The sequence below is a fragment of the Streptomyces sp. NPDC018964 genome (assembly GCF_044390325.1).
Lineage (GTDB): Bacteria > Actinomycetota > Actinomycetes > Streptomycetales > Streptomycetaceae > Streptomyces.
Window position 1 is genome coordinate 1 of sequence record NZ_JBIRYZ010000008.1, and the last position, 111,910, is coordinate 111,910.

General features: G+C 72.5%; 105 protein-coding genes and 1 riboswitch (1 of these 106 cut by a window edge). Of the genes, 54 read left to right on the plus strand and 51 right to left on the minus strand.

The window, feature by feature from the left end:
- Positions 1-89 precede the first annotated feature (89 nt).
- Positions 90-785 (minus strand): TetR/AcrR family transcriptional regulator, encoded by a 696-nt coding sequence (locus tag ACH5AO_RS15240; RefSeq protein WP_398924732.1) that lies wholly within the window; start codon positions 783-785, stop codon positions 90-92.
- A 64-nt stretch (positions 786-849) separates the two neighbouring features.
- The gene (locus ACH5AO_RS15245) at positions 850-2,748 is read right to left on the minus strand and encodes a hypothetical protein (protein WP_398924733.1); all 1,899 of its coding nucleotides are present in this window, start codon (positions 2,746-2,748) and stop codon (positions 850-852) included.
- A gap of 134 nt (positions 2,749-2,882) precedes the next feature.
- Here ACH5AO_RS15245 and ACH5AO_RS15250 point away from each other — a divergent pair, with 134 nt between their 5' ends.
- The gene (locus ACH5AO_RS15250) at positions 2,883-3,332 is read left to right on the plus strand and encodes a hypothetical protein (RefSeq protein ID WP_398924734.1); all 450 of its coding nucleotides are present in this window, start codon (positions 2,883-2,885) and stop codon (positions 3,330-3,332) included.
- 78 nt (positions 3,333-3,410) lie between these two features.
- Here the strand turns inward: ACH5AO_RS15250 and ACH5AO_RS15255 are convergent, their stop codons facing one another.
- The 8 genes from ACH5AO_RS15255 to ACH5AO_RS15290 all read right to left on the minus strand — a co-directional run bounded on the left by ACH5AO_RS15255 (position 3,411) and on the right by ACH5AO_RS15290 (position 11,483).
- Positions 3,411-4,922, minus strand: a complete 1,512-nt coding sequence (locus ACH5AO_RS15255; RefSeq protein ID WP_398924735.1) for a DUF1996 domain-containing protein — start codon at positions 4,920-4,922, stop codon at positions 3,411-3,413.
- A 221-nt stretch (positions 4,923-5,143) separates the two neighbouring features.
- Positions 5,144-5,797, minus strand: a complete 654-nt coding sequence (locus tag ACH5AO_RS15260) for a LuxR C-terminal-related transcriptional regulator (protein WP_398924736.1) — start codon at positions 5,795-5,797, stop codon at positions 5,144-5,146.
- Positions 5,782-7,047 carry a sensor histidine kinase gene (locus ACH5AO_RS15265; RefSeq protein ID WP_398924737.1) on the minus strand — a complete coding sequence of 422 codons (1,266 nt, stop codon included), beginning with the start codon at positions 7,045-7,047 and terminating at the stop codon, positions 5,782-5,784. Before ACH5AO_RS15265 ends, ACH5AO_RS15260 begins: the two co-directional genes overlap by 16 nt.
- Positions 7,048-7,115: 68 nt before the next feature.
- Positions 7,116-8,126, minus strand: coding sequence for an SDR family oxidoreductase (locus ACH5AO_RS15270; RefSeq protein ID WP_398924738.1), 1,011 nt, complete (start codon positions 8,124-8,126; stop codon positions 7,116-7,118).
- A gap of 72 nt (positions 8,127-8,198) precedes the next feature.
- A complete protein-coding gene (locus ACH5AO_RS15275; protein WP_398924739.1) occupies positions 8,199-8,747 on the minus strand; it encodes a winged helix-turn-helix domain-containing protein in 549 nt (182 codons plus the stop codon).
- Between the two features lie 322 nt (positions 8,748-9,069).
- A complete protein-coding gene (gene glnII, locus ACH5AO_RS15280; RefSeq protein ID WP_398924740.1) occupies positions 9,070-10,098 on the minus strand; it encodes a glutamine synthetase in 1,029 nt (342 codons plus the stop codon).
- A 262-nt stretch (positions 10,099-10,360) separates the two neighbouring features.
- Positions 10,361-11,014 carry a hypothetical protein gene (locus ACH5AO_RS15285; protein ID WP_398924741.1) on the minus strand — a complete coding sequence of 218 codons (654 nt, stop codon included), beginning with the start codon at positions 11,012-11,014 and terminating at the stop codon, positions 10,361-10,363.
- 109 nt (positions 11,015-11,123) lie between these two features.
- Positions 11,124-11,483, minus strand: a complete 360-nt coding sequence (locus ACH5AO_RS15290) for an arsenate reductase family protein (RefSeq protein ID WP_398924742.1) — start codon at positions 11,481-11,483, stop codon at positions 11,124-11,126.
- Between the two features lie 233 nt (positions 11,484-11,716).
- Between ACH5AO_RS15290 and ACH5AO_RS15295 the strand changes: the two genes are divergently transcribed.
- From ACH5AO_RS15295 to ACH5AO_RS15320, 6 genes are all read left to right on the plus strand, one after another.
- Entirely contained in the window at positions 11,717-12,031 is a 315-nt protein-coding gene (locus ACH5AO_RS15295) for a hypothetical protein (RefSeq protein ID WP_398924743.1), read from the plus strand.
- 179 nt (positions 12,032-12,210) lie between these two features.
- Positions 12,211-13,473 (plus strand): sensor histidine kinase, encoded by a 1,263-nt coding sequence (locus ACH5AO_RS15300; RefSeq protein WP_398924744.1) that lies wholly within the window; start codon positions 12,211-12,213, stop codon positions 13,471-13,473.
- Positions 13,473-14,147: a response regulator gene (locus tag ACH5AO_RS15305; protein WP_398924745.1), complete on the plus strand. Its 675-nt coding sequence runs from the start codon at positions 13,473-13,475 to the stop codon at positions 14,145-14,147. The genes ACH5AO_RS15300 and ACH5AO_RS15305 overlap by 1 nt, the downstream gene beginning before the upstream one ends.
- A 171-nt stretch (positions 14,148-14,318) precedes the next feature.
- Positions 14,319-14,759 (plus strand): hypothetical protein, encoded by a 441-nt coding sequence (locus tag ACH5AO_RS15310; RefSeq protein WP_398924746.1) that lies wholly within the window; start codon positions 14,319-14,321, stop codon positions 14,757-14,759.
- An 86-nt stretch (positions 14,760-14,845) separates the two neighbouring features.
- Entirely contained in the window at positions 14,846-15,514 is a 669-nt protein-coding gene (locus tag ACH5AO_RS15315) for an ABC transporter ATP-binding protein (protein ID WP_398925229.1), read from the plus strand.
- Positions 15,511-18,072 carry an FtsX-like permease family protein gene (locus tag ACH5AO_RS15320; RefSeq protein WP_398924747.1) on the plus strand — a complete coding sequence of 854 codons (2,562 nt, stop codon included), beginning with the start codon at positions 15,511-15,513 and terminating at the stop codon, positions 18,070-18,072. The genes ACH5AO_RS15315 and ACH5AO_RS15320 overlap by 4 nt, the downstream gene beginning before the upstream one ends.
- A 6-nt stretch (positions 18,073-18,078) precedes the next feature.
- Here the strand turns inward: ACH5AO_RS15320 and ACH5AO_RS15325 are convergent, their stop codons facing one another.
- Both ACH5AO_RS15325 and glnA read right to left on the minus strand, forming a co-directional pair.
- On the minus strand, positions 18,079-18,336 hold the full coding sequence (locus tag ACH5AO_RS15325; protein ID WP_398924748.1) for a hypothetical protein: 258 nt from the start codon (positions 18,334-18,336) through the stop codon (positions 18,079-18,081).
- Between the two features lie 131 nt (positions 18,337-18,467).
- Positions 18,468-19,877, minus strand: a complete 1,410-nt coding sequence (gene glnA / locus ACH5AO_RS15330; RefSeq protein WP_217136728.1) for a type I glutamate--ammonia ligase — start codon at positions 19,875-19,877, stop codon at positions 18,468-18,470.
- A gap of 210 nt (positions 19,878-20,087) precedes the next feature.
- Here glnA and ACH5AO_RS15335 point away from each other — a divergent pair, with 210 nt between their 5' ends.
- Positions 20,088-20,558, plus strand: coding sequence for an RDD family protein (locus ACH5AO_RS15335; RefSeq protein WP_398924749.1), 471 nt, complete (start codon positions 20,088-20,090; stop codon positions 20,556-20,558).
- A gap of 92 nt (positions 20,559-20,650) precedes the next feature.
- Here the strand turns inward: ACH5AO_RS15335 and ACH5AO_RS15340 are convergent, their stop codons facing one another.
- The 4 genes from ACH5AO_RS15340 to lipB all read right to left on the minus strand — a co-directional run bounded on the left by ACH5AO_RS15340 (position 20,651) and on the right by lipB (position 23,824).
- Positions 20,651-21,355: a DUF4191 domain-containing protein gene (locus tag ACH5AO_RS15340; protein ID WP_351999195.1), complete on the minus strand. Its 705-nt coding sequence runs from the start codon at positions 21,353-21,355 to the stop codon at positions 20,651-20,653.
- Between the two features lie 37 nt (positions 21,356-21,392).
- A complete protein-coding gene (locus ACH5AO_RS15345) occupies positions 21,393-21,638 on the minus strand; it encodes a hypothetical protein (protein ID WP_398924750.1) in 246 nt (81 codons plus the stop codon).
- Between the two features lie 267 nt (positions 21,639-21,905).
- A complete protein-coding gene (gene lipA / locus ACH5AO_RS15350; RefSeq protein ID WP_030859174.1) occupies positions 21,906-22,871 on the minus strand; it encodes a lipoyl synthase in 966 nt (321 codons plus the stop codon).
- A gap of 152 nt (positions 22,872-23,023) precedes the next feature.
- The gene (gene lipB, locus ACH5AO_RS15355; RefSeq protein ID WP_398924751.1) at positions 23,024-23,824 is read right to left on the minus strand and encodes a lipoyl(octanoyl) transferase LipB; all 801 of its coding nucleotides are present in this window, start codon (positions 23,822-23,824) and stop codon (positions 23,024-23,026) included.
- Positions 23,825-24,108: 284 nt separating this feature from the next.
- Here lipB and ACH5AO_RS15360 point away from each other — a divergent pair, with 284 nt between their 5' ends.
- On the plus strand, positions 24,109-25,569 hold the full coding sequence (locus tag ACH5AO_RS15360) for a regulator (protein ID WP_398924752.1): 1,461 nt from the start codon (positions 24,109-24,111) through the stop codon (positions 25,567-25,569).
- 791 nt (positions 25,570-26,360) lie between these two features.
- Here ACH5AO_RS15360 and ACH5AO_RS15365 read toward each other — a convergent pair.
- Positions 26,361-27,764, minus strand: a complete 1,404-nt coding sequence (locus ACH5AO_RS15365) for an NAD(P)/FAD-dependent oxidoreductase (RefSeq protein ID WP_398924753.1) — start codon at positions 27,762-27,764, stop codon at positions 26,361-26,363.
- A 230-nt stretch (positions 27,765-27,994) separates the two neighbouring features.
- The gene (locus ACH5AO_RS15370; protein ID WP_398924754.1) at positions 27,995-28,897 is read right to left on the minus strand and encodes a TIGR01777 family oxidoreductase; all 903 of its coding nucleotides are present in this window, start codon (positions 28,895-28,897) and stop codon (positions 27,995-27,997) included.
- A 72-nt stretch (positions 28,898-28,969) separates the two neighbouring features.
- On the opposite strand from ACH5AO_RS15370, the gene ACH5AO_RS15375 reads away from it, so the two are divergent.
- Positions 28,970-29,485: a GNAT family N-acetyltransferase gene (locus ACH5AO_RS15375; RefSeq protein ID WP_398924755.1), complete on the plus strand. Its 516-nt coding sequence runs from the start codon at positions 28,970-28,972 to the stop codon at positions 29,483-29,485.
- Here the strand turns inward: ACH5AO_RS15375 and ACH5AO_RS15380 are convergent.
- Entirely contained in the window at positions 29,475-30,659 is a 1,185-nt protein-coding gene (locus tag ACH5AO_RS15380) for a MarP family serine protease (protein ID WP_398924757.1), read from the minus strand. The genes ACH5AO_RS15375 and ACH5AO_RS15380 overlap by 11 nt on opposite strands.
- Positions 30,660-30,956: 297 nt before the next feature.
- Between ACH5AO_RS15380 and ACH5AO_RS15385 the strand changes: the two genes are divergently transcribed.
- Positions 30,957-31,769, plus strand: a complete 813-nt coding sequence (locus ACH5AO_RS15385; protein WP_398925231.1) for a peptidoglycan recognition protein — start codon at positions 30,957-30,959, stop codon at positions 31,767-31,769.
- Positions 31,766-31,942: a hypothetical protein gene (locus ACH5AO_RS15390; RefSeq protein ID WP_398924759.1), complete on the plus strand. Its 177-nt coding sequence runs from the start codon at positions 31,766-31,768 to the stop codon at positions 31,940-31,942. The genes ACH5AO_RS15385 and ACH5AO_RS15390 overlap by 4 nt, the downstream gene beginning before the upstream one ends.
- A 13-nt stretch (positions 31,943-31,955) precedes the next feature.
- Here ACH5AO_RS15390 and ACH5AO_RS15395 read toward each other — a convergent pair whose 3' ends face one another.
- The 4 genes from ACH5AO_RS15395 to ACH5AO_RS15410 all read right to left on the minus strand — a co-directional run bounded on the left by ACH5AO_RS15395 (position 31,956) and on the right by ACH5AO_RS15410 (position 37,462).
- Positions 31,956-32,474, minus strand: coding sequence for a DUF4240 domain-containing protein (locus ACH5AO_RS15395; protein ID WP_398925233.1), 519 nt, complete (start codon positions 32,472-32,474; stop codon positions 31,956-31,958).
- Between the two features lie 205 nt (positions 32,475-32,679).
- Positions 32,680-33,654, minus strand: a complete 975-nt coding sequence (locus tag ACH5AO_RS15400) for a helix-turn-helix transcriptional regulator (protein WP_398924760.1) — start codon at positions 33,652-33,654, stop codon at positions 32,680-32,682.
- 62 nt (positions 33,655-33,716) lie between these two features.
- A complete protein-coding gene (gene aceE / locus ACH5AO_RS15405; RefSeq protein WP_398924761.1) occupies positions 33,717-36,422 on the minus strand; it encodes a pyruvate dehydrogenase (acetyl-transferring), homodimeric type in 2,706 nt (901 codons plus the stop codon).
- A gap of 416 nt (positions 36,423-36,838) precedes the next feature.
- Positions 36,839-37,462, minus strand: coding sequence for a GntR family transcriptional regulator (locus ACH5AO_RS15410; RefSeq protein ID WP_398924762.1), 624 nt, complete (start codon positions 37,460-37,462; stop codon positions 36,839-36,841).
- Between the two features lie 585 nt (positions 37,463-38,047).
- On the opposite strand from ACH5AO_RS15410, the gene ACH5AO_RS15415 reads away from it, so the two are divergent.
- Positions 38,048-38,356, plus strand: coding sequence for a hypothetical protein (locus tag ACH5AO_RS15415; protein WP_398924763.1), 309 nt, complete (start codon positions 38,048-38,050; stop codon positions 38,354-38,356).
- A gap of 100 nt (positions 38,357-38,456) precedes the next feature.
- On the opposite strand, the gene sucB is transcribed toward ACH5AO_RS15415, so the two are convergent.
- From sucB to ACH5AO_RS15430, 3 genes are all read right to left on the minus strand, one after another.
- A complete protein-coding gene (sucB, locus tag ACH5AO_RS15420; protein WP_398924764.1) occupies positions 38,457-40,319 on the minus strand; it encodes a 2-oxoglutarate dehydrogenase, E2 component, dihydrolipoamide succinyltransferase in 1,863 nt (620 codons plus the stop codon).
- A 62-nt stretch (positions 40,320-40,381) separates the two neighbouring features.
- Positions 40,382-41,770: a dihydrolipoyl dehydrogenase gene (lpdA, locus tag ACH5AO_RS15425; RefSeq protein WP_398924765.1), complete on the minus strand. Its 1,389-nt coding sequence runs from the start codon at positions 41,768-41,770 to the stop codon at positions 40,382-40,384.
- 456 nt (positions 41,771-42,226) lie between these two features.
- On the minus strand, positions 42,227-43,759 hold the full coding sequence (locus ACH5AO_RS15430) for a leucyl aminopeptidase (RefSeq protein ID WP_398924766.1): 1,533 nt from the start codon (positions 43,757-43,759) through the stop codon (positions 42,227-42,229).
- Positions 43,760-44,055: 296 nt separating this feature from the next.
- Between ACH5AO_RS15430 and ACH5AO_RS15435 the strand changes: the two genes are divergently transcribed.
- Genes ACH5AO_RS15435 through ACH5AO_RS15445 form a run of 3 tightly spaced genes read left to right on the plus strand, consistent with a single transcriptional unit; the run spans position 44,056 to position 46,464 of the window.
- Positions 44,056-44,469: an endo alpha-1,4 polygalactosaminidase gene (locus ACH5AO_RS15435; protein WP_398925235.1), complete on the plus strand. Its 414-nt coding sequence runs from the start codon at positions 44,056-44,058 to the stop codon at positions 44,467-44,469.
- Complete coding sequence (gene ctaD / locus ACH5AO_RS15440) at positions 44,367-46,094, plus strand: cytochrome c oxidase subunit I (RefSeq protein ID WP_398924767.1); 1,728 nt, start codon at positions 44,367-44,369, stop codon at positions 46,092-46,094. Before ACH5AO_RS15435 ends, ctaD (ACH5AO_RS15440) begins: the two co-directional genes overlap by 103 nt.
- A gap of 28 nt (positions 46,095-46,122) precedes the next feature.
- The gene (locus ACH5AO_RS15445) at positions 46,123-46,464 is read left to right on the plus strand and encodes a hypothetical protein (protein ID WP_398924768.1); all 342 of its coding nucleotides are present in this window, start codon (positions 46,123-46,125) and stop codon (positions 46,462-46,464) included.
- 21 nt (positions 46,465-46,485) lie between these two features.
- Here ACH5AO_RS15445 and ACH5AO_RS15450 read toward each other — a convergent pair whose 3' ends face one another.
- The gene (locus ACH5AO_RS15450; protein WP_398924769.1) at positions 46,486-47,304 is read right to left on the minus strand and encodes an adenosylcobinamide-GDP ribazoletransferase; all 819 of its coding nucleotides are present in this window, start codon (positions 47,302-47,304) and stop codon (positions 46,486-46,488) included.
- Between the two features lie 60 nt (positions 47,305-47,364).
- Here ACH5AO_RS15450 and ACH5AO_RS15455 point away from each other — a divergent pair, with 60 nt between their 5' ends.
- Complete coding sequence (locus ACH5AO_RS15455; RefSeq protein ID WP_398924770.1) at positions 47,365-48,126, plus strand: hypothetical protein; 762 nt, start codon at positions 47,365-47,367, stop codon at positions 48,124-48,126.
- 155 nt (positions 48,127-48,281) lie between these two features.
- Here ACH5AO_RS15455 and cobT read toward each other — a convergent pair whose 3' ends face one another.
- Entirely contained in the window at positions 48,282-49,358 is a 1,077-nt protein-coding gene (cobT, locus tag ACH5AO_RS15460) for a nicotinate-nucleotide--dimethylbenzimidazole phosphoribosyltransferase (RefSeq protein WP_398924771.1), read from the minus strand.
- Between the two features lie 216 nt (positions 49,359-49,574).
- Here cobT and ACH5AO_RS15465 point away from each other — a divergent pair, with 216 nt between their 5' ends.
- A complete protein-coding gene (locus tag ACH5AO_RS15465) occupies positions 49,575-50,624 on the plus strand; it encodes a class I SAM-dependent methyltransferase (RefSeq protein WP_398924772.1) in 1,050 nt (349 codons plus the stop codon).
- Positions 50,625-50,639: 15 nt separating this feature from the next.
- Here the strand turns inward: ACH5AO_RS15465 and ACH5AO_RS15470 are convergent, their stop codons facing one another.
- Entirely contained in the window at positions 50,640-51,839 is a 1,200-nt protein-coding gene (locus ACH5AO_RS15470; protein WP_398924773.1) for a bifunctional adenosylcobinamide kinase/adenosylcobinamide-phosphate guanylyltransferase, read from the minus strand.
- A gap of 84 nt (positions 51,840-51,923) precedes the next feature.
- Between ACH5AO_RS15470 and ACH5AO_RS15475 the strand changes: the two genes are divergently transcribed.
- Positions 51,924-52,166 carry a hypothetical protein gene (locus ACH5AO_RS15475; protein ID WP_398924774.1) on the plus strand — a complete coding sequence of 81 codons (243 nt, stop codon included), beginning with the start codon at positions 51,924-51,926 and terminating at the stop codon, positions 52,164-52,166.
- Positions 52,167-52,221: 55 nt separating this feature from the next.
- Here ACH5AO_RS15475 and ACH5AO_RS15480 read toward each other — a convergent pair whose 3' ends face one another.
- Positions 52,222-52,893, minus strand: a complete 672-nt coding sequence (locus ACH5AO_RS15480; protein WP_398925237.1) for a methyltransferase domain-containing protein — start codon at positions 52,891-52,893, stop codon at positions 52,222-52,224.
- An 80-nt stretch (positions 52,894-52,973) separates the two neighbouring features.
- A complete protein-coding gene (locus ACH5AO_RS15485) occupies positions 52,974-53,618 on the minus strand; it encodes a DUF3043 domain-containing protein (protein ID WP_398924775.1) in 645 nt (214 codons plus the stop codon).
- A gap of 261 nt (positions 53,619-53,879) precedes the next feature.
- Between ACH5AO_RS15485 and ACH5AO_RS15490 the strand changes: the two genes are divergently transcribed.
- From ACH5AO_RS15490 to ACH5AO_RS15510, 5 genes are all read left to right on the plus strand, one after another.
- Positions 53,880-54,665 (plus strand): PspA/IM30 family protein, encoded by a 786-nt coding sequence (locus tag ACH5AO_RS15490; protein ID WP_398924776.1) that lies wholly within the window; start codon positions 53,880-53,882, stop codon positions 54,663-54,665.
- Positions 54,666-54,685: 20 nt separating this feature from the next.
- On the plus strand, positions 54,686-54,970 hold the full coding sequence (locus ACH5AO_RS15495; protein WP_398924777.1) for a hypothetical protein: 285 nt from the start codon (positions 54,686-54,688) through the stop codon (positions 54,968-54,970).
- Positions 54,971-55,361: 391 nt separating this feature from the next.
- Positions 55,362-56,585, plus strand: coding sequence for a sensor histidine kinase (locus tag ACH5AO_RS15500; RefSeq protein WP_398924778.1), 1,224 nt, complete (start codon positions 55,362-55,364; stop codon positions 56,583-56,585).
- Positions 56,586-56,607: 22 nt separating this feature from the next.
- Positions 56,608-57,291 (plus strand): response regulator, encoded by a 684-nt coding sequence (locus tag ACH5AO_RS15505; RefSeq protein WP_398924779.1) that lies wholly within the window; start codon positions 56,608-56,610, stop codon positions 57,289-57,291.
- Positions 57,292-57,453: 162 nt separating this feature from the next.
- Complete coding sequence (locus tag ACH5AO_RS15510) at positions 57,454-60,570, plus strand: efflux RND transporter permease subunit (protein WP_398924780.1); 3,117 nt, start codon at positions 57,454-57,456, stop codon at positions 60,568-60,570.
- A gap of 57 nt (positions 60,571-60,627) precedes the next feature.
- Here the strand turns inward: ACH5AO_RS15510 and nadA are convergent, their stop codons facing one another.
- Positions 60,628-61,812 carry a quinolinate synthase NadA gene (nadA, locus tag ACH5AO_RS15515; RefSeq protein WP_398924781.1) on the minus strand — a complete coding sequence of 395 codons (1,185 nt, stop codon included), beginning with the start codon at positions 61,810-61,812 and terminating at the stop codon, positions 60,628-60,630.
- A gap of 287 nt (positions 61,813-62,099) precedes the next feature.
- Here nadA and ACH5AO_RS15520 point away from each other — a divergent pair, with 287 nt between their 5' ends.
- Complete coding sequence (locus ACH5AO_RS15520) at positions 62,100-62,456, plus strand: iron-sulfur cluster assembly accessory protein (protein ID WP_030582488.1); 357 nt, start codon at positions 62,100-62,102, stop codon at positions 62,454-62,456.
- 80 nt (positions 62,457-62,536) lie between these two features.
- On the opposite strand, the gene ACH5AO_RS15525 is transcribed toward ACH5AO_RS15520, so the two are convergent.
- Together ACH5AO_RS15525 and ACH5AO_RS15530 are read right to left on the minus strand one after the other, a co-directional pair.
- On the minus strand, positions 62,537-64,456 hold the full coding sequence (locus tag ACH5AO_RS15525) for a hypothetical protein (protein WP_398924782.1): 1,920 nt from the start codon (positions 64,454-64,456) through the stop codon (positions 62,537-62,539).
- Positions 64,457-64,619: 163 nt separating this feature from the next.
- Complete coding sequence (locus ACH5AO_RS15530) at positions 64,620-64,829, minus strand: hypothetical protein (protein ID WP_398924783.1); 210 nt, start codon at positions 64,827-64,829, stop codon at positions 64,620-64,622.
- Between the two features lie 129 nt (positions 64,830-64,958).
- Here ACH5AO_RS15530 and ACH5AO_RS15535 point away from each other — a divergent pair, with 129 nt between their 5' ends.
- The gene (locus tag ACH5AO_RS15535; RefSeq protein ID WP_398924784.1) at positions 64,959-65,933 is read left to right on the plus strand and encodes a carbohydrate kinase family protein; all 975 of its coding nucleotides are present in this window, start codon (positions 64,959-64,961) and stop codon (positions 65,931-65,933) included.
- Positions 65,934-66,013: 80 nt separating this feature from the next.
- Here the strand turns inward: ACH5AO_RS15535 and ACH5AO_RS15540 are convergent, their stop codons facing one another.
- Positions 66,014-67,402, minus strand: coding sequence for a cysteine desulfurase/sulfurtransferase TusA family protein (locus ACH5AO_RS15540; RefSeq protein ID WP_398924785.1), 1,389 nt, complete (start codon positions 67,400-67,402; stop codon positions 66,014-66,016).
- Positions 67,403-67,687: 285 nt separating this feature from the next.
- On the opposite strand from ACH5AO_RS15540, the gene coxB reads away from it, so the two are divergent.
- From coxB to ACH5AO_RS15560, 4 genes are all read left to right on the plus strand, one after another.
- Positions 67,688-68,647, plus strand: coding sequence for a cytochrome c oxidase subunit II (gene coxB / locus ACH5AO_RS15545; RefSeq protein ID WP_361739888.1), 960 nt, complete (start codon positions 67,688-67,690; stop codon positions 68,645-68,647).
- Positions 68,644-70,380 (plus strand): cytochrome c oxidase subunit I, encoded by a 1,737-nt coding sequence (ctaD, locus tag ACH5AO_RS15550; RefSeq protein ID WP_398924786.1) that lies wholly within the window; start codon positions 68,644-68,646, stop codon positions 70,378-70,380. The genes coxB and ctaD (ACH5AO_RS15550) overlap by 4 nt, the downstream gene beginning before the upstream one ends.
- The gene (locus tag ACH5AO_RS15555) at positions 70,377-70,775 is read left to right on the plus strand and encodes a cytochrome c oxidase subunit 4 (RefSeq protein WP_398924787.1); all 399 of its coding nucleotides are present in this window, start codon (positions 70,377-70,379) and stop codon (positions 70,773-70,775) included. The genes ctaD (ACH5AO_RS15550) and ACH5AO_RS15555 overlap by 4 nt, the downstream gene beginning before the upstream one ends.
- A gap of 116 nt (positions 70,776-70,891) precedes the next feature.
- Positions 70,892-72,169 carry an Ig-like domain-containing protein gene (locus ACH5AO_RS15560; protein ID WP_398924788.1) on the plus strand — a complete coding sequence of 426 codons (1,278 nt, stop codon included), beginning with the start codon at positions 70,892-70,894 and terminating at the stop codon, positions 72,167-72,169.
- A 103-nt stretch (positions 72,170-72,272) separates the two neighbouring features.
- On the opposite strand, the gene ACH5AO_RS15565 is transcribed toward ACH5AO_RS15560, so the two are convergent.
- Positions 72,273-72,674: a hypothetical protein gene (locus ACH5AO_RS15565; RefSeq protein WP_398924789.1), complete on the minus strand. Its 402-nt coding sequence runs from the start codon at positions 72,672-72,674 to the stop codon at positions 72,273-72,275.
- A 238-nt stretch (positions 72,675-72,912) separates the two neighbouring features.
- Between ACH5AO_RS15565 and ACH5AO_RS15570 the strand changes: the two genes are divergently transcribed.
- The 6 genes from ACH5AO_RS15570 to ACH5AO_RS15595 all read left to right on the plus strand — a co-directional run bounded on the left by ACH5AO_RS15570 (position 72,913) and on the right by ACH5AO_RS15595 (position 80,328).
- Positions 72,913-73,524 carry a heme-copper oxidase subunit III gene (locus ACH5AO_RS15570; RefSeq protein ID WP_398924790.1) on the plus strand — a complete coding sequence of 204 codons (612 nt, stop codon included), beginning with the start codon at positions 72,913-72,915 and terminating at the stop codon, positions 73,522-73,524.
- A gap of 82 nt (positions 73,525-73,606) precedes the next feature.
- Positions 73,607-74,419, plus strand: a complete 813-nt coding sequence (locus ACH5AO_RS15575; RefSeq protein ID WP_398924791.1) for a c-type cytochrome — start codon at positions 73,607-73,609, stop codon at positions 74,417-74,419.
- Positions 74,416-75,474: a Rieske 2Fe-2S domain-containing protein gene (locus tag ACH5AO_RS15580; RefSeq protein ID WP_398924792.1), complete on the plus strand. Its 1,059-nt coding sequence runs from the start codon at positions 74,416-74,418 to the stop codon at positions 75,472-75,474. The genes ACH5AO_RS15575 and ACH5AO_RS15580 overlap by 4 nt, the downstream gene beginning before the upstream one ends.
- The gene (locus ACH5AO_RS15585) at positions 75,471-77,108 is read left to right on the plus strand and encodes a cytochrome bc complex cytochrome b subunit (RefSeq protein ID WP_398924793.1); all 1,638 of its coding nucleotides are present in this window, start codon (positions 75,471-75,473) and stop codon (positions 77,106-77,108) included. Before ACH5AO_RS15580 ends, ACH5AO_RS15585 begins: the two co-directional genes overlap by 4 nt.
- 154 nt (positions 77,109-77,262) lie before the next feature.
- Positions 77,263-78,327: an anthranilate phosphoribosyltransferase gene (gene trpD, locus ACH5AO_RS15590; protein WP_398924794.1), complete on the plus strand. Its 1,065-nt coding sequence runs from the start codon at positions 77,263-77,265 to the stop codon at positions 78,325-78,327.
- Positions 78,328-78,509: 182 nt separating this feature from the next.
- A riboswitch (SAM riboswitch) is annotated at positions 78,510-78,626 on the plus strand.
- Positions 78,627-78,963: 337 nt separating this feature from the next.
- Entirely contained in the window at positions 78,964-80,328 is a 1,365-nt protein-coding gene (locus ACH5AO_RS15595) for an aminotransferase class V-fold PLP-dependent enzyme (RefSeq protein WP_398924795.1), read from the plus strand.
- 173 nt (positions 80,329-80,501) lie between these two features.
- On the opposite strand, the gene ACH5AO_RS15600 is transcribed toward ACH5AO_RS15595, so the two are convergent.
- The 7 genes from ACH5AO_RS15600 to ACH5AO_RS15630 all read right to left on the minus strand — a co-directional run bounded on the left by ACH5AO_RS15600 (position 80,502) and on the right by ACH5AO_RS15630 (position 86,812).
- Positions 80,502-81,659 carry a glycerate kinase gene (locus tag ACH5AO_RS15600; protein WP_398924796.1) on the minus strand — a complete coding sequence of 386 codons (1,158 nt, stop codon included), beginning with the start codon at positions 81,657-81,659 and terminating at the stop codon, positions 80,502-80,504.
- Between the two features lie 12 nt (positions 81,660-81,671).
- Positions 81,672-83,087: an SLC13 family permease gene (locus ACH5AO_RS15605; protein ID WP_398924797.1), complete on the minus strand. Its 1,416-nt coding sequence runs from the start codon at positions 83,085-83,087 to the stop codon at positions 81,672-81,674.
- A gap of 90 nt (positions 83,088-83,177) precedes the next feature.
- Complete coding sequence (locus ACH5AO_RS15610) at positions 83,178-83,840, minus strand: response regulator transcription factor (protein WP_398924798.1); 663 nt, start codon at positions 83,838-83,840, stop codon at positions 83,178-83,180.
- Complete coding sequence (locus tag ACH5AO_RS15615) at positions 83,837-85,336, minus strand: ATP-binding protein (RefSeq protein ID WP_398924799.1); 1,500 nt, start codon at positions 85,334-85,336, stop codon at positions 83,837-83,839. Before ACH5AO_RS15615 ends, ACH5AO_RS15610 begins: the two co-directional genes overlap by 4 nt.
- On the minus strand, positions 85,263-85,577 hold the full coding sequence (locus ACH5AO_RS15620; protein WP_398924800.1) for a small secreted hydrophilic protein: 315 nt from the start codon (positions 85,575-85,577) through the stop codon (positions 85,263-85,265). The genes ACH5AO_RS15615 and ACH5AO_RS15620 overlap by 74 nt, the downstream gene beginning before the upstream one ends.
- A 222-nt stretch (positions 85,578-85,799) precedes the next feature.
- Positions 85,800-86,081 (minus strand): Lrp/AsnC family transcriptional regulator, encoded by a 282-nt coding sequence (locus ACH5AO_RS15625; protein WP_030820493.1) that lies wholly within the window; start codon positions 86,079-86,081, stop codon positions 85,800-85,802.
- Entirely contained in the window at positions 86,078-86,812 is a 735-nt protein-coding gene (locus ACH5AO_RS15630) for a rhomboid family intramembrane serine protease (protein WP_398924801.1), read from the minus strand. The genes ACH5AO_RS15625 and ACH5AO_RS15630 overlap by 4 nt, the downstream gene beginning before the upstream one ends.
- A 156-nt stretch (positions 86,813-86,968) precedes the next feature.
- Between ACH5AO_RS15630 and ACH5AO_RS15635 the strand changes: the two genes are divergently transcribed.
- The 5 genes from ACH5AO_RS15635 (at position 86,969) to ACH5AO_RS15655 (ending at position 92,410) form a co-directional block, all read left to right on the plus strand.
- The gene (locus ACH5AO_RS15635; RefSeq protein WP_189555420.1) at positions 86,969-87,208 is read left to right on the plus strand and encodes a hypothetical protein; all 240 of its coding nucleotides are present in this window, start codon (positions 86,969-86,971) and stop codon (positions 87,206-87,208) included.
- 100 nt (positions 87,209-87,308) lie between these two features.
- Positions 87,309-88,652, plus strand: a complete 1,344-nt coding sequence (locus ACH5AO_RS15640) for an NYN domain-containing protein (RefSeq protein WP_398924802.1) — start codon at positions 87,309-87,311, stop codon at positions 88,650-88,652.
- A gap of 303 nt (positions 88,653-88,955) precedes the next feature.
- The gene (locus ACH5AO_RS15645; protein ID WP_398924803.1) at positions 88,956-89,996 is read left to right on the plus strand and encodes an NlpC/P60 family protein; all 1,041 of its coding nucleotides are present in this window, start codon (positions 88,956-88,958) and stop codon (positions 89,994-89,996) included.
- Between the two features lie 176 nt (positions 89,997-90,172).
- A complete protein-coding gene (locus tag ACH5AO_RS15650; protein ID WP_398924804.1) occupies positions 90,173-91,186 on the plus strand; it encodes an NlpC/P60 family protein in 1,014 nt (337 codons plus the stop codon).
- A gap of 33 nt (positions 91,187-91,219) precedes the next feature.
- Entirely contained in the window at positions 91,220-92,410 is a 1,191-nt protein-coding gene (locus ACH5AO_RS15655; RefSeq protein ID WP_398924805.1) for a hypothetical protein, read from the plus strand.
- Between the two features lie 303 nt (positions 92,411-92,713).
- Here the strand turns inward: ACH5AO_RS15655 and ACH5AO_RS15660 are convergent, their stop codons facing one another.
- Positions 92,714-93,949, minus strand: a complete 1,236-nt coding sequence (locus ACH5AO_RS15660; RefSeq protein ID WP_398924806.1) for a glycosyltransferase 87 family protein — start codon at positions 93,947-93,949, stop codon at positions 92,714-92,716.
- Positions 93,950-94,071: 122 nt separating this feature from the next.
- On the opposite strand from ACH5AO_RS15660, the gene ACH5AO_RS15665 reads away from it, so the two are divergent.
- Positions 94,072-95,214 carry a glycosyltransferase family 4 protein gene (locus tag ACH5AO_RS15665; RefSeq protein ID WP_398924807.1) on the plus strand — a complete coding sequence of 381 codons (1,143 nt, stop codon included), beginning with the start codon at positions 94,072-94,074 and terminating at the stop codon, positions 95,212-95,214.
- Positions 95,215-95,383: 169 nt separating this feature from the next.
- Here the strand turns inward: ACH5AO_RS15665 and ACH5AO_RS15670 are convergent, their stop codons facing one another.
- Positions 95,384-97,180 (minus strand): AMP-dependent synthetase/ligase, encoded by a 1,797-nt coding sequence (locus ACH5AO_RS15670; RefSeq protein ID WP_398924809.1) that lies wholly within the window; start codon positions 97,178-97,180, stop codon positions 95,384-95,386.
- 296 nt (positions 97,181-97,476) lie between these two features.
- Between ACH5AO_RS15670 and ACH5AO_RS15675 the strand changes: the two genes are divergently transcribed.
- The 6 genes from ACH5AO_RS15675 to ACH5AO_RS15700 all read left to right on the plus strand — a co-directional run bounded on the left by ACH5AO_RS15675 (position 97,477) and on the right by ACH5AO_RS15700 (position 102,918).
- Positions 97,477-98,274 carry a metallophosphoesterase gene (locus ACH5AO_RS15675; protein WP_398924810.1) on the plus strand — a complete coding sequence of 266 codons (798 nt, stop codon included), beginning with the start codon at positions 97,477-97,479 and terminating at the stop codon, positions 98,272-98,274.
- Positions 98,275-98,414: 140 nt separating this feature from the next.
- Complete coding sequence (locus tag ACH5AO_RS15680; RefSeq protein ID WP_398924811.1) at positions 98,415-98,858, plus strand: SRPBCC family protein; 444 nt, start codon at positions 98,415-98,417, stop codon at positions 98,856-98,858.
- Between the two features lie 158 nt (positions 98,859-99,016).
- Positions 99,017-100,171 (plus strand): ArsA family ATPase, encoded by a 1,155-nt coding sequence (locus tag ACH5AO_RS15685; protein ID WP_398924812.1) that lies wholly within the window; start codon positions 99,017-99,019, stop codon positions 100,169-100,171.
- Positions 100,172-100,228: 57 nt separating this feature from the next.
- Positions 100,229-100,783: a DUF5304 domain-containing protein gene (locus tag ACH5AO_RS15690; protein WP_398924813.1), complete on the plus strand. Its 555-nt coding sequence runs from the start codon at positions 100,229-100,231 to the stop codon at positions 100,781-100,783.
- A 126-nt stretch (positions 100,784-100,909) separates the two neighbouring features.
- Positions 100,910-101,863, plus strand: a complete 954-nt coding sequence (locus ACH5AO_RS15695) for an ROK family glucokinase (RefSeq protein ID WP_398924814.1) — start codon at positions 100,910-100,912, stop codon at positions 101,861-101,863.
- Between the two features lie 164 nt (positions 101,864-102,027).
- A complete protein-coding gene (locus ACH5AO_RS15700; protein ID WP_398924815.1) occupies positions 102,028-102,918 on the plus strand; it encodes a LysR family transcriptional regulator in 891 nt (296 codons plus the stop codon).
- On the opposite strand, the gene ACH5AO_RS15705 is transcribed toward ACH5AO_RS15700, so the two are convergent.
- From ACH5AO_RS15705 to ACH5AO_RS15720, 4 genes are all read right to left on the minus strand, one after another.
- Positions 102,903-103,646, minus strand: coding sequence for an SDR family oxidoreductase (locus ACH5AO_RS15705; RefSeq protein WP_398924816.1), 744 nt, complete (start codon positions 103,644-103,646; stop codon positions 102,903-102,905). The two genes, ACH5AO_RS15700 and ACH5AO_RS15705, sit on opposite strands and share 16 nt — an antisense overlap.
- A 68-nt stretch (positions 103,647-103,714) precedes the next feature.
- Positions 103,715-104,491, minus strand: a complete 777-nt coding sequence (locus tag ACH5AO_RS15710) for an SDR family oxidoreductase (RefSeq protein ID WP_398924817.1) — start codon at positions 104,489-104,491, stop codon at positions 103,715-103,717.
- A gap of 466 nt (positions 104,492-104,957) precedes the next feature.
- Positions 104,958-105,746, minus strand: coding sequence for a methyltransferase domain-containing protein (locus tag ACH5AO_RS15715; RefSeq protein WP_398924818.1), 789 nt, complete (start codon positions 105,744-105,746; stop codon positions 104,958-104,960).
- 213 nt (positions 105,747-105,959) lie between these two features.
- Positions 105,960-106,781, minus strand: a complete 822-nt coding sequence (locus tag ACH5AO_RS15720) for a MerR family transcriptional regulator (RefSeq protein WP_398924819.1) — start codon at positions 106,779-106,781, stop codon at positions 105,960-105,962.
- A gap of 270 nt (positions 106,782-107,051) precedes the next feature.
- On the opposite strand from ACH5AO_RS15720, the gene ACH5AO_RS15725 reads away from it, so the two are divergent.
- The 4 genes from ACH5AO_RS15725 to ACH5AO_RS15740 are packed head-to-tail and all read left to right on the plus strand — an operon-like array spanning position 107,052 to position 109,047.
- Positions 107,052-107,876: a Scr1 family TA system antitoxin-like transcriptional regulator gene (locus tag ACH5AO_RS15725; protein WP_398924820.1), complete on the plus strand. Its 825-nt coding sequence runs from the start codon at positions 107,052-107,054 to the stop codon at positions 107,874-107,876.
- The gene (locus tag ACH5AO_RS15730) at positions 107,873-108,058 is read left to right on the plus strand and encodes a DUF397 domain-containing protein (RefSeq protein ID WP_398924821.1); all 186 of its coding nucleotides are present in this window, start codon (positions 107,873-107,875) and stop codon (positions 108,056-108,058) included. Before ACH5AO_RS15725 ends, ACH5AO_RS15730 begins: the two co-directional genes overlap by 4 nt.
- Before the next feature lie 8 nt (positions 108,059-108,066).
- Positions 108,067-108,252, plus strand: a complete 186-nt coding sequence (locus ACH5AO_RS15735) for a DUF397 domain-containing protein (RefSeq protein WP_398924822.1) — start codon at positions 108,067-108,069, stop codon at positions 108,250-108,252.
- Between the two features lie 39 nt (positions 108,253-108,291).
- Positions 108,292-109,047 carry an endonuclease/exonuclease/phosphatase family protein gene (locus tag ACH5AO_RS15740; RefSeq protein WP_398924823.1) on the plus strand — a complete coding sequence of 252 codons (756 nt, stop codon included), beginning with the start codon at positions 108,292-108,294 and terminating at the stop codon, positions 109,045-109,047.
- Between the two features lie 28 nt (positions 109,048-109,075).
- On the opposite strand, the gene ACH5AO_RS15745 is transcribed toward ACH5AO_RS15740, so the two are convergent.
- Together ACH5AO_RS15745 and ACH5AO_RS15750 are read right to left on the minus strand one after the other, a co-directional pair.
- On the minus strand, positions 109,076-109,672 hold the full coding sequence (locus ACH5AO_RS15745; protein WP_398924824.1) for a hypothetical protein: 597 nt from the start codon (positions 109,670-109,672) through the stop codon (positions 109,076-109,078).
- A complete protein-coding gene (locus ACH5AO_RS15750) occupies positions 109,665-110,462 on the minus strand; it encodes an alpha/beta hydrolase (protein WP_398924825.1) in 798 nt (265 codons plus the stop codon). The genes ACH5AO_RS15745 and ACH5AO_RS15750 overlap by 8 nt, the downstream gene beginning before the upstream one ends.
- Before the next feature lie 189 nt (positions 110,463-110,651).
- On the opposite strand from ACH5AO_RS15750, the gene ACH5AO_RS15755 reads away from it, so the two are divergent.
- On the plus strand, positions 110,652-111,434 hold the full coding sequence (locus ACH5AO_RS15755; protein WP_398925239.1) for a lysophospholipid acyltransferase family protein: 783 nt from the start codon (positions 110,652-110,654) through the stop codon (positions 111,432-111,434).
- A 51-nt stretch (positions 111,435-111,485) separates the two neighbouring features.
- Positions 111,486-111,910, plus strand: partial view of a MacS family sensor histidine kinase gene (gene macS, locus ACH5AO_RS15760; protein ID WP_398924826.1) — the 5' portion only. The gene runs 814 nt beyond the window's last position; 425 of the gene's 1,239 nt are visible here — the first part of the coding sequence; it begins with the start codon at positions 111,486-111,488; its stop codon lies off the right edge, out of view.

A 111,910-nucleotide genomic window follows, 5' to 3' on the forward strand; every position in this document is an offset into this window, starting at 1 on the left:
CGCCGGCATCTGGCACAACTGGACCACCGGCGCCAAGATCAAACGGTCCCTGATCGCCTATGACCACTGAGAACATCGGACTCATTCATCTAGGGAGCGGCCAGTGAGATCAGCCGGGTGGCGAGGTCGGTGAACGGCCCGTCGCCCGGCTCGTTCTTGAGCAGGCCACGCAGCAGCGTGGCCAGTTCCTCGTCGCGGGCGGCGGCGACGGCGGCCAGCGCGGCGAAGTCCTGCACCAGCTGCGCCTCCAGCTCGGCGCGCGGGATGCGCCTGCCGTCCAGCCAGATCAGCGCAGTCGACTCGACGAGCGAGATCCAGGACCGTACGACCAGTTCCAGCCGTACCGGCGCCGGACCCACCACCCCCATGTGCGACAGCATCTGGTCGTACGCGGCCTGCCGCACGGAGTCGATCAGCGCGTTGGTGGCCGAGGAACCGACCGCCGGGCCGCCGCGCATCAGAGCGGCGAAACCGGGCCCGTGCTCGTCGACGAAGTCGAAGAAGCGGGCCATCGCCCGCCGCAGCCGCGACCCCAGGGGGCCCTCGTGCGGCTCCGTGAACCGGGAGGCCAGATCATCCGCCGCCCGCCTCAACGCGGCCTCGTACAGGCTGAGTTTGCCGGGAAAGTAGTGGTAGACTAGCGGACGGGAGATGCCCGCCCGCGACGCTATCTCGTCGACGGAGACCTCGTCGGGGGAGCGCCGGCTGAACAGTTCGAGGGCCACGCCGATCAACTGCTGCCGCCGTTCCTCGACTCCCATTCTGCGCCGTGCCCCGCTCGTCATGCGAACACCTTACCGATTGATTCCGGCCTCGAACGGCCCGGACCGGACGGGGGTGTTCGACCGGCTAGCGCAGTCCACCGATCGACCGTCCGTCCTCCAGCCTGCCCCTGAGCTCGGCCCGGGCGCCCTTCCTCGCGCGGACGGCCAGCAGACGGCCCCGGACCGCCCCCTCGACCCCGCCGGTCGCCCTGACCGACACCGTGTCACCGCTGCCGGCGGCCAGCAGGTACCAGGTGCCCGCCCCGGACCTCCACAGCACCCCGGCGAGCACCCGGGGCTCCCGTTCCCCGCAGGCCGGCACGGACTCGGCCTTCGCCGCCACCGCCCCGAACCGCCCGCCCGGCGTGTGGAACTGCGCCAGCACCCGGGCCCCGCCGCCCCGCCAGGTCTCCGCGCGGGTGCACACCCACTCCGCCGTGCCTCCCGCCGCGGGCAGCGGCTGCTCGGCGAACACCCAGGCGTTCACGCTCCGCACCCCCGCCGAGCGCATCGCGCCCAGCGAGCAGGCGTACGGCGCCCAGGTGCGCAGCGCCACGGCACCGGAGGCCTCACGTGCCCCGCCCGGACGTCCGGCGGTGAGGTGGGCCGGGACCAGTTCGCCGAGGTCGGTCACCAGCCGGGTGCCGGTGCCGTCGGCCAGCTGCAGCACGTTCCAGGAGGTGCACGGTCCCGGCCGCAGGGCGGGACTGGCCAGCGGCGAGGTCACCCCGCCGCTGAGGGGGAGGGACATCACGCCCGAGTCCGGCTCGCGCAGGTCCCGCTCGCCGGCCTCACGGACCCAGGGGGCCAGCAGGTAGCGGACGTTGCCGTCGGCCCGGCTCAGCACCACCGCGCCCGACCCGGCCCGCCCGGCGCCGTCGACGCGGGCGAAGTCGAGGACGGCGCCTTGCGTGCCGTCCTTCGGCTCGGCGTACCTGGCCAGGCGCAGACCGTCGTACAGGATCACCACGCGCGCGGTGTCGACCGTCCCCGCGTACAGCAGCCGGGGTGGTCCGGCGGGGCCGCCGGACGGGGTGCCCGGGGTCGCCGACACCCGCACGCCCTCCCCGGGCCGGGCCCAGACGGCGAGGGCGCGGCGCAGCAGGGCCCGGTCACCGGTGCGGTCGCCGCGCGCCGGCCACACGGAGAAGTCGGTGCGCGCGGAGGTCTTCCACGCGGTGGGGGAGACCCGGGTCAGCTTCCCCGGGTCCAGCGCGGCCTGCGCGGCCGGGTTGCGCGCGTACGGGGGCGCGGCGGCGCCGTCCGGGCCCCAGCCGTCGCCCGGCGGCCCCAGCAGTGTCCCGCACACCGCCAGCGCCGCCCCGCCGACCAGCGCGGCCTTCAGACGCCGGCGGCGGCGCAGCAGATCCGTAGGCCGGGCCCGGAGCACGCAGGGGTCGAACTCGGGGGAGTCGAGCAGCCGGTACGGGTCGGGGATCCGGTCGGCCTCCTCCAGCGCGGCGTCCACGTCGGTGACGCCCGCCGCCGTGAGCACCTCGCGCACGTCCCCGTCCGGGAGCCGCTCCAGGCCGCGCAGGGCGTGGGCGGCGCGGGCCGGCCCGGACAGTTCGGCCAGCCGCTGGTCCAGGGCGAGTTCGTCGGCGCCGCCCGAGCGCGGGAACAGCTTCAGCCCCCACACCCGCGGAAGCGGCGGCGGCAACCGCCTCCCGCGCCCCAGCGCCGTGCGCAGCACCTGGAGGCGGATCAGCGCGTACCCCGGGTCGCCGTCCCGGCCGGCCCGCTGGGCGGGGATCAACGGCGCGGCGGTGCGGCCCCGGGGCAGTGCCCGCTGGACCAGGGCGTGCGCGGTGAGCACCCGCCTGCTCCGGCCGCTGCCGGACGGCAGCACCAGGTAGGCGAGCCGGACGAGCCGCGGGTAGTGCTCGACGAGCGCCGCCTCGGCCTGCTCGACGCCCACGACCGGGCCGGCCGCGGAGGGGGCGGGGGAGTCGGGGGAGGGCGGGACGACATCCTGTGGCTGCACACCCGGCAGAACGAGCGGACCGGGGGATGGTCACCGGGATTTGAGCGTCGCGGGCGTCGCGGCCGTATCGAAGGGGGAGGGCCCCGAGCCGGGGCTCCGTGCGGCATGTCGCCCGTGAGGGACCGGAGGAACACATGAGGCTGACCCGACCGATGCTCGCGCTGGCCGGTGCGGCGGCGGCACTGGTGCTGACCGCCTGCGGATCCGGCGGGGGCGGCGAGGACGAGGTGCCGCCCACCGCGACCGGCAGCCTGGAGCACCTGGCCGCCGAGGCGGAGTGCGAGCCGAACATGCAGACCGACGCCGACACCATCCGCCAGGCGCTGTGCGAGAAGGGCGACGAGAAGTACGTCCTCGCCACCTTCGCCACCGACCGGGGCCAGGCCGAATGGCTCAGCACCGCCAAGGACTACGGCGGCTACTACCTCGTCGGCCGCAAGTGGGTGGCCGTCGGCGAGGAGCGGACCGTCACGGCGCTGCGGAGCACACTCGGCGGGACCATGGAGGAGGGCTCCGAGCACATGAACCCCGGCGGCAGCCACAACCAGGGCGGCGGCCACAGCGAGGGCGGCCACCACGGCTGACCCGAGGCCTCGGGCACACGAAGGGGCCGGCGGCGGGAGATCCCGCCGCCGGCCCCTTCTCCGGTTACCGGACCGCCGCTACTGGCAGTCCTGGCCGCTGTTGATGCACTCGACCATCTGGTTCATCAGCTCCTCGTCGAAGAAGTTGATGAAGTCGTTGTGGTCGGTGATCGGCTTGTGCAGCTGCTCCGGGAAGGAGTCCAGCGCGAACGGGTTCACGACCTGCCCGTTCTCGATCCGCGGGGCCGGGATGTTGTCGTACACCAGGCGGACCTGGAGCTGGGGGATGGCCTGGAAGCCGTTCGAGCAGGTGCCGTCCGCCTCGACGAAGTCGACGTGCGTGCGGTGGTTGGCGCTGTCGATGTTCTGGCCGTCCCAGCAGCTCTGGAAGGCGGTCGTGCGGACCACGCCGCTGCCCTCGGGGCAGACCGGGTACTTGTCCGTCACCTGCCGGTCCTCGAAGCCGGTGCAGCTCCAGGCGGTGTTGGCGTTGTTCAGGCCGTTGGTGAAGGCCTTCGCGTCACCGGTGATGATGCGCAGGGCCGTCGGCATGGCGACGACGTCGCTCGTCCGGTTGCCGACGAACTTCAGCTCCACGTCGGTGGGCGCGACGATCTTGCCGACGTTGCCGTCCTGCCCGCCGCCCGGCTGGCCCTGGTCGATGTCCTGCGTACCGTCCTGGATCCGCAGGACCGGCCAGAAGTACGTCGACCGGTCGCCCTGGTTCTGACAGGTCGTCTCGCCGTTCGCCAGGTCCTCGTCGCTCGCGAAGGCGGTGTTGGCCTGGTTGCCGACGTAGTCGTGCTGGTGCTGGGCGCCGTTGCTGACACCGGGAGCGACGATCACGTTGTCCGAGTTGCGCAGCTCGTTCTCGTTGGTGCCGCACTCGGTGGTGAAGCTGCCCGTCGAACCGCCGTCGCCGTTCGCGGCCAGGCCGTTGGGCAGGTTGCGGGAGTTCGGCTGGACGTCCTCGATCTTGATGAAGTCGTCCGCCACGGGACCGTTGCCGGCCTGACCGCCGTTGCCCTGGTCCTGGCCGTTGTCCTGACCGCCGCCACCCTGGTTCTGGCCGCCGTCGCCCTGACCGCCACCCTGGTCCTGGCCGCCGCCGTTCCCCGGCTGCTCGGCCGGGACGCCCTGGCACCGGGCGAACCGGCCCAGGTCGCGCGGCGCCTTGCCGCCCGCCCGGTTGATGTTGATGCCGATCCGGTCCAGGGTGGCCGTCCGCTTGGACTTCAGCGGTCCGAGGATGGCGTTGTCGACGTAGCTCGCGTCACCCGCCTGGGCCTGGCGCGTCTCCGCGAGACGCGTGTAGGCGTCCGTGATCTGCCGGTCCAGCAGCGCCAGTTCCTTCGCCACGCCCCTGCGTGCCTGCCGCGGCACCTTCGTCAGCTTCTGGCCGACGTCGGGGCAGTTGATCGTGGCGACCTGCGCCCCCCTCGACTTCGTCCGGTTGTGGCCTCCGTCCTCGTGCGCCGAGGCATAGAAGTTGGCCCAGACCAGCCCGCCCCCACCGAGCGCCAGGGCCGCCGCCCCGGCTGTCACTTTGGTGGCCAGCGGCATACGGCGTTTTCTTGTGTTGCGTCCCATGGAACTCCCTCTTGACCTTCCTTACGGGGGCATCCCTTTGCGGGGCATCGAGCGGCCCGACAGGAGTGAAGCGGCTCCCTTGAGTACGGGAGCCGCCCCACGGGTGTTCACCCGTCACGGAAATCGGTGAGAAGTTCGTACGCACCAATGGTTTCAACAGGCCCTGGAACACCGGGAGTTGTCGACCGTCCACCCGGAGTGAAGGGGCGGCGGGCCCGGTTTCACCGGCCGTGGTCGAGATACGCGAGAACCGCCAGCACGCGCCGGTTGTCGTCGTCCGAGACCTCAAGACCCAGCTTGGCGAAGATGTTCGCGGTGTGCTTCGCGATCGCCCGTTCCGTCACCACCAGCTTGGCCGCGATCGCCGCGTTGGTCCGCCCCTGCGCCATCAGCTCCAGCACCTCCAGCTCGCGGGGCGTCAGCCGCGCCAGCGGCCGGTCGTTCCCCGACTGCCGCGCCAGCAGCTGCTGGATCACCTGCGGATCCATCGCCGTACCTCCCCGCGCCACCCGCCGTACCGCGTCCACGAACTGCTCCGCGTCGAACACCCGGTCCTTCAGCAGATAGCCCACCCCGCCTCCGCCGTCCGCCAGCAACTCCCGTGCGTACAGCTGCTCCACGTGCTGCGAGAGCACCAGCACCGGCAGCCCCGGCCGCCTGCGGCGGGCCTCCAGCGCGCACTGCAGCCCCTCGTCGGTGTGCGTCGGCGGCAGCCGTACGTCGACCACGGCGACGTCGGGGTCCTGATCGGCCAGCGCCCGCGCCAGCTCGGGTCCGGACTCCACGGCCGCCGCGATCTCGAAGTCGTGCGCTTCGAGCAACCGGACGAGTCCGTCGCGCAGCAGGAACAGGTCTTCGGCTAGGACAACGCGCAAGGGATCTCCACGGTGACCATGGTGGGGCCGCCGGCGGGGCTGCTGACGGCCAGGACGCCGTCGAATGTACCCAGTCGCCGCTCCACCCCGGTCAGCCCCGAACCGGCGCCGATCACCGCGCCGCCCCGCCCGTTGTCGGTGACCGCCACCCGCAGATGGCCGTCGGCGTGGTGCAGGTCGATCCAGACGCGGTCCGCCCCGGAGTGCTTCACCGCATTGGTGAGCACCTCGCTCACCGCGAAGTACGCCGCCGACTCCACCGGCGCCTCCGCCCGCCCGGGCAGCTCCACGGTCACCTCCGTGGCCACCGGCAGCCGCAGCGCCAGCGCCCGCACCGCGTCCCCCAGCCCGCGCTCGGCCAGCACCGGCGGGTGGATGCCGCGCACCAGCTCCCGCAGCTCGGTCAGTGCCTCGGCGGAGGACCGCCGGGCGTGCGCCAGCAGCTCACGCGCCTTCGCCGGGTCCTTCTCGATCAGCGCCTCGATCGTCCCCAGGTCCATGCCCATGGCGACCAGCCGCGCCTGCGCCCCGTCGTGCAGGTCCCGCTCGATGCGCCGCAGTTCGGCGGCGGAGGTGTCCACGGCGTCCCGCCGGGTCTCGGTCAGCACCCGCACCCGCTCGGCCAGCTCGCCCCGGCCCGAGCCGAGGACGGCCCGCGTGAGCAGGAAGTGGACGTGCAGCAGGCGCGGGGTGAGGAAGTGAGCGAGGAACAGCAGGGCGAGGGCGAGCGCGCCGGCGCCCAGCGCGGACATCTGGTCCGTCACCCGTACGAAGCCGTACCAGTACCCGTCGGGCAGCACCCGCCACAGTCCGGCCGCGATGGCCATGCCCTCCAGCGGATAGACCAGCAGCGCGAACGGCAGCAGCGCGGTGACGAAACCGGCGGTCATGTCGACCGGCAGCCACCGCAGGTCCCGCCAGGTCGCCGGGTCGCCCAGCATCCCGAACGTCCGCCCCCACGGGTTGGCGTCCTCCGGTATCGGCCGGTACGACGGCGGGATCCGCACCCCGCCCCACTCGGCCGCCAGCACCCGCCGCCAGTTCGCGAACGCCCGCACCCCCCGCAGCACGTACGGGGTGGTGACGATGCCGACCCCGATCGGGATCAGCGCGATGGACACCACGGACAGCACGAAGCACAGCACCGCCCCCGGCAGCGCCACCAGGGCGAGCGCCAGCCCTCGTATCGCGGCGAGCGCGATGCCCCGCCCCCCGGTCCGCCCCTGGCCGTTCTTCGTGTCGGTGGTCATGGCACCAGTCTGGCCGGGCGGGGCGGGCGGGGCACTGGGCCGGGCACCCGACCCGGGGGTGGTGCTGGCTACACCCCTCCGGTAGCCCCCAGCACCTTCGCCTCCACCTCCGGATCGAGCCCGATGGCCGGCCGGTCCGGGCGCCGGGGCGCGGTGCCGCCGATGTCCTCCAGCCAGGCCCAGGTGTCGGCCACGGTCTCGGCGACCGGGCGGCAGCGCAGCCCCGCCGCGACCGCCCGGGAGACGTCCGCCGAGTGCAGCGCGTCGTGCAGGTCGCTGCCCGGTGGCACCCACACCGGCAGCTGCGTCCACGGCTCGATCCCCGCTTCGAGGATCACCTCCGGCGCGGTCCACCGCAGCTCGGCCGCGCCCCCGGTCACCCCGGCACACGCCTCCAGCAGCTCGCCCGTCGTGGTGTGCCCCCGCGGCGACATCAGGTTGTACGGCCCGCTCAGCCCCTGCTCCACCGCCCCGAGGATCCACTCCGCGAGGTCGCGGACGTCGACGTACTGGAGCGGCAGGTCACGCGGGCCCGGCGCGAGGACCGGCCCGCCGCGCGCCGTCCGGTCCAGCCACCAGGGCAGCCGGCCCACGTTCTCGTACGGCCCGAGGATCAGCCCCGCCCGCACCAGCAGCGACCGGTCCGCGCCGAAGGCGTCCACGGCGGCCAGCTCACCGCCCCGCTTGTCCCGCGCGTAGTCCGTGGGACCGGCGTCGGCACGGGCGCCCTCCACCACGGGCGCCCGCTCGGTGTACCCGGCGGGCGGGGCCCACTCGTACACCGAGCAGCTCGACACGTACACGTACCGTCCGGCGCGGCCCCGCAGCAGCCGCGCCGCGTCCCGCACCGCGCGCGGCGCGGACGACCAGGTGTCGACGACGACGTCCCACTCGCCGGGCTCCTCGCCGAGCGCGGCCAGGCCGTCCGGCGCGGTGCGGTCACCCAGCAGCGTCCGCGCGCCCCGCGGCGCCCCGTGCCGCCCCCGGTGGAAGACGGTCACCTCCCAGCCCCGCCCGAGGGCCGCCTCGACGACGGCCCGGCCCGCGAACTCCGTACCACCCAGCACCAGAAGTCTCATACCGGTGACTCTGCCCGGCCGGGCGGCGCGGGGGAACGGGAATCTGCCGTCGGCAGACCGGCCGCAGGGGACTCAGCGCCCGGCCGGCGGAACGTACTTGTAGCCGACCCGGCGCACCGTGCGGATCGTGTCCCGGTGTCCGGCGCCCAGTTTGCGGCGCAGCCGGGCGATGTGGACGTCGACGGTACGGCCGTCGCCGACGTGGCCGTAGCCCCACACCGTGCCGACCAGGTGGTCCCGGGTGTGCACCCGGTTCGGGTGCGCCACGAGGTGGGCGAGCAGTTCGAACTCCAGGTAGGTGAGGTCGAGTTGCCGTCCGTCGACGTGGGCGGTGCGCTGTGCGGGGTCGACCCGGATCAGCGGGTCGCCGGCGGTTTCGGGCTCGGGGGAGCCGGCCGGGAACGGCGGTTGCCGGTCGGCGGGGACCAGCACCAGGTAGCCGACCATCGGCGGGCGGCCGGGCAGGACGGGCAGGGCGTGCTGCGGCGCGGGCAGCCAGGTGGCACCCGGCGGCAGCAGGTCCGCCACGGTCACCACCTCGTCCCGGTCGACGGCGCGCAGCCGGGGAGGTGCGGAAGGGGAGGCGGGGGGCACGGGGGACAGGGAACGGGGGGTCGCCATGAGTCGTCAGCTCTTTCGCGCGAAGGGATGCGTCGAGGACGTTCGCGGTGCGCGCCGGCCGAAGGCCGGGAGGGGATCCGGGCGTCAGAGGGCCGGCGCGCTCGTCGCGCGACAACACACCCGGTCGAAGTCGTGGTGCTGACGGGAAGGCCAGAACGGTTCCAGGTCACGGCGACCCGTCGCGTCGTACTTCCGGAAGCTGGCCATGCGTCCATTGAAGCAGACGCGGGGGATCCGCAGGAGTCCCCTTCCACCGCTCGGACGACGTGGAGGGGCGCCCACCCCGATCGGTGGACGCCCCTCGCGACGACTGCGGTACGGATCAGACCTGGCCGGCCTTCTCCAGCGCGGTGCAGCACGTGTCGACCAGCAGGCGGGTCACCACGTACGGGTCGACGTTGGCGTTCGGACGGCGGTCCTCGATGTAGCCCTTGCCGTCCTTCTCGACCTGCCACGGGATGCGGACCGAGGCGCCGCGGTTGGAGACGCCGTAGGAGTACTCGTTCCACGGGGCGGTCTCGTGCAGGCCGGTGAGGCGGTCGTCGATGCCGGCGCCGTAGTTCTTGACGTGGTCCAGCGGCTTGGAGCCCTCGCCGAGCGACTCGCACGCGGTGATGATCGCGTCGTAGCCCTCGCGCATCGCCTTGGTGGAGAAGTTGGTGTGCGCGCCCGCGCCGTTCCAGTCGCCCTTGACCGGCTTGGGGTCGAGGGTGGCGGAGACCTCGAAGTCCTCGGCCGTGCGGTAGAGCAGCCAGCGGGCCACCCACAGCTGGTCGGAGACCTCCAGCGGGGCCAGCGGGCCGACCTGGAACTCCCACTGGCCGGGCATGACCTCGGCGTTGATGCCGGAGATGCCGAGGCCCGCCTTCAGGCAGTTCTCCAGGTGCGCCTCGACGACGTCACGGCCGAAGATCTCGTCCGAGCCGACACCGCAGTAGTAGCCGCCCTGCGCGGCCGGGAAGCCGCCCTCGGGGAAGCCGAGCGGGCGGGCACCCTTGAAGAAGGTGTACTCCTGCTCGATGCCGAAGATCGGCTCCTGCGCGGCGAACTTCCCGGCGACCTCGGCCAGCGCGGCACGCGTGTTGGTCGCGTGCGGCGTCATGTCCGTGTTCAGGACCTCGCACAGCACCAGGACGTCGTCACCGCCGCGGATCGGGTCCGGGCAGACGAAGACCGGCTTGAGCACGCAGTCGGAGGCGTGGCCCTCCGCCTGGTTGGTGGAGGAACCGTCGAAGCCCCAGATCGGCAGCTCCGCGCCCTTGGCGTCGTCGGCCAGGATCTTCGTCTTGGAACGCAGCTTGGCGGTCGGCTCGGTGCCGTCGATCCAGATGTACTCGGCCTTGAAGCTCACGGTCCACATCCTTCGGGGGTGGGTCTGGGCGCTGGTGCGGGTGCTGCGGCGCTGCGGCACTGGGGCGCCGCCGTCGATGCCACGCAGCTTGTCAACAGGCGATTTCCCGGCCATTGCCCGAATGTGAACCCCGTGTTACCTGACACCGCCGCGTCCCGCCCCACCGTGTGAGCACGCGTGCCCGGTCGCGGGGGACGCGGGCGGGCCCGCCGCCCCGGTGGGGGGAGCGGCGGGCCCCGGGGATCCGCGACGAACCCGGACCTCACCCCACCTTCTCGATCACCGCCCGGCGGATCAGGAACTTGCCGGCCTCGCGGACCTGCTCGAAGGCCGCGTTGTTGAGCAGTACGCAACTGCCGGAGACGGAGGTGACCTCCACCGTCGTGGACTTGCCGTTGTCCAGGTTGGTCACCTTCAGCTTCGTGCCGGCCGGGAACCGGTCGCTGGACGCGGCCGGGGCGCCGTCCTCACCGGAGAGGGTGACGGTCGACCCGTCGCACACCTGCTCACCGGAGGCCTGCGCCGCCCCTTCCCCCTCCGCCGCGGCCGGCGGCTGCGAGGGTGCGGGCTGCTGCGGCCGCGCGGCCTGGGAGTCCTGAGCCGACTCCCCCACCGTGCACCCGGACGCCTCCTGCTGGACCCGGATCTGGGCGATGACCGCCTCGCGGTTGGCGATCCGCGCCTCGGACTGCGCGTCGGGGGCGGCCCGCTGGCCCTCGATGAACTTCTCGTTGTTGCCGAGCGCGGTGGCCAGGCCCTGGCAGACGGTCGAGTCCGCCGCCGACTTGGTGGTGGCCGACGGCGGGGCGGCGTTCGACGTGGTCGCCATGACGAAGGCCCCGCCTCCCGCCACCGTCGCGGCACCGACCAGCAGCGCGAGCTTCTTCTTCGGACCGAGCGTTCTCCTGCGCGACATCCGCGCCTCCTGAAGAGGTAGGGGGGCGTACGCCGCTATGTACGAGATACCGAACGGAGTTGCTCAGCGGCCGGGCCGACTCGCCGAAGTGGCCTGCGTCACACGGCCGTCAGCGGGAGAGGGCGTCCCGTACGGCCTCCTCCGTGCGGCCCACGACCGCCGTACCGTCGTCCGCCGTGATGATCGGCCGCTGGATCAGCCCGGGGTGCGAGGCGAGCGCCGCGATCCAGCGGTCCCGCGTGCCGGCGTCCCGCGCCCACTCCTCGATCCCCAGCTCCGTCGCGACGGCCTCCCGGGTCCGGGTGATGTCCCACGGCTCCAGCCCGAGCCGCTCCAGCACCGCCCGGATCTCGTCCTCGCTCGGCACGTCCTCCAGATAGCGGCGGACGGTGTACTCGGCCCCCTCGGCGTCGAGCAGGCTGAGGGCGCCACGGCACTTGGAACAGGCCGGGTTGATCCAGATCTCCATGCCGCCCACGGTACGCCGACCCCCACTCTGTTCGAATTCTTCGCCCTCGTGCGCGTGTCGTGCGGGACCTGTGTGACGTCACGGCAAAACCCATCTCCACCAGGGCATTTATTGGCTCCTTCGGGCCTGCTGATTGTCAGTGGGGGACAGTAGAATGGAGGCAGTGTTCGAGGGTGGTACCGGAGTCGTCGGGGACCCCGGCGGACCGCCCCGACCGCGACAGGAGGATGCCCGTGCCCGCTGCCGCACTGAAGCCGAAGCCCCTGCCCACCCAGTCCACCGCGAAGCGTCCCGTGCCGCTCGAACTGCCCTGCGCTCCCGTGGAGAAGCGCCCGCTCCCGGCGGGCCGCCCGCGCGAGTGGTACGTCACGCACAACCGCCGACTCAAGGCGATGCGGCTCGCCATCGCCCTGCTCGACTCCGGCGTCTACCTGCCCAGCCAGGCCCGCAACGCCAAGATCCGCACCACGGCGGCCCTGATCGGCGTCCACCCGCCGTCGGACACCACCTGCCACATGGTGCGCGCGTTCATGCGCTACAACCGCTGAGCCGCCGACCGGTGCCGGGCGGCCTCCGCGTGCGGGGCGCCCGGCACCGGTGTGCCGCGCGCTGAGGCAGTATGGGCGGGTGAGGGCGCCGTCCTCACCCCGAAGTCGCCGCGGTCCGGCGGCACTTGTTCCGGCAGGCCGCGCGGTCGCGGCCCCGCCGGAGGCGAAAGGTACGACGCTTGGCTGAGGAGAGGACGGTCCCGGTCCCGTCGGCCTGGATGGCGCCGTCCGGCCGGTACGGACGCGCCGTCGCCCGGGCGTGCGACATCGGCATCGTGCTGCTGGTCCTGGTGGCGGCGGAGTACTACAGCGAGGAGTACGACCTGCTCTTGGGCGGGCTGATGGCCCTGTGCCTGCTGGCCCGCAGACGGTTCCCCGGCACGGTGCTGGCGGCCGTCCTGGCGCTGGGCGTCGTCCAGTTCGTCCTGTACGACCTGCCCGACTTCCCGCTGGCGTCGGCGCCCGCCTCGTACGACGTGGCCGTGCTGTTCGCCATGATGTCGGTCGTCCACCACTCCCGGACCACCTGGATGCCGTACCTCGCGGGCGCCGTGGTGCTGCTGGCCACGGCGGCCGGGACGGTGGGGATGCCGGTCCTCGGCATCGAGCCGTTCGTCGACCTCGAATCGCTCCCGATCTTCTGGGGACTGACGCTGACGGTCTGGCTGACGGCCTTCGCCCTGCACACCCGGCGCCTCTACGCCGAGAGCCAGGCGGCCCGCGCCTGGCACGCCGAGCGGGAACAGGAACAGCGGATCCGGCTGGCCGCGACCCGGGAACGGGCCGAGATCGCCCGTGAACTGCACGACGTGGTGGCGCACAGCCTGGCCGTGATGATCCTCCAGGCCGACGGCGCCGAGGCCGTGCTGCGCAAGTCGCCGGACAGGGCGCAGTCCGCGCTGAGGACGATCGCCGCCACCGGCCGGGACGCGATCGACGACATGCACCGCATCGTCCGGGTGCTGCGCGAGGGGAACCCCGGCTCCGCCGACCCGGACCCCGGCGCCCCGGACCCCGCCGACGGCGGCCCGCCACGGCGCCTGGTCACCCTCGACGAGATCGAGGTCGTCGCCGAACGCGCCCGGGCCGCCGGGCTGACCGTGGACGTGTCGGTCGAGGTCGGCGAGGGACGGCTGTCCCCGGCGGAGGAGATGACGGCCTTCCGCATCGTCCAGGAGTGCCTCACCAACGTGCTCCGCCACGCCGGAGCCGGGGCCGGGGTCGACATCCGGCTCCACGAGGAGCGGGACACCCTGCTGATCAGCGTGGTCGACGACGGGGCGGGCACCCTCGCCGGCCACGGCGTCGGCGGACGCTCCGGAGGGAACGGACTCGTGGGGATGCGGGAGCGGGTGGAACTCGCCGGGGGCAGCTTCGAGGCCGGCCCTCGGCTCGGCAACGGATGGCACGTACGTGCCTCGATTCCGACAAGGACGACGTGATGACACAGGCGGACAGACCGATCCGGGTGGCCGTGGTGGACGACCAGCCGCTGATCCGGGCCGGTTTCTCCATGGTGCTGGCCGGCCAGGACGACATCGAGGTCGTCGGCGAGGCGGAGAACGGGGCGGACGCCCTCGACCTGCTGGAAAAGGTCGAGGCGGACGTCGTCATCATGGACATCCGCATGCCCGTCATGGACGGCATCCAGGCCACGGAGCGGCTGATGCGGCTCGACGACCCGCCCGGCGTACTGGTGCTGACCACCTTCGACAACGACGAGGACGCGTTCGCGGCCCTGCGCGCCGGAGCCGGCGGCTTCCTGCTGAAGAACGCCCCCGCCGCGGAGGTCGTGAACGCCATCCGGGTCCTGGCCGCGGGGGAGTCGGTGGTGGCGCCGCGCATCACCCGGCTGCTCCTCGACCGGGTCTCGGACCGGCTGGCCCCGGCGAACGGCCAGGCCGAACGGCTGGACGTCCTCACCGCACGCGAGCGGGACGTGCTCACCCTGGTCGCCCGGGGGCTGTCCAACGCCGAGATCGCGGCGGAACTGTACGTCGCGGGGGCCACGGTGAAGACGCACCTGGGCAACCTCATGGCGAAGCTGCACCTGCGGGACCGTGCCCAGGCCGTCGCGTTCGCCTACGAGTCCGGGCTGGTCCGTCCCTCCCCCTGAGGGCGCAGAAGCGCCCCCCGGTTCTGCACCCGGGGGCGCAGGGGCCGGCCCGTCCGGTGTGCCAGATCCGCCGCCTCCGATCTCGGATCCGTGGCCGATGCCCGGCGGGCCGCCGAACTCCAGACTTCTCACTGCCGCCGAACGCGGCCGAGAAGACATCCGGAGGATTCGATGAACGCCACGCCCGTCACGCCCGCCACGCGGAACCGCAAGCGGAACCGTCTCGTCATCGGCGCGGCGGCGGCCGTGACCGCCATGGCCCTGGCCGCCGGAGCGGGGTACTGGTGGCTGGACCGCGACGAGCTCAGCCAGGCCTCCGCCGAGGACTGCCGGCTGGCGCAGCGCATCATCACCGAGGCCAAGGCGATCTCCGCCGGTCCCGCCCCGGAAGCGGAGAAGTGGTGGGAGAAGACCGGTGACGAGCGCCGCGCGCACATGAAGGACGGCTACCTCGGCTACCGGGTCGCCACGTACGAGGGCTGGGCGCTGGCGACCGCCCGGAAGTCCTCCGAGGCACCGTCCGCGAAGGACGTGAAGGACCTCCGGGAAGTGGCGCGGGGACACTGCTCGGACGCGGGCGTCACCTTGTCCGTACCGCCGCTCGGCGCCTGACCCGGATCGCGGGAACCGTCCCCATGGCTGTCCACACCGCCGCCCCCGACCGCTCACCGGACGACGTCGTCACCGCCACCGGCCTGGTGAAGACCTACCACCAGGGCACCACCGAGGTACGGGCCCTCGACGGCGTGTCCGTCGGCATCCGGCGCGCCCGCTTCACCGCCGTCGTCGGCCCCTCCGGGTCGGGAAAGTCGACCCTGATGCACTGCGTCGCCGGACTCGACACCGTCACCTCCGGCAGCATCGTCCTGGACGGGACGGAGATCACCGGGCTGTCCGACCGGCAGCTGACCCGGGTGCGCCGGGAGCGGATCGGGTTCGTCTTCCAGTCGTTCAACCTGCTGCCCCAGCTGACCGCCTACGAGAACATCGTGCTGCCCCTCACCATGTCCGGCAGGCGACCGGACCGCGAACGGGTGGACCACCTCTGCGAGGTCCTCGGCATCGCCCACCGGGTCTCGCACCGCCCCGCCGAGCTGTCCGGGGGCCAGCAGCAGCGGGTCGCCGTGGCCCGGGCGCTGGTGGCCGGCCCGGCCGTGCTCTTCGCCGACGAACCCACCGGCAACCTCGACTCCAAGGCCGGCGCCGAAGTCCTCACCCTGCTGCGCCGGTCCGTCGACGACCTCGGCCAGACGGTCGTGATGGTCACCCACGACCCGGCGGCCGCGCGGTACGCGGACCGGGTGCTGACCCTCGCGGACGGACGCGTCGTACGGGACGAGCCCGGTGCCACGGGGAGGCGGCGATGAGCACTCCCTGGCGCGCGACCGTCCTGGGCTCCCAGGTGGCGGAACTCCTGCGGCGGCCCGGACGGTTCGCGGCGACCGGACTGTCGCTGCTGATCGCGGCGTTCGTCGTCTTCGGGACCGTCATGGCCCAGCAGATCATCACCGCGACCGTCGTCGAGAGGTTCCGCGGCACACCCGAAGCGGTGTCGCTGGTGGTCACGCCCGGCGACGGGGAGGACATCGACGAGGCCCGCCTGCGCGAGATCCGGAAGACACCCGGAGTCACCGAGGCCGTCGGCCGGATCGACGGCGGCAGCCCGCTGGACGGCAGCGCCGTCGAACGCTACCTCGCCCTGTCCGCGGACCCCGGCGCCGGCGCCCTGACGCAAGTCCGGCTGCTCGACGGCACGTACCCCTCCGGACCGGGCCGGCTCGCCGTCGACACGCGGGCCGCGCGGGAGTACGGCCTCGCTCCGGGATCGTCGCTCACCCTGCTGCAGCCCGAAGCCGACGGTGACGGCACCCGACGGGTGACGGTCGAGGTCAGCGGCGTCGTCCGCGGCACCGCCACGGACGACGCGGAGCCCACGGGGTACGCCCCCGGGCCCCTGCTCGGGGAACTGCTCGGCGTGTCGGGTTACTCCCGCGTCGACGTCCGCACCGACACCGCGTCCTCCGCGTCCGGCTCGGCGGACCCGGCGGAACGGATCCGGCGGGCGGTGCCCGGAGCGCAGGTGCGGTCCGGGGACGAGGTGCGGCAGGAGGAGGCCCGCGAGGCGGTGGCGGAGGCGGAGGACACCCTGGAACTGGTCACCGTCTTCCTCGCCGTCGCCGTCGGCGCGGCCGTCCTCGTCGCGACCTCCACCTTCCGCATCGTCTTCGCACGGCGCGTACGCCAGTTGGCGCTGCTGCGCGCCATCGGGGCGACCCCACGACGGCTCGCCGCCGCACTCGTCGCCGAGGGGGCGGTGGTCGGCCTGCTGGCAGGCGCGACCGGTGTGCTGACGGCCTGGGGCTGCGGGCGGCTCGTCCCCCCGGTCGCCGGTCGGTTCGGACACGACCTGTCCGTCCCCTCCCCCCTTCCGCTGACGGAGGCCGTCCTCACCGTTCTCGGCACCGGACTCCTCGCGGTCCTCGCGGTCCTGGCCCCCTCCCTGAGCGCCTCACGGGTCTCCCCGCTGCAGGCCCTGCGCAGTGCGGCGTCCGGTGAGGGCGCGGCGGGCGGCACCGGCCGGACCCTGCTGGGCCTGCTGTGCGCGGCGGGCGCCGCGTTCCTCGCCCGGCAGCAGTACGGCGGGCTGCCCCAGCCGGGCGACACGGGGTACGACCGGTTCACGGCGCTGACGGTCGTGGTGCTCTCCGGCGGGCTGGCCTTCCTGGCCCTGATCGCCCTCGGCCCCCATCTGGTCCGGCCGGTGCTGGCGGCCGTCGCCGTGCCCCTGCGCCGCACCGGTGCGGCCGGCCGCCTCGCGGTGGCGGGCGTCGGGGGCGCGCCGGGCAGGGCGGCCTCGGTCTCGGTCGTCGTGGCCCTCGGCGTCTGCCTGGTCGGCTCGACCCTGACCTGCCTCGCCTCCCTGAACGCCTACGAGCGCTACCGGCAGGCGGTGGAGGCACCCGCCGACTTCCACCTGTACCCACGGGACGGCGAGACGCTGGACCGGTCGCTGGCCGCCGACCTCGCCTCGCACCCCGAACTCGCCGAGGTGACCGCGTTCCGCACGGTGGAGGTCGTCGAGGACTCCCGCGGCGCGACCCTCTCCGACCTCGACCTCGGCGCCGTCGGCTCCGGCGTGGGCCTGACCGCCCGTACCGGCTCCCTCGACCACCTCGAACCCGGCCACGTCGTCGTGGACGCCGATCACGCCCACGGGCTCGGCGTCCGGGCCGGCGACCGCGTGACGCTGGAGTTCGAGGGCCGTCCCGTCCGGCTCACCGTGGCGGCGACACTGCCCGGAGCCGGACCCTACGGGGGGAACTTCTTCGTCCCCGCCGCGGACCTCACCCGCATGGGAGCGGGCGCCGCGCCCACCACGGTCACCGCCGACGCCTCGCAGGACGACGCCCGGGGGCGGATACGCGCGCAGCGGGCCATCACCGACACACTGACCGGCCCGGAGCGCGGCGAGGGCCGGGTCATCGCCGAGGACTCGGCCGCACAGGCCGGTGAGCCGGACGACCTGCGGACGACGGCCACGACGGTGATCATGGTCCTGGGGCTCACCGTCCTGGTGGCGGTCGCGGGAGTCGCGACCACGGCGAGCCTCACCGTCGTCGAGCGCAAGCGCGAGTTCGGGCTGCTGCGGGCCCTGGGGCTCGGCGGAGCGGCCGTGCACCGCATGGTCACGGTGGAATGCGCGCTCTACGGTGTCCTGGGCGGAGTCCTCGGTCTGGCCCTCGGCGTGCCGTACTCCTGGCTGGTGGTCCGGGTCGCCGAGACGAGCGCCCCGTTCAGCGTTCCCGCGGGGGAACTCGCGGCGGTCTTCACCGCCCTCGTCCTGGTGACCGCCGCCGCGGGCACGGTGCCCGCCCTCCGCGCCTCCCGGACCTCGCCGACGGTCGCCGTCGCCCGGGCCGACTAGCCGGGATCAGTACGGGCGGAAGCCGGTGTACCCGAGCAGCACGATCACCGCGACGACACACCCGAGCACCACGGCCGTCGACACCCACGACGAGCGGCCCGACGATCCCCGGTACTCCGGTTCGCCGCGGAACGGGACCGGTCCGGGCGGGTTGTCCTTCCAGCGCGCGGCGAGCATCCGGGCCCGCGCCGACGGCTCCTTGTGCGCGGCGCCGTCCGCCCACTTGATGTCGAACTCCCGCTCCTCGTCGTCCCTTTCGGACATCCCCGTGACCTTCTCTCGAACAGCAGTGTCAGGCCAAGGATCCCTCTCCGGACGCGACGAGGGAAGCTTTCCGGACACACGACGGCGCCCCCGCCCCTGGAGGAACCAGGGACGGGGGCGCCGTGGGCCGGTCACACGTCGAAGTACAGCTCGAACTCGTGCGGGTGCGGGCGGAGCTGGAGCGGGGCGATCTCGTTGGCGCGCTTGAAGTCGATCCACGTCTCGATCAGGTCCGGCGTGAAGACGTCGCCCTGGAGGAGGAACTCGTGGTCGGCCTCGAGGCGGTCGAGGACCGCGCCGAGGGAGGTCGGGACCTGGGCCACGTTCGCGTGCTCCTCGGGAGCCAGCTCGTAGAGGTCCTTGTCGATCGGCTCGGCCGGCTCGATCTTGTTCTTGATGCCGTCCAGGCCGGCCAGCAGCAGCGCCGAGAAGGCCAGGTACGGGTTGCCGGAGGCGTCCGGGGCGCGGAACTCGACGCGCTTGGCCTTCGGGTTGGAGCCGGTGATCGGGATGCGCATCGCGGCGGAGCGGTTGCGCTGCGAGTACACCAGGTTCACCGGCGCCTCGAAGCCCGGCACCAGGCGGTGGTACGAGTTCACCGTCGGGTTGGTGAAGGCCAGCAGCGACGGGGCGTGCTTGAGGATGCCGCCGATGTAGTAGCGGGCGGTGTCCGACAGGCCGGCGTAGCCCTGCTCGTCGTAGAAGAGCGGCTCGCCGCCCGCCCACAGCGACTGGTGGACGTGCATGCCCGAGCCGTTGTCACCGAAGATCGGCTTCGGCATGAAGGTCGCGGTCTTGCCGTTGCGCCACGCGACGTTCTTCACGATGTACTTGAAGAGCTGCAGGTCGTCGGCGGCGGCGAGCAGCGTGTTGAACCGGTAGTTGATCTCGGCCTGGCCGGCGGTGCCCACCTCGTGGTGCTGGCGCTCGACCTTCAGGCCGGCCTTGGCCAGCTCCAGGGACATCTCGGCGCGCAGGTCGGCGAAGTGGTCGACCGGCGGGACCGGGAAGTAGCCGCCCTTGTAGCGGACCTTGTAACCGCGGTTGTCCTCCAGCGCCCCGGTGTTCCAGGCGCCGGCCTCGGAGTCGATGTGGTAGAAGGACTCGTTCTCGGAGGTCTTGAAGCGGACGCTGTCGAAGACGTAGAACTCGGCCTCAGGACCGAAGTACGCGGTGTCCGCGATCCCGGTGGAGGCCAGGTACGCCTCGGCCTTCTTGGCCACGTTGCGCGGGTCGCGGGAGTACTGCTCGCCCGTGATCGGGTCGTGGATGAAGAAGTTGATGTTCAGCGTCTTGTCGCGGCGGAACGGGTCGACCCGGGCGGTCGACAGGTCCGCGCGCAGCGACATGTCGGACTCGTGGATGGCCTGGAAGCCGCGGATCGACGATCCGTCGAACGCCAGCTCCTCGTCCGGGTCGAACGCCTCGGCAGGGATCGTGACGTGCTGCATCACACCCGGGAGGTCGCAGAACCGGACATCGATGAACTTGACGTCCTCGTCCGCGAGGTACTTCTTGGCGTCGTCGGCGTTCTGGAACATCCAGCTCCTCCTACTCCCGACCGTCCCGCCGGGGTGGTAGATCGTTCGTGTGGCCAGTGCGGGTGGCACACGCTGCACTCGACCCTAGGGACGGGTCATTTCTCCGGCGTGACCCATTTGTTTCGCACAAGTTAACCGGGTTCTCTCCCACGGTAGCCCCGGCGCACCCCGCCGTCCTGTGGTCATATCCGGGCGCAGTACCGTGGACGGGTGGACAACAGGCAAGCAATCGGATCATGGCTCTCCGGGCCCCGCGCGGCCCTGGAGGACGCCGGTGCCGAGTTCGGCTACCGGGGTGAGCAGCTGGGGCTGCCGGAGGACGGACCGGGCTCGATCGCGGGCCCCGGCCGCAGGCTCGGCGCCCTCGCCGTGGACTGGGGACTGTGCGTCCTGATCGCATACGGCCTGATCACCGACGGCTACTACGGACAGGCGACCAGCAACTGGGCGCTGCTGGTGTTCCTCGTACTGAGCGTCCTCACCGTCGGCACGGTCGGCTTCACCCCCGGCAAGCGGCTGTTCGGGCTGCGGGTGGTCGCCCTCGGCACCGGCCGGGTCCAGCCGCTGCGCGGGCTGGTGCGCTCGGTGCTGCTGTGCCTGGCCGTCCCCGCGCTGATCTGGGACCGTGACGGCCGCGGACTGCACGACCGGCTGGCCCGCACGGTCGAGGTGCGGATCTGACCGGCCGCTCGTGACGGGACACGACGACGGGGCGCCGGAATCGGATTCCGGCGCCCCGTCGTCGTAGAGGAAGTCGTGGCGGAAGGGGCGGGTCAGCGGCCCCTCGGCCCGCCGCCCTTCGGCAGCCTCATGCCCTTGGGCATCGGGCCCTTCGGCAGCGGCATGTTGCTCATCAGGTCGCCCAGGGCGCGCAGCCGGTCGTTGGTCGCGGTGACCTGCGGGCCGGTGAGCACGCGGGGCAGCTTGAGCATGGTCGTGCGGACCTTCTTCAGCTCGACCTGGCCCTCGCCGGTGCCCACGATCAGGTCGTGCACCGGGACGTCCGCGACGATGCGGTTCATCTTCTTCTTCTCGGCGGCCAGCAGGCTCTTCACCCGGTTCGGGTTGCCCTCGGCGACCAGCACGATGCCGGCCTTGCCGACCGCGCGGTGCACCACGTCCTGGTTGCGGTTCATCGCCACCGCGGGGGTCGTCGTCCAGCCCCGGCCGATGTTGTCGAGCACGGCCGCGGCGGCGCCCGGCTGTCCCTCCATCTGCCCGAAGGCGGCCCGCTCGGCCCTGCGTCCGAAGACGATCGCCGTCGCGAGGAAGGCGAGCAGGAAGCCCAGGATGCCGAGATAGATGGGGTGCCCGATCAAGAAACCGATCGCGAGGAAGACACCGAAGGTGACGATTCCGACAGCCGCGAGTACAAGACCGATCTTCTTGTCGGCCCTGCGGGTCATCTTGTAGGTCAGGGCGATCTGCTTCAGTCGCCCGGGGTTCGCAGCGTCCGCTGCGGTTTCCTTCCTCGCCATGTCATGAAGTCTACGTGTCCCCGCGGGGGGCGGTCGGTCAGGGGCGGGTCGTCAGGGACGGGGTGCCCAGGGGCGGGGTGTTCGGGGACGGGGCGCCGGGGGCCCGGTCGAGGACGAGCTGTGCCTCGATCCGGTCCTTGGCACGACGGCGGTCCTCCAGCACCGAGGTCCAGGCGTTGCGGCGGGCGGTGCGCTGGCCGCCGCTCATCAGCAGCGACTCGACGGCGCGCAGCGCGGCGGTGAAGGACGGGATGGCGGTGGCGCGGACGGGCGCGGCCTGCATGGTGGAGGTCTCCCTCGGTGCCGGCGGACAGGGGTGTACGTGCGGTGATTCCAGGCTCACTGACTGGTGTTACCAGGGCGTGACCGACCGGTCAAACAGGCATGAAGCCTCGGGGAGAGGGTCCGGAACGCCGACGCGGTCCCGACCTGTGCCCTCATCTGCGAGGACGGTCGGGACCGCGTCGTCTCGGCCATTACCGGCGGGTAGGGCCTTGTGCGTGAATTCACACGCCGTCGGCGGTGTGCCACCGGACGGCTCCGGGCGAGGTCAGACGGCCTGGGAGGCCACGTACGCGCCCCGCTTCTCGACCGCCATCCGGTAGAGGCGGCCGGCGCGGTACGAGGAGCGGACCAGCGGGCCGGACATCACACCGGAGAAGCCGATCTGCTCGGCCTCCTCCTTCAGCTCCACGAACTCCTGCGGCTTCACCCAGCGCTCCACGGGGTGGTGGCGCACGGAGGGCCGCAGGTACTGCGTGATGGTGACCAGCTCGCAGCCCGCGTCGTGCAGCTGCCGCAGCGCGTCGCTGACCTCCTCGCGGGTCTCGCCCATGCCGAGGATCAGGTTCGACTTGGTGACCAGGCCGTAGTCGCGGGCCTCGGTGATGACCTTCAGGGAGCGGTCGTAGCGGAAGCCGGGGCGGATCCGCTTGAAGATCCGGGGGACCGTCTCGACGTTGTGCGCGAAGACCTCGGGGCGGGAGGAGAAGACCTCCGCGAGCTGCTCCGGGACCGCGTTGAAGTCCGGGGCCAGCAGCTCGACCTTGGTGCGGCCCTCCGCGCGGTCCGCGGTCTGCGCGTGGATTTGGCGCACGGTCTCCGCGTACAGCCAGGCGCCGCCGTCCTCCAGGTCGTCGCGGGCGACGCCGGTGATGGTGGCGTAGTTCAGGTCCATGGTGACGACCGACTCGCCCACGCGGCGCGGCTCGTCACGGTCCAGCGCCTCGGGCTTGCCGGTGTCGATCTGGCAGAAGTCGCACCGCCGGGTGCACTGGTCGCCGCCGATGAGGAAGGTCGCCTCGCGGTCCTCCCAGCACTCGTAGATGTTCGGACAGCCGGCTTCCTGACAGACCGTGTGCAGCCCCTCGCTCTTGACGAGGTTCTGCATCTTGGAGTACTCGGGGCCCATTTTCGCCCGGGTCTTGATCCACTCGGGCTTGCGCTCGATGGGGGTCTGGCTGTTGCGGACCTCCAGGCGCAGCATCTTGCGTCCGTCGGGTGCGACTGCGGACACGACCGGCTCCCTAGCGATTGATTCTTCGGCGTGCGTAAGCGTACGCCCGTTGATTTGAATGCCAGGCGGGGTGTCCGCCTGCTGACGGCTGTCGGCCGCGGCCCCCGGTCCGGCCTGGACCACCATGACTGCGAACACCGGGCTCCGCGCGTTTATGCCGCCGGGGCCTTCTCGACGATCCTCGGCTTGAGTTCCGCGTTCTCCAGGACGTCCCGGAGGTGGCGCTCCACGACGGGGAGCACCTCGGCGATCGTGATGTCGCGGCCCAGTTCGTTCGCCAGGGAGGCGACGCCCGCGTCGCGGATGCCGCACGGGATGATCTTGTCGAACCACTTGTTGTCGGGGTTCACGTTCAGCGCGAAGCCGTGCATCGTGACGCCCTTGGCCACGCGGATGCCGATCGCGGCGATCTTGCGGTCCTCGCGGCGCTGGCCGGCGTTGGAGGGCGCGTACTCCGGGCCGTTGAGGCGGGGGTCGAACTCGTCGTCGGTGAGCCGGGGGTCGAAGTCCAGGGAGAGCCCGCCGAGCGCGGGGCGCCGCTCCACCGGATCGCCGAGGACCCAGACGCCGCTGCGGCCCTCGACCCGGCTGGTCTCCAGGCCGAACTCCGCGCAGGTGCGGATCAGGGCCTCCTCCAGGCGGCGGACGTGCGCGACCACGTCCACCGGGCGGGGCAGCTTCTGGATCGGGTAGCCCACCAGCTGGCCGGGTCCGTGCCAGGTGATCTTGCCGCCGCGGTCCACGTCGATGACCGGGGTGCCGTCGAGGGGGCGTTCGCTGTCCGCGGTGCGGCGGCCGGCCGTGTAGACCGGGGGGTGCTCCAGGAGGATCACGGTGTCGGGCACCTCGTCGGCGAACCGCGCCGCGTGCACCCGGCGCTGCTCGTCCCAGGCCAGCTGGTAGTCCACGGCCTCGGCCCCGAAGCCCATCCGTACGAACCGCAGATCGCTCACGGCAAAGCGCCTCCCTAGAAGGTCGTCGGGCACGAAACGCGCCCACGCCACTGTACGACCGTTCGAGCGGGGGGCTGTCGGGGGCCGGTCGGGTACCGGTCGGGAGCGACCCGGGCCGGCTGTCAGCTTCCGGGTAATCCTCACACGATCGGATGAATGCCGGTCGAATTCTGCGATCGGGTGCTCACTCTCCGCTACATTCGCGCCGTCCACGTGGCCATAAGGGCTGCTCACAGGCGACCCGGGCACCTCGCTCAGCCGGAAGGCAGGAGACCGCACCGCAGATGACGGAACGACCCGCGCAGCGCACCCCCAACCGACAGCTCGCCGCGCTCATCGCAGAAGCGGGGTTCTCCAACGCGGGACTCGCCCGGCGCGTGGACCAGCTCGGCCTCGAACACGGGCTCGACCTGAGATACGACAAGACGTCCGTCACCCGCTGGCTGCGAGGCCAGCAGCCCCGCGGTACGACGCCGGCGCTGATCGCCGAGGTCTTCACCCGGCGTCTGGGCCGCCGCCTGACCGCGCAGGACCTGGGGCTGGACGCCTGCGCGCCGGTCTACGCGGGGCTGGAGTTCGCCGCCACCCCCGAGGAGGCCGTCGACATCGTCAGCGGGCTCTGGCGCAAGGACTCCGGCAGCCACGCCGAGCTGCGGAAGATCGCCTTCACCTCGGCGGGGCTGGTCGTGCCGAGCCGGGACTGGCTGATCGGGCGGGCGGACGAGAAGGTGGCCCGGGCGGAGCCGCCGGTGCCGGTACGGGTGCCGGCGCAGGGGCGGCCGCCGGTCCGTCCGCCCGAACTGCTCGCGCGCCGGCGCGCCACGGTCGAACGCGGTCCGGGCCACCGGGTCACCGGCGGCGACATCGCGGCGCTGCGGTCGGTCGGCGAGCTGTTCCGCACGCTCGACGACGCGTACGGCGGCGGGCACGCTCGCCAGGCCCTCGTGCGGTACCTGGAGCACGAGTGCGAGCCGATGCTGCGCGGCACGTACGGGGAGCAGACCGGGCGCCGGCTGTTCGCGGCCGCCGCGGACCTGACCCGGCTGGCCGGCTGGACGTCGTACGACATCGCGGCGCACGGGCTCGCGCAGCGGTACTTCGTGCAGGCGCTGCGGCTGGCGCAGGCGGCGGGGGACCGGCCGTACGGCGCGTACGTCCTGGTCACCATGAGCCGGCAGGCCGTCTACCTCGGGCACGGGCGGGAAGCGGTGCAGCTCGCGCGGGTCGCCCAGCAGGGGGCGGGCGGGTCGGGACCGCCGGTCGTGCAGGCGCTGCTGCACGCGGCCGAGGCGCGGGGGCACGGGGTGCTGGGGGAGGTGCGGGCCTGCACGGCGGCGCTGGCGCGCGCGGAGCGGGCGCTGGAGGGCGCGCGGCCCGGGGACGAGGTTCCGTACTGGGCGCGCTTTTTTGACGAGGCGCAGCTCGCCGACGAGTTCGGGCACTGCCACCGGGACCTGCAGCAGTTCCGGGCCGCCGCGCAGCATGCGGAGCGGTCGCTGCGGTTGCGGGCACCGGGGTACGCCCGGAGCCGGCTCTTCTGCCGGATGGTGCTGGCGACCGCCCGGCTCGGTCTGGGGGAGCTGGACCAGGCGTGCCAGCTGGCCGCCGAGGCGGCCGGTCAGGCGGCGGAGATGCGGTCGGTGCGGGCCGTCGAGTACGTCCGGGACTTCGAACGGAAGCTGGAGCCGTACCGGGACGCGGCTCCCGTGCGCACGTACCGCGACAGGATCGCGGCGTACGGCTGAACCCACACCCGGCGCCCGGCGCCTGCGGCGGGCGGGCGCGGGGCGTGGGTTCGGTCCGGCGGGGGTGCGGGTCTTGTGCCTGCGGCGCATCGTTCGGTCCGGTGGGGGCGGGCGTAGCACCCACGGCCGGTGGGTGGGTCGGGGCCGTGTCGGGGGTGTCCGTCCTCGGACCGGCGCGGATCACGTCACTCGGAAGGGGTGCGGGGTGCGGACGCGCCGGCCACTGCGGGCGGCCACCCCGCCCCGTCCCCTTCCCGCCGTACGCGCCTGACGGCCACTACCGCCGCCGCTCCCCGCGTCAGCCGCGGTCAGCCGTCCCGCCGCTCCCGCGGGTAGCCGCCCGCCACGTCAGCCGCGGACAGCCGCGCCGTCCCCCCGCCGCTCCCGTCGGCAGCCGCTCCGCCGTTCCCGTCGGCATCCGCTCCGCCGTTCCCGCGGGCAGCCGCCTGCCGCGTCAGCCGCGGGCGGTCGCGCCGGCATGCCGCCGTTCCCGCGGGCAGTCGTGCCTCCCCCAGTGCCTTAAGGGCCTGGGAGGTACCCCCAGGGCGATGGGGGTCCCCCCGCCCGAGCGCAGCCGAGGGTGGGGGAGGGTGGGCGGTGGGGGTACCTCCCGCTCGAGCGGAGCCGAGAGTGGGGGAGGCACCCCGCAAGCGCCGGGCCGCGCGAACACCCCCCGGCCCACACCGACGCGGGGCACCCGCAGAACGCCGGCCCTCGGCAGTGCGGGGCACCCGCAAAACACCGGCCCCCCGCAGCGCGGGGCACCCGTAAAGCCGGACCGCGTCCCCGGCTCACGCCGCGCGAGCGCTCGGTAGCGGGTCCGCCGCGTGCATGGACCGGTCCACCCCCAGATCCGCCAGGATCGCCGCCGCCGCCCGGTGCGCCGAGTGCAACGCCCCCTGCACCGTCCCGGTGTCCCGGTGGTCACCGCACACGTACAGCCCCGCCAGCAACCGCACCGGCCGTCGCAGATCGTGCGGCGGCCGCATCACCGGCACCGCCTCCGCGGTGTGGTGCACACCCAGCGTCTCCCAGCGCGCCGTCGACACGCCGTACAGCCGGGCCAGGTGCATGCGCACGGCCGTGTCGACGCCCGGCACAGGCGGCCCCAGGACCGTCGAGCTGACCAGCGTGCGTCCGGCCGGGGCCCGGGACGGGTCGACCCGGCTGACGACCGCCGTGTGCGCCACCGGCCCGCCCCGCTCGGCGTCGAGCAGCAGCGAGGCACCGGTCCGCGGGGCCTCGTCGGCGCTGTGGTGCACCACCGTCACGGGGTGGAAGTCCGGCACCCGCAGCCCGGGCAGCAGTTCGGCGGCGGCCCGCGCCCCGGTCGCGACCAGCACCGCGCCGCACCGGAACTCCCCGTGCTCCGCGGTGGTCACCGAGGTCGTCGACACGGAGGTGACCCGCACCCCCGTGCGCACCGTGCCCGGCGGCAGCGTCCGCGCCAGCGTCCGCGGCAGCGCCTCGGCACCGCCCTCCGGCACGCACAGCCGCCCGCTCGCGAACGCCCGCAGCGCCAGGTCGGCGCACCGGCTGGACGTGGTGAGATCCGGATCGCACAGCAGGGCGGCGAGGAGGGGGCGCAGGAAGCCGTCGATGGTGCGGGCGGGCAGCCCCCGGGCCGGCAGCGCCTCGGCCGCCGTCGTCTCGGGCCGGGCCAGCAGCCGCTCCACCGGCGTGTCCGCGAGCTTGCTGAACGCGGCCCCCAGACGGGCCTGGTCGACCGCCGTGCCCAGCGGGGCACCGGTGCGGCTGCGGGGCACGGACACCTGCCGTCCGGGCACGGCCACCGGCCTCCTGGGCCCGCTCCCCGGCCGTGGGGCGCTCGCCAGGGCGCGTACGGCATGGAGTGCGCTCCTCGCGCTCCGTGCCCCCCTCGCGCCCGGCTGCACCCCCGCACGGTGGTGCCGTCCGTCGCTGTGCAGCAGGACGCCGGGCGCGAAGGGCCGCAGCACCAGCCCGTCGAGGCCCGAGGCCGGCCGTAGTTCGGGATACGCCGTGGACAGCAGCCGTCCGATCCGGTCGAGCCGGAAGCCGTCGACCTGCTCGGTCGCCATCCGGCCGCTCACCTCGTGGGCGGCCTCCAGGACCAGGGTGGTGACTCCTGCGCCGGTCAGCCGTCGTGCCGCGGAGAGTCCGGCGACCCCGGCCCCCACGACGACGACGTCCGCCTGGTACGTGGGCTCAAGCACGTGCCCCTCCTCGAGGTTGCGCGGGCGCTGGAGACGTCATGCCCTCAACAGGCCCCAGGGATACCCGAGTTCGGGTCGAGGTTAGGCCCGTGGCCGAGTGCCCGGTCAGTCGCGCATGGCCAGAGCACGGGCGCACGACGGTCGCATGCGCGCGCCGGTCGGGCACGATGTGGTCGCAGAGGGCTCAGGGCCGGATCGGTTCCGGGCGGACCGTGGTCACGCCCGTGCGCTCACAGCGCCGCCCGGACCGCCCCCTCGATCCGGGGGAACGCGAACCGGAAACCGGACTCCAGCAGCCGTGCCGGCAGCACCCGGGCGCTGCCGAGGACGTCCCCGGCCATCTCCCCGAGCACCGTCCGCAGCACCGGCGCCGGCACCGCGAACACCGCCGGCCGGTGCAGCACGCGCGCCATCGCCCCGGTGATCTCACGGTTGGTCGCCGGGTGCGGGGCGGTCAGGTTGAACGGCCCGGACAGCCCGTCGGTGTCCAGCAGATGGCGCAGCGCGGCCACCTCGTCGTGCAGCGCGACGAACGACCAGTACTGGCGTCCGTCGCCCAGCCGGCCGCCCAGCCCGGCCCGGAACAGCGGGAAGAGCCTGCCCCACGCCCCGCCCCCGCGCGCCACCACCAGGCCGGTGCGCGCGAACACCGTCCGCAAGCCCGCCTCCCGCGCCGGTGCCGCGGCCGCCTCCCACTCGACGCACAGCTCCGGCAGGAAGCCCTCACCCGGCGGAGCGCTCTCGTCCACCGCCCGGTCGCCGGTCTCGCCGTAGTAGCCGATCGCGCTGCCGTTGAGGAACACCCGGGGCCGTACGTCCTCGGGCAGCCCGGCGACGGCCTCGGCGAGCGCGGTCGTGCCCTTGACCCGGCTGGTCCTGAGCCTCGTCTTGTAGGCCGCCGTCCAGCGCCGGTCGCCGATCCCGGCGCCCGCCAGGTTGACCACCGCGTCGCACCCGGCGAGGCCGGCCGCGTCCACCGACCCGCGCTCCGGGTCCCACCGGACCTCGTCCGCCGCCCGGGGCTCGCCCCGCACCAGCCGGACCACCTCGTGCCCGTCCGCCGTCAGGGACCGCGCCAGCGCGCCACCGATGAGCCCGGACGCACCGGCCACCGCGATTCGGGAACGTTCCATGACGTCCATCCTGCCCCTCGCGGTACGGAAATCACGGCCGGGGCGGCGCGAGCCGCCCGTACAGTGGCGCTCATGTCCGAGCCGTCCATACGCATCGCCCGCTTCGGTGACGAGGGGGAGCTGGCCCGCCTCGACCGGGAGACCTGGTCCACCGTGCACGCCGTCGTCCCGCGTCCGGCGGACGACTCGTTCTTCAGCGAGCGGTCCGGCCCCCGGGAGCACCTCGTCGCCGAGTACCGGGGCCGGATCGTGGGGTACGTCCGCCTCGGCTTCGCCACCGAACTCGCCAGCAACGCGCACGTGCGGCAGATCCGCGGCCTCGCCGTCGCCGAGGAGGCGCGCGGCCGGGGCGTGGGCCGGGCCCTGGTGCGGGCCGCCGTCGCCGAGGCGCGGGAGCGCGGCGCCCGCCGGATCACCCTGCGGGTGCTCGGCCACAACACCGTCGCCCGCACGCTGTACGCGTCCGAGGGCTTCGTCGTGGAGGGCGTGCAGCCGGAGGAGTTCTTCGTCGGGGGCGCGTACGTCGACGACGTCATGATGGGCCGGTCGCTGGTCCGAGAGGCCCCGCCGGGACCCGCTAGGAGGTGACCGGCTCCCCGGTGTCCACCGGTGCCGTCGCGTCCGCCGCGCGCTCGGCGTCGTCGGCCACCTCGTCCGCCGTGAGCACGTAGCCGGTCTCCGCGTCCGAGGTGGAGCGCGCGAACACCACGCCGTACACCCGGCCGTCCGTGGTCAGCAGCGGGCCGCCGGAGTTGCCGGGGCGGACGGTCGAACGGATCGAGTAGATCTCGCGGGTGACCACCGCGTCGTTGTAGATGTCCTGTCCCCGGGCCTGGATTCGGCCGGCGACCGTCGCCGCCTGCAGGTTGAGGTCGCCGTCCTGCGGGTAGCCCGCGACGACCGCCGAGTCGCCGCGGTCGGCGTCGTCGTCGAACTCCAGGACCGGGGCCCGCAGTTCCGGCACGTACAGCACGGCCACGTCCTTGCTCGGGTCGAAGAGCACCACCCGTGCCTCGTAGGCCCGTCCCACCCCGCCCACGCGCACGGTCGGCTCGTCGATGCCGGCCACCACGTGGGCGTTGGTCATCACGTGCTCCGCCGCGTACACGAAGCCGCTGCCCTCGCGGCCCTGGGTGCCCGCGACGCCCTCGACCTTCACCGTGGCGCGCTGCGCGGCACGGGTGGCGGCCGCGGTGACGCTGTCGCCGGTGGGCGCGGCGACCTCGGCGGTCGACTCGTTCTCGAACGGGTTGAAGACCTGCGGGAAACCCGCCTCGGTCAGCGCCGACGTGGCCCGGGAGAACCATCCCGGGGTGGTGTCCGGCATCGTGTCCTGCACCGCGCCCAGCAGCCGCGAGTCCCGGATCGCCGACGTCACCAGCGGGGAGGAGGACGCGCCCAGCACGCTCGCCACCACCCACGCCACGATCAGCACGGCCACCGAGTTGGCCACCGCCCCGCCGACCCCGTCCGCCACCCGCAGCGGGCCCCGGTCCAGCTCCCGCCGCAGTCTGAGCGCCAGCCGCCCCGCCAGCTCGTGGCCCGTCACGGCCGGCAGCAGCACCGTGAACACGGCCGTCAGCGTCGCCCGGGTCGTCCCCGGCGTCACCAGGTCCATCACCCACGGCAGGATCCACACGCCGACGACCGCACCGCCCACGAAACCGGCCAGCGAGACACAGCCCGCCAGCAGCCCGCGCCGGTAACCGGACGCCGCGTAGGCCAGGACGACCAGCAACAGCAGGATGTCGAGCAGGTCCACGCGCGCCGCCTCTCTCTCGGGACCACCGGTCCATCAGTACGTGGGGGAGGGGCCCGGTGATCAGCCACGCGCGCGACGGCCGCGGGAATGCGGCCACGCGCGCGTGTACCGGGGAAAACGTCGCGGACCGAGGCGATGGTTCCACCGAGTGGCGCAGCACGGATCGCGGACGTGGGCGGACCGGCCCACAGTGGGCTCATGCGTGTCCCCAGGAGACCGCGCGGAGCGCGGCAGCGCCGCCCCCGCCGGATACCCGGCGGGGGGTCCGGCCCCCCGCGCCCGCCACGGGCCGTCACGGTGGCGCTCGGCTGTCTGCCGGGCGTGGCCGCCGCCGTCGCCCTGGTGCTGTGCGCCCACGGCGTCGAGCACGCCGCCGAGGACGCCGCCGCCCTCTCCACCGCGCGGGCCGCGACCCTCCACCAGGCGCCCCGGCCGGCCGTCGTGCCGCGCTCCGCCTGGCTCGGCGACACCGCGCGGGAACAGCCGCCGCCGCGCTACGACGACGAGGTCGTCGCCGTCTTCGTCCACCACACCGACTCGCCCAACGGCTACGACTGCGCGGACGCCCCCGGCATCATCCGGGGCCTGTACGAGGGCCAGACCGGCGCCCGCGACTGGGACGACCTCGGCTACAACTTCGTCGTCGACCGCTGCGGCACCGTCTACGAGGGCCGCGCGGGCGGCACCGACCGCCCCGTCACTGGCGCCCACACCCAGGGCTTCAACCACCGCACCACCGGGATCGCCGCCCTCGGCACCTTCACGGAGGGGGCCGAGGTGCCGCGGGAGATGCTGCGCGCGATCGCCGCCGTGGCCGCCTGGAAGCTCGGCACGTCCGGCACCGACCCGCGCGCCGACGTCCGGCTGGTCTCCAGCAACGGCGGCAGCCGCTACGCGGCCGGCACCACCGCCGTCCTGCCCGCGGTCGCCGGTCACAGCGACGGCTACATGACCGACTGCCCGGGCGCCGCCCTCAGGGCCCGCCTCCCGGAGATCAGGGCCCTGGCGGCCCGCCTCCAGGGACGCGGGACCGGGGACACCGTGCCCGACGACACCCAGACCGCCGTACGGAACGACACCGACACCCGGAACGAAGAGCAGGTCCGATGAACGACACGCCCGACCGAAGTACCACCTGGGCGGACGCCCTGCGCCGCCCCTGGACGGCCCTGTGCGCCGCCGTCGCCGTCGTCCTGGGCCCGGCGGCCCACACCGCCTCCGCCCTCATGCAGGCCAACGCCGCACCCCTGCGTCACGCACCGGGCCCCCACCGGCGCCTGTGAGCCGGCTCGCGGCTCAGCCCCCGAACCGCTCCCACAGCCGCGGGTAGCGTTCGGCGAGCAGGGCCTCGTTCTCGAAGTCGAGCGGTGTGCCCTCCGGCTCCGCGGGGGCCGGGGGCAGGTCGAGGTCGGGCGCCACCGTGCCGGTGAGCTGCTCGTACGCCTCGTCCGCCGCGTAACCGAGGTCCTCGCCGTCGCCGTCGACCTCCTCGTCGAAGTCGCCCAGCAGACCGGCCAGCGCGTCCGGGTCGTGCAGCGCGCCCTCGAACACCTCCCGGCCCTGGCCGATCAGCCAGCACCGGAAGTAGTCGAAGGCGTCGTCGCTCGCCCCGCCCAGCAGCACCCAGGCGGCACCCCACAGGTCCCAGTGGTACGCGCGGTGGTAGCGGGACTCGAAGTGACGGGCGAAATCCAGGACCGCCTCCGGGTCCAGCCGCGCCAGCCGCTCCACCAGCAGGTCGGCCTGCTCCTCCGGATCACCCCCGGCGTCCTCGCGGGCGGTGTCCACCAGCTCCCAGAACTCCGTCTCGTCCATCACGAGGTAAAGCATCGACCCTATGCCCCACGGACGCACCCGCAACGCATGAAGGGGGCTGGGCGAATAGGGGCGCGGGGAACTGCGCACGGGGGTCTGGGGGCGAAGCCCCCAGGGACGATGGGGGAGGGAAGGGGTGGCGGGGGCGAAACCTCCCCGGAGGGCACCCCGCCCCCGCACCAGGGAATCGAAAAGGCCCCCCTTTTCACAGCCCGTACAGCTCCGCCAGCCGCGCCGCCTCCGCCGCGAACCGCTCCCGCAAAGACGCCGGCGCCAGCACCTCCACCTCCGCCCCCAGCGCCGTCAGCTGTTCGCGGGCGACCTCCTCGGACTCCACCGGCAGGGTCACCGTCACCCACTCGTCCCCCTCCGGCTCCCCCGCCCGCGCCAACGCCTCCCGCGCCGCGACCGCGTCCATGGCGTGCGGCAGCCGGCGCACCCCCTCCGCCGACAGCCGCACCACGACCTCCGCCCGCAGGATCGACCGCGCGAACTGCTCCGCGCGCTCCTCCCAGAACGCCGGCAGATCGAAGTCCGGCTCCCGCTCGAAACGCTCCTCGTCCGCCTCCACCGCCGTGAACCGGTCGATCCGGTACACCCGGAAGGACCCGTGCCCGGCCACCCGTGCGCACAGGTACCAGACGCCCGCCTTGAGCACGAGTCCGTACGGCTCCAGCTCCCGTTCCACCGCGTGCTCGCCGCGCCGGTAGCGGGCGGTGATCCGCCGGTCGTCCCACACCGCGTCCGCGACGGCCGGCAGCAGCTCGGGCGTGACCGGCTCGCGGAACCAGTCGGGGGCGTCCAGGTGGAACCGCTGCGCCGCCGTGCGGGAGGCGTCCCGCAGGGACGGCAGCAAGGCCGCCGACACCTTCAGCCGGGCCGCCGAGGCCACGTCCTCCAGCCCCATCTCGCGCAGCGCCCCCGGCACCCCGGACAGGAACAGCGCCTCCGCCTCCCCGCGCGCCAGCCCCGTCAGCCGCGTCCGGTACCCGCCGACCAGCCGGTAGCCGCCGATCCGCCCCCGGTCCGCATACACCGGAACCCCGGCCTCCGACAGTGCCTGCGCGTCCCGGGTGACCGTACGCTCCGACACCTCCAGCTCCCGCGCCAGCTCGGCGGCGGTCATGGAGGGCCGGGACTGGAGCAACAGCACCATCTTGATCAGCCGGGCAGCACGCATGCGCCCATCATGCAAGAAGCCCCCGCCCGAAGTGGGCGGGGGCCTCCTGCGCGGTCAGACCGTCACAGGCCGTACTTCTCGCGGGCTTCCTTCACCGAGGCCGCCTGGACCTCACCACGGCGGGCGAGCTGCGCCAGGGCCGCGACGACGATCGACTCGGCGTCCACACCGAAGTGGCGGCGGGCCGCGTCACGGGTGTCCGACAGGCCGAAGCCGTCGGCGCCCAGCGACGTGTAGTCCTGCTCGACCCACTGCGCGATCTGGTCCGGGACCTGACGCATGTAGTCGGAGACCGCGAGGACGGGACCCTCGGCGCCCTGGAGCGCCTGCCGGACGAACGGCACCCGGTCCTCGCCGCGCAGCAGCGCCTCGTCCGCCTCCATGGCGTCCCGGCGCAGCTCGGTCCACGAGGTGGCGGACCACACGTCGGCGGCCACGCCCCACTCCTCGGCGAGCAGCTTCTGCGCCTTCAGCGCCCAGTGGATCGCCGTACCGGAGCCGAGCAGCTGGATCCGCGGGGCGTTGGCCGCCGGGGACAGCCCGGCCGTCTCCGCCGTGTTGAAGCGGTACAGGCCCTTGACGATGCCCTCGTCGATGCCGGCCGCCTGCGGCTTGGCGGGCTGCGGCAGCGGCTCGTTGTAGACCGTCAGGTAGTAGAAGACGTTCTGGTCCTCGCCGGGCAGGGCCTCGCCGAACATCCGGCGCAGACCCTCCTTGACGATGACGCCGATCTCGTACGCGAACGCCGGGTCGTACGTCAGGGCCGCCGGGTTGGTCGCCGCGATGACCGGGGAGTGGCCGTCGGCGTGCTGGAGGCCCTCGCCCGTCAGCGTGGTGCGGCCGGCCGTGGCGCCGACCAGGAAGCCGCGGCCGAGCTGGTCGCCGAGCTGCCACATCTGGTCGCCGGTGCGCTGCCAGCCGAACATCGAGTAGTAGATGTAGAACGGGATCATCGTCTCGCCGTGCGTCGCGTACGACGTCGAGGCGGCGACGAACTCGGCCATGGCACCGGCCTCGGTGATGCCCTCGTTGAAGATCTGGCCGTTCTTGGCTTCCTTGTAGTACATGAGCTGGTCGCGGTCGACCGGCTCGTACGTCTGGCCCATCGGCGAGTAGATGCCGAGGGACGGGAAGAGGCTCTCCATGCCGAAGGTGCGCGCCTCGTCGGGGACGATCGGCACCCAGCGCTTGCCGGTCTCCTTGTCGCGGACCAGGTCCTTGACCAGGCGGACGAAGGCCATGGTGGTGGCCACGTTCTGCGAGCCGGAGCCCTTGTCGAAGGCGGCGAACGCCTTGTCGGCGGGGAGCGGCAGCGGCGCGACCGGGTGCACGCGGCGGGCCGGGGCGGGACCGCCGAGGGCGGCACGGCGCTCCTGGAGGTAGCGGACCTCGGGGGAGTCGGCGCCCGGGTGGACGTAGGGGACGACGCCGTCGACGAACCGGGAGTCCGGGATCGGCAGTTCCAGCCGGTCGCGCATCGCCTTGAACTCGTCCACCGTCAGCTTCTTCATCTGGTGGTTGGCGTTCTTGGAGGCGAAGCCCTCACCGAGGGTGTGGCCCTTGACGGTCTGCGCCAGGATCACGGTCGGCGCGCCCTTGTGGGCGAGCGCGGCCTTGTACGCGGCGTACACCTTGCGGGACTCGTGGCCGCCGCGCGAGAGGTGGAAGCACTCGAGGATCTTGTCGTCGCTCAGCAGCTTCGCCATCTCGACGAGCGCCGGGTCCTTGCCGAAGAAGTCCTCGCGGATGTAGGCGGCGTCGCGCGTCTGGTACGTCTGCACCTGCGCGTCGGGCACCTCGCGGAGGCGTCGTACGAGGGCGCCGGTGGTGTCGAGCCGGAACAGCTCGTCCCACGCCGTGCCCCAGAGCGTCTTGATGACGTTCCAGCCGGCGCCGCGGAACTGGGCCTCCAGCTCCTGCACGATCTTGAAGTTGGCGCGGACCGGACCGTCGAGGCGCTGCAGGTTGCAGTTGATGACGAAGGTCAGGTTGTCGAGCCGCTCGCGGGAGGCGAGGGTGAGCGCGGTCGTCGACTCGGGCTCGTCCATCTCGCCGTCGCCGAGGAACGCCCAGACGTGGGAGTCGGAGACGTCCTTGATGCCGCGGCTGGTCAGGTAGCGGTTGAAGCGCGCCTGGTAGATCGCGGAGATCGGCCCGAGACCCATGGAGACGGTGGGGAACTCCCACAGCCAGGGCAGGCGGCGCGGGTGCGGGTACGACGGCAGGCCGTTGCCGCCGGCCTCGCGGCGGAAGTTGTCGAGCTGCTGCTCGCCGATCCGGCCGTCGAGGAAGGCGCGGGCGTAGATGCCGGGGGAGGCGTGGCCCTGGATGTAGAGCTGGTCGCCGGAGCCGTCACCCTCCTTGCCGCGGAAGAAGTGGTTGAAGCCGGTCTCGTAGAGCCAGGCCGCGGAGGCGAAGGTGGCGATGTGGCCGCCGACGCCGTACTTGCTGCCGCGGGTCACCATGGCCGCCGCGTTCCAGCGGTTCCAGGCGGTGATCCGCTGCTCCAGCGCCTCGTCGCCGTCCACGGCGGGCTCGGCGGCGGTGGGGATGGTGTTGACGTAGTCCGTCTCGAGGAGCTTCGGCAGCGCGAGGCCGGCTCCCTCGGCACGCTCCAGCGTGCGGCGCATCAGGTACGCGGCACGGTGCGGCCCGGCCGCCTTGGTGACGGCGTCCAGGGAGGCCTGCCACTCGGCGGTCTCCTCGGGGTCGCGGTCCGGGAGCTGGTCGAGCTCGCTCGGCTGGATGGCGTTGGGGTCGGTCGTCATGTCGTCGCCGCCTTCCTCAGTCGAAGGGGGGTGCCCTTGTGTCTTTGGCAGGACAGGGCGGAGGGCTCGGGTGCAAGCCCGCTGGCGACTGTAACTCCCTGATCGATGATCGATCAAAGGGTTGAAGGGCAAAATCTCTCGATCCCGAGAAAGTCGGCACGCGGTGCCTCCGCTTGTGGCACGGGGTGACTGTTCAGTCGGGGCGTTTGCGCAGGTGAGGAGGTGTACGCGCAGAAGAGCTCGGGCGGCTCGGTCGCATAGCAGGGGCGCGGGGCTGTGCCGATATGCGGCTCCGCCGCGTGGGCGCGAAGGGGGTCTGGGGGCGAAGCCCCCAGGGCCGATGGGGGTACCTCCCGCTCGAGCGAAGCCGAGAGTGGGGGAGGGAAGGGGCGGCGGGGGCGAAAAAGCTCCCGGCACTACGCCCGAGGCGCACACCCCAGCACATGCGCCTTGACCAGATCCGCGATCAACGGATCCCGTCGCCGGAACGCGGCGACGAGCTCCTCGTGCTCCTCCGCGTAGGACTGCTGCACCGTCCCCAGCCACCGTATCGACAACGCGGTGAACACCTCGATCCCCAGCCCCTCCCACGTGTGCAGCAGCACCGAGTTGCCGGCGGCCCGCACCAACTCCCGGTGGAACGCCACGGTGTGCCGCACCTGCCCCGTCCCGTCCGCCAGCCGGTCCGCCTCGTACAACGCGGCGACGTGCGGCTCCAGCGCCGAGCAGTCCTCCGCCAGCCGCCCGGCGGCCAGCTCCGCCGCGATCGCCTCGAGCCCCGCCCGGACCGGGTAACTCTCCTCCAGGTCGGCGGCCGTGAGGTTCCGCACCCGTACGCCCTTGTTGGGCGCCGACTCGATCAGCCGCAGCGACTCCAGCTCGCGCAGCGCCTCCCGTACGGGCGTCTGGCTGACCTCCAGCTCGGTGGCGATCCGCCGCTCCACGATCCGCTCGCCCGGCTGCCAGCGTCCGCTGATGATCCCTTCCAGGATGTGCTCGCGGATCTGTTCGCGCAGCGAGTGGACGACGGGCGCGGTCATGACGGGCTCCTTAGCGGGGCCCGCGGGCCCCCGGGGGGCTTTGACGCTTAGACAATACGGCGGTCGGCCCGCCCGGGAGGGGCGCACGGGGGCGCTTTCGCCCAGGTGAGACGAGACTTACACGCCGTCCTCGCTGCGCCGACCAGGTGACTTTATGTGATCAACTGACCGATGAGGCGTATTACGTGTCGCGGATGAGTCGTCCGTTCCAAAGAATGATCCTGCACCTTTTCCCTCGGATCAGACGGGACACGAACGACGATGATGCGAGCCGAATGGCCCGGACCCTCGCGCCCGTGGGTCTCCGCCCGACGACGCGGCCTTCGACTGGGCGGCGCGATGATCTGCGCCGTCGCGCTGGTCGGTGTTTCGCCGTCCGGTGCCGTGGCGGCCCCCGGCCTCGGCCGGGACGGCCCCGAGCCCGGCACGTGCGGCTACGAGCAGCACGACCCCTGCAAGGGTGAACCCGGTCCTCCTGGACCCCCTGGACCCCCTGGACCCCCTGGACCTCCCGGTCCTCCCGGTCCTCCCGGGCCCCCTGGACCTCCCGGACCCCCTGGGCCTCCCGGACCCGCCGGGTCGTGTGTGAGCATCGACAGTTACAACCGCGGCTCACAGCAGTACACCGGCGTCATCAACCCCGACAGTGACATCAGGGTCGGCACCCGGGACCTCCAGGCGGACCCGGCCTCGTACACCTGGTCGGACCTGTCGGACAACCAGGACGCCCCGACGAACGCCTGCAGCATCACGGTGACCGAGCAGGGGAACACGCTGAACGTCCAGGTGATCACCACCACCGGCACGGTGGTCGAGACGTTCTGCAGCGTCCCCGGCAACCAGCTCGTGTGCGACGACCCGTGGACCCCGGTCGTCCCGCAGCCGCTGGCGTGATCCCTGCCGACCGGAACACGGGCCCACGCCCCCCACACGCCCGTGCCCCCACCCGAGAACTCCGGGTGGGGGCACGGGCGTCTGCCTCGACGGACGACGCCTACAGGCCGAGCTCGACCTCGAACTCGCCGGCCTCCAGGATCGCCTTGACCGCCGTCAGGTAACGGGCCGCGTCGGCACCGTCCACCAGGCGGTGGTCGTAGGAGAGGGTCAGGTAGGTCATGTCGCGGACGCCGATGACCGTACCCTCCTCGGTCTCGATGACGGCCGGACGCTTGACCGTGGCACCGATGCCGAGGATCGCGACCTGGCCCGGGGGCACGATGATCGTGTCGAACAGCGCGCCGCGCGAACCGGTGTTGGAGATGGTGAAGGTCGCGCCGGCCAGCTCGTCAGGGCTGATCTTGCTGGCCCGGACCTTGCCCGCCAGGTCGGCCGTGGCCTTGGCGATACCGGCGATGTTGAGGTCACCGGCGTTCTTGATGACCGGGGTCATCAGGCCCTTCTCGGAGTCCACCGCGATACCGATGTTCTCGGTGTCGAAGTAGGTGATGGTCCCCTCGGCCTCGTTGATCTTGGCGTTGATCGGCGCGTGCGCCTTCAGCGCCTGGGCCGCGGCCTTGACGAAGAACGGCATCGGGGAGAGCTTGACGCCCTCACGCGCCGCGAACGCGTCCTTGGCGCGGGCGCGCAGCTTCATCAGGCGGGTGACGTCGACCTCGACCACCGAGGACAGCTGGGCCTGCTCGTGCAGGGCCTTGACCATGTTGTCGCCGATGACCTTGCGGATCCGCGGCATCTTCACGGTCTGGCCGCGCAGCGGGGAGGCCTCCAGGGTCGGGGCCTTCTTCGCGGCGGGCGCGGCCGGGGCGGCGGCCGGAGCCGGGGCGGCGGCCTTCGCGGCCTCGGCGGCGGCGATGACGTCCTGCTTGCGGATGCGGCCGCCGACGCCGGTGCCCTTGACGGTGGACAGGTCGACGCCGTTCTCGGCGGCGAGCTTGCGCACCAGCGGGGTCACGTAGGCGCCCTCGTCCGTGGCCTGGGCGGCGGCCGGGGCGGCCGGAGCGGCAGCCGGGGCCGGGGCGGGCGCCGGAGTGGCCGGGGCCGCGGGTGCCTGCGGGGCCGGAGCCGGGGCGGCCGGGGCCGGAGCGGGCGCCGGGGCGGCCTGCTGCGGAGCCGGAGCCGGAGCCGGGGCGGCCGGGGCGGGAGCCGGAGCCGGGGCGGCCGGGGCGGGAGCCGGAGCCGGGGCGGCCGGGGCGGGAGCCGGAGCCGGGGCGGGCGCGGGCTGCGCCGGGGCCTCGGGGGCGGCCGGGGCGGGGGCGGCGGCCGGAGCGGCACCCGCCTCGCCGATGACGGCGAGCTTGGCGCCGACCTCGGCGGTCTCGTCCTCGCCGACCACGATCTCCAGCAGCGTGCCGGACGCGGGGGCGGGGATCTCGGTGTCGACCTTGTCCGTCGACACCTCCAGCAGCGGCTCGTCGGCCTCGACGGTGTCACCGACCGACTTCAGCCAGCGGGTGACGGTGCCCTCGGTGACGGACTCGCCGAGCGCGGGCAGGACCACGTCCGTGCCCTGGGCGGAGCCGCCGCCGGCCGTGGCCTCGGCGGTGGGCGCCGGGGCCGGGGCGGCCTGCTCGGTGGAGGGCTGGGCCTGCGGCTCCGGGGCGGGAGCCGGCGGGGCGGCCTGCTCGGCGGCCGGGGCCTGCTCGGCCGCGGGGGCGCCGGTGCCGTCGTCGATCAGCGCCAGCTCGGCGCCGACCTCGACGGTCTCGTCCTCGGCGACCTTGATGGAGGACAGCACGCCGGAGGCGGGAGCGGGGATCTCGGTGTCGACCTTGTCGGTGGAGACCTCGAGCAGCGGCTCGTCGGCCTCGACGCGCTCACCCTCGGCCTTCAGCCAGCGGGTGACAGTGCCCTCGGTGACGCTCTCGCCGAGCGCCGGAAGGGTTACGGAAACCGCCATGGTTTCGGTTGCTCCTTTAAAAGTGCGGAAGTCTGTGTCGTCGCGCCCGAAGACCGAAGCGGTCAGTCGTGCATGTGGAGCGGCTTGCCGGCCAGCGCCAGGTGGGCCTCGCCGAGCGCCTCGTTCTGCGTCGGGTGGGCGTGGATGAGCTGGGCCACCTCGGCCGGCAGCGCCTCCCAGTTGTAGATCAGCTGCGCCTCGCCGACCTGCTCGCCCATGCGGTCGCCGACCATGTGGACGCCGACCACGGCCCCGTCCTTGACCTGGACCAGCTTGATCTCGCCGGCGGTCTTCAGGATGCGGCTCTTGCCGTTGCCACCGAGGGGGAACTTGATGGAGACGACCTTGTCCGCGCCGTAGATCTCCTTGGCCTTGGCCTCGGTGACGCCGACGGAGGCGACCTCCGGGTGGCAGTACGTCACCCGCGGGACACCGTCGTAGTCGATCGGAACGGTCTTCAGACCGGCCAGACGCTCCGCCACCAGGATGCCCTCGGCGAAGCCGACGTGCGCGAGCTGGAGGGTCGGGACGAGGTCACCGACGGCGGAGATGGTCGGCACGTTGGTGCGCATGTACTCGTCGACCAGGACGTAGCCGCGGTCCATGGCGACGCCCTGCTCCTCGTAGCCCAGGCCCTGCGAGACCGGGCCGCGGCCGATGGCGACGAGCAGGACCTCGGCCTCGAACTCCTTGCCGTCGGCGAGGGTGACCTTGACGCCGTCCTGGGTGTACTCGGCCTTCTGGAAGAAGGTGCCCAGGTTGAACTTGATGCCGCGCTTGCGGAAGGCGCGCTCCAGCAGCTTGGAGCTGTTCTCGTCCTCGACCGGGACGAGGTGCTTGAGGCCCTCGACGATGGTGACGTCGGTGCCGAAGGACTTCCACGCGGAGGCGAACTCGACGCCGATGACGCCGCCGCCCAGGATGATCGCGGACTTCGGCACGCGGTCCAGGACGAGGGCGTGGTCGGAGGAGATGATCCGGTTGCCGTCGATCTCCAGGCCCGGCAGCGACTTCGGCACGGAGCCGGTCGCCAGCAGGACGTGGCGGCCCTGGACGCGCTGGCCGTTGACGTCGACGGAGGTGGGGGAGGACAGCCGGCCCTCACCCTCGATGTAAGTGATCTTGCGGGAGGCGACCAGACCCTGCAGGCCCTTGTACAGGCCGGCGATCACGTCGTCCTTGTACTTGTGCACGCCCGCCATGTCGACGCCCTCGAGGGACGCCTTGATGCCGAACTGCTCGCTCTCGCGGGCCTGGTCGGCGATCTCGCCCGCGTGCAGCAGGGCCTTGGTGGGGATGCAGCCGTTGTGCAGGCAGGTGCCGCCGAGCTTGTTCTTCTCGATCAGGGCGACGTCCAGGCCCAGCTGTGCCCCGCGCAGGGCCGCGGCGTAGCCACCGCTTCCACCGCCGAGGATCACTAGGTCGAAAACGGTGCTGGCGTCGTTCGCCACGTCACGTCCTCCATGCATGTGCGCCACGCCGGTCTCCAGTGACCGGTCGGCGGCTGGTGTCCGGCCGCTCTATGTTCTCGGCCCTTAGGTGGGGCCCTGTCCTGCCGAGCCCCATCTTCGCACCTGTGGGACCCGAACGAGACGCCGGGCCGTGGTGTGAGACACCCCACGTTCCCCAAGGGGGGTGCCCCTTCGACCCCGGGCGCCCGGGGGAGCGGGGACTGCCCGCGCCCCCGGGGGTGCTGCTCCTCGATCCCGTACGTGCGGGTGGGTGGGGGTTGTTCGCGCAGTTCCCCGCGCCCCTGAAGGGGCGCGACCGGCGGGCGGCGTCTGCCAGGAGGGGGCGGCCGCAGCCGGCCCGAAGGGGCGCGGGGAACTGCGCGACCGGCCACAACGGACCCGCAGCCGCGCAATTTCCCGCACGTCCGGCCCCTTGGGCGCGCCCGGGAACAATCCCTAGCCGAGATCCCCCGAAGCCGCCAGCTCGGCAACCCGCACCAGCGTGCGCACCGCCGACCCCGTCCCGCCCTTCGGCGTGTACCCGAACGGCCCGCCCTCGTTGAACGCCGGCCCGGCGATGTCCAGGTGCGCCCAGGTGATCCCCTCACCCACGAACTCGCGCAGGAACAGCCCGGCGACCAGCCCGCCGCCCATCCGCTCGCCCATGTTGGCGATGTCGGCGGTCGCCGAGTCCATCCCCTTGCGCAGGTGCTCCGGCAGGGGCATCGGCCACGCCGGCTCGCCGACCTCCTCCGCCGCCTCGAGCACCGCGGAGCGGAACGCGTCGTCGTTCGCCATGATCCCGAACGTCCGGCTGCCCAGCGCCAGCACCATCGCCCCGGTCAGCGTCGCGACGTCCACGATCGCGTCCGGCTTCTCCGCGGAGGCCGCCCACAGCGCGTCGGCCAGCACCAGCCGGCCCTCGGCGTCGGTGTTGAGCACCTCCACCGTCTTGCCGCTGTACATGCGCAGCACGTCACCCGGGCGCGTCGCCGAACCGGACGGCATGTTCTCGGCCAGCGCCAGCCAGCCGGTGACGTTGACCTCCAGGCCGAGGCGCGCGGCGGCGACGACCGCGGCGAACACGGCGGCGGCACCGCTCATGTCGCACTTCATCGTCTCGTTGTGGCCGGCCGGCTTCAGCGAGATGCCGCCCGAGTCGTAGGTGATGCCCTTGCCGACCAGCGCGAGGTGCTTCTTCGCCTTGGACGAGGTGTACGACAGCTTCACCAGCCGCGGGCCCGACGCCGACCCGGCGCCCACGCCGAGGATGCCGCCGTAACCGCCCTTGGCCAGGGCCTTCTCGTCGAGCACCTGCACCTTGATGCCGTGCTCCTTGGCCGCGGCCTGGGCGATCGCCGCGAACGCCTCGGGGTTGAGGTCGTTCGGCGGGGTGTTGATCAGGTCGCGGGCGCGGTTCAGCTCCTCGGCGACGGCGGTGGCGCGCTCGACCGCGGCCTTGTACGCCTTGTCGCGGGGCTTTCCACCGAGCAGCGCGGCCTCGGCGAGCGGCGCCTTGCCGTTCTTCCCGTCCTTGCCGCTGTCCTTGTAGGCGTCGAAGGAGTACGCGCCGAGCAGCACGCCCTCGGCGACCGCGCCGGCGTCGGCGGCGTCCGTCAGGGGCAGGGCGAACGCGGCCTTCTTGGAGCCGGCGAGGGTACGGGCGGCCACACCGGCCGCCTTGCGCAGCGCCTCGGTGTCGTAACCGGCGTCCTCCTCGGGCTGGTCGCCGAGGCCCACCGCGACCACGAGGGGCGCCTTGAAGCCGGCCGGCGCGGGGAGCTTCGTCACCTCGCCCTCGGCACCGGACGCGCCGAGGGTCTCCAGGACGCCGGCGAGCCCGCCGTCGTACGCCTGGTCCACGGCCTCGGCGCCCGGTGCGACGACGGGGCCGCCGGACTTGGACGCGGAACCCTTGGCGACACCGATCACGATCGCGTCGGCCCGCAGGCCGGGGACCGCGGCGGTGCTGAGAGTGAGAGCAGTCACGGTGGTGAAATCTCGCTTCCGATGTGAAGTTGCTGTGGCCGAAAGGTGTGGGTCGACCGGGCCCGGCAGCCGACCCTAGTCACGACGTGCGGGCGCGGTCCCGTCGGGGTCGTCCCCGGTGCGGCGAACACTCGGGACGAGCCTACGCGCGTGTGTGCGTTCGCTCATTCCCGTGGGTGTTCACCCCGTGGTGACGCCGTGGCCGTGCTCCGTACCCCGCCGCCGCGCCCGGCGCCGACCGGCAGTGGCGGCTCGGCGGACGGCTCGACACCTCCGCCGACGTCCCGGTCCACGACATCGACGGCTTCGATCTCGCGGTCGACGAACAGTGCGCCCAGTACGACGGGTGCGCCGAACCGACCCCGTTCGTCGAGACGGACAGGGCCGCCCTCCACGTCGAGTACGAGCTGACCACCGACCGCTTCCGCGCCGACTCCCGGCGGGCGGGGGACCGGCGCCGTCCCGCGATCCCACGGGGTGGAAAACCCGGCTTCACCCGATTGCCGAGTGGAAAGTGCGCCACGGTGTCCCGTTTCGGGCATAACGGGGAATCGTCCCGTCATGCTGCCTTCGGAACTCTCCCCGGGCCCATAGGAGGACTTGGACAGTGGCGGACAAGAGCACAGTGGGCTCGTTCCACGAGGAGACCTACGAGGACGAACTGCCGGTACGACGCCAGAGGCGTGGCGAGGTGGTCGTCAAGTGGCTGACGACCACCGACCACAAGACGATCGGCACGCTGTACCTGGCGACGTCGTTCGGGTTCTTCCTGCTGGGCGGGATCCTGGCGCTGGTGATGCGCGCCGAACTGGCCCGGCCGGGCCTGCAGGTCCTGTCGAACGAGCAGTACAACCAGTCGTTCACGATGCACGGCGCGGTCATGCTGCTGATGTTCGCGACGCCGCTGTTCGCCGGTTTCGCGAACTGGATCATGCCGCTGCAGATCGGCGCGCCGGATGTGGCGTTCCCGCGGCTGAACATGTTCGCCTACTGGCTGTACCTGCTCGGCTCGCTGGTCGCGGTGGGCGGCTTCCTCACCCCGGACGGCGCGGCCGACTTCGGCTGGTTCGCCTACACCCCGCTGTCGACCAAGCCCTACTCGCCGGGTATCGGCGCCGACATGTGGATCATGGGTCTGGCCTTCTCCGGCTTCGGCACCATCCTCGGCTCGGTCAACTTCATCACCACGATCATCTGCATGCGCGCGCCCGGCATGACGATGTTCCGCATGCCGATCTTCACCTGGAACGTGCTGCTGACCGGTGTGCTGGTCCTGCTCGCCTTCCCCGTCCTCGCGGCGGCGCTGTTCGCCCTGGAGGCGGACCGCAAGTTCGGCGCGCACATCTTCGACCCGGCCAACGGCGGGCCGATCCTGTGGCAGCACCTGTTCTGGTTCTTCGGCCATCCCGAGGTGTACATCATCGCGCTGCCGTTCTTCGGCATCGTCAGTGAGGTCATCCCGGTCTTCTCCCGCAAGCCGATCTTCGGCTACATGGGCCTGGTCGGCGCGACCATCGCGATCACGGGCCTGTCGGTGACCGTCTGGGCGCACCACATGTTCGTGACCGGTGCCGTGCTGCTGCCGTTCTTCTCCTTCATGTCCTTCCTGATCGCGGTGCCGACCGGGGTGAAGTTCTTCAACTGGATCGGCACCATGTGGAAGGGCAGTCTCTCCTTCGAGACGCCCATGCTCTGGGCGCTGGGCTTCCTGGTCACCTTTCTCTTCGGTGGTCTGACCGGCGTCCTGCTGGCGTCGCCGCCGCTGGACTTCCACGTGTCCGACTCGTACTTCGTGGTGGCGCACTTCCACTACGTGGTCTTCGGCACCGTGGTGTTCGCGATGTTCGCCGGGTTCCACTTCTGGTGGCCGAAGTTCACCGGCAAGCTGCTCGACGAACGGCTCGGCAAGATCACCTTCTGGACGCTGTTCATCGGCTTCCACGGCACCTTCCTGGTCCAGCACTGGCTGGGTGTCGAGGGCATGCCGCGCCGGTACGCCGACTACCTCGCGGCCGACGGCTTCACCGCGCTGAACACGGTCTCGACGATCGCCTCGTTCCTGCTGGGCATGTCGATGCTGCCGTTCCTCTACAACATCTGGAAGACGGCCAAGTACGGCAAGCCGGTCGGCGTCGACGACCCGTGGGGCTACGGCCGTTCCCTGGAGTGGGCGACCTCCTGCCCGCCGCCGCGGCACAACTTCCTCACCCTGCCGAGGATCCGCAGCGAATCCCCCGCGTTCGACCTGCACCACCCCGACATCGCCGCCCTCGACGACCTCGAGAACCATCCCGCGGCCTCCGCGACCGTGGCCCCCGGCGACAAGCAGCGATGAGACCGGGGCGCGGAAGGTGGAGGAGCGCGTGAACCCCCGTCAGGACAGCGCCCGTGGTCTGGCCCGGCTCGAGGGCCACCTCCTGTGGGCCGCCGAGGTGGAGGAGGCCCGGCGGCAGGCCGTCCGGTTCACCGGCGAACTGCCGTGGCTGACGACCGCGCAGCGCGAGGAGGTGGAGCGGGTGTACCGGGCCGACCGGATCGCCGTCTCCCGGGCCACACTGGCGCGGATCTGCGACCGGGCCGCCGAGCTGCGCACCGAGTACGAGGCCCGCTACCGGCTGCTGAGGGCGCGCTGCGTCGCCCTGACGGTCATGGCGGTGGCGGGCGGCGCGGGCACGGCGACCGCCACGCTCCTCACCCGGCGGTGACGACCCGGCTCCGGGGCGGTCTCAGCCCAGTGAGGAGACGACGAGCGCGGTCGTCGCCGCCGTCTCCGCGAGGCCGCCGAACACATCGCCCGTGATCCCGCCGAAACGGCGGACGCAGCGCCGCAGCAGCACGTCGGCCACGGCGACGGCCAGGACCACCGCGAGCACGGCACGCAGGACGTCGTACGCCCCGAGGAACGCGCCCCCGGCCGCCGCGAGCCCGGCGACCACGAGCGCGGCACCCACTGCGCCCGGCACCGGCACCACCCCCGCGACCGCCGCGCCCAGCCCTTCCGGCCGGGCGGGCGGCACACCGGTGCGGGCGGCCAGGGTGAGCGCCAGCCGCGCCACGACCGCCGAGACGACGGCGGCGAACGCGCCCCGCGTCCCGTCGTGGCCGTACGCCTGTGCCAGCGCGGCCACCTGGGCCAGCAGGACCAGGACGAGCGTGAGCACACCGAACGGGCCGATGTCCGACTGCTTCATGATCCGCAGCGCGTCCTCGGCGGGCTTGGCGCTGCCGAGCCCGTCGGCGGTGTCCGCGAGCCCGTCGAGGTGCAGGCCCCGGGTCAGGGCGGCCGGTACGGCGACGGTGGCGACGGCGGCGAGCAGCGCGCCCGCGCCGAGGGACAGCAGGGAAAGCCCCGCGGCGGCCGCGAGGACGCCGACCGCCAGCCCGGCCACCGGGGCGAACAGCATGCCCGCGCGCGCGGCCGGCCGGTCCCAGCGGGTGACCCGGACCGGGAACACGGTGAGAGTGCCGAAGGCGAAGCGGAGGCCGTCGGCGAGGGAGGCGGGGGAGGCGGGGGCCTCGAAGGGCTCGGGGGAGGGTGCGGGCACCGGCGCAGATTACCCGGCGGTCACCGGGGAGACCGCGGCCACCGTGATTAAAGTGCGCATATGGGACATTGGCTGGATCGGAACATCATCGAGCCGGGCAGGCTCCCACTGCTCCTCGCGCTCGCCGCCTTCGTCCTCACCTTCGTGGTCACCCGGACCGTCACCCGTCTGATCCGGGCCGGCCGGGGACCCTTCGGCAACGTCACGGCGGGCGAACTGCACATCCACCACGTCGTGCCCGGTGTCGTCCTCACGGTCGTCGGCGGCTTCGGCTCGGTGGCGAGCGGCGGGGAGGGGGCGGGTTCCGTCCTCGCCGCCGTGCTCTTCGGCATCGGCGCGGGGCTGGTCCTGGACGAGTTCGCGCTCGTCCTGCACCTCGACGACGTGTACTGGACCGAGGCCGGCCGCAAGAGCGTCGAGGCGGTCGTGCTCACCGCCGCACTGGTCGGCCTGCTGCTGGCGGGGTTCGCGCCGTTCGGCGTCAACGACCTGTCCCAGGAGGAGCGCCAGAACCGCGTGGGCGCCGCCGCGAGCGTGGGGGCGAACTTCCTGTTCGCGCTGATCGCCCTGAGCAAGGGCAAGGCGCGCCTCGCCGTCTTCGGCGTGATCGTTCCGGTCCTCGCCCTGATCGGCTCGCTGCGGCTGGCGCGCCCGGAGTCGCCGTGGGCCCGGCGTTTCTACCGCCGCCGTCCTCGCGCACGGGCCCGGGCGATACTGCGTGCCTACCGCCACGACCGCCGCTGGTCGGGCCCGCGCCGCGCCGTCGAGAACTGGCTCGGCGGCACACCGGACCCCACGCCGCGCCCCTCGCGACGGGACTGACCCGAAGCCCTTCCACCCCGCCGCCCCTTCCCCGGGGCCGCGCCCCCGGACCCCCTTCGCGCCCGCGCGGCGGAGCCGCACGCCGGCACGGCCCCGCGTCCCTCGAGGGGCGCGGGGAACCGCGCGGGCGAGGAAAGGCGCGGACACCCGCCCCGTCACTCCGGTGAAGCCGGAACCTCCGGCTTCACCGGTTCCTCCGGCAGCTCCGCCGCCAGAGCCGCCGCGGCCTGGACGAGGGGCAGCGCCAGCAGACCGCCCGCCCCCTCCCCGACCCTGACCCCGTGCGACAGCACGGGGTCCAGCGCCATCCGGTCCAGCGCCTTCGCCTGCCCCGGCTCCCCGCTGTCGTGCGCCGCCACCCACCAGTCCGGTGCCCGGAACGCCACCCGCTGCGCCACCAGCGCACACGCCGCCGTCACCACCCCGTCCAGCACGACCGGCACCTTCCGCACCGCCGCCTGCAACAGGAACCCCGTCATCGCGGTGAGGTCCGCCCCGCCGACCGTCGCCAGCAACCGCAACTGATCACCCAGCACCGGCCGCGCCCGCCGCAACGCGTCACGGATCGCCGCACACTTGCGCATCCACGCCAGGTCGTCGATCGCCAGCCCCCCGCGCCCGGTCACCACCGACGCGTCCGTCCCGCACAGCGCGGCCACCAGCACGCCCGCCACCGTGGTCCCGCCCACGCTCACGTCGCCGAGCACCACCAGATCCGTACCGGAGTCGGCCTCCTCGTCGGCCACGGCCATCCCCGCGCGGAACGCCGCCTCCGCCTCCTGGAGGGTCAGCGCGTCCTCGACGTCGATGCGCCCGCTGCCCCGCCGCACCCGGTGCCGCACGACATCCTCGGGCAGCGATCCCGGATCACAGTCCAGGGACATGTCGACCACCCGCACCGGCACCCCCTGCCGCCGGGCGAGCACGGACACCGGACGGCCGCCCTCCAGGACGTCCCGCACCAACTCCGCGGCACTGCCCGCCCGCCGCGCGGAGACACCCAGTTCGGCGATCCCGTGATCGCCGGCGAACAGCACGACCCGCGGACGTTCGACCGGCCGCACCGGCACCGCGGACTGCGCCGCCGCCAGCCACTCACCCAGGTCGTCCAGGCGGCCCAGCGATCCGGGCGGCACGACCTGGCGCTCCCGGCGCGCCTCCGCGTCACGGCGCACCCCGCCGTCCGGACGCTCGATCAGATCGGTGAAGTCGTCGAGATTAAGCGAGCTCATTCGCCGAACAGTACCGGCCCCGGTCGAACACGACGGCGCACCGGTCAGCCGGGCGTGCGGAGCCTCACCCCCACCACGCCGCCCCGGCGCCGTTCCACCCGGTGACGCCCTCCCGTCCGTAACGTTTTGCCGTGGATCGCCGGACATCCATCCGTCCGTCCCACCTGTCCCGTACGTCGTCCCGAGCGCCGTACGTCCTCACGCCGGGAGCCGCCCATGTCCGCAACCGACCCAGCCCCCGCGGTCCCCACCCCCCACGGTTCCGCCCGGGTGCACGAGCCGCGCCGCGCGGACTGCCCCTGGTGCGGTTCCGCGCGGCTGCGCAACCGGCTGAGAACGGGCGATCTGCGCCGGCACCGGCCGGGCCTGTTCACCGTCGACGAGTGCCGGGACTGCGGCCACACCTTCCAGAACCCCCGCCTCACCGCCGAGGGCCTCGCCTTCTACCGGCGGGCCGTGCGCGACGCCCCCCGCGACCCCGCCACCGAACGCGTCCTCGCGCTGCCCGCCGCCCGGCACCGCCGCCGGGGCGCGGCCCGCGCGATGCTCCCCTTCGGCGAACCGGAGAGCTGGCTGGACGTCGGCACCGGACTCGCCCGCTTCCCGCTGACCGCGCGGGAGTTCTTCCCGTACACCGCCTTCGACGGCACCGACCTCACCGCGCGCGTCGAGCGGGCCCGCGCGCTCGGCCGCGTCGAGGAGGCCCACATCGGGCCGCTGACCGACCCGCGGGTCATGGCCCGGCTGGCCGGCCGCTACGACGTCGTCAGCCTGCTGCACCACCTGGAACACACCACCGACCCCCGCGCGGAACTCCACGCGGCCCTCGACGCCCTGCGCCCCGGCGGCCATCTGCTCATCGAGACCCTGGACCCGCGCTGCGCCTTCGCCGCCCTGTTCGGCCGCTGGTGGCTGCCCTACGACCAGCCCCGCAGGCTGCACCTGCTGCCCCTGCGCAACCTCCGCGCGGAGCTCGAGGGACGCGGCTGCGCCGTCGTCACCGCCGGGCACCGCGCCGGGCACGTACCGCACGACCTGGCCGGCCTGACCGCCCTCGCCCTCTCCCACGCGCTGCCCGCCCCGGACACCCCCTGGCGCGCCGCCCCGCCGACCCCGTTCCAGCGGCACCTGCGCACGGTGCTGCTCCGCGCGGGCACCCCGCTGGTGGCCGCGGCGGCGGTGGCGGACCTGGCCCTGGCGCCCGTGGTGCGCCACACCCCGTTCGCCAACGCCTACCGGATCATCGCGCGCAAGCCGAAACCGTAGGGCCGCCCCGGGGCCTCAGCCCCGCAGGACGACCGCCTGCCCCGCCACCACCAGCAGCACCTGCTCGCACTCCCGTGCGAACGCCGCGTTCAGCCGCCCGAGTTCGTCCCGGTACCGGCGGCCGGACGCGGTCGCGGGCACGATGCCCGAGCCGACCTCGTTGGACACGGCGACCACCGTCCGCCGAGTCCCGCGCACCGCCTCCGTCAGCTCCTCCGTCCGGTCCCGCAACGCCCGTTCCCCGCCGTCCGCCCACTCCGCGTCGTCCCACGCCCCCACGGCGTCCATCGCGTCCGTCAGCCACAGCGACAGGCAGTCGACCAGCAGCGGCGGCCCGTCGTCCTTCAGCAGCGGAACCAGATCGCACGTCTCGGCGGTCCGCCACGACCCCGGCCGCCGCTCCCGGTGCGCCGACACCCGCGCCGCCCACTCGGCGTCCCCGCCCCGCGTCCCGCCGGTCGCCACGTACAGCACCTCCGGGAACGACTCCAGCCGCCGCTCGGCCTCCACCGACTTGCCCGAACGCGCCCCGCCCAGCACCAGCGTCCGCCGCGGTACGCCGGGCACGCCCTCGAAGGCGCCCACCTCCAGCGCGGTCCCGTCCGGCACGGCACGCGCCCCGGCCGCCGCGAGTCGGCGCCGCGTCTCCGCGCCCGGCGGCACGCCGTGGTCCAGGTGGACGGCGACCACGTCCGTGGCCGGGCCCACCGCCCCCGCCTCCCGCAGCCGTGCCAGCGCGTCCGGCCGCCCCACGACGTCCAGCAGCACCATGGCGTACGGCTCGGCCGGCTCCTCGCGACCGGCCGGCGCCCCGCCCGGCGGCAGGTACAGCAGCCGCCGCCCGTCCGGACCGGTCACCGCGTACCCGGTGCCGGGCGCGTCCAGCGCCACCGCCCGCACCCGATGCCCCGTCAGCAGCGCCAACTCCCGCCCGTCGGGCACCCGTCCCGGCTGCGGCAGCCCGGCCGGCACCTCGAGGGCGGGGCCGTCGTGCGGGTGCGACAGCAGCACCTGGCGCACACCGCCCAGCGAACGCCCCGCGCGGGCGGCCGCGAGCGCGGCGCCCGGCGTGAGGTCGAACAGCAGCGCCCCGTCCACGAGCAGCGAGGTGGCCGCCCGCGCGTCCGCGCCGAGCGCGGAGGCGCACGCGGCGCAGGGACAGCCGGGGCGGGGCAGCCCCGCCGGGGCGCCGGTGCCGAGCAGAGTCAGTTCCACGCCTCGATTCTCGCCTTTCCCCATGGTGACCGCCCGCCCGACTAGGCTTTGGGCCCGGTGTGATCACACTCTTGGGAGGCGTACGTGGCGGCATGGACGTGGCGGTTCGAGAAGACCGACGGGACCCGGGTCGAGCCCGCGGTGACGCCGGAGGAGTTCTCCACACAGGGGGACGCCGAGTCCTGGATCGGGGAGAACTGGAAAGCCCTCGTGGAGGGCGGCGCCGACCAGGTGCGACTGCTGGAGGACACGACGGAGATCTACGGTCCGATGAGCCTGCACGCGGAGACGGAAACGGAGACGGAGGCGGGCGCGGAAGAGGCGTGAGTCCCGGTGGCGGGGGCGGGAAGGCGTCGGCCCCCGCCCGTCCGGGGCAGGGGTCTCAGCCCCGGACCCCGCACAGGTGCAGCAGCGAGGCGACCCCCCGGTAGGGATCCGTCCGCCCGGCCCGCTCCTCGACCGCGAGCAGTGTGTCCAGGTCGGCCGGCAGGCACGCGTCGTCCGCCACGGTGTCCGTGAAGACCCGCACCCCGTACCAGGTGTGCAACGGCGCTCCGATCCCCGCGAGCGTCGACGTCAGCCTCTTCAGCCCGTACGCCGTCGTGCAGAAGCCCGCCAGCGCCCCGGCCCAGTCGCCGGACAGGCCGGACCGCATCGCCGGCGCGTCGCCGTTGCGCACCAGCAGGGACAGCAGGCCCCCGGGCGCGAGCATCCGGGCCACCCCCGCCAGCAGCGCGTCCGGCTCCTCGACGTCCATGAGTACGCCATGACACAACACGACGTCGAAGCTGCCCGGCAGGAAGTGCACACCGGTGTCCCCGGCGTGGCCCTCGACGATCCGCATCCGCTCCCGGATGCCCTCCGGTTCCCCGGCGAACACCTCCCGCGCGGTGGCGATCATCGTCGCGTCCTGCTCGACGCCGGTCACCTGGTGGCCGGCCCGGGCCAGCCGCAGCGCCTGCGTCCCCCGGCCCATGCCGACGTCGAGCACCCGCAGCCGCCGCCCCACCGGGAAGCGCCCGACTATCTGTTCCTCCAGCTGGCGGGCGACCAGCTCCTCCCGGACGACCTCACGCAGCCCACCGGGCCCGCTCGGCGGGCCCGGGACCGCTCCGTCCGTCAGCGGCGTGGTACTCAGGGCCGCTCCCCGCGCTTGACCTGGGGCTTGGGCAGCCGCAGCCGGCGCATCTGGAGCGAGCGCATCAGCGCGTAGGCCACCGCACCGCGCCGGCCCTCGCCGGGGAAGCGCTCCGCCAGCCGCTTCTTCAGCCGGAACCCGGTGACGATCGAGTCCAGGACGATCATCACGATCACCACGAGCCACAGCAGCAGCGCGACGTTCTGCAGCTGCGGCACCTGGATCATGCTCAGCACCAGGATGATCACGGCCATCGGCAGGAAGTACTCCGCGATGTTGAACCGCGCGTCCACGAAGTCGCGCGCGAACCGGCGCACCGGTCCCTTGTCGCGGGCGGGCAGATAGCGCTCGTCACCGCTGGCCAGCGCCTGGCGCTGACGCTCCATCGCGGCACGGCGCTCCTCACGCTGCCGCTTGGCGGCCTCCTTGCGCGTCATCGTCGTGTTGGCGACGCTGCGACGCTGCGACTGGGCCACGCTCCGCTTGGGCGTGGGTCGGCCCTTCGGGGCCTCCGGGTGACGGGTCTGCTTGGAGTCGGTCACCGTCGCCTTGTCGGCGACCGATGCCTTCTCTTCCTTGGCGCGGCTACGGAACACAAAACCCAAGGGTACGGGGTGCCCGGGGTTGGACCCCAGCCCCATGGGGAACGATCCGGCAACACCGGACGTCTCCAAAAGGACAGAGGGGACGTCGCGGGGCCCTCCGGGTGGTCCGGCCGGCCGGCCCCGGGGAGCACCTACTCCCTACGCCGGATCGGGAGGCTGCTCAGTCGTCCTTGGGGATGAGCGCATCCGTCCTCGAACAGTGCGGTAATGGATGTGGGGCCCGTACTGTGGGTTCTGTCGCAGGTGCTGGAGTCGGAGTCGGTCAGAAGGGGGCGCGCGAAGCCCATGAGCGGTGTCATGAAGCGTATGGGGATGATCTTCCGCGCGAAGGCGAACAAGGCCCTCGACAGGGCCGAGGACCCGCGCGAGACCCTCGATTACTCGTACCAGAAGCAGCTGGAGCTGCTCCAGAAGGTCCGCCGCGGCGTCGCCGACGTGGCCACCTCGCGCAAGCGCCTGGAGCTCCAGCTCAACCAGTTGCAGTCCCAGTCGGGCAAGTTGGAGGACCAGGGCCGCAAGGCGCTCGCGCTCGGCCGCGAGGACCTGGCCCGTGAGGCGCTCTCCCGCCGCGCCGCGCTCCAGCAGCAGGTGACGGACCTGGAGACCCAGCACGCCACGCTCCAGGGCGAGGAGGAGAAGCTCACGCTCGCGGCCCAGCGTCTCCAGGCCAAGGTGGACGCCTTCCGCACCAAGAAGGAGACCATCAAGGCCACGTACACCGCCGCCCAGGCGCAGACCCGGATCGGCGAGGCCTTCTCCGGCATCTCCGAGGAGATGGGCGACGTCGGCATGGCGATCCAGCGGGCCGAGGACAAGACCGCCCAGCTCCAGGCGCGGGCCGGCGCGATCGACGAACTGCTCGCCTCCGGCGCCCTCGACGACCAGTCCGGCATGCACAAGGACGACATCCAGGCCGAGCTGGACCGGCTCTCCGGTGGTACGGACGTGGAGCTGGAACTGCAGCGCATGAAGGCCGAGCTGGCCGGCGGCACGTCCGGCGCGCAGCAGGCCATCGAAGGCGGCAGCGGTCAGCAGCAGGACCGGCGGCAGCCCCAGGACACCCCGCGCTTCGACAAGCAGTAGCCCACGCCGAGGAGGGCGACATGATCGTACGGATCATGGGGGAGGGGCAGGTGACGCTGGACGGGAGCCGGCTCGCCGAGCTGAACACGCTGGACGAGGAACTGCTCGCCGAGATGGAGAACGGCGACGGGCCGGGCTTCCGCGCGACCCTGAAGGCGCTGCTGGCCAAGGTCCGTGAACTCGGCGAGCCCCTGCCGGACGACTCCCTGGAACCCTCCGACCTGATCCTCCCGTCCCCGGACGCGACGCTCGAGGAGGTCCGAGACCTCCTGAGCGACGACGGCCTGATCCCAGGAACGACATAACCGCGGACAACCACCCCGCACAACCACGGGCAGCCGCCCCGCGCAACCGCAGGCAGTCGTGCCGCGCAACCGCAGGCAGCCGCCCCGCGCAACCGCGGGCAGCCGCCTCGTGCAACTGCGGGCAGTCGTGCCGCGCAACCGTGGACAGCCGCCTCGTGCAGCCGCGGGCAGTCGTGCCGCGCAACTGCGGGCAGCCGCCCCGCGCAGCCGCGGGCAGTCGTGCCGCAGGGCGGCACGGGTGGGCGCGGCGGCACCCCGCAAGCGCCGGGCCGCGCAACCCCACCCGGACCGGAGCACCCCGGTCACCCCCCAGGCCGGAGCACCCCCTGTCACCACTCGGACCGGAACACCCCGGTCACCATCCACCCGCCCCCGGCTACCGTAAACAGCCGTGAGCACCCTGACCCGCGCCCGGTGCCGAGCCCAGGCACACCCCTTCGCACTGGACGCGGCCCTCGCCGCAGGCGTCCTCGTGTGCATGGTCGCCGGCTCCTTCGCCGACCCCCACGGCCCCGAGGGCGTCACCTGGGGCGTGCGCACCCCCGACCCGCTCAGCCTCGTCCTCATGACCCTCGGCGCCGCGGCACTGGTCTTCCGCCGCCGCGCCCCCCGTACGGTCCTCGCCCTCGCCGGCGGCCTCTCCGTCGCGGAGTCCGTCACCGGCGACCCCCGCACCCCCGTCGCCATGTGCGCCGTGATCGCGCTCTACACCGTCGCCTCCACCACCGACCGCCCCACCACCTGGCGCGTCGGCCTGCTCACCATGACCGTCCTCACCGGTGCCGCGATGGCGGCCGGCCCCCTGCCCTGGTACGCCCAGGAGAACCTGGCGATCTTCGCCTGGACCGGCATCGGCGCCACCGCCGGGGACGCCGTCCGCAGCCGCCGCGCCTTCGTCCGGGCCATCCGGGAACGCGCCGAACGGGCCGAGCGCACCCGCGAGGAGGAGGCCCGCCGCCGCGTCGCCGAGGAACGCCTGCGCATCGCCCGCGATCTGCACGACGTGGTCGCCCACCACATCGCCCTGGTCAACGTCCAGGCCGGGGTCGCCGCCCACGTCATGGACAAGCGGCCCGACCAGGCCAAGGAGGCCCTCGCCCACGTCCGCGAGGCCAGCCGCTCCGCGCTCGGCGAACTGCGGGCCACCGTCGGCCTGCTGCGCCAGTCCGGCGACCCGGAGGCCCCCACCGAACCCGCGCCCGGCCTGGACCGCCTCGACGACCTCGCCGGCACCTTCCGCAGCGCCGGACTGCGCGTCGAGGTCGCCCGCGGCGACGAGGGCACCGACCTGCCCGCCGCCGTCGACCTGGCCGCGTACCGGATCATCCAGGAGGCCCTGACCAACGTGCGGAAGCACGCCGGCCCCGACGCGCGGGCCGAGGTCAGCGTCGTGCGCGTCGGCCCCCACATCGAGATCACCGTCCTCGACGACGGCACCGGCGAGGACCAGGACCACACCCCCGGCGGCGGTCACGGACTGCTCGGCATGCGCGAACGCGTCACCGCGCTGGGCGGCACCCTCACCACCGGCCCCCGCTACGGCGGCGGGTTCCGCGTCCATGCGATCCTGCCCGTCAAGACCCGCACGTCCGCCGCCCGGGACGACAACCCCTGACCCCCTCCCCGTTGGAGCCCGCATGCCGATCCGCGTCCTGCTCGCCGACGACCAGGCACTGCTGCGCAGCGCCTTCCGGGTGCTGGTCGACTCCGAGCCGGACATGGAGGTGGTGGGCGAGGCGTCCGACGGAGCGGAGGCGGTCCGGCTGGCCCGGGAGCGGCGCGCCGACGTCGTCCTCATGGACATCCGGATGCCCGGCACCGACGGACTCGCCGCCACCCGCCTGATCAGCGCGGACCCGGAGCTCGCCGGGGTCCGGGTGGTGATCCTGACGACCTTCGAGGTCGACGACTACGTGGTGCAGTCGCTGCGGGCCGGCGCCTCCGGCTTCCTCGGCAAGGGCTCCGAACCCGAGGAGATGCTGAACGCCATCCGGATCGCCGCCCAGGGAGAGGCCCTGCTGTCCCCGGTGGCCACCAAGGGCCTGATCGCCCGCTTCCTCGCCCAGGAGGGCCCGTCCGGGGCCGACCACGACCGGGGCCGCGCCGAGCGCCTCGAGACGCTCACCGTGCGCGAGCGCGAGGTGCTGGTCCAGGTCGCGGGCGGCCACTCCAACGACGAGATCGCCGAACGCCTGGAGGTCAGCCCGCTCACGGTGAAGACCCACGTCAACCGGGCCATGGCCAAGCTGGGCGCCCGTGACCGGGCCCAGCTGGTGGTCATCGCCTACGAGTCGGGGCTGGTCCGTCCGAGGGTGGAGTGAACCCCACCGGCCGTACTGCGGCGGGAGTAGGCGCCGCATAAGGGATGGCACCTCGGGCCTACGGATCAGGCCTCTTCCATGGCTCAAGGTGTAGAGCGGGCGCTCACTTGTGCGCGCCCGCTTGCCGGACTTCTGCCGCTCCACGGAAAAGAGACCCTGACCATGTCCTGGCTGTCCAGATTCAGCCTCGCGCAACGGGCGCTGATCGGACTGATGTCGATCATCGCGCTCGTCTTCGGGGCGATCGCGATACCCCAGCTCAAACAGCAGCTGCTGCCGACCATCGAACTGCCCATGGTGTCCGTGATCGCCCCGTACCAGGGCGCCTCCCCGGACGTGGTGGAGAAGCAGGTCGTCGAACCCATCGAGGACAGCCTGGAGGCCGTCGACGCCATCTCCGGCGTCACCTCGACGGCGAGCGAGGGCAACGCCGTGATCATGGCGTCCTTCGACTACGGCAACGACACCCAGCAGCTCGTCGCCGACGTCCAGCAGGCCGTCAACCGGGCCGGCGCCCGCCTCCCGGACGACGTCGACCCGCAGGTCGTCGCCGGTTCCACGGACGACATCCCGACCGTGGTGCTCGCCGTCACTTCCGACAAGGACCAGCAGGCGCTCGCCGACCAGCTCGACCGCACGGTGGTGCCCGCGCTGGAGGGGATCGACGGCGTCGGCCAGGTCACCGTGGACGGCGTACGCGACGTCCAGGTCACCGTCACCCCCGACACCGCGAAGCTGACGAAGTCCGGTCTCACCGCGCAGTCGCTGTCCACGGCCCTCCAGGCCGGCGGGGCGACCGTCCCGGCCGGCTCCTTCGACGAGGACGGCGCCAACCGCACCGTCCAGGTCGGCGGCGGCTTCACCTCGCTGAAGCAGATCGAGGACCTGATGGTCACCGACGAGTCCGGCAAGGGCAAGCCGGTCCGGCTCGGCGACGTCGCCACGGTGAAGGAGGAGGAGGCCAGGGCCGAATCCCTCACCCGCACCAACGGCGAGCCCAGCCTCGCCGTGATGGCGACCATGGACCACGACGGCAGCGCGGTCGCCATCTCGGAGGCCGTCGAGGAGAAGCTGCCGGACCTGCGCGAGGACCTCGGCGACGGGGCCACCCTCACCGTCGTCAGCGACCAGGGCCCGGCGGTCTCCAAGGCCATCGACGGCCTGACCACCGAGGGCGCGCTCGGTCTGCTCTTCGCCGTGCTGGTGATCCTGGTCTTCCTGGCGTCGGTCCGCTCGACCCTCGTCACGGCGGTCTCCATCCCGCTGTCCGTGGTCCTCGCCCTGATCGTGCTGTGGACGCGCGACCTGTCGCTGAACATGCTGACGCTGGGCGCGCTGACCATCGCCATCGGCCGGGTCGTGGACGACTCGATCGTGGTCCTGGAGAACATCAAGCGGCACCTCGGCTACGGCGAGGAGCGCCAGTCCGCGATCATGAACGCGGTGCGTGAGGTGGCGGGCGCGGTGACGTCCTCGACGCTCACCACGGTCGCCGTGTTCCTGCCGATCGGCCTGGTCGGCGGCATGGTGGGCGAGCTGTTCGGCTCCTTCAGCCTCACCGTCACGGCGGCGCTCCTCGCGTCCCTGCTGGTGTCGCTGACGGTCGTGCCCGTCCTGTCGTACTGGTTCCTGCGGCCCCCGAAGGGCACCCCGGAGGACGCCGAGGAGGCGCGCCGGATCGCGGAGGAGAAGGAGGCGAAGAGCCGTCTCCAGCGCTTCTACGTCCCCGTGCTGCGCTTCGCCACCCGGCGCAGGCTCACCAGCGTGGCGATCGCGGTCGTCGTGCTGATCGCCACCTTCGCCATGGCGCCGCTGCTGAAGACGAACTTCTTCGACGCGGGCGAGCAGCAGGTCCTCACCGTCCGGCAGGAACTGGAGCCCGGCACCAGCCTGGCCGCGACCGACGCCCAGGCGGCGAAGGTCGAGAAGCTGCTCGGCGACACCGAGGGCGTCAAGGACTACCAGGTCACGGTCGGCTCGTCCGGCTGGATGGCGGCCTTCGGCGGCGGTACGGACACCAACCAGGCGACGTACCAGGTGATGCTGGAGGACGGCGCGTCCTCCGAGGACGTGACGGACAGCGTCGAGAAGGGCCTGGCGAAGCTCGACGGCATCGGCACCACCACCATCGCGGCCGGTGACGGCTTCGGCAGCCAGGACCTGAGCGTCGTCGTCAAGGCGGCCGACGCGCAGGCGCTGCGCAAGGCGGCGGAGCAGGTCCGCGAGGCGGTCGCCTCCCTGGACGACGTCACGGACGTCACCAGCGACCTGGCGCAGAGCGTGCCCCGCGTCTCGGTGAAGGCCAACGACAAGGCCGCCGAGGCCGGTTTCACCGACCAGACCCTGGGCGCGGCCGTCTCCCTGGCGGTGAAGGGCACCCCGGCCGCCAAGGCGGTCCTCGACGACACCGAGCGCGACGTCGTCATCCGCTCGGCCGAGCCGGCCACCACCGTGGCCGAGCTGAAGGGCCTGCGCCTGGGCCCGGTGAAGCTGGGTGACGTCGCCACCGTGGAGGTCGTGGACGGCCCCGTCTCCATGACCCGGATCGACGGTCAGCGCGCGGCCACCATCACCGCGAAGCCGACCGGGGACAACACCGGCGCCGTGGGCACGGACCTCCAGCGGAAGATCGACGCGCTGAAGCTGCCCGCGGGCGCGACGGCGGAGATCGGCGGCGTGACCGAGGACCAGGACGAGGCGTTCGTCAACCTGGCCCTGGCGATGCTGGCCGCGATCGCGATCGTCTTCATGCTGCTGGTCGGCACCTTCCGGTCGCTCGCCCAGCCGCTGATCCTGCTGGTGTCCATCCCGTTCGCGGCGACCGGCGCCATCGGCCTGCTGCTGGTCACGGGCACCCCGATGGGTGTCCCGGCGATGATCGGCATGCTGATGCTGATCGGCATCGTGGTCACCAACGCGATCGTGCTGATCGACCTGATCAACCAGTACCGCAAGCAGGGCTACGGCGTCGTCGAGGCCGTGCTGGAGGGCGGCCGCCACCGTCTGCGGCCGATCCTGATGACGGCCCTGGCGACCATCTTCGCCCTGCTCCCGATGGCGCTGGGCGTCACCGGCGAGGGCGGCTTCATCGCCCAGCCGCTGGCCGTGGTGGTGATCGGCGGTCTGATCACGTCGACGCTGCTCACCCTGCTGCTGGTCCCGACGCTCTACGCGATGCTGGAGCTCCGCAAGGAGCGCCGCGCGAAGAAACGGGCCGCGAAGAAGGGCGCGTCCGAGCGGCCGGAGCCCGTGGAGGAGCCGAAGCCGACCCAGGTCTGACCGTCCGTCCGTACGCCGAAGGGGCGCCCTGCACGGGGCGCCCCTTCACGTGTGGTCCTACGGCAGCGCCAGCATCCGCTCCAGCGCCAGCTTCGCGAACGCCTCGGTCTCCTTGTCCACCTCGATGCGGTTGACCAGGTTGCCCTCGGCGAGCGACTCCAGCGCCCACACCAGGTGCGGGAGGTCGATGCGGTTCATGGTCGAGCAGAAGCAGACCGTCCTGTCCAGGAAGACGATCTCCTTGCCCTCGGGAGCGAAACGGTTCGCCAGGCGGCGGACCAGGTTCAGCTCGGTGCCGATGGCCCACTTGGAGCCGGCCGGGGCCGCCTCCAGCGTCTTGATGATGTGCTCGGTCGAGCCGACGTGGTCCGCGGCGGCCACGACCTCGTGCCGGCACTCGGGGTGGACCAGGACGTTCACGCCCGGGATGCGCTCGCGCACGTCGTTCACCGAATCGAGGCTGAACCGGCCGTGCACCGAGCAGTGGCCCCGCCACAGGATCATCTTCGCGGCGCGCAGCTCGTCCGCCGTCAGCCCGCCGTTCGGCTTGTGCGGGTTGTAGACGACGCAGTCCTCCAGGGACATCCCCATGTCCCGCACCGCCGTGTTGCGGCCCAGGTGCTGGTCGGGGAGGAAGAGGACCTTCTCGCCCTGCTCGAACGCCCAGTCCAGGGCCCGCCGGGCGTTGGAGGAGGTGCAGATGGTGCCGCCGTGTTTGCCCGTGAAGGCCTTGATGTCGGCGGAGGAGTTCATGTACGAGACGGGGACGACCTGCTCGGCTATCCCGGCCTCGGTCAGCACGTCCCAGCACTCGGCGACCTGCTCGGCGGTGGCCATGTCGGCCATGGAGCAGCCGGCCGCCAGGTCGGGCAGGACCACCTTCTGGTCGTCACCGGTGAGGATGTCCGCGGACTCGGCCATGAAGTGCACACCGCAGAACACGATGTACTCGGCCTGCGGGCGCGCGGCCGCGTCGCGGGCCAGCTTGAAGGAGTCGCCCGTGACGTCGGCGAACTGGATGACCTCGTCGCGCTGGTAGTGGTGGCCGAGCACGAAGACCTTGTCGCCGAGCTTCTCCTTGGCGGCGCGGGCGCGCTCCACCAGGTCCGGGTCGGACGGTGAGGGGAGGTCGCCGGGACACTCCACACCGCGCTCGCTCCTCGGGTCGGCCTCACGGCCGAGCAGCAGCAGGGCGAGGGGCGTCGGCTGTACGTCGAGCTCCTGGGTCTGGGCGGTGGTCACGACACGCACCCTTTCTGTCTCTGGCGACTTTTCGTCGAAATGACGCTATCTATCATAACCGGTTCACGTCACTTTGACGACGGCCATAGCGTCCATGTGACATGAATCCCGGAGGCCGCCGAACCATTCCCGGAAGATCCCCACAAGGGCCGGTTTTCGCCCGGCACGGCGTGTGCGAGCATGAGGAGGGAGCCGGGGAAACCGCGCGCCCGGCCCGGAATGAATCCGCGGCCCCGGCGGTTACAACCGTCGGCAAGCAGTCTCCGTACAACCCGGGAGAGATGTAGATGTCCGTATCGGACGAGACCAGCACCGTCACCGACGGCATCATCCTGTCCGACGCCGCCGCGGCGAAGGTCAAGGCCCTGCTCGACCAGGAAGGCCGTGACGACCTGGCCCTGCGCGTCGCCGTCCAGCCCGGTGGCTGCTCCGGCCTGCGCTACCAGCTCTTCTTCGACGAGCGCTCCCTCGACGGCGACGTCGTCAAGGACTTCGGCGGCGTCAAGGTGGTCACCGACCGCATGAGCGCCCCGTACCTGGGTGGCGCGTCCATCGACTTCGTCGACACCATCGAGAAGCAGGGCTTCACGATCGACAACCCCAACGCCACCGGCTCCTGCGCCTGCGGCGACTCCTTCAGCTGAGCCGGTTCCCACCGGACGGCACATGACGAAGGCGGCGGCCCCCTCCGGGAGGGCCGCCGCCTTCGGGCTTCTTCCCCGGACTACCGGGTGGGCGGCGCCGGCAGCCGGGCGCCGTCCTTCCACAGCGGAACCGGCTCGCCGTCCGTGCCCACGACCTCGCGGTCGCCGAGCGGCGCCTCCAGCCGCACCGTCTGCTGGTACCGCTTGGCGATCAGGATGCACACCTTGTCCGGCCAGGGCGTCTCGGTCACCCGTACCGTCACCCGGCCGCCCTTCTCGCTCGTCGTCGCCTCGTAGTCGGCGCACACCCCGCCCGTGAAGGTCACGGTCAGCTCGTCGCCCTCGGCGGTGTAGCCCTCGACGTCGACATCGCGGGTGGACGGTGCCGCGGTCGGCTCGTCACCGGGCCCGGAAGGCGCGGGACCGGTCTCCTCCGGCCGGTTCCCCGAGGCGATGTACCGCGGGTCCACCGCGGGATGCGTCACGGTGAGCGTGTCCCGCGCGCCGGCCGGCGCCACCTCGAACAGCCAGGACGGCACCAGGGCGGGCCGGCCGTCCACGCTGTGCGCGGCCAGCCCGAACACCGCCTTCTCGACCGTGATCGCGTCCTGGCCCGGCGGGGTGCCCGGAGTTCCGCACGGGGCCGCCTTCCGTTCCCCGTCCAGCGGTACGGGGTCGGCGCAGCCGCCGATTCCGGTGCGTCCGTCGGAGCGGGGCGCCGCGTTCATCAGGTCCAGCGCCTCCCGGGCGCTCACCACGGGGTACGTGTCCCCCTTCACCGGCTTCGCGAGCCGGCCGCTGCCGCCGGCCACCGTGCCGCTCGCGTCGACCGTCACCGAGGTCGTCCAGCCGTGGGTCGGCAGCCCGCCGACCTCGGGGTCGGCGTTCACCACCCGGGAGGCGCCGACGGACCCGCTCGCGTCGTACTTGGCGTCGTCCTGGCCCACCGCCTTGAAGACGGGCGCGGCGGCCTTCCTCGCGGCCTCCTCACTCACCCGGGGGCCGCCGACGGGGGGCGCCTTGCACACGTTCCCCTTGCAGTCGTCGGTGCCCGGGGCGTACCGGCTGAAGGTCCAGGCGCCCGGAGCGTCCCGGTCCACCCGCAGCGTGGGCCCGGAGCCGTCCTGGCCGCCGATCCGCCAGTCCCCGCCCTCCGCGACCGGCTTCCCGTCGAGCCCGAGGGCCTTCGCCAGCGTGACCACCTGTCCCTGGGTGATCTGTCCCCGGACGCGGTACACCGGCGCCGAACCGGGACCGTCCGGGAGCGGGCCGCCGGCGCGGTAGACGGCGCCGTAGGGGTTGGGCTCGCCGGGTGCGATGCCGTTCGCGGCGTCCTCGGAAGGACCGTCGAGGGTGAGCGGCGGGGGAGTGGCGTCCCCGTTCGCGCCAGGAGCCGCACCGTCTCCCGCGCCGCCCGTGGCACCGGCGGCGAGGTAGGCGCCACCGCCGCCGACCAGCAGTACGGCGGCCGCGACGGAGGCGATCAGCGCGGGGGAGCGCCGTCGGCCCGCCGCCGGCCCGTCGGAGCGCTCCTCCCCGGAGGGACGGCCCCCGACGAGGACCCCACCCCCACCGGAACCCCCCCCGGCCTCCGCGGCGGGCTCGCGGGTTCCGGTCCGCCGCACGGGCTCGCCTGCCCCGACGGACTCGGCCCGCTCGACGGGCTCGCGGACCTCGGTGGATTCGCGGGCTCCTGCGGGCTCGGGGGGCCTGGCGGCCTCGGTCCGCTCGGTGGGCTTGCGGGTCCTGGTGGGTCCGGCCTGTTCGGCGGGCTCGCGGGTTCCGGTGGGTCCGGTCTTCGTGGCGGGCTCGCCTGCCCCCGCGGGCTCGGTCCGCTCGGTGGAGTCGCGGGTTCCGGTGGGCTCGAGTGCCCCTGCGCGGGGTCCGGCGGTCGCGGCGTCCGTCTTTCCGTCGTCACCCGAAACGCCCCCGGTGTCGCGCGTGCCGCCGGAAGCGGGGCGCGCCTCGGCGTCGTCGTTGTCGGGTCGCTCGGTGTTCACCGCATCGCTCCTTCGGCTGCGCAACTGTCCCGGAAGGACCCTTCCCGGCCGCACCGGGACTGCTCGTGGGTCGTATCCCGCATCCCCTTTACGGGGGACAGCGATGGGACGCAGCGGGGGAGCGCACGGTTCCCCCCGGAGCGCCGGACGGGCCGGCGCCGGCTCAGTCGCCGTACTCCGACGACGCGTCCAGCAGCCGCGCCGACCGGGACGGCACGGTCACGCCGTGGATCGAGGACGGGGGGACCGGCCGGGCGGCCACCCGGTCGGGGACCGCCCAGTGGGGGACCATCCGGGCGCAGTCGCCGCGCAGCGACGCCAGGCCGCCTTCGAGGTCTGCCGGGGCGGGGGAGTGGACCTTGAGGTTCGTCATGTCGGCACCGTACGCACGGGGAAGGTCACGAAGAAAGATCTACTATCGGGTAGTTTTGCCCGCTTCTGCGAGTCCTTCCCACCCGGTAGCGTGAAGTGTCCACCCGCCTCCCTCAGGAGAATCCACGCCGTGCGCATCGCAGTCACCGGCTCCATCGCCACCGACCACCTCATGACCTTCCCCGGGCGCTTCGCCGACCAGTTCGTCGCGGACCAGCTCCACACGGTCTCGCTGTCCTTCCTGGTCGACAACCTCGACGTGCGCAGGGGCGGCGTGGGAGCGAACATCGCCTTCGGGATGGGCCAGCTCGGTACCCGCCCGATCCTCGTCGGCGCCGCCGGCTTCGACTTCGACGAATACCGGGCCTGGCTGGACCGGCACGGCGTCGACACCGAGTCCGTCCGCATCTCCGACACCCTGCACACCGCCCGCTTCGTGTGCACCACGGACGCCGACCACAACCAGATCGGCTCCTTCTACACGGGCGCGATGAGCGAGGCCCGCCTCATCGAGCTGAAGACCGTCGCCGACCGCGTGGGCGGCCTCGACCTGGTCTCCATCGGCGCCGACGACCCCGAGGCGATGCTCCGGCACACCGAGGAGTGCCGCTCCCGCGGCATCCCGTTCGCCGCCGACTTCTCCCAGCAGATCGCCCGGATGAACGGCGAGGAGATCCGGATACTGCTGGACGGGGCGACCTACCTCTTCTCCAACGAGTACGAGAAGGGGCTCATCGAGACGAAGACCGGCTGGAGCGACGCGGAGATCCTCGGCAAGGTCGGCCACCGTGTCACCACCCTCGGCGCGCGGGGTGTCCGCATCGAGCGGGCCGGCGAGGAGACGATCGAGGTCGGCTGCCCCGACGAGGAGCGCAAGGCCGATCCGACGGGCGTCGGCGACGCCTTCCGCGCGGGGTTCCTGTCGGGACTCGCGTGGGGGGTCCCGCTGGAGCGGGCGGCACAGGTGGGCTGCATGCTGGCGACGCTGGTCATCGAGACCGTGGGCACGCAGGAGTACCAGCTGCGCCGGGGGCACTTCATGGAGCGCTTCACCAAGGCGTACGGGGACGAGGCCGCGGACGAGGTCCGGGGCCATCTGAACTGAGGCCGGCCGGGGCGGGGCCGGTCGCACCCGTGCGGCGGAGCCGCCGGGGCGGCGCCACGGCCCCGCGTCCCCGGGCCGGATCAGCCGACCCGGCGGACCACGTAGGCCGTTCCCCGGTCCGCCGGCTCCTCGCCCACGTACTCCTGGCCGCGCATCTCGCACCAGGCCGGGATGTCCAGGCGGGCCGCCTCGTCGTCGGCCAGGACGCGGACCGTGCCGCCCAGCGGGACGTCCCCGATGACCTTGGCCAGTTCGATGACCGGGATCGGGCACCGTCGGCCCACGGCGTCCACCACCAGGGCCTCGTCCCCCTCCTCCGCGGGAACGGGGCCGGCGGACACCGGCGCGCCGAGCTTCTCCCGCACCCCCGCCACCACCTCCGGCAGGACGGACAGGAAGCGCTCGACGTCCTCCTCCCGCGTCCCCGGCGGCAGCGAGAGGCGGACGTTGCCCTCGCTGAGCACGCCCATCGCCCTCAGCACATGGCTCGGCGTCAGCGTGCTGCTCGTGCAGGACGACCCGGACGAGACGGAGAAGCCGGCCCGGTCCAGCTCGTGCAGCAGCGTCTCCCCGTCGACATAGAGACAGGAGAAGGTGACGATCCCGGGCAGCCGCCGCTCGGGGTCCCCGACCACCTCCACGTCCGGCACCAGCCGCGGCACCTGTGCCCGGATCCGCTCCGTCAGTTCCCGCAGCCGTACCGCCTCCTCGGCCGCCTCCGCCCGTACCGCCCGCAGCGAAGCCGCCGCCGCCACGATCGCCGGCAGGTTCTCGAACCCGGCCGCCCGCCCCGACTCCCGTTCGTCCCGCGGCCCCTGGGGCGCGAACCGCACCCCCTTGCGCACGACGAGCAGCCCCACCCCCGACGCCCCGCCCCACTTGTGGGCGCTCGCGGCGAGCAGCGACCAGTCGCCCTCCACCGGCCCCCACCCCAGTGACTGGGCCGCGTCCACCAGCAGCGGCACCCCCGCCGCCCGGCACGCCTCGGCGACCTCGGCCACCGGCTGCACGGTCCCCACCTCGTGGTTGGCCGACTGCAGGCAGGCCAGCGCGGTGTCCTGCCGCAGCGCCGCGGCGTACCCGGACGGGCTCACGACACCCGTACGGTCCACCGCGACCTCGGTGACCGACCCACCGCCTGCCTGGTGAACTTCCGCCGCATGGAGCACAGAAGAGTGTTCGACCGCGGACACGATCAGGTGATGCCCGGCGCGCCGCCGTCCGGCCAGCGCCCCCGCGATCCCGGAGTGCACCGCCCGGGTGCCCGACGAGGTGAAGACCAGCTCGTCCGCCCGGCACCCCACCGCCTCCGCGGCCGCCTCCCGCGCCGCGTCCAGCAGCAACCGCGCCCGCCGTCCCTCCCGGTAGAGCCGCGCGGGATCCGCCCACCCCTCATCGAGGGAGGCCATCAGGGCCTGCCGGGCGACGGGATGGAGGGGAGCACCGGAAGCGGCATCGAAGTAGGGCACACCGCAACGCTAAACCCCGGTGAGGGCGGCGTCCTCAGGGGTGCGGGGCCGTTTTGGCACACGGCTCCGCCGCGTGGGCGCGACCGGCCCCCGCGCACCCGCACCCGCCAAACCAGCGAACACCCCGCCCACTAGGTACCCCTCCCCAAGACCCCCCGGAGGGCGTCGGCTAGGGTTTGGTCCGCATAAACATCCAAACCCCTGCCCGACGCAGGGCGGCGACCGACCAGCGAGAAGGCAGGCCGCAGCCAATCCGCGCGGGCGAGACTCTCGGGAAGGCGCTACGTGAGTCCCAACGGCTCCGACCGCTCGCCGCGGCGCCCGATGCGGCGGAAGCTGCTGCAGGCACTGACCGCGGGCCTGGTCCTGGCGACCGCCACCGGTTGCACATGGGAGGACTTCCCCCGCCTTGGTATGCCCACCCCCACCACGGAAGAGGCTCCGCGGATCCTCTCCCTGTGGCAGGGCTCCTGGGCCGCCGCGCTCGTCGTCGGCGTGCTGGTGTGGGGCCTGATCCTGTGGAGTGCTTTCTTCCACCGGCGCAGCCGCACCAAGGTGGAGGTTCCTCCGCAGACCCGTTACAACATGCCCATCGAGGCGCTGTACACGGTGGTTCCGCTCATCATCGTCTCGGTGTTCTTCTACTTCACCGCGCGTGACGAATCCGAACTGCTGAGGCTCGAGAAGAAGCCCGACGTCACCGTCAACGTGGTCGGCTTCCAGTGGAGCTGGTGCTTCAACTACGTCGAGAACGTCGAAGGTTCCACGGGCGACGCCAAGACGTCCAAGGAACTGGAGTCGGTCCCGGAGCGCTACAAGAAGGCCTTCCCGGCCGACGCCGGCGGCGTCTACGACTGCGGCGTCCCCGGTACCCGGAACCCGCAGACCAACAACCCGGGCCCCACCCTGTGGCTGCCCGAGGGCAAGCGGGTCCGCTTCGTGCTGACCTCGCGCGACGTCATCCACTCCTTCTGGGTGGTGCCGTTCCTGATGAAGCAGGACGTCATCCCCGGCCACCCCAACGCCTTCGAGGTGACCCCCAACCGTGAGGGCACCTTCCTCGGCAAGTGCGCCGAGCTCTGCGGCGTCGACCACTCCCGGATGCTGTTCAACGTGAAGGTCGTCTCCCCCGAGCGCTACGAGCAGCACCTGAAGGACCTCGTGAAGAAGGGGCAGACCGGTTACGTGCCCGCCGGCATCGAGCAGACGGAGCACGAGAAGAACCGGGAGGCGAACATCCTGTGAGCATCCTCAACGAATCCCAGGGTGCCGCGGCGGCAGGGTCCCACTACCAGGACGAGCTGCCGGTGCGGCGCCAGAGCCGTGGCGAGATCGTCGTCAAGTGGCTGACGACCACCGACCACAAGACGATCGGCACGCTGTACCTGGTGACGTCGTTCGTGTTCTTCATCATCGGTGGCGTGATGGCCCTGGTGATGCGCGCCGAGCTGGCCCGGCCGGGCCTGCAGATCGTGTCGAACGAGCAGTTCAACCAGGCGTTCACGATGCACGGCACGATCATGCTGCTGATGTTCGCGACGCCGCTGTTCGCCGGTTTCGCCAACTGGATCATGCCGCTGCAGATCGGCGCGCCCGATGTGGCCTTCCCGCGGCTGAACATGTTCGCCTACTGGCTGTACCTGTTCGGCTCGCTGATCGCGGTCGCCGGCTTCCTCACCCCGGACGGCGCGGCCGACTTCGGCTGGTTCGCCTACTCCCCGCTGTCCGACGCGGTCCGCTCGCCGGGCATCGGCGCCGACATGTGGATCATGGGTCTGGCCTTCTCCGGCTTCGGCACCATCCTCGGCTCGGTCAACTTCATCACCACGATCATCTGCATGCGCGCGCCCGGCATGACGATGTTCCGCATGCCGATCTTCACCTGGAACGTGCTGCTGACCGGTGTGCTGGTCCTGCTCGCCTTCCCCGTCCTCGCGGCGGCGCTGTTCGCCCTGGAGGCGGACCGCAAGTTCGGGGCGCACATCTTCGACTCGGCCAACGGCGGGGCGCTGCTGTGGCAGCACCTGTTCTGGTTCTTCGGCCATCCCGAGGTGTACATCATCGCGCTGCCGTTCTTCGGCATCGTCAGTGAGGTCATCCCGGTCTTCTCCCGCAAGCCGATGTTCGGCTACATGGGTCTGATCGGCGCGACCATCGCGATCGCGGGCCTGTCGGTGACGGTGTGGGCGCACCACATGTACGTCACGGGCGGTGTGCTGCTGCCGTTCTTCTCCTTCATGACCTTCCTGATCGCGGTGCCGACCGGGGTGAAGTTCTTCAACTGGATCGGCACCATGTGGAAGGGGTCCTTGAGCTTCGAGACCCCGATGCTGTGGACGCTGGGCTTTTTGATCACCTTCACCTTCGGTGGTCTGACCGGCGTCATCCTGGCCTCGCCGCCGCTGGACTTCCACGTCTCCGACAGCTACTTCGTGGTGGCGCACTTCCACTACGTGGTCTTCGGTACGGTCGTCTTCGCGATGTTCGCCGGCTTCCACTTCTGGTGGCCGAAGTTCACCGGCAAGATGCTCGACGAGCGCCTGGGCAAGATCACCTTCTGGACGCTGTTCGTCGGCTTCCACGGCACCTTCCTGGTCCAGCACTGGCTGGGTGTCGAGGGCATGCCGCGCCGGTACGCCGACTACCTGGCGGCCGACGGCTTCACCGCGCTGAACACGGTCTCGACGATCGCCTCGTTCCTGCTGGGCATGTCGATGCTGCCGTTCTTCTACAACATCTGGAAGACGGCCAAGTACGGCAAGCCGGTCGGCGTCGACGACCCGTGGGGCTACGGCCGTTCCCTGGAGTGGGCGACCTCCTGCCCGCCGCCGCGGCACAACTTCCTCACCCTGCCGAGGATCCGCAGCGAATCCCCCGCGTTCGACCTGCACCACCCGGAGATCGCCGCCCTCGACGAGCTCGAGAACGCCGGTCACGGTGAGAAGGCCCTCTCCGGCAGCAAGGAGGCCGGCAAGTGAAGATCCAGGGCAAGATGTTCATCTGGCTGAGCGTCTTCTTCCTCATCATGGCCGGTGTCTACGGCGTGTGGTCGAAGGAGCCGGTCGGCACCACCGCCCTCTTCCTGGCCTTCGGCCTGAGCATCATGATCGGCTTCTACCTGGGCTTCACGGCCCGGCGGGTCGACGTGGGCGCGCAGGACAACAAGGAGGCGGACGTCGCCGACGACGCCGGCGAGGTCGGGTTCTTCAGCCCGCACAGCTGGCAGCCGCTCTCCCTGGCCGTGGGTGGCGCGCTGGCCTTCACGAGCGTCGCGATCGGCTGGTGGCTGATGTACTTCTCGGCGCCGCTGCTCCTGATCGGCATCTGGGGCTGGGTCTTCGAGTACTACCGCGGTGAGAACCGCACCCAGTGACCACGGCGTCGAGGGGCCCGGACACTCCATCAGGAGGGTCCGGGCCCCTCGTCGTCGCCTCACCCGTTCGGGCCGTCCAGTGAGCCGAGGGCGGTGCGGGTTCCTAGCGTGAGGCCATGAGACGCACAAAGGCCCCTCGTGGCGCGGGCGCCGGGCGGAGCCGCGTCGCCGGCCGCGCGCTACTGGCGATCGCCCTCGTCGCGGGCGTCGCGGGCTGTTCCGCCGACGGCGACCCGCTGTCCGCCGATCCCTACGACGCGGCGGACCGGATCTCCTTCAGCGGATCCGTGGAGGAGGGCGGGAAGACCGACCCCGACAAGCCCCTGGAGGTCGTCGCCGAGGACGCCGACGGGCGCATCACGGACGTCACCGTCGTGGACGCCTCAGGACGCCGGGTGGCGGGCGAGCTGGCCGCCGACGGCAGCCGCTGGCACAGCACCTCCCCGCTGGCCGCGGGCGCCCGCTACACGGTCCGGGTGAGCACCGAGGACGAGGACGGGGCGCCCGGCCGCAAGGTCCTCACCTTCACCACCGCCAAGCCCCCCGCCGCCCAGCGCCTGACCGTCGCCTTCGGGCCCGCGGCGGGCACGTACGGCGTCGGCCAGCCCCTCACCGCCGAGCTGAACGCACCCGTCAAGGACCGGGCCCAGCGAGCCGTCGTGGAGCGCGGCCTGAGGGTCGAGTCCACCCCCGCCGTGTCCGGCGCCTGGCACTGGGTGGACGACAAGAAGCTGCACTACCGCCCCCAGGAGTACTGGCCCGCCCACGCCACCGTCAGCGTGCGCAGCACCCTGGAGGGCATCAGGATCAACGACCGGCTGCGGGGCGGCAGGTCCGAGCCCCTGACGATCCGCACCGGTGACCGGGTGACAGCCGTCACCGACGCCGCCGCGCACCGGATGACGGTCTACAAGAACGACGAGGAGATCAGGCAGATCCCCGTCACCACCGGCAAGCCCGGCTTCGAGACCCGCAACGGCGTCAAGGTCGTGCTCGCCAAGGAACGCCTCGTACGTATGCGCAGCACCACCGTCGGCATCGCCGAGGGCTCGACGGAGTCGTACGACATGGACGTCGAGTTCGCCACTCGGGTGACCTGGAGCGGCGAGTACGTGCACGCCGCCCCCTGGTCCGTCGGCTCCCAGGGCTACGACAACGTCAGCCACGGCTGCGTCGGCATGAGCACCGATGACGCGGAGTGGTTCTTCGACACCGTCCGCGAGGGCGACGTCGTCGAGGTCGAGAACTCGGCCGGCGACACGATGGAACCCTTCGGCAACGGCTACGGCGACTGGAACCTGGACTGGACCACATGGCAGGCGGGCAGCGCCCTCACCCCGGACAAGACCCAGAACCCCCGAAAGGCGGCACGTCTCAGGCCGACGGCGGTGTAGCGCCCCGAAAGGGGCGCGGGCCGTGCCGATGCGCGGCTCCGCCGCGTGGGCGCGAACACCCCCACCGGCCCGAGGCCGCCGGACCACGGACAGGTCCGAGCTCCTAGGCTCCCGCAAGAGCCTTCCGTCGCAGCAGGGACGCCAGCGCCGAGGCGAACTCCACCGGCTCCACCGGCAGGGTCACCGCGGACTCGGCGCGGCTCCACGTCGCCAGCCACGCGTCCTGCGGCCTGCCGATCAGCAACAGCACCGGCGGGCAGTCGAACACCTCGTCCTTGATCTGCCGGCACATCCCCATGCCCCCCATCGGCACGGCCTCGCCGTCCAGCACGCACACGTCGATGCCGCCCCGGTCGAGCTCCGCCAGCACGGCCGCGGGGGTCGCGCACTCCACGAACTCCACGACGGGCACGTCCGGTGCCGGCCGCCGCCCGGTGGCGAGCCGCACCTGCTCCCGGGTGTTGGCGTCGTCGCTGTAGACCAGCACCGTGGCGGTCGCCTGCATTGTTCCTCCACGCGTAAGAGAGAGGGCACGGCTCTGTCGGGAACTTCGGGTACCGATGGCGCGGATGCTACCCCTTCGGACCGCTTGTCAACACTGGTTCGGACACGCCTTCGAGACGGCTTCGCGAGGGCTCCGCCACGGCCCCCGGATGGGCCATACGGGCAGTCCAGGAGGGCTGAACGCACCGAACGGCACCCCCGGGAGTGAGGGCGGGATAAGCGACCGACATAATGTCGGCGTGGCGACAGCAACGACAGTAGATACCGGGCACGCGCACCCGTCGGTCAACCGACCGAACCTCACCAGCGTCGGAACCATCATCTGGCTGAGTTCCGAGCTGATGTTCTTCGCGGCCCTCTTCGCGATGTACTTCACCCTGCGATCGGTGACCGGCCCCGACTTCTGGTCGGAGAAGGCCGACGCCCTGAACTTCCCGTTCTCGGCGGCGAACACCACGATCCTGGTGCTCTCCTCCCTCACCTGCCAGCTCGGCGTGTTCGCCGCCGAGCGCGGTGACGTGAAGAAGCTCCGGATGTGGTTCGTCGTCACCTTCATCATGGGCGCGATCTTCATCGGCGGTCAGGTCCTCGAGTACACCGAGCTGGTCAAGCACGAGGGCCTGTCCCTCTCCTCCGACGCATACGGCTCGGCGTTCTACCTGACCACCGGCTTCCACGGCCTGCACGTGACGGGCGGTCTCATCGCCTTCCTGCTGGTCCTGGGCCGGACCTACGCGGCCAAGAGGTTCACCCACGAGCAGGCGACCGCGGCCATCGTCGTGTCCTACTACTGGCACTTCGTCGATGTCGTCTGGATCGGCCTCTTCGCCACGATCTACATGATCAAGTAGCCGGGCCCGCATCCGCGCGCGCTCCTCGAGGGCGCACCAACCAGAAGCATCGACGCAGAAGATCCTGACACCGGGGTAATCCGTGAAAAAGCTCTCCGCACGACGACGCCATCCGCTGGCGGCGCTCGTCGTCCTCCTCCTCGCGCTGGCATGCACCGGGGGGCTCTACGCCGTGTTCGCACCCGCGGACAAGGCGCAGGCCGACGAAACCGCCCAGTCCCTCACCATCGAGGAGGGCAAGAAGCTCTACGCGGTCGGCTGTGCCAGCTGCCACGGCACCGGCGGTCAGGGCACCTCCGACGGCCCCAGCCTGGTGGGCGTGGGCGCCGCGGCCGTGGACTTCCAGGTGAGCACCGGCCGCATGCCGGCCGCCACCTCGCAGGCCGCGCAGATCCCGGACAAGCCGGCCGTCTACACGCAGGCCGAGATCGACCAGCTGGCGGCGTACATCGCTTCCCTGGGCGCCGGCCCGGCCATCCCCACCGCCGAGCAGTACGGCCCCGAGGGCGCCGACATCGCCAAGGGCGGCGAACTGTTCCGCAACAACTGCGCGCAGTGCCACAACTTCACCGGCAAGGGCGGTGCGCTCACGCACGGCAAGTACGCCCCCAGCCTGGAGGACGTCGCTCCCAAGCACATCTACGAGGCCATGCTCACCGGCCCGCAGAACATGCCCTCCTTCCCGGACAGCACGCTGACGGAGCAGAACAAGAAGGACATCATCGCGTACCTGGGCGAGGTCAACAGCGACGACTCCGAAAGCCCGGGCGGCATGGAGCTGGGCGGGCTCGGCCCGGTCAGTGAGGGCCTGTTCGGCTGGATCTTCGGTCTCGGCGGGCTGATCACCGTCGCTGTGTGGGTCGCCGCTCGGACCGCAAAGGCCAAGAAGTCATGAGTAGCCAAGACATCCCCGAAGAGAACCTGCCCGCAGCGCAGGACACCACCCACGGCGCGGTGAAGGTCGCGGACGAGAAGCACCCGTTCGCCGACCCGGGCCTGCCGCCCCACGAGCACCGGATCCAGGACATCGACGAGCGGGCCGCCAAGCGGTCCGAGCGCACGGTCGCCCTGCTGTTCACACTGTCGATGCTCGCCACCGTCGGCTTCATCGCCTCGTTCGTGGCGATCCCGGTCGAGAAGATCGTCTACGTCTTCCCGCTGGGCCACATCAGCGCCCTGAACCTCGCGCTCGGCGTGACGCTCGGCATCGCGCTGTTCGCCATCGGCGCGGGCGCGGTCCACTGGGCCCGCACCCTGATGTCCGACGAGGAGCTGACCGACGACCGGCACCCGATCGAGGCCTCGCCGGAGCTCAGGGCGAAGGTCATGGACGACTTCCGCCAGGGCGCCAAGGAGTCGGCGCTCGGCCGGCGCAAGCTGATCCGCAACACGATGTTCGGCGCCCTCACCCTGGTCCCGCTCTCCGGCGTCGTACTGCTGCGCGAGCTCGGTCCGCTGCCCGAGGGCAAGCTGCGCCACACCCTGTGGGGCAAGGGCAGGCTCATCGTCAACATGAACACGAACGAGCCGCTGCGGCCGTCCGACCTCATCGTGGGCTCGCTGACCTTCGCCAAGCCCGAGGGCCTGGAGGAGCACGACCACGACTTCCAGAACGAGATCGCCAAGGCCGCACTGATGCTGGTCCGCATCAAGCCGGACGACATCAAGGACAAGCGGTCCCTCGAGTGGTCGCACGAGGGCATCCTCGCGTACTCGAAGATCTGCACCCACGTCGGTTGCCCGATCTCCCTGTACGAGCAGCAGACGCATCACGCGCTGTGCCCCTGCCACCAGTCCACCTTCGACCTTTCCGACGGAGCCAAGGTCATCTTCGGTCCCGCCGGTCACCCGCTGCCGCAGCTGCGCATCGGCGTGAACGACGAGGGCTACCTCGAAGCGCTCGGCGACTTCGAAGAGCCCGTCGGTCCTGCCTTCTGGGAGCGCGGATGAGTACTACGACGACCCCCGAGTCCCGCTCGCGCGGGAAGGCCCCGGCCGGCGAGCGCGTCGCCGACTGGGCCGACGGCCGGCTGGGGATCTACTCCCTGGCCAAGGCCAACATGCGCAAGATCTTCCCGGACCACTGGTCCTTCATGCTGGGCGAGATCTGCCTCTACAGCTTCCTCATCATCATCCTCACGGGTGTGTACCTGACGCTGTTCTTCCACCCGTCGATGAACGAGGTGGAGTACCACGGCAGTTACGTCCCGCTGCAGGGACAGCTGATGAGCGAGGCCTACAAGTCGACGCTGGACATCAGCTTCGACGTCCGGGGCGGTCTGCTGATCCGGCAGATCCACCACTGGGCCGCGGTCATCTTCCTGGCCGGCATGTTCGTGCACATGATGCGCGTCTTCTTCACCGGCGCGTTCCGCAAGCCGCGTGAGATCAACTGGCTGTTCGGCTTCCTGCTGTTCGTCCTCGGCATGTTCACCGGTTTCACCGGTTACTCGCTGCCGGACGACCTGCTCTCCGGCACCGGTGTCCGCTTCACCCAGGGCGCGATCCTGTCCGTGCCGATCGTCGGCACGTACATCTCGATGTTCCTGTTCGGCGGGGAGTTCCCCGGCACGGACTTCGTGGCGCGGTTCTACTCGATCCACATCCTGCTGCTGCCGGGCATCATGCTCGGCCTGGTGGTCGCCCACCTGATCCTGGTCTTCTACCACAAGCACACGCAGTTCGCGGGTGCCGGACGGACCAACAAGAACGTCGTGGGCATGCCGCTGCTGCCGGTCTACATGGCGAAGGCGGGAGGCTTCTTCTTCCTGGTCTTCGGCTTCACCGCGCTGATCGCCGGCATCGCGTCCATCAACCCGATCTGGGCCCTGGGCCCGTACCGTCCGGACATGGTGTCCACGGGCGCCCAGCCCGACTGGTACATGGGCTTCGCCGAGGGCCTGGTCCGCGCGATGCCCGGCTGGGAGATCAACTTCTGGGGCCACACCCTGGTCCTGGGCGTCTTCGTCCCGCTGGTGATCTTCGGTCTCTTCCTGGCGGTCATCGCGCTCTACCCGTTCATCGAGTCCTGGATCACCGGGGACAAGCGCGAGCACCACATCCTGGACCGGCCGCGCAACGCCCCGACCCGTACGGCCTTCGGCGTCGCCTGGGTCACGGCGTACATGATCATGCTGATCGGTGGTGGCAACGACATCTTCGCCACGCACTTCCACCTCTCGATCAACGCGGTCACCTGGTTCGTCCGCATCGGCTTCTTCGTGGGACCGGTCATCGCGTTCGTCGTCACCAAGCGGATCTGCCTCGGCCTGCAGCGCCGGGACAAGGAGAAGGTGCTGCACGGCCGCGAGTCGGGCATCATCAAGCGCCTGCCGCACGGTGAGTTCATCGAGGTGCACGAGCCGCTCAGCCAGGAGCAGATGTACACCCTCACCGCGCACGAGCAGTACAAGCCGTTCGAGATCGGCCCCGAGGTCGACGAGAACGGTGTCCGGCGCAAGGTGAAGGCGACCGAGAAGCTGCGCGCCAAGCTGAGCAAGGGCTACTACGGCGAGGACGCCCAGATCCCGAAGCCGACCGTCGAGGAGTACAAGGAGATCACGAGCGGCCACGGCCACCACTGATCCCCTTCGGCACCTCACCCCAGTCGCCACACGACGGCGAAGGGCCCCCGTCCGTTCTGCGGACGGGGGCCCTTCGCCGTCCCCGGACCTCGATAGGGTGGGGCCCGGGACCTGCCGGGTCCCCGCGACCCTTCCACGACCGTCAGGAGCGGCCATGAGCGCTGTGACCCCCGCTGGAGGCGACACCGCGGCGGGCCGCTCCTGGCCCGCCCTGCTGAACGGACTCCTGGACGGACGGAACCTGTCCGCCGACGACACCGCCTGGGCGATGGACCTGATCATGCGCGGCGAGGCGACCGACGCGCAGATCGCCGGGTTCGCGGTGTCCCTGCGGGCCAAGGGCGAGACCGTCGAGGAGATCACCGGCTGCGTGCGGGCGCTGTACGACCACGCCAACGTGATCGAGGTGCCGGGCGCGACCGTCGACATCGTCGGCACCGGCGGGGACGGCGCCAAGACGGTCAACATCTCCACGATGTCCTCGATCGTCGTGGCCGGCACCGGCGCGAAGGTCGTCAAGCACGGCAACCGGGCCGCCTCCTCCGCGTCCGGCGCCTCCGACGTCCTGGAGAAGCTCGGCGTCAACCTGGAGCTGACCCCGCGACGGGTCGCCGAGGTCGCCGAGGAGGCCGGGATCACCTTCTGCTTCGCGGTGAAGTTCCACCCGGCGCTGCGCCACGTCGCCGCCGCCCGCGGCCAGCTCGGCATCCGCACGGTGTTCAACTTCCTCGGCCCGCTGGCCAATCCGGCGCGGGTCAAGGCACAGGCGGTCGGGGTCGCCGACCTGCGGATGGCGCCCATCATGGCCGGGGTCTTCGCCGAACGCGGCAACTCCACGCTGGTGTTCCGCGGTGACGACGGACTCGACGAGCTGACCACCACCGCCACCTCCAGAGTGTGGGTCGTCCGCGACGGCAAGGTCGACGAGGAGACCTTCGACCCGCGCGACGTCGGCATCGACCTGGTGCCCGTGGAGGCCCTGCGCGGCGCCGACGCCTCCTACAACGCCGAGGTCGCCCGCCGGCTCCTCGACGGCGAACCGGGTCCCGTGCGGGACGCGGTGCTGCTGAACTCGGCGGCGGCCCTGGTGGCCCTGGAGCCCGGCGACGGCACCCTGACGGGGCGGATCCGCGCCGGTATGGCGAAGGCGGCCGAGGCGATCGACTCGGGGGCCGCCAAGCGGGTCCTGGAGCGCTGGGTGGCCGCCAGCAACGCGTAAGGCCCGCCCGGCGGGTTCCCCGCGCGGGGTACTTTCATCGTCCTCGCTGACCGGGGCTGTGAGGCACCGGCGGTTTCCTTCGGGCCGATCCGCCGGGCAGGTCCTCCCGTCGGGCCGCGGGACGTCCCGCGATCCGGACACGGGTTGCGGGACGTCGATCACTTCACGTACTTTCCTGTCCAGGTCATGAGTGACAGCCATCAGGCCCCGGCCGGCTGTCCGGCAACCCTCCGTCCGTGGCGGGGTGCCCCGGGTGAAGACCAGGCCGTGAGCAGCAAGGCCCACGGCAAGCGCGGGCCCCTCGTACACCAGGGGTCCTGGTCGTCGAGGAGTCTTCCGTGAGCAAGCGAATGCGCTAGGCCCTGTCGCCCGTTCCCGCCCGTCGCGTGACGCCGTGCACGCACTTCCGCCGCACCGGGACCTGAGCCGAGTACATCCCGTACGGGGCTCGGGGACCGGCACGCCGAGGGCACGCACCTGACGCCACGCGGCCCGACCTCCGGGCGGACGCCGGGAACGTCACGACAGGGCCAGGGCTGCCGAGCCCCGCCTCCGCGCACCCCTTTTCCCCTCCCTCCGCGCTCGAGCGATGTGCGCTCGCGCGGAGATTCCGCCTGCCTCACCGGGAGTTGTGCCATGTCCGTCGCCGCCGACACGTCCGTCCGCGCCCCCCTGCCCGTCCTCGGCCGGGACGTCACCGTCCCCCTCGTCACCGGCGGCGAGGTCACCTACGCCGCCCTCGACTACGCCGCCAGCGCCCCCGCCCTCCAGCGGGTCTGGGACGACGTGGCCGCCTACGCGCCGTACTACGGCAGCGTCCACCGGGGCGCCGGATACCTCTCCCAGCTCTCCACCGACCTGTTCGAGAACGCCCGCCGGACCGTCGCGGACTTCCTCGACTGCCGCACCGGGGACCAGGTGGTGTTCACCCGCTCCACCACCGACTCCCTCAACCTGCTCGCCACCGTGCTCCCCGACGGCTGCGAGGTCTTCGTCTTCGAGACCGAGCACCACGCCTCCCTGCTGCCCTGGCGCGGAGCACGCGTCACCTTCCTCGACGCCCCGCGCAGCCCCCGGCAGGCGGTGGAGACCCTGGAGCGCGCCCTCGCCGACCGTGACCCCCACGGCCCGGCCCTGGTCTGCGTCACCGGCGCCTCCAACGTCACCGGCGAGCTGTGGCCCGTACGGGAACTGGCCGCCGCCGCGCACGCGCACGGCGCCCGGATCGTCCTGGACGCCGCCCAGCTCGCCCCGCACCACCCGGTGAGCGTCCGTGACCTGGACGTCGACTGGGTCGCCTTCTCCGGGCACAAGCTGTACGCCCCCTTCGGCTCCGGCGTGCTGGCCGGCCGCGCCGACTGGCTCCGGGAGGCCGAGCCGTACCTCGCGGGCGGCGGTGCCAGCCGCAGGGTCACCCGGCGCGGGGACGGGGGAGTGGACGTGGAGTGGCACGACGGCGCCGCCCGCCACGAGGCCGGATCGCCCAACGTCATCGGCGCGTACTCCATCGCCTCCGCCTGCACGGCGCTCACCGAGGCCGGGTTCGACGCCCTGGTCGCCCGCGAGGAGGAGCTGATCGGCGCGGTGCGCGCGGGACTCGCGGACGTGCCCGAGGTGCGCTTCCTGTCCCTGTTCGGGGACGACGCCCCGCGCGTCGGCGTGCTCTCCTTCGTCGTCGAGGGCTGGAACAGCTCCCACTTCGCGGCCGCGCTCTCCGCCGAGTACGGCATCGGCGTACGGGACGGGCTGTTCTGCGCGCACCCGCTGGTGCGGACGCTGCTCGGTGGTGACGCGGGGGCGCAGGGGGAGTGCGGGGCGCCCGAGGCGGGGCCCGGGGAGAAGTCGCTCAACGCGATCCGGGTGAGCTTCGGGGCGGGGACGCCGGACGAGCACGTGGAGCGGTTCGTGCGGGCGGTGCGGGAGCTGGTGCGGGACGGGGCGAGGTGGTCCTACCGGACGGTGGACGGCCGCTGCGTCCCGGACACCTCCGCCCGCGGGTGATTTCTTTCGCCCCCGCCGCCCCTTCCCGTCCCGAACCTGGGGCTCCGCCCCAGACCCCGCTCCTCAAACGCCGGAGGGGCTGAGATTTAGCCCCTCCGGCGTTTGAGGAGCGGGGGTCCGGGGGCAGCGCCCCCGGGGGACGGGAACGGGAAGGGGCGGCGGGGGCGAAAAACCTAGGTGGTCGCCGGCAGGCGCGCGCCCAGGACGATCATGCGCAGCGCGCGCTCCGTCGCGTCGGTGAGCAGCTCCGCGCCCCGCACCAGCGCCTCCGCCAGAGCCATCGGCGCGGGCAGGATGCCGTGGCAGGCGTCCACGCCCGGCACCTCCCCCGCCCCCTCCCCGAGCGTCCCCGCCAGCGCCAGCACCGGCCGCCCGGACAGCTTGGCGCGGCGCGCCACCTCCGCCGGGACCTTGCCGCGCGGCGTCTGGTGGTCCAGGGCGCCCTCCGCGGTGACGACCAGATCGGCGCGGGCCAGCCGGGCGTCCAGGTCGAGGTGGTCCAGCAGGACCTGGAAGCGGGGCAGGAGGGACCCGCCCAGGGCGGCGAGCCCGGCGCCCAGTCCGCCGGAGGCACCCGTACCGCGGCCCAGGCGCAGATCGGTGCCGGTGACGGCGAGATCGCGGGTCAGCACCCGCGCCCAGTTCTCCAGCGCCGCCGACAACTCCTCGACCTGCTCCGGACCCGCCCCCTTCTGCGGGCCGAACACCCGGGCCACGCCCCGCTCCCCGCACAGCACGTTGAAGGGGTTGCAGGCGACGAGGAGTTCCACACCGGCGAGACGGGGATCGAGCCCGGCCGGGTCGATACGGGCCAGGCGCGTCAACTCGCTTCCGCCGGGCGCCAGTTCACGTCCGTCCGCGTCCAGCAGCCGCGCGCCGAGCGCCTGGAGCGCGCCCGCGCCGCCGTCGGAGGTGCCCGAGTCGCCGCAGCCCACCAGGATCCGCCGCACCCCCTGGTCGAGGGCGGCGCGGATCAGTTCCCCGACGCCGTACGTGGTGGTGGCGCCAGGGTCGCGCCGGGTGCGGGGGACGAGGGAGAGTCCGGCCACCGCCGCCATCTCCACCACCGCCGTGTCCCCGGAGCCGAGCAGCGCGAAGTGGGTGCCGACCGGTTCGCCGACCGGGCCGGTGGCGGACAGCGCGACCAGCCGGCCGCCGGTCGCCGAGGCCAGCGCCGAGGCGGTGCCCTCACCGCCGTCCACCAGCGGGATCCGGTCGATCTCGGCGTCCGGCAGCACCCGGCGGACGCCCGCCGCGATGGCGTCGGCGGCGGCCTGGGCGGACAGCGACTCCTTGAAACCGCTGGGGGCTACGACGACACGGTTCAGCATGAGGGGAACTCCTTAGCGGGTCACGGGGACGCCGAGCAGCGGCCACACCGCGACGGCGAACAGCAGGACCAGGGCGGCGGTGAGCGGGGCCAGCACGGCGGACAGCCGCAGCAGGTCGCGCGGGGTGTAGGTGGGGGTGCCGGGGATGTCCGCGAAGAGCGTGACCGGTTTCGCGGAGGCCGGGAGCGTGTGGCAGAAGCCCGCGGCGGCGGTGGAGGCGAGCGCCGCCGCGACCGGGTTCACCCCGGCGCCGACGGCCGCCGCGACCACCAGCGGGACCAGCACGGAGGAACGGGCGGAGCGGGACTGGAGCATCAGGTGGGCGGCCGTGCTGACGGAGATCACGACCGCCAGGAACATCACCGGGGTGATGCCCGACGGCAACCCGCCGACCAGCCACTTCGCCGCGCCCGACTCGGTGAGCGCCACGCCCATCGCCATCGTCGCCGCCATGAACAGCAGCAGCGACCAGGGCACCGTCCTCAGCGCGTCCTTCAGCCGTACGGTGCCCAGCGCCGGCGAGGCGGCGACGACCGCGCCGATCAGCGCGACCACCGCGGGGGACACCCGGTGCAGCGGCTCGCTGCACCACAGGGCGACGACCGTGGCCAGCAGCAGCGCGCAGCGCTTCTCGGCCTGCGTCCAGGAGCCGGTGACCGGGCGGTCGCTGTGCCGCTGGATCTCCTCGGCGGTGATGTGCACGGGATCCTTGCGGTCCGCGCGCCGGGTGGTGGTCAACAGGACGGCCTCGGCGGCCAGATGGGAGGAGGCCACGGCCAACGGCAGCCCGAGCAGCAGCCACTCGGTGAAGCCGACCCGTTCCCCGGCGGCCTCCCACAGCACCGACACGGTGATCAGGTGCGCGCCCGCACCGATCAAGGTGGCCACCGCCGACAGGAGGATCACGGTCGGGAACAGCAGCGCCAACATCACGACCAGCCGTTTCCGGTCGGCGAGCGCCTTGGCGAGGGCGAGGAACACCGGCAGGGCGAGCGCCGCCCGGCCGGACGTGGCCGGCACCGCGAACGCCGTGACGACCAGCGCGGCCGTCGTCAGGTGCGTCAACTGCCGCACCGTACGCGCCCCGCCGACCAGGAAGGCCGCCGCCCGCCCCGCGAGCCCGGTCCGGGTGACCGCCGCCGCCAGCACGAACGCGCAGATCAGCAGCCACACCGTCGAGTCGCCCAGGGTGCCGAACAGGGTGTCGCTGCTGATCACCCCGGTCACCGTCAGCGCGAGTCCGGCGCCCAGCGCGATGTACGTGTCGTCGATCGGCGTACCGATCCACGCGCAGGTCGCCAGCGTGAACACGGCGAGGGTGAGGCGCGCGTCCCCGCCGAGACCGGGGAAGGTGCCGGGGACCGCGAGCAGCGCGCACAGCGACAGGGCCACGCACAGGGCCGCGGTCAGGCGGGGGTTCAAAGTCACGTCATCGACGATTCACCCCGGCGGTGAGCCGTCGATGAGCCGGAGATGAAGGAAACTTCACCCGGCGGGCCGGCCCCGGCGCGGGGGCCGTCACGCGGGGAGCCGGTAGCCCATCCCGCGGACCGTCTCCACCTGCTCCGCGCCGAGCTTCTTGCGCAACGCCCGCACGTAGACGTCCACGATGTTGGAGCCGGGGTCGAAGTCGTAGCCCCACACGTGGGAGAGGATCTGCTCGCGGGAGAGTACCTGCCCGGGGTGCCTCAGGAACAGTTCCAGCAACACGAATTCACGGGCCGTCAGGTCGACGGTGCGGTCCCCGGCGCGGGCGCGGCGGGTGCGCAGGTCGAGGCTGAGCTCGCCCGCCTTCAGCACCGTCACCTCCGGCGCCCGGGCCGCGGTGCGCAGCCGCAGCCGTACCCGGGCGAGCAGTTCCTCGAAGCGGAACGGCTTGGTCATCCAGTCGTCGGCGCCGCCCTCCAGGCCGGCCACCGTGTCCCGTACCGAGTCCCGCGCGGTCAGCACGATCACCGGGGTCGTCACCCGGGACTCGCGCAGCTCGCGCAGCACGGTGAAGCCGTCCCGGCCGGGCAGTCCGATGTCGAGGACGATCAGGTCGAAACCGCCGGTCAGGGCGTACTCGTGGCCGGTCTCGCCGTCGGGGACGACGGTGGTGGTGAAGCCGTTGGCGCGCAGTCCCTTCTCCACGAAGGAGGCGATGCGCTCCTCGTCCTCGACGATCAGGATCCGGTTCAATGCGGTGCCTCTTCCAGGGTGAGTACGAAGGTGGCGCCGCCGCCCTCGGTGTCGTGCAGGCGGACCCGGCCGCCGTGGCCCTCGGCGATCGCCTTGACGATCGACAGGCCGAGCCCGGCGCCCGAACCGCGCGCCCCGCGCCGGGAGGTGCCGCGCCGGAAGCGTTCGAAGACCAGCTCCCGGTCCTGCGGCCGGACCCCGGGGCCCGAGTCGGCGACGTACAGCTCGATGCGGGAACCCTCCGCGCGGGAGCCGATGCGGATGGTCTGGCCGGGAGTGGTGTGCTGCACCGCGTTCTGCGCCAGCTGCACCATCGCTTGGGTGATCCGCTGAGGGTCCAGCTCGGCCTCCCGGTCGGCCGTCTCCGTGAGCCGCCAGTCGCGTTCACCGAGGGTGCGGGCCTTGACGTAGACGTCGGCGGTGAGTTCGGCGAGCTGGACCGGCTCGGGGCGGACGAAGTCGGGGCGTTCGGCCTTGGCGAGCAGCAGCAGGTCCTCCACGATGCGGCTCATCCGGTCGAGTTCGTCGGTGACGAGGCGGACGGTCTCCTCCCGTTCGGCCGGGTCGTCGCCCATCAGCTCCAGGTGTCCGCGCACGATGGTGATCGGGGTGCGCAGTTCGTGGCCGGCGTCGTCGACGAACTGGCGCTGGACGGCGAAGGCCCGCTCCAGCCGGTCGAGCATCGCGTTGAACGTCTCGGCGAGGGCCGCGATGTCGTCGTGGCCGCGCACCGCGATACGGCGGGTGAGGTCCTGCTCGGTGAGCTGCGCGGCGGCGGTGCGCACCAGCCGCACGGGCTGCAGGATCCGCCCGGCGACCGCCCAGCCGATGCCGGTGGTCAGCAGCAGGGCGACCCCGGAGATGGCGAGCAGCACCCGGAACACCTCGTCCACCCGCGCCACTTCGCGCTCGGGGTGGAAGGCGACGACGAACGCCGCCTCCGGGGCGCCGCCGCCGTGCCGGGCCACGGCCACCTTGGCCCAGCGGATCTCGCCCTCGGGCCGTTGCAGCACACCGGAGGCGTCGGGCGATTCGAAGATGCGGCGCCGGGCGTCGTCGTCCTCGTACAGGGGCAGGGCGACGGGCAGTTCGCGCGGCTGGGTGAGCTTCGCCGGGCCGCCGCTGCCGCGGGCCACCAGGCCGATCAGCTCCTCGTCCGGGTCGGCGTACTGCCGTTCCAGGAAGACCCGCAGCAGCCGGTCCGGGTCGGTGAAGGACCGGCCCGTCTCCGGATCGAAGCCGCGCTCCTCGAAGTTGGCGAACTCACCGGTCTCCTGGGCGAGCAGGCCGTTGATCCGGTGGTCCACGTCCCGCAGCAGGAAGGAGCGGGTGGTCATGGCGACCGAGGCGAACGCGACCGCCATGACGAACAGCAGCCACAGCAGGATGCGGACCCGGGCGGAGATCCGCCGGCGGACCCGGTCAGCCGTCGTCGTCCGGTCCGTCGTCCCCGCCGGGGGCGTCGTCCGGGGAGTCCTGGCCTCCGTCGTCGTCATCGTCGTCATCCGCTGGGCTGTCGGTCACGGGAGGCCGGGAGACGACCTCGTCGCTGGGCGTCGGCTCGGGCCGCGTGGACGGGGCCGTGGGCGCCGGGGTGGGCGAGCCGCTGTCCAGTTCGACCCGGGGCGGCACCTTGGGCGGTTCGGGACTGTCGGCCAGGGCGTAACTGGTCGCGGCGACGCCCAGCGGGATCAGTACGACGGCGGCGAGTGCCGCCATCCGGCGAGTGAAGACCATGCCCCGATCCTGCGCACCGCACCGGAGGTCCCGGATGAGCGCCGGATGAAGAACTCTTCATCCACCGGTTCCGTCCCCTCCGGCCGTGGCAGCCCCTCCGGCGCTCGAGGAGCGGGGTCCGGGGCGGAGCCCCGGGACGGGAAGGGGCGGCGGGGGCGAAGAACCGGCCGAGGCACCCAGGACCGGCACCGACCGGAGGGACGAGCACCCCGGCGCGGACCGCTAGCTGTCCAGCCCGATGGCGAACGCCGCCTCCAGGTCGTGCTGCGAGTACGTACGGAACGCCACGTGCGTGTCGGTGCCCTCCACCCCCGGGATCTTGCTGATCCGGCCGGGGATGACCTCCGCCAGGTCCTCGTGCTCACGCACCCGCACCATGGCGATCAGGTCGTACGTGCCGGTCACGGAGAAGACCTCGCTGACGCTGTCCAGCGCGGCGATCCGTTCCGCGATCTCGGGGATCCGGTCCACGCTGGTCTTGATGAGGACGATCGCGGTGATCACGGTTGGTTCTCTCCCTCAGGGGCCGGAGCGGGGGTGGCCTTCACTGTAGTCGTCCCGCCGAAGCGCACCCACGCGTAGCCGAAGCCCAGCCCGAACCCGATCAGGTGCGCCAGGTACGCCACCCCCGGCCCCTCGCCCGCCCGTCCCGCCGCCACCCACTGCAGCGCCGCCCAGAACGGCAGCACCACCCACGCCGGCAGCCGTACCGGCAGGAAGAACAGGAACGGCAGGAGACTGGTCACCCGCGCCCGGGGGAACAGGAAGAGGAACGCGCCGAGCACCGCCGAGATCGCCCCGGAGGCACCGACCAGGGACTGCTCGGAGCCCGCGTCGGTGGCGGCGTACCCCAGCAGTGCGAGGTAGCCGCAGCCGACGTAGCACAGGGTGAACCGCACCCGGCCCATCCGTGCCTCGGTCATCGCTCCGAAGACCTGGAGGAACAGCATGTTGCCGAGCAGGTGCACCCAGCTGCCGTGCACGAAGAGCGCCGTGGCGGGGGTGAGGAAGGCCGCGGGGGATCCTTCGAACAGGTCTGCGGGAATGACGCCCCAGTGCCGGAAATGGGTCCTTTGCGCGGCGAGCAGCTCCTCCCCGGAGCCGTGGGCCGGATTCAGGCCCGACACCGGCCCGATCAGGAAGAGCACGCAGCACAGCACGATGAGGGTGTGGGTCACCGGCGCGGAGGCGCCCCGGATCGCCCCGGCGGCCGACGCTCTCCAGTCACGGATCATGAATACAGAGCATGACGTAACCGGATGCAACCGCACAGACCGCCTCGCCGCCATGGACGGGCGGGCGGCGGGGACCCGCCAGGCCGTAGGGTTACGAGCCACACGCACCGGTGAGCCGGCGCGTCCCGGACACTGGAAGGAAGGCGAACAGCCACGATGACGGTTCCTCTGCCGACCGCCTCGACGCGGTGGCGCTGCACCCTCTGCGGCAACCTCACCCGCTTCGACGTGACCCGCTCGTCGAAGGTCGTCGAGTACGTCCACCTCGATCTGGCCGGAGAGCCCACGGTCGAGGAGCGCGAGGTGCTCGGTGAGACCATCGAGTCGGTGCGGTGCCGCTGGTGCAACGCCGTGGACCAGGTGGAACTCGTGGACAGGCCGGGTGCCGGTTCCTGAGCGAAGGGGGTCCCTCCCGCTCGAACGAAGTCGGCAGTGGGGGAGGGCCCGCTGACGTGACCCCGCGCGGGGTCGCAGAACGGACATAGGGGTGTGACGGATGGTGGAGACCACGGGCGGGGGGCCGCAGGACGGCGCCGCCGAGGTGCTCGACCGTCCGCTGCCCGACGGAGTGCGCCGCCGGGTCGTGCAGATCGTCGCCGACGGCTTCGGCGGGCTCACGGTCGCCGAGCTGCCCGCCCAGCTGAGGCAGTACGCGCGCTTCGCCCCGAACCGCCGCGCCAAGTTCGCCGGCAACGCCATGGCCGCGGCGCTGGAGACCGATCCGCTGTTCCGGCAGCGCATCGGGGAGAAGCTCAGGGAGGCCCAGCCGGAACTGGCCGACGCCCTCGACGCGGGCTCCCCGCCCCCGGCCGCGGACCCGCTCGACGTGGCGGCCGCGGCCTACGTGCTCCGCCCGGCCGGCTGGGTCAAGCTGGTCACCGCCGCGGGCGAGGAGGCCCAGCGCGCCGACGCCGAGCGCGCCGACGAGGAGACCCGGGCCGAGCTGGAGCGGCTGCGCGCCGAACTCGCCCGGGCCCGGGAGCACACCAAGTCCGAGACCGAGCGGCTGCGCACCGAGCTGGAGTCGGCGAAGAAGGAAGCCGAGTCGCTGCACCGCAAGCTGCGCTCCGCCCTCAGCGACGTCAAGCGCGGCGAGGCCGCCGTGCGCAAGCTGCGGGGCGAGATGGAGGCCGTGCGCGCCGAGGGGAACGCCCAGGTGTCGGCCGCCGAGAGCGAGAGCCGGCGCCTCAAGGCCCGGCTGGGGGAGACCGAGGCCGCCCTCGAGGCCGCCCGCCGGGCCGCCCGGGAGGGCCGCAGCGTGGAGGACATGCGGGTCCGGCTGCTCCTCGACACCGTCCTCGACGCCGCCCAGGGGCTCCGCCGGGAGCTGGCGCTGCCCCCCGTGTCCGTCCGGCCCGCCGAGACCGTGGACGCCGTCGAGCCCGGCCGCATGACCCCGAAGGACATCGCCAACCGCGCGCTGTCCGAGCACGACCCGGCCGTCCTCGACCAGCTGCTGGCGCTGCCGCAGGCGCATCTGGTCGTCGACGGCTACAACGTGACCAAGACCGGCTATCCCCAGATGCCCCTGGAGAAGCAGCGGTTGCGCCTGCTGGGCCAGCTCGCCCAGCTCGCCGCCCAGACCGGGGCGGAGGTGACCTGCGTCTTCGACGGCGCCGAACTGGCCGCGCCGGTGCTGCTCGCGCCGCCGCGCGGGGTGCGGGTGCTGTTCTCCAAGCCGGGCGTCACCGCCGACGAGCTGATCCGCCAGCTGGTGCGCGCCGAGCCGCCGGGGCGGCCCGTCATCGTCGCCTCCACCGACCGCGAGGTCGCCGACGGAGTGGCCCGCGCGGGCGCCCGCCCGGTCGCCTCGGCGGTGCTCCTGAAGCGGCTCGCCTAGCACCTCCCGAAGCGGCTCGCCCAGCACTCCCGAAGCGGTTCGCGCGGCACCTCGCTCAAAAGGCTTACCTCACACCTCATTCACATCCGTCCCTCGTGCAACGTACGGGATCTATGCCCGAATTGACGGAACCGTCACGCAACGTAGCGTCAAGGGTGCGTCACCGCAGGTGAGTTCGGACCGAATAAACGCGCTGTAACGGAGATTTTGTGTCCAGGGATTTGAACTGATCACAAGAGAATCACTAGGGTCTCCCTTCGAACCCTCGCTCGCGCGATCACTCTCGAGAAGGAGCTCGTCTCCGTGGCGTCCCACCGTCGTCCCAAGCAGCCGAGCCGCGCACGCGTCACCGTGCTCACCACCGCTGCCGCTGCCGCTGTCGTCATGAGCTCGCAGGCCGCCAATGCCGCGCCCAGCGAGAAGCCGAGCAAGGACGAGGTCAAGGCCAAGGTCGACAAGCTCTACGAGCAGGCCGAGCAGGCCACCGAGAAGTACAACGGCGCCAAGGAGAAGCAGGAGAAGCTCCAGAAGGAGATCTCCACGATCCAGGACAACGTCGCCAAGGGCCAGCAGGAGCTCAACGAGCTGCGCGACGGCCTCGGTTCGATGGCCAGCGCCCAGTACCGCAGCGGCGGCATCGACCCCTCCGTCCAGCTCTTCCTCTCCGCCGACCCGGACGACTACCTCGACAAGGCGTCCACGCTCGACCAGTTGAGCACCCAGCAGGTCGACGCGCTCAAGGAGATCCAGGAGAAGCAGCGCGAGCTCGCCCAGCAGCGCTCCGAGGCGTCCGAGAAGCTCAAGGACCTCTCCGCCACCCGCACCGAACTGGGCAACAAGAAGAAGGAAGTCCAGGGCAAGCTCTCCTCCGCGCAGAAACTGCTCAACAGCCTCACCGCCGCGGAGAAGGCCCAGCTCGCCGACGAGGAGACCCGCGCCACCCGCGCCAGCGAGCGCGAGGCGCTCGACGTCAAGGTCCCGGCCGGCTCCGGCCGCGCCGCCGCCGCCTTCGCCGCCGCCCAGAGCAAGATCGGCACCCCCTACGTCTACGGCGCCACCGGCCCGTCCTCCTTCGACTGCTCCGGCCTGACCTCCTGGGCGTACGCGCAGGCCGGCGTCGGCATCCCGCGCACCTCCGAGGCACAGACCGGCGCGGGCACCAAGATCTACTCGATGAGCCAGCTCAAGGTCGGCGACCTCGTCTTCTTCTTCAACGACCTGCACCACGTGGGTCTCTACGCGGGCAACGGCCAGGTGCTGCACGCCCCGCGCACCGGCACCGTCGTGCGCTACGAGTCGATGAACACCATCGGCGGCCCGTTCATGTTCGGCGTCCGCGTCTAGCCGCCGCCGTTCGGGGGATTCCCCGCCACGCCGTTCGGCCCCACGCCCCGCCTTCGACGCAGGTCACAGGCGGGGCGTCACCGTGTGTGGCTCCCCGGGCCGTTGGTCCGCCCCGGCCCCGGGGGCTACTGTCTGCCGCGTTTCCCTGTCCGCCAGCGGAAGGAGCGCGGCTTCCCGTGGGGTCCCATCGCCGTATCGCACCGTCGTCCGGATCCGACCGGGGCACCGCCGTCGCCCTCGGTCTGCTGTCCGCGGCGGCCACCGCCCTCGCCGCCGTACCGGCCGCGGCCACGCCGTACGACGTCACCCGGGCCGAGGTGGACCGCCTGTACCGGGAGGCCGAGAAGGCGACCGAGGCGTACAACGAGGCCGACGAGCGCGCCGACGGACTGCGTCGGCGGATCGCCGACGCCCAGGACGGGATCGCCCGGCAGCAGGCCCGCGTCAACACCATGCGGGAGTCGCTGGGCTCGCTCGCCGGCGCCCAGTACCGCTCCGGCGGCCTCGACCCCACTCTCGCCCTGCTGCTCTCCGACGATCCGGAGGACTACCTCGAGAGGGCCTCCGTACTGGACCGGATCACCGTCCACCAGGCCGCCGAGCTGAGGAGACTGAGGAGCGCCCTGCGCTCCCTCGCCCAGGACCGCGCGGAGGCGGCCGGAAAGCTCGGCGCGCTGGAGAAGAGCCGCAAGGCCGTCGCCGCGCACAAGCGGACCGTCGAGCGCAAGCTCGCCGAGGCCCGCCGGCTGCTCGACTCCCTCCCGGCCGGCGAACGCGCCGCCTGGGACCGCGCCACCCGCTCCGCGCGCCCGGAGCTGCCCGGCCCCGGCGAGGCGCCCGCCTCGCCCCGCGCGGCGGCCGCCGTCGCGGCGGCCCGCTCCGCCCTCGGCAGGCCCTACGTCTGGGGTGCCAACGGCCCGTCCTCCTTCGACTGCTCCGGGCTGACCCAGTGGTCGTACGCCCGGGCGGGGGTCGCGCTGCCGCGCACCTCACAGGCCCAGCGGTACGCCGGCCGGCAGGTCCCGCTGTCCGAGGCGCGCCCCGGTGACCTGGTCGTCTACCGCTCCGACGCCTCCCACATCGGGATGTACATGGGCAACGGCCAGGTGATCCACGCACCCCACCCCGGCGCCCCGGTGCGCTACGACCCGGTCGGCATGATGCCGGTCTCCTCGGTCACCAGGATCTGACCGCACCGGCCCGACGCCCGTACCCTCGGGAAGGTGGCTGGTCGAAGGCGGGTGTCGGGTGCGTCGGTGACGGTGCTGTGTCTGCTGCTCGTCGCCCTGGCGGGATGCGGCGGGGGACCGGCCGTCGACGCCGTGCGCGCGCAGGTGCAGTCCCTCCTGGACCGCCGCGCGGAGGCCGTCCTCGACCGCGACGCCGCCGCGTACGCCCGTACCGGCACCCGCGCCGGGTTCGACAACCTGCGCGCGGTACCGCTCGCCGACTGGTCCTACCGCGTCACCGCCCTCGACCGTACCGGTGACACCGCCACCGCCTCCGTCCGCCTGAGCTACCGCGTCGAGGGCCACGACCGGTCCCCGGTCACCACCGCCCGCTCCCTGGCCCTGAGCCGGGACCGCGACGGCCGCTGGTCCGTCGACTCCGACCGGCCCGCGACGAAGTCCGGCCAGCAGCTGTGGGACCAGGGCCCCGTGCGCGCCGTCCGGGGCGAGCGGAGCCTGGTCCTCGGCGTCGGCCGGTCCGACGGGAAGCTGCGGGACTACGCCGGCCTCGCCGACCGCGCGGTGCCCGCGGTGTCCGACGCGTGGGGCCCGCGGTGGGCCCGGAGCGTGGTCGTCCTCGTCCCGGAGACCCTGGAGGACATGGCGGGCCTGCTGGGCTCGCCCGCCTCCTCCTACCGGGGCATCGCGGCGGTCACCACCGGCGCCACCGACACGGACGGGCGGGCGCCGGCGGACCGGGTCATCGTCAACCCGGACGCCTTCGGACTGCTCGGCGACTCGGGCCGGCAGGTCGTCCTCACCCACGAGACCACCCACGTCGCCACCCGCGCCCACACCTCCGCAGCGACCCCGCTGTGGCTGTCCGAGGGGTTCGCCGACTGGGTCGGCTACCGCGGCGGCGACCGCGCCCCCGCGGAGGTCGCACCGGAACTCGCCCACGCGGTGGGCCGGGGCGAGGTGCCCACGGGGCTGCCGGACGACGAGGACTTCGGCTTCTCCGGCGACGCGGACCGCCTCGCCCGTGCCTACGAGAGCGGCTGGCTGGCCTGCCGCCTCATCGCCGACCACTGGGGCGAGGACCGCCTCGGCGCGTTCTACCGCGCCGTGGGCGCGCACGAACACCGTGAGGGCGCGGTGGAGGACGCGATGCGGCAGGTCCTCGACACGACCCCCGAGGACTTCACCGCGCAGTGGCAGGAGTACGTGAAGGCCACCCTGAACTGACCGATTGCGCCCCCGCCGCCTCCGCGCTCCCGCGCCCCGAGATTCCGCCTCCGCGCTCCCGCCTCCGCGCCCCGTATCCGCGGGCAGTCGTGCCTCCCCCAGTGCCTTAAGGGCCTGGGAGGTACCCCCAGGGCGATGGGGGTACCTCCCGCTCATGGGGGTCCCCCCGCTCGAGCGGAGTCGAGAGTGGGGGAGAAGCCGAGAGTGGGGGAGGCACCCCGCAAGCGCCGGGCCGCGCGATCCACCCCCGGCCCCCACCAGCGCAGGGACACCTGTGAGCACCGGCCCGCACCCACGCGGGGATCAGGACGAGACCGGCGCTCCGGCGGCCCGGGCCGGACCCGGCATCCGGGGAACCGGCCGCCGCCGGGGCACCGTCGCACACCACAGCACACGCGCCGCCACCAGCGTCGCCGCCACCAGCAGACCGTTGCGGAGGACCAGCAGGCCGATCCCCAGCGCGTCACTGGCCACCACGTGCGCGAACCACACCGGGAACTCCAGCACCGTCACCGCCGAAGCGGCCAGCACCAGCCCGACCGGCACCCCCATCCGGCTCCCCCGGAAGCACAGGCACACCGCTCCGAGCCCGACCAGCCACACCATGTACTGCGGACTGATCACCCGACTCGTCGTCGTGAACAGGAGCACCGCCACGAACGCCGCGTCCGCCACGGTCCGCGCCTCGAACCGGACGGCCCTCATCCGCCACAGCACCAGCCAGCCCAGCGCGACCCCGCTCAGGAACAGCGCACCCGTGCTCACCCAGCTCACGTACGGGCCGAGGAACTCCACCGAGCCGTAGTTGAGCAGCACCTCACCCTCCCACCCGTGATGCCGGGCCACATGGAGGACGAGCGCCCCCAGCGACTCCACCTCCGTCCCCCGGTCCCGCTGGAAACCGAGGAACGCGAACGCCCCCGGCATCAGTACGGCGAACAGCGCGGCCACCCCGGCACCGGTCACCGCGGCCCACACCCACGCACCGCGCCGCCGCACCGCGAGGAGCAGCAGCGCCGGCCACACCTTCACCAGCGCCCCGAAACCGGCGAGCGCCCCCGCCGTCCGGGGGTGCCGGCCGGCCGCCAGCAGCGCGGCCACGGCGACCGCGGTCACCATCACGTCGTAGCGCGCGTACACCGTCGGCCCCAGCAGCGGCACGCCCACCACCCACACCCATGCCCCGCGCGGCGACCGTCCGGGACGGAGGCCGGCGTACCGCAGCAGGCACAGGGTGACCAGGTCGGCGAGGCACGCCAGGACGAAGAAGGCGGTGGCGTACTCCAGGAACGGCAGCAGGCCGGGGGAGAGGACCGCCAGGGCCGCGGCGGGCGGGTACTGCCAGGTCACGTCGTCCAGCGGGAACGTTCCGGTGCGCAGGACGTCGTACCAGCCCCGGTAGATGACCGACACGTCGCTGGTGACGTCAGGACCGGGGAAGACGATCACCTTCAGGACGCACAGCAGCAGGGCGGCCCGCGTCAGTGCCCACAGGAGCAGCAGCCAGGCGAGGGACCCCCGTGCGGCCGTCGTCTTCATGCGGCTCCCTGCCCGTCCGGTGTGCGGTCGTGGAGGGCCATGATGTCCCGGACACCTGTGCACGTGCCACGGAGCACCGCCGCGGCGGGCGGCGCACCCCCCGTTCGGTAGGGTCTGCGGCGATGCACAAGACCCTGATCGTGACCAACGACTTCCCGCCCCGCCCCGGCGGCATCCAGGCGTTCCTGCACAACATGGCGCTGCGGCTCGACCCGGGGCGGCTCGTCGTCTACGCCTCCACCTGGAAGCGCTCCCGGGAGGGCGTCGAGGCCACCGCCGCCTTCGACGCCGAGCAGCCCTTCACCGTCGTACGCGACCGTACGACGATGCTGCTGCCGACGCCCGGAGCCACCCGCACGGCCGTCCGGCTGCTGCGCGAGCACGGCTGCACCTCGGTGTGGTTCGGAGCGGCGGCACCGCTCGGCCTGATGGCACCGGCGCTGCGCCGGGCGGGTGCCGAGCGGATCGTGGCCACCACCCACGGCCACGAGGCCGGCTGGGCCCAGCTGCCCGCCGCGCGGCAGCTCCTGCGCCGGATCGGGGACTCCACGGACACGATCACCTACCTCGGCGAGTACACGCGCTCCCGGATCGCCGGCGCGCTGACCCCCGCGGCGGCCTCCCGGATGGTGCAGCTGCCGCCCGGGGTCGACGAGAAGACCTTCCACCCCGGTTCGGGCGGCGACGAGGTGCGGGCGCGGCTCGGGCTGACCGACCGGCCGGTGGTCGTGTGCGTCTCCCGGCTGGTGCCGCGCAAGGGGCAGGACACGCTGATCCGGGCGATGCCCGCGGTCCTGGCCGCCGAACCGGACGCCGTCCTGCTGATCGTCGGCGGCGGCCCCTACGAGAAGGACCTGCGCCGCCTCGCGCACGACACCGGCGTGGCCGCCTCCGTCCGCTTCACCGGCTCCGTCCCCTGGTCCGAGCTGCCCGCCCACTACGGCGCCGGTGACGTCTTCGCGATGCCGTGCCGCACCCGGCGCGGGGGCCTGGACGTCGAGGGCCTCGGCATCGTCTACCTGGAGGCCTCCGCGACCGGCCTCCCGGTCGTCGCCGGCGACTCCGGCGGCGCCCCCGACGCGGTCCTCGACGGCGAGACCGGCTGGGTCGTGCGGGGCGACTCGGCCGAGCAGACCGCGGACCGCGTCATCACCCTCCTGGGCGACGGGGAACTGCGCCGCAGGATGGGCGAGCGGGGCAGGGAATGGGTCGAACAGAAGTGGCGCTGGGACCTGTTGGCGGAGGAACTGAAGAAGCTGCTCTGAAGAGGCCGCTCCGAAAACGCTGCCCCTGAGAACGCCCCCCGGGGGCAGCACCCCCAGGGGCGCGGGGCTGTGACATGGGCGGCTCCGCCGCGTGGGCGCGACGAGCCACAGACCACCCGCACCCGCCGACGGCGCCAGAGACGCACCCCGAACTGCGCCCAAGCGGAACCTACTTGGCGTAGATCGCCTCGATCTCGTGGGCGTAGTCCTTGGCGACGACATTCCGCTTCAGCTTCAACGACGGAGTCAAATGCCCCGACTCCTCGGTGAACTGAGCCGGCAGAACCCGGAACTTGCGCACCGACTCCGCCTTGGAGACCGCCGAGTTGCCGTCGTCCACCGCGGCCTGGATCGCCGCGAGCAGATCGGGGTCCTCGCTCAGCGACCCCGCCGTCGACCCCGCCGGCTTCCCGTGCTCCGCGCACCACCGGCCAAGGAACTCCTCGTCGATGGTGACCAGCGCGCCCACGAACGGCCGCCCGTCGCCCACGACCATGCACTCCGCGACCAGCGCGTGCGCCCGGATCCGGTCCTCGATGACCGCCGGGGCGACGTTCTTGCCGCCCGCCGTCACCAGGATCTCCTTCTTGCGGCCGGTGATCCGCAGATAACCGTCCTCGTCCAGCGTGCCGATGTCCCCCGTGTGGAACCAGCCGTCGGTCAGCGCCTCGGCGGTCGCGCCCGGGTTGTTCCAGTACTCCTTGAACAGGTGCTCGCCGTGCAGCAGCACCTCGCCGTCGTCCGCTATCCGGACCACCGAGCCGGGCAGCGGCTGGCCGACCGTGCCGATCTTCTGCCGGTCCCACGGGTTGAACGCGGTCGCCGCGCACGACTCGGTCAGCCCGTAGCCCTCCAGCACGCTGAAGCCGATGCCGCGGAAGAAGTGCCCCAGGCGCTCGCCCAGCGGGGCGCCGCCCGAGATGGCGTACTCGCCGCGCCCGCCCAGCACCGCGCGCAGCTTGCCGTAGACCAGCTTGTCGAACACCTTGTGCTTGATCCGCAGGCCGAGCGACGGCCCGGACGGCGTGTCCAGCGCCCGGCTGTAGGCGATCGCCGTGTCCGCCGCCTTGTCGAAGATCTTCCCCTTGCCGTCGGCCTGCGCCTTGGCCCGCGCCGAGTTGTAGACCTTCTCGAACACCCGCGGCACGCCCAGGATCAGCGTCGGGCGGAACGCGGCCAGCTCGTCGGTGAGGTTCTTGATGTCGGGCAGACAGCCCAGCTTGATCGGCGCCATCATGGGCGCGATCTGCACCAGCCGGCCGAAGACGTGCGCGAGCGGCAGGAACAGCAGCACCGAGCACTCGCCGGTGCGGAACAGCGGACGCAGCCGCTCCACGATGTTGCCGCACTCGGCGAAGAAGCTGCGGTGGGTGAGCACACAGCCCTTGGGACGGCCGGTGGTGCCGGAGGTGTAGACGATGGTCGCCGGGTCGTCCGCCTTCGCGGACGAGCCGCGCTCCTCGACCGTCGCGTCGTCGACGTCCTGCCCGAGCCGGTTCAGCTCCTTGATGCCGCCGGCCTCTATCTGCCACAGGTTCTTCAGCGCGGGCAGCCGGTCGCGCACCGACTCCACCGTCGCCGCGTGGGCGTCGAGCTCCACGAAGCAGGCGGTGGCGCCGGAGTCGCCGAGGATCCACGCCACCTGCTCCGCCGAGCTGGTCTCGTACACCGGCACGGTGACCGCGCCGGCGCTCCAGATCGCGAAGTCCAGCAGGGTCCACTCGTAGCGGGTGCGGGACATCAGGCCGACCCGGTCGCCGGGCCGTACACCGGCGGCGATCATGCCCTTGGCGGCCGCCCGCACCTCCGCAAGGAAGGCGGTCGCCGTCACGTCCTGCCAGGCCCCGTCCACCTTGCGGGCGATGACGGCGACGTCGGGGTGCTGCGCGGCGTTTCTGCGGACAATGTCGGTCAGGTTTCCGTCGGCGGGGACCTCGTACAAAGCCGGAAGGCTGAACTCGCGCAAGACTGCTGCTCCTCTTAGGGCTCCGGCGCCACGACGTTGTGCGATGCGACGGTGCGGTCCAAGGCTCGGGCGGGTGCTCACGGATTCACATGTCGAAATCCCGAGCACGACTGGACTGCCCGGACGTTACCCGCCGGTATGTCTTCTGCGACAGGGGGTCCCGGCGAGATGTTCGCTGCGTCACACAGGTTGGTATTTCATTGCGCACAGTAGTCCACCCCGTCGCCGACGAGCCAGTAACCGCAGGTAGGCCCGCCATTGTTCACGCACGCCGCACACCCTTACCCTTGATCGCCATGGCATCCACACCAGGCGGGAAACGGCGCACACGCGTCCACGTGGTCAGTGACGTACACGGCAACGCCCGCGACCTGGCCCGCGCGGGCGAGGGCGCCGACGCCCTGGTCTGCCTGGGCGACCTCGTGCTCTTCCTGGACTACGCCGACCACTCGCGCGGCATCTTCCCCGACCTGTTCGGCACCGAGAACGCCGACCGCATCGTGGAGCTGCGCACCGCCCGCCGCTTCGAGGAGGCGCGCGAGTTCCAGCGCGGCCTGTGGGCGGGCATCGGCATGGACAAGCCCGCCGCGATCGAGAAGGCGGTGCGCAGACAGTACGCCGAGCTGTTCGCCGCGTTCCCCACCCCGACGTACGCGACGTACGGCAACGTCGACGTGCCGCCCCTGTGGCCGGAGTACGCGGGCCCCGGCACGACCGTGCTGGACGGGCAGCGGGTGGAGATCGGCGGCTGGACCTTCGGCTTCGTCGGCGGCGGCCTGCGCACGCCGATGCGCACGCCGTACGAGATCGACGACGAGGAGTACGCGGCGAAGATCGAGGCCGTCGGCGAGGTCGACGTGCTGTGCACGCACATCCCGCCGGAGGTGCCCGAGCTGGTCTACGACACCGTCGCGCGCCGCTTCGAACGCGGCAGCCGGGCCCTGCTGGACGCCGTCCGCCGCACCCGGCCCCGCTACTCCCTGTTCGGGCACGTCCACCAGCCGCTGGCGCGGCGGATGCGGATCGGCGCCACCGAATGCGTGAACGTGGGGCACTTCGCGAGCAGCGGGAAGCCCTGGGCACTCGAATGGTGAGGCCGGAAGGGTGTGGATGCCCCAGGTCGGGTGAGTTCCGTCGGTCCGCCGCGCGGTAGCCTTCCGCTGCACGCGCGTGCGCTGTGCGACTCGCGCACGGCGACGACGACTACCGGCCCGCATCTGGAGGAGCCACGGCGATGGCGGAACACACCAGCTCGAGCATCACGATCGAGGCGGCACCGGCCGACGTCATGGGGGTGATCGCCGACTTCGCCCGCTACCCGGACTGGACCGGTGAGGTGAAGGAGGCCGAGGTCCTCGCGACCGACGGCGAGGGCCGCGCCGAGCAGGTGCGTCTCGTCATGGACGCCGGCGCGATCAAGGACGACCAGACCCTCGCCTACACCTGGACCGGCGCGCACGAGGTCTCCTGGACCCTGGTGAAGTCCCAGATGCTCCGCTCCCTCGACGGCTCCTACCTCCTCACCCCGGCCGGCCCCGGCACCACCGAGGTCACCTACCGCCTCACCGTCGACGTCAAGATCCCCATGCTCGGCATGATCAAGCGCAAGGCCGAGAAGGTCATCATCGACCGGGCCCTGGCAGGCCTGAAGAAGCGAGTGGAGTCCGCCCCGAAGTAGCCCCCTCGTAACTACGGGCGACCGTACTGTCGGGTCGGCGCCCCCCCCGTAACTGCGGGCAATCGTGCCGCAGGGCGGCACGGGTGGGCGCGGCGGCACCCCGCAAGCGCCGGGCTGCGCGGACAACCCCCGCCCGGCGTCCACTACCGTTCACCCCCATGCGCACCCTCCTGATCACGGGCCCCGGCGGCAGCGGCCGCACCACGACCGCCGCCGCCACCGCGCTCACCGCAGCCCGCGAGGGTGCCCGCACCCTGCTCCTCGGCACCGACCGCACGGACACCCTCGGCCCCGTACTGGGCGACGGGGCCACCCCACGCCTCACCGTGCGGCGCGTCGACCCCGACGCGGACTTCCGCGCGGACCTCGCCGCCCTCCAGGACCGGGCGGCCTCCGCGCTGGACCTCCTCGGCGCCTCCCGGCTCGACCCCGAGGAGGCCACCCCCCTCCCCGGCGCCGAGGAACTCGCCGTCCTGCGCGCCCTGCGCGACGCCACGCTCCCGGAGGACGCGTACGACCTCGTCGTCGTCGACCTCCCGCCCACCCCCCGCGCCCTCTCCCTCCTCGCCCTCCCCGAGGAGCTCCGCCGCTACCTGCGCCGCCTCCTCCCGCCCGAACGGCAGGCCGCCCGCGCCCTGCGCCCCGTCCTCGGCCGCCTCGCCGGCGTCCCCATGCCCGCCGAGTGGCTGTACGGCACGGCGGCCCGCCTGGACCTCCAGCTGGCCGCCGTGGAGGCCGTGCTCGCCGACCCCGGCACCGCCGTACGCCTGGTCGCCGAGCCGGGACCCGCCGGCGCCGACGCCGTACGCACCGCGGCCCTCGGACTCGCCCTGCGCGGACTGCGCACCGACGCGCTGATCGCGACCCGCGTCCTGCCGGAGAGCGAGGCGGCCGGCTGGCTCGCCGGCCCCGTCGCCCAGCAGCGCAAGACCCTGGAGGAGTGGCGCGAGTCGTACGACGTCCACCCGGTCGCCCACCTGGGCCGCGACCCGCGCGGCACCGACGACCTCACCGCGCTCGCCGTACCCGGTGCCCGGACCGGACCGGGCGGCGCCACCCGGTGGCCGGTGGAGGACCGGCTGGCCGACGACGGCGTCCTCGTCTGGCACGTCCCCCTGCCGGGCGCCCGCCGCGACGAACTCGACCTGATCCGGCGCGGCGACGAGATCGTCGTCACCGCCGGACCGTTCCGCCGCGTCGTCCCGCTGCCCTCCGTGCTGCGCCGCTGCACCGTCGCCGGCGCCGCCCTGCGCGAGGGCGGGCTGCGCATCCGGTTCCGGCCGGATCCGGCACTGTGGCCGCGCACCCGCTGAAGCGACGGCGGCCGTTCGGGTACCGTCGAAGGTGCCATCCGTAGTCAGGAGTCCGTCATGAGCGAACAGCTCCCCCCGTCCGACGACGCCGGGGACGAGATCGCCGGCAAGCCGGTGGACGACGTACGGGCGGCCGGAACCCATGCGGAGACCCACGCCGAGACCCGTGCCGAGACCCACGCCGACGCCTGGGCGACCGCCGCCGCCGAGGACCTCGAGGCGGAGAAGGCCCGCCGCCGCGCCCAGTACGGACCGCCCCCCGGCTCCGCCGCCGAGGAGCTGAGGAAACTCGTCGACGCGGTCGCCGACAAGCTCTCCGGCCTGCGGTCCCCGCTCCTCGGCGCGGTCGCCGGACCGGCCGCCCAGCAGGTGGTGCGGCAGGTCGTCCAGCAGGCCAGGGCCGCCGTCGAACCCGTCATCGAACGCAACCCCGACGTCTTCGACCACCTCGCGGCCGCCGGCAACGAACTCCTCGCCGCCTACCGCTCGGCCGTACAGGACCAGGAGCGCCGCTGGACGGCCCGCGAGTCCGACCCCCGCGACCTCGACGAACGCCGGGACCGCGGCGACGACCCCGGCACCGGCCCCGGCGAGCGCATCGACCTGGACTGACGGCGAGGCCCCGGCGAGGTCCCCATGATCCACGCCGGACCGACCACCGTACGGACGCCGGGCCCCTCACGGCAGTGCCTCGGGTACCGTTGACGGTAGCGGGGCTCGACCGGAACTGAGGGATTCATGGGACTCACCATCGGCGTCGACATCGGCGGCACGAAGATCGCGGCCGGCGTGGTCGACGAGGAAGGCAACATCCTCTCGACCCACAAGGTGCCGACCCCGGGCACGCCCGAGGGCATCGTGGACGCCATCGCCTCCGCGGTGGAGGGAGCGCGCGCCGGGCACGAGATCGTCGGCGTGGGGATCGGTGCGGCCGGATACGTCAACCGCCAGCGCTCGACGGTGTACTTCGCGCCCAACATCGACTGGCGCAACGAGCCGCTCAAGGAGAAGGTCGAGGCCCGTACGGGTCTCCCGGTCGTCGTGGAGAACGACGCCAACGCCGCCGCCTGGGGCGAGTACAAGTTCGGCGCGGGCGCCGGCCACCGCAACGTCATCTGCATCACGCTCGGCACCGGCCTCGGCGGCGGTGTGATCATCGGCAACAAGCTGCGCCGCGGCCACTTCGGCGTGGCCGCCGAGTTCGGCCACATCCGCATGGTGCCGGACGGTCTGCTGTGCGGCTGCGGCTCGCAGGGCTGCTGGGAGCAGTACGCCTCCGGCCGCGCCCTCGTCCGCTACGCCAAGCAGCGCGCCAACGCCACCCCCGAGAACGCCGAGACCCTGCTCGCCCTCGGCGACGGCACCCCCGAGGGCATTGAGGGCAAGCACGTCTCCGTGGCCGCCCGCCAGGGCGACCGGGTGGCCGTCGACTCCTACCGCGAGCTGGCCCGCTGGGTCGGCGCCGGCCTCGCCGACCTGGCCTCCCTCTTCGACCCCTCCGCCTTCATCGTCGGCGGCGGCCTCTCCGACGAGGGCGAACTGGTCCTCGGCCCGATCCGCAAGTCCTACAAGCGCTGGCTGGTCGGCGGCAACTGGCGCCCCGTCGCCGACGTCCTCGGCGCCCAGCTCGGCAACAAGGCGGGCCTGGTCGGCGCGGCGGACCTGGCCCGGGAGCCCGACCCGGTCATGTGACCACCTCCCCACCCGTACGCACGACAGCGCCCGCCTGATCCCCCCGAGGACGGCGGGCGCAGCCGTGACCGCCGCCGTCGCGGGAATCCCCGCCGCCGGAACCGGGTTGCCCACGGTGACGACGGGGTGGACGACGGTCCACCGAGGGGAGGGAACAGGAACCGATGAGTCTTCGTCAGTACGAGTACGCCCTGGCCGTCGCCGAGGCGGGCTCGGTGACCGCGGCGGCGGAACTGCTGCACGTCGCCCAGCCGTCGGTGTCCCAGCAGATCCGCGGCCTGGAGCGGGAGCTCGGTGTGGAACTGTTCGCCCGCACCCCGACCGGACTGGTGCCCACCATGGTCGGCCGCGCCTTCCTGCGGGAGGCGGAGGTCGCGGTGAGCGCGTCGCGGCGGGCCAGGGCGACGGCGCGGGCCGGTGCCGACGAGCTGGCGGGCGAACTGGTGGTCGCGGTGCAGATGGGCTTCGGCACCCGGCAGCTCCCGGGCGCGCTGGGCGCGCTGCGCCGCCGCTTCCCGAGGCTGGAGGTCACCGTCTTCGAGGAACCCAGCTCCGCGGAGCTGGACCGGCTGTGCCGCCGGGGCGTGCTGGACCTCGCCCTGATGGCGGCGTGCGAGCGGAGCCCCGCCGACGCCCACCACCTCGGCGACGAGGAGTTCGTCGTCGTCCTGGGCGACGGACACCGGCAGCTCGCCGCGGACCGGGTCGAGCTGAGCGATCTGGCGGGGGAGCCGTGGGTGAGGTTCGACCGCGACAGCGCGCTCGACGGCGTGCTGCTGAACGTACTGCGGGACGACGACCCGTCCCCGACCACGGCCGCCCGCGTGTCCCAGACGGCGACGGCCGCGCGCTGGGCCGCCCAGGGCCTGGGGGTGACCCTGGTCCCGGCCTCCGCGGTGCCCGACGGCCACGAACACCTCGTCCGCCCGGTGTCCCCGCCGGTGTCCCAGCCCGTCATCGCCGTGGTCCGGCAGGGCGCGGGCCCGGCGGAGACGGCCCTGCTCGAACTCCTGCGCCAGGAGACCTGGTCCGGGGCCGTTCAGAGCTGGGTGTAGCCCCCGTCCACGGCGAGCTCGGCGCCGGCGGTGTACGTGGCGTCGAAGGCGAGGAACGCGGCCGCTCCGGCGATCTCCTCGGGCATGCCGAAGCGCCGCATGGGATTGTCCGTGACCCGCTCCGCCTTGAACTGCTCGGCGGCCTCCGCCGTCATCGTCCGCTCCAGGATCCCCGTGTCCACGGGACCGGGGCTGACCGCGTTGACACGGATCCCGCGGGACAGCAGGTCGCGGGAGAGGGTGCGGGCCATCGAGCGCAGGGCCGCCTTGCCGGCCGCGTAGACACTGGTCTCCGGCAGGCCCATGACGTTCGCGGCCGAGGTGGTGAGGACGACGCCGGCGCCCGTGCTCAGCAGCGGGGCGAGCTTCTGCACGGTGAAGAAGGCGCCCTTGACGTTGATCGCGAACAGTTGGTCGTAGTCCTCCTCGGTCGTCGACCCGAAGGGCGTCGGGAGGGTGACGCCGGCGTTGATGAACAAGGCGTCGACCGTGCCGAGTTCGCCCTTCACCCGGCCGGCCAGGGCGTCCAGGTCGGACAGGGAGGCCACGTCGCCCCGGACGGCCACCGCGTTCTCGCCGAGCCGCTCCCGCGCGGCGTCGAGCGTGTCCCGGGAACGCCCGGTGATCACCACGCGGGCCCCGCCGTCCACCAGCAGCCGCGCCGTCGCGAACCCGATTCCGCTGCCGCCGCCCGTGACCACCGCGTTCTTTCCGCTGTACTTGCCCATGCCGGGGTTCTCTTTCTCGAAATCGAATCGGTAATTCTTCACCATGGAAATGCGAAATCCCGCCGGCGTCAGCCCCTGGTGAATTCCCCGCCGTCCACGACGAGATTGCTCCCGGTCAGCCAGCTCGCCCGGTCGGACACGAGGAACAGCACCGCGTGGGCGAGGTCGTCGGGCCGGCCGTCGCGCCCCAGCGGAGGGGTGTCGTCGGCGTTGGTCCGGGCCGGCGCCCCGTTCAGCCGCGCCCACTGCTCACGCGTCGCCTCGCCGCCGGGGGTGGCGACCCTGCCGGGGGTCACGGTGTTGACCCGGATCCCGGACGGGGCCAGCTCCTGGGACAGTCCCCGGCTGTAGTTCTCCAGCGCCGCCTTCGCCGCCGTGTAGTGCAGGAACGGCGGTGCCGAGGTGGGGACCGCGGCCGAGGAGACGTGCACGATCACCCCCGAACGCCGTTCCCGCATCCCCGGTACCAGCAGCGCGTCCAGCCGTACCGACGCCAGGTAGTTCAGGTCGAGCGCGTCCTGCCACTCCTCCTCGGGGATGGCCACGGCACTCTTGTGGGGTCGGGCCCCACCCGCGTTGTGGACCAGGATGTCCACCCCGCCGAGCACCTCTTGCGCGGCCACGGCGAGCGCCTGGGCGCCGGCCCGGGTCCGTACGTCGGCCGTCACGAAGGCCGCCCCCTCCGGCACCGTGTCCGACGCCGACCTGGCGGTCGTGAGCACCTCGGCGCCCGCCTCCAGGAGCCGGCGCACGACGGCCGCCCCGATACCACGGGAACCACCCGTGACCAGAGCCCGCTTTCCCGCGAGCTCCCGAATTCCCGACCCGTTCTCGATCGCGGTCATACCGCCCGTCCTCTCGATCGCTCAATCGCGGATTCACGGTAGGCCCGGAAAACAATGAGAGGCAAAGACGAAATATGAGCGGGGGTCATAGGTGATCCCTATAGCCCCTCCACTGCCGGCACGACTTCCTCACGCGGATGCGGTGCCGCCCGCCCTGCGCCAGCGCACGCCGGCCGGCGCATCCCGATCCGCACGGCGACGGCACCGGAATCGGAGAGCACATGCCGACGGGGCGAGAGGTGGCTCCTCTCGCCCCGGACACCGCGCACGGCTCCTGTCCGAAGGCCGGCTTCGTCGTCGCCCACTCGCCGGTGCGGGTGATGACCGCCGTTCCGGTACCGGTCGTCGACGCGCCGCCCTTGTGGAAGTACACGTCACCGGTGCTGCCCAGCGCCCAGATGCGAGCCGGACGGCAGCCGGACGGTACTGCGCCGGGAGATGTCCACGCCGCCGTATGCGAAGCGGATCAGCGTGCCGGCTCGGACGTGCCTCGCGTCTGGTCGCGGCCGGCGACCACCAGGTATCCATCACTCTCGGGGTCGAAGGTGGTGGACCGCACCGTGAGCCCCACGCTCCGCAACTGCGCCACGAGGTCCTCGTACCGGTAGGGCCAGATGGACAACCGCTCCGAGCAGGCCCGCACCGCCCCGTCCGGCTCGATCCGGGCGACCACGATCTCGAGGAAGTGTTCCTGCTCCCAGCGCTGCTCGATCTGCCAGGAGTAGCTGACGACCGCATCGCGGCCGTTGCGGCGGACGAGCCGATCGCGGACGTCCACCCGTGAGCCGGCGGAGCGCACGAGCTCCCAGTTGCGTGACGTGAGCACGAGGCGTCCGCCCGGATTCAGCAGCCGCGACATCGCTTCCAGTGCGGTCAGGCGCCCGGCTGCGCCCTCGGCGTGCCCGAGCGAGTTGCCGACGCAGAACACCAGATCGAACGTGGAGTCCTCCAGGTGGTCGGGCAGCTCGTCCCAGCTCGCGCGGAGGGCTCGAAGCGGGACACCCTGCTCGCCGGCGAGCCTCTCGGTCCGGCGAACCATCCCCGCACTGGCGTCCGCGGCGACCACGTCAAGGCCGAGACTCGCGAGACCGACGGCGAGCTGGCCGGTTCCACACGCGCAGTCGAGGACGCGCGCGTCGGGCGGCACAGGGCCCACGACATCGGTGCAGTACACCGCGGCCGCCTCGGCGGGAGTCAACCTGTCGTCCCCGATCAGCCACTCGTACACATCGGAAAGCGCCCCATAACCAGCCACCGCGACCACCTCCATCACTCGACGACACGCGGGCTGGACCGCACCTGCGATGCGGACCTCGCGCCTCGCACTGTGCCGGGCCGTGTCGGCGAGGCATCGAGCAGGACCCAACCACTACCGGCCGCTGAGACTCCACCGGATTTCGCGGGAAACCACGACACGCCGCACCGACGCAGGCCCTCACTGTCACCGGCCAGGCTGAGGCGCGATTGATCAGGCCCGGGTCACCGGTGCCTGCAGTTCCGTCACCCAGTCGTCACGATTTTCCGGGCACTCCAGGTTGATCTCGCGGGGGTATCCGGTCGACTGGTAGTCGTTGGCGTCGATCCAGCGGGCCAGGGCCTGGGCGGTGGGGAGTACGGCGTCCAGCGAACCGCGATGCACGATGGTCGCCGCCTGGTCGAGCGACGGCAGGTCGAGGATCCGGAAGGTGCCGTCCTGGAGAGGGGCGGAGACCTGGACGGCGGCGTGGACGCTGATCTTGCCTCCACCCTCCGGGGCGTCCTCGTAGTATGCGATGCCGGGGCCCGTGGGGGTGATACCCGCCGAGTCCAGGCGCCGGAACAGCTCGTCGTAGAGCGGCCCGATGACCGGGCCGATGTCCTCGGGCTCGAAACTCGCGGCGGTCGCGGTCAGCTCCGCCACCCGGACGGAAGGGACGCTCTTGATGACAACGTCGTTCGTGGGCATGTGCCCCTCACTCTCGATCGCTCGGAGCCTCGCCTCGACCTGGATCAGCCGTGCTCCCGCGGCAGCCATCGCGGTCTCCAGTTCGGCCCGCCGCAGCCGCAGCATGCCGCGCAGTTCCCCGAGGCCGACCTTCTCGTCCACGATGTCCCGGACCTGCTGGAGAGAGAACCCGAGATCTTTGAGCGCGATGATCCGGTTGAGGCGGGCGAGCTGGGCAGCGGTGTAGTAGCGGTAGCCGCTGGCGGGGTCGACGTGAGCCGGTCGCAGCAGTCCGGTCGCGTCGTAATGACGCAGCATCCGGACCGAGACGTGGCCATGCCGGGCGAAGTCTCCGATGGTGAACATGATGTCTCCGAGTTGACCGCCTGACACCGTGTGAGGGTCAAGAAGCTACTCGGCGGCCGGGGGACAGTGAAAACCCGGGGCTGCATCGGCCCAGTTGCACGGGCGCTCTCACAAGCGAGCAGTCCGTGACCATGCAACTTCCCTGAGAGGACGACCCGTACACGTCGGCTGTACGGGCTGAGGCCGGGGCCCGCGCGTAACCCCTGCCGGGCACCGGGATGTTGTACGGCTGCAAGGTGTGCCGGTTACGCGACAAGGGGGTCGTCGTCCATGGCGAACGGCAGCACGCTTGAGTCGTCCGACAGTCTCAAGGCGTTCGGGGCGGCCTTGAAGACGTTCCGGGAACGTGCCCTGATGACACAGGAGCAGCTCGCCGAGCGGCTCAACTACTCCCATGCGTCCGTCGCCTCGGTGGAGCAGGGGCGGCGGATGCCGACCGCCGCCTTCGTGGAGCGGGCCGAGGAGGAGCTGGAGGCGTTCGGGGTGCTGCGGGCCATGGTCCGGCACCTCGGGCGACAGCGGGGGCTGGCGGTGTGGTTCCGGGAGTGGGCCCAGTTGGAGGAGATGGCGGTCGGGCTCTGCACGTACGAGTGCCGGGTGGTGCCGGGGCTGCTCCAGACCGAGGCATACACGCGGGCTGTCATGCTCAACGTGCCGCCTCCGCCCGGTGAGGAGCAGTTGGAGCAGCGGATCGCGGCCCGCGCGGCGCGGCAGGAGCTGCTCCGGCGCCGGCCGCCGATCGCGTTCAGCTTCATCGTGGAGGAGTCGGTGCTGTTGCGGCACACGGGCGGTGAGGATGTCACCCGGGAGCTGATCGACCACTTCCTCGCGACCACCGAGTTGTGGAACGTGGAGTTGCAGATCATGCCGCTGCGGCAGCCGTATCACGCGGGGACGGATGGGCCCATGCGGCTCGTCGAGACTCAAGAGCGGCAGTGGGTGGGGTACTCGGAGGGGCAGAAGACCGGGCATCTCGTTTGTGACCGGGAAGCGGTGAACGTCATGCAGATGCGCTATGCCAAGATGCGTTCACAGGCCTTGTCCCCGCCGGCGGACTCGGTGGAGTTGTTGCAGCGGATGCGAGGAGCGCTATGAGCACCTACAGCGAGCTGGAATGGTTCAAGAGCAGCTACAGCGGGTCTGAGGGGGACGACTGCGTCGAGGTTGCGAAGGCACTCGCTGCTGTCCATGTGCGTGACTCCAAGGCGCAGGACGGCCCCCGGTTCGCAGTGTCGGCGTCCGCGTGGTGTGAATTCATCGGCTACGTGGAGCGTTGACGGGGGCCATGAGCATTCGTAGCGAGCTGGAATGGTTCAAGAGCAGCTACGGCGGGTCCGAGGGCGACAGCTGTGTGGAGGTGGCCTTCGCAGCCGAGGTCGTGCATGTGCGGGACTCCAAGACGCAGGACGGGCCGCGGTTCGCCGTCTCGTCGGTTGCCTGGCCTGACTTCCTCGGCCGTATGGGCCGCTGACCCGCGTCACGTCGTGCGGGGCGGCGTATCTTGATCCGTATGGCGACGACTCCGCTGCTGCCCGACTCCCGGACCGAGTCCGACGGTTCGGCCGTCATCCGGGTGCTCAGCTACAACATCCGGTCGATGCGGGACGACACCGGTGCGCTCGCGCGGGTGATCACCGCCTGCGCTCCCGATCTCGTCCTGCTCCAGGAGGCGCCGCGGTTCTTCCGCTGGCGCAAGAAGCTCGCCCGGCTCGCCTCGGAGGCGGGCCTCGTCATCCTCTCCGGGGGTGCCACCGCCGCCGGGCCCGCGATGCTGTGCTCGCTGCGGGCGACCGTCGAGCGCACCGAGGACGTGCTGCTGCCGCTCACCCCCGGGCAGCACCGGCGCGGGTTCGCCACCGCCGTCGTACGGTTCGGGGGCGCCCGGGTCGGCGTGCTGAGCTGTCACCTGTCGCTGGAGAAGGGCGAGCGGTACGAGCAGGGCGGGATGCTGCTCGACCGGGTCGCCGGGATGGGCGTCGAGCACGTCATCGCCGGCGGGGACGTCAACGAGCCGCCGGGCGGGCGGACCTTCCGGCGGCTGGCCGAGTCGCTCACCGACTGCCATGCCACGGCCCCCTGGGGCGGTGAGCACACCTGGGTCCGGGACGAACCGCACCGGCGGATCGACGCCCTCTTCGTCACCAAGGGCGTCGAGGTGCTGGGCTGCGGGGTGCCGCTGGAGCAGCCCGGGGTGAGCGCGGCGGACCTGAGGGCGGCCACGGACCACCTTCCGGTCCTGGCCGCCCTCCGGATCCCTGCCGCGTAAACGGGCCCCCGCCGCGTAAACGGGGCGCTCAGACCACCGCGCCCCGCCCCGGATCGTCGTCGTCCTCGTCGTCCGTGCGCATGCGCATCACCAGCGTGGCGATGCCTCCCAGGAAGCCGCCGATGCACAGGGTGGCCAGCCACCAGGTCATCTCCCAGCCGAGCAGGATCGCCAGCAGGAGCAGGAGCGGGCCGCCGAGCACTCCCAGCCAGGCGAACTTCGACGTGACGTCGGCCTCCGGCAGCGGGGGCGGCTCCGGCGGGACGAAGTGGCCCTCGTCGGTCTCGTCGAGGTCGTCGTCCGACGGCTCGGCCACGCTGTAGTCGCGCGGGCCGCCGACACCGGGGGCGAAGGAGACGGAGCCGCCCAGCGGCTTGGCCGGCTTGTCCTCGGCCTTGACGGGGGACTCGGCCCTCGCCCCGTCGTCGTTCGTCTCGGGCTCCAGCAGCGCCAGGTCCTCGACGGACTTGAACGGCTTGGCGCCCGGCGGGTCCGGCGGCTCCTCCCCGTACCCGGCGACGATCGCCTCCCACGCGGCGGCCTCGTCGAAGGGGACCCCCTTCTCCTCCGGCTCGCGGCCCTCACGGCCCTCGCGGTCCTCGCGGTCCGAGTCGTGCTCAGCCACCTGTGGTCGTCCCTTCCGTGCCGAGACCGGGCTCCTTGACGGCGCCGGGTGCGAGCCGGCCGATGAACGCGGTGCTCTCCTGGAAGATCCGCTCCGCGTCGTAGTCCAACGTCGCCACGTGGTAGCTCTGTTCCAGCAGGATCTCCGTGACGTCCGTCGACGACACCCGGCCGAGGATCCGGGCCGAGTCCGCGGGCGGCACCACGTGGTCCTGGGGGCTGCGCATCAGCAGCAGCGGCTGGGTGACCCGGGGCAGCTCGCCGTCGACGAGCCGGAGGAGGTTCCGCAGCGAGTGCGCCGCGTGCAGCGGCACCCGGTCGTACCCGAGCTCCCTGCTCAGCGGCTTCGCGATGTCGCTCGCGATGCCCTTCGTCGCCGGGACGAGATGGCGCAGCACCGGAAGGGCGTGCGCGGCCACCCCGTGCACCTTGTTCGCCGGGTTCACGACCATCACCCCGCTCACCGCGTCACCGTGGAGCGCGGCCAGCCGCAGCGCCAGCGCTCCGCCCATCGACAGACCGGCGACGAACACCCGCTCGTGGCGGTCCAGCAGCAGCCGCAGCTCGCGGTCCACCTCCGCGTACCAGTCCTGCCAGCCGGCGACCGAGAGGTCCTGCCAGCGGGTGCCGTGCCCGGGCAGCAGGGGCAGCGAGACGGTCAGGCCGTGCCCGGCGAGATGCTCGGCCCAGGGGCGCAGCGACTGCGGTGAACCGGTGAAGCCGTGGCAGAAGAGGACGGCGGTCTCCCCGCCCTCGTGGCGGAACGGCTCGGCTCCGGTCAGGAGCGGCACCTTCGGCCTCCTGTTCGTAGGAAGGTCTGGTACGTCACGATGATCGCGGCAGGTGCCGCACACGGGTTGCAGGACCTTCACCGTACGCGACCGCACTGACACCGACCAGGGCCGTCGGGGCCTTTGACGGCGCTCCGGGATATGGTCTGACGAACACGCACAGGAGGCACTCGGTTGTTGTACGGCACGATGAAGGTCGCCATCGGAGGGCCGCTGAAGCTCGCCTTCAGGCCCTGGGTGGAGGGCCTGGAGAACATCCCCGCCGAGGGCCCCGCCATCCTGGCCAGCAACCACCTGTCGTTCTCCGACTCCTTCTTCCTGCCGGCCGTGCTGGACCGCAAGGTCACCTTCATCGCCAAGGCCGAGTACTTCACCACCCCGGGCGTGAAGGGCCGGCTGACGGCCGCCTTCTTCAAGGGCGTGGGCCAGCTCCCGGTGGACCGCTCCGGCGCGCGCGGCGCGGGCGAGGCCGCGATCAGGAGCGGCATCGAGGTCATCGAGCGCGGCGAGCTGTTCGGCATCTACCCGGAGGGCACCCGCTCGCCCGACGGCCGCCTCTACCGGGGCAAGCCGGGCGGCCTCGCGCGCGTGGCGCTGGCCACCGGGGCGCCCGTCATCCCGGTCGCCATGATCGACACGGAGAAGATCCAGCCGCCCGGCCAGGTCATGCCGAAGCTGATGCGGCCCGGCATACGGATCGGCAGGCCGCTGGACTTCAGCCGCTACCAGGGCATGGAGCACGACCGCTTCGTGCTCCGCGCGGTGACCGACGAGGTCATGTACGAGATCATGAAGCTGTCCGGCCAGGAGTACGTCGACATGTACGCCACCGCCATGAAGCGGCAGCTCTCGGAGGCGGCCAAGGCCGAGAAGGAAGCGGAGAAGGCGGCGAAGGCGGCGCTCGCCCGCGCGGAGAAGGAACAGGCCGAGAAGCTGAAGGCCGCCATGGAGCAGGACGGCCGGGAGCGGTAGGACGGGCGACGGCCCGGCCCCTGGACGGGGGCGCAGGGGGGAGTGGGGGACATGGCCAGGCGCGAGCGAGTCATGCGCATGTCGGTCGAGCAGCCGCTGTGGCGTGCCCTCACCGGCTACCGGGTCCTCACCCTCATGTACGCGATCGGCCTGTTCGCCACCGCTCACGAGGAGTTCCCCCGCCCCTGGCTGGCCGTCGGCTACTTCGCCGTCCTCGCGGTGTGGACCCTGGCCACCCTGCCCAGGACCGCGAGCGAGGCCGCCTGCACCAAGCGCTTCCTCACCGCCGACCTGACCATCGCGGTCGTCGGCATCCTGCTCACGCCCCTCGCCGACGCACCCGCACGCATCGAGGCGGGCGGCCCGACCCTGCCGTCGATCTGGACCGCCGGATCGGTGCTCGCCTTCGCCGTCAAGGGCGGCTGGCGCTGGGCGGCCCTCGCCTCCACCCTCGTCGCCGCCGCCAACCTCGTCGA

Excerpts from the sequence above, each read along its gene's own strand:
- ACH5AO_RS15240 (WP_398924732.1), bottom strand. The coding sequence starts at position 785 with ATGACGAGCGGGGCACGGCGCAGAATGGGAGTCGAGGAACGGCGGCAG.
- ACH5AO_RS15250 (WP_398924734.1), top strand. The coding sequence starts at position 2,883 with ATGAGGCTGACCCGACCGATGCTCGCGCTGGCCGGTGCGGCGGCGGCA.
- ACH5AO_RS15255 (WP_398924735.1), bottom strand. The coding sequence starts at position 4,922 with ATGGGACGCAACACAAGAAAACGCCGTATGCCGCTGGCCACCAAAGTG.
- ACH5AO_RS15265 (WP_398924737.1), bottom strand. The coding sequence starts at position 7,047 with ATGACCACCGACACGAAGAACGGCCAGGGGCGGACCGGGGGGCGGGGC.
- ACH5AO_RS15270 (WP_398924738.1), bottom strand. The coding sequence starts at position 8,126 with ATGAGACTTCTGGTGCTGGGTGGTACGGAGTTCGCGGGCCGGGCCGTC.
- ACH5AO_RS15275 (WP_398924739.1), bottom strand. The coding sequence starts at position 8,747 with ATGGCGACCCCCCGTTCCCTGTCCCCCGTGCCCCCCGCCTCCCCTTCC.
- ACH5AO_RS15285 (WP_398924741.1), bottom strand. The coding sequence starts at position 11,014 with ATGTCGCGCAGGAGAACGCTCGGTCCGAAGAAGAAGCTCGCGCTGCTG.
- ACH5AO_RS15290 (WP_398924742.1), bottom strand. The coding sequence starts at position 11,483 with ATGGAGATCTGGATCAACCCGGCCTGTTCCAAGTGCCGTGGCGCCCTC.
- ACH5AO_RS15305 (WP_398924745.1), top strand. The coding sequence starts at position 13,473 with ATGACACAGGCGGACAGACCGATCCGGGTGGCCGTGGTGGACGACCAG.
- ACH5AO_RS15310 (WP_398924746.1), top strand. The coding sequence starts at position 14,319 with ATGAACGCCACGCCCGTCACGCCCGCCACGCGGAACCGCAAGCGGAAC.
- ACH5AO_RS15320 (WP_398924747.1), top strand. The coding sequence starts at position 15,511 with ATGAGCACTCCCTGGCGCGCGACCGTCCTGGGCTCCCAGGTGGCGGAA.
- ACH5AO_RS15325 (WP_398924748.1), bottom strand. The coding sequence starts at position 18,336 with ATGTCCGAAAGGGACGACGAGGAGCGGGAGTTCGACATCAAGTGGGCG.
- glnA (WP_217136728.1), bottom strand. The coding sequence starts at position 19,877 with ATGTTCCAGAACGCCGACGACGCCAAGAAGTACCTCGCGGACGAGGAC.
- ACH5AO_RS15340 (WP_351999195.1), bottom strand. The coding sequence starts at position 21,355 with ATGGCGAGGAAGGAAACCGCAGCGGACGCTGCGAACCCCGGGCGACTG.
- ACH5AO_RS15345 (WP_398924750.1), bottom strand. The coding sequence starts at position 21,638 with ATGCAGGCCGCGCCCGTCCGCGCCACCGCCATCCCGTCCTTCACCGCC.
- ACH5AO_RS15360 (WP_398924752.1), top strand. The coding sequence starts at position 24,109 with ATGACGGAACGACCCGCGCAGCGCACCCCCAACCGACAGCTCGCCGCG.
- ACH5AO_RS15370 (WP_398924754.1), bottom strand. The coding sequence starts at position 28,897 with ATGGAACGTTCCCGAATCGCGGTGGCCGGTGCGTCCGGGCTCATCGGT.
- ACH5AO_RS15375 (WP_398924755.1), top strand. The coding sequence starts at position 28,970 with ATGTCCGAGCCGTCCATACGCATCGCCCGCTTCGGTGACGAGGGGGAG.
- ACH5AO_RS15390 (WP_398924759.1), top strand. The coding sequence starts at position 31,766 with ATGAACGACACGCCCGACCGAAGTACCACCTGGGCGGACGCCCTGCGC.
- ACH5AO_RS15395 (WP_398925233.1), bottom strand. The coding sequence starts at position 32,474 with ATGGACGAGACGGAGTTCTGGGAGCTGGTGGACACCGCCCGCGAGGAC.
- ACH5AO_RS15400 (WP_398924760.1), bottom strand. The coding sequence starts at position 33,654 with ATGCGTGCTGCCCGGCTGATCAAGATGGTGCTGTTGCTCCAGTCCCGG.
- aceE (WP_398924761.1), bottom strand. The coding sequence starts at position 36,422 with ATGACGACCGACCCCAACGCCATCCAGCCGAGCGAGCTCGACCAGCTC.
- ACH5AO_RS15410 (WP_398924762.1), bottom strand. The coding sequence starts at position 37,462 with ATGACCGCGCCCGTCGTCCACTCGCTGCGCGAACAGATCCGCGAGCAC.
- sucB (WP_398924764.1), bottom strand. The coding sequence starts at position 40,319 with ATGGCGGTTTCCGTAACCCTTCCGGCGCTCGGCGAGAGCGTCACCGAG.
- ACH5AO_RS15455 (WP_398924770.1), top strand. The coding sequence starts at position 47,365 with ATGGGACATTGGCTGGATCGGAACATCATCGAGCCGGGCAGGCTCCCA.
- cobT (WP_398924771.1), bottom strand. The coding sequence starts at position 49,358 with ATGAGCTCGCTTAATCTCGACGACTTCACCGATCTGATCGAGCGTCCG.
- ACH5AO_RS15465 (WP_398924772.1), top strand. The coding sequence starts at position 49,575 with ATGTCCGCAACCGACCCAGCCCCCGCGGTCCCCACCCCCCACGGTTCC.
- ACH5AO_RS15485 (WP_398924775.1), bottom strand. The coding sequence starts at position 53,618 with ATGGGGCTGGGGTCCAACCCCGGGCACCCCGTACCCTTGGGTTTTGTG.
- ACH5AO_RS15490 (WP_398924776.1), top strand. The coding sequence starts at position 53,880 with ATGAAGCGTATGGGGATGATCTTCCGCGCGAAGGCGAACAAGGCCCTC.
- ACH5AO_RS15495 (WP_398924777.1), top strand. The coding sequence starts at position 54,686 with ATGATCGTACGGATCATGGGGGAGGGGCAGGTGACGCTGGACGGGAGC.
- ACH5AO_RS15505 (WP_398924779.1), top strand. The coding sequence starts at position 56,608 with ATGCCGATCCGCGTCCTGCTCGCCGACGACCAGGCACTGCTGCGCAGC.
- ACH5AO_RS15510 (WP_398924780.1), top strand. The coding sequence starts at position 57,454 with ATGTCCTGGCTGTCCAGATTCAGCCTCGCGCAACGGGCGCTGATCGGA.
- ACH5AO_RS15520 (WP_030582488.1), top strand. The coding sequence starts at position 62,100 with ATGTCCGTATCGGACGAGACCAGCACCGTCACCGACGGCATCATCCTG.
- ACH5AO_RS15530 (WP_398924783.1), bottom strand. The coding sequence starts at position 64,829 with ATGACGAACCTCAAGGTCCACTCCCCCGCCCCGGCAGACCTCGAAGGC.
- ACH5AO_RS15560 (WP_398924788.1), top strand. The coding sequence starts at position 70,892 with ATGAGACGCACAAAGGCCCCTCGTGGCGCGGGCGCCGGGCGGAGCCGC.
- ACH5AO_RS15565 (WP_398924789.1), bottom strand. The coding sequence starts at position 72,674 with ATGCAGGCGACCGCCACGGTGCTGGTCTACAGCGACGACGCCAACACC.
- ACH5AO_RS15580 (WP_398924792.1), top strand. The coding sequence starts at position 74,416 with ATGAGTAGCCAAGACATCCCCGAAGAGAACCTGCCCGCAGCGCAGGAC.
- ACH5AO_RS15585 (WP_398924793.1), top strand. The coding sequence starts at position 75,471 with ATGAGTACTACGACGACCCCCGAGTCCCGCTCGCGCGGGAAGGCCCCG.
- trpD (WP_398924794.1), top strand. The coding sequence starts at position 77,263 with ATGAGCGCTGTGACCCCCGCTGGAGGCGACACCGCGGCGGGCCGCTCC.
- ACH5AO_RS15595 (WP_398924795.1), top strand. The coding sequence starts at position 78,964 with ATGTCCGTCGCCGCCGACACGTCCGTCCGCGCCCCCCTGCCCGTCCTC.
- ACH5AO_RS15600 (WP_398924796.1), bottom strand. The coding sequence starts at position 81,659 with ATGCTGAACCGTGTCGTCGTAGCCCCCAGCGGTTTCAAGGAGTCGCTG.
- ACH5AO_RS15615 (WP_398924799.1), bottom strand. The coding sequence starts at position 85,336 with ATGACGACGACGGAGGCCAGGACTCCCCGGACGACGCCCCCGGCGGGG.
- ACH5AO_RS15620 (WP_398924800.1), bottom strand. The coding sequence starts at position 85,577 with ATGGTCTTCACTCGCCGGATGGCGGCACTCGCCGCCGTCGTACTGATC.
- ACH5AO_RS15630 (WP_398924801.1), bottom strand. The coding sequence starts at position 86,812 with ATGATCCGTGACTGGAGAGCGTCGGCCGCCGGGGCGATCCGGGGCGCC.
- ACH5AO_RS15635 (WP_189555420.1), top strand. The coding sequence starts at position 86,969 with ATGACGGTTCCTCTGCCGACCGCCTCGACGCGGTGGCGCTGCACCCTC.
- ACH5AO_RS15640 (WP_398924802.1), top strand. The coding sequence starts at position 87,309 with ATGGTGGAGACCACGGGCGGGGGGCCGCAGGACGGCGCCGCCGAGGTG.
- ACH5AO_RS15660 (WP_398924806.1), bottom strand. The coding sequence starts at position 93,949 with ATGAAGACGACGGCCGCACGGGGGTCCCTCGCCTGGCTGCTGCTCCTG.
- ACH5AO_RS15665 (WP_398924807.1), top strand. The coding sequence starts at position 94,072 with ATGCACAAGACCCTGATCGTGACCAACGACTTCCCGCCCCGCCCCGGC.
- ACH5AO_RS15675 (WP_398924810.1), top strand. The coding sequence starts at position 97,477 with ATGGCATCCACACCAGGCGGGAAACGGCGCACACGCGTCCACGTGGTC.
- ACH5AO_RS15680 (WP_398924811.1), top strand. The coding sequence starts at position 98,415 with ATGGCGGAACACACCAGCTCGAGCATCACGATCGAGGCGGCACCGGCC.
- ACH5AO_RS15685 (WP_398924812.1), top strand. The coding sequence starts at position 99,017 with ATGCGCACCCTCCTGATCACGGGCCCCGGCGGCAGCGGCCGCACCACG.
- ACH5AO_RS15690 (WP_398924813.1), top strand. The coding sequence starts at position 100,229 with ATGAGCGAACAGCTCCCCCCGTCCGACGACGCCGGGGACGAGATCGCC.
- ACH5AO_RS15695 (WP_398924814.1), top strand. The coding sequence starts at position 100,910 with ATGGGACTCACCATCGGCGTCGACATCGGCGGCACGAAGATCGCGGCC.
- ACH5AO_RS15700 (WP_398924815.1), top strand. The coding sequence starts at position 102,028 with ATGAGTCTTCGTCAGTACGAGTACGCCCTGGCCGTCGCCGAGGCGGGC.
- ACH5AO_RS15705 (WP_398924816.1), bottom strand. The coding sequence starts at position 103,646 with ATGGGCAAGTACAGCGGAAAGAACGCGGTGGTCACGGGCGGCGGCAGC.
- ACH5AO_RS15710 (WP_398924817.1), bottom strand. The coding sequence starts at position 104,491 with ATGACCGCGATCGAGAACGGGTCGGGAATTCGGGAGCTCGCGGGAAAG.
- ACH5AO_RS15720 (WP_398924819.1), bottom strand. The coding sequence starts at position 106,781 with ATGTTCACCATCGGAGACTTCGCCCGGCATGGCCACGTCTCGGTCCGG.
- ACH5AO_RS15725 (WP_398924820.1), top strand. The coding sequence starts at position 107,052 with ATGGCGAACGGCAGCACGCTTGAGTCGTCCGACAGTCTCAAGGCGTTC.
- ACH5AO_RS15730 (WP_398924821.1), top strand. The coding sequence starts at position 107,873 with ATGAGCACCTACAGCGAGCTGGAATGGTTCAAGAGCAGCTACAGCGGG.
- ACH5AO_RS15735 (WP_398924822.1), top strand. The coding sequence starts at position 108,067 with ATGAGCATTCGTAGCGAGCTGGAATGGTTCAAGAGCAGCTACGGCGGG.
- ACH5AO_RS15740 (WP_398924823.1), top strand. The coding sequence starts at position 108,292 with ATGGCGACGACTCCGCTGCTGCCCGACTCCCGGACCGAGTCCGACGGT.
- ACH5AO_RS15755 (WP_398925239.1), top strand. The coding sequence starts at position 110,652 with ATGAAGGTCGCCATCGGAGGGCCGCTGAAGCTCGCCTTCAGGCCCTGG.